Raw genomic sequence first — 112670 nt, 5'->3', positions numbered from 1 at the left:
GCACCGAGTACACCGGCCGGACCCTTGCCGAGATGTGCCGGTGCGCGCGGCGCAGGAACTCCGTCCGCTCCGCGGCTCCGGCCGCCGCGGCCGACTCCCGCGGTACGGCGAGGAGTTCGAGGAGTGCGCGGACCTCCGGGTGGCGCCGGTCGAGGATCCGTGTCGCGGCGGTGCCGCCGGGTGCGTCCTCGTGGCCCGCCGCGCGCGAGCGGGTGCGGCAGCGTGGCATGAGAAGGGAACTGGTCATGACGGCGGCCCCCGGCGTGATCGGCTGAGGTCTCACAGTCTGACAGGAGTTTTGAACATGTTCAATCTCTCCGCTGACCGCTGACCGCTGACCGCTGACCGCTGACCGCTGACCGCTGACCGCTTCCCGCCTCTTGGCGTGCCGGGCCGTCGGCGCGGGCCTCAGCCGCCCTGCGGTGGCGCGGCCGCCGCGATCGCCGCACGCGAGGGCGCCAGCGCCCACCGCACGGCCGACGTCATCACGGTCCCCAGCGGCCTGACGCACCACTCGTCGACCACCGGGATCTTCGGCAGCCGCAGCTCCCGCGCCGCCCAGGACGGCAGCAGCGACACGGCGTTGGCGGCCAGCACGCCGTACGGCAGGCGGGCGGCGAGCGGGACCGGCGGGTCGAGGAGCAGGAACCGTGCGGCCTCCCGGGCCTGCGGCGACGCCCGCAGCTCCGGGCGGTACGAGGCGAGCAGCCGGGCCAGCTCCGCGCGGTCCGTGGGCGGGTCGACGACGCCGAGTTCGGCGGCCGTGCGCGCGGTGTCGGCGACGTAGGCGTCGCATCCGCTCGGGGTGAGCGGCTCGGCGCCGTAGCGCTGGTGCGCGCGCAGGAAGCTGTCGACCTCGGCCGCGTGCACCCAGCCCAGCAGATGCGGGTCGGCCGCGTGATAGGCCTCGCCCTGCGGGGTCACGCCGCGCACGCGCTCGTGCACCGCCCGGACCTGGGCGCACGCCTCGGCCGCGTGCTCGGCCGTGCCGTACGTGGTGACGGCGAGGAACGTGCTCGTGCGCTGGAGCCGCCCCCACGGGTCGCCGCGGTACCCCGAGTGGGCCGCCACCGCCGCCATCGCGAGCGGATGCAGGGACTGGAGCAGCAGCGCGGACAGGCCGCCGATGAACATCGACGCGTCTCCGTGCACCCGGCGAACGGGGCGATCGGGAGCGAACCACCGCGGACCGGGCGTGTGGTGAATGCGGGCGCGATTACGCGGTCCGTCCGGTCCCGCGACTCGGGTGAAAAGCCCGTTTCCCAATTGTTCCCGCAAACCGATTACGCCGGATCCGATCATTCTCATCGACGCGGAGCCTCCTCGTGGTCGGTGGGGCCGCGGCGGGTGGTCGGGCCGCCGCTTCCCAGTGTGGCGCAGCGGACGCACGAGAGGGCGGAACGCGAGCGGGTCCCGCAGGCGCTGTGCCCGCGGGACCCGCTCCCACCTCGTACTCCGCGGACTACCACCGGTACCAGCGACCCCGGCGGCCACCGGTGCCGGCCGGCCGGACCAGGAAGCCGAGCAGCCATACCACCAGCACGACGACGGCGATCCACCACAGTGCCTTCAAGGCGAAACCGGCGCCGAAAAGAATCAGGGCGAGCAGCAGAACCACCAGCAAAGGGGCCACGATTGTCCACCTCCGGATAATTAATGATCTAGCGCTCTTCGAGTGCCCGGGTGAATGTGGATCACGCCTGCGCAATTCGCGTGTTTTGAGTTCGCCGCCACAGGGCATTCGAGTCTCTCCCGAGCGTGCCGACGGCGACGGCCGTCCTCACCGCAGCCTGCGGCGGGGACGGCCGTCGGATCCGAACGAACGGGGCCGGTCAGGCCCCCGCGGCCGCGGCCGCCTGTTCCTCCGTCGCGGCCCGTGCCGTCGTCAGGCTGCCGCCCGAGTTCTCGAGGTGGGCCCGCACGAACCACTGGAACTGCTCGAGATCGCGGAGCTGTTCGATCAGCAGGTCCTCCGTCGCCGGGTCGATCTCTCCCGCGGTCTTGATCGCGGCGCGCACGTCGCCGATCACTCCCGTGTACACGATGTCCAGCGCGCCCAGATGCGCGATCGCGTCGGCGCGACCGATGGAGTAGTCGTCCCACGTCCGCTCCTTGACCAGGGAGCCGGGCGTCCCCTGGGCCACACCGCCGAGGGCGGCGATCCGCTCGGCGACGTCGTCGGCCATGTCGCGCACCCGGTCCACCTGCGGGTCGACCATCTGGTGGACCGCGATGAAGTGCGGCCCCACGACGTTCCAGTGGACGTGCTTCAACGTCAGATGGAGGTCGTTGAGGGCGTGCAGCCGCAGACGGAGGAGGTCGATGAGGCGGCCCGCGGCCGCGCGCTCGAGGCCCGGCACCGTGAAGTCGGGGGTGAGGTTCTTCGCCATGTCGCAAACTCCTTGTCCGTGAGGTCGGGCAGCATTCGGGTGCCCCGCCCTGTCGATCACAGACATCCGGCGCCGCGGCTGTCCGGACGGCGCCCGCGCGGCCGTCAGGGCTCTGCCCGACCGTCCCGGTCCGCCGCCGGGCGGACCTTGACCAGCTGGGTGAGCCCCGAGACGGTCAGCACCGGTCGCAGCAGCGGCGGGGCGACGAGTTCGAGCCGGTCAGCGTGCGCGAACAGCACGTTCAGCCCGGCGCTGTCGAGGTACTCCACCCGTGTCAGATCGACCACCAGCGGACCGGGCACGCCCTCGATCGCGGCGGCCAGCGACGCGCTGTTGCTCATGTCGACCTCCCCCGCGACGATCAGCACCGCGGTGCCTTCGGCGGTCCGGCCATGGTGGAGAGCCAGTTGGGTGGACATCAGGCGATCCTCGTGTGCATCTCGACGGTGGTACCCGACGGGCCGGGGGTGATGGTCACATGGTCCGACAGTGCGCGCATGATGCCGATGCCACGGCCCCGCAGCGCCCTGCTCGCCGGATCGCCGGCGGGCTTCCAGCTGCCGGTGTCGGCGACCGTGACGGTGACGGTTTCGGTGGAGACCCGCGCGCTCAGCCGGATCGTCCCGCCGGGCGCGGCGCGATGGCCGTGCTCGACGGCGTTGGCACAGGCCTCCCCGGCCGCGATCAGGACGTCCTGCGCGGTACGCCGGGGCAGGTCGCACAGGGTGAGCCAGTCCCGCAGCGCGTGCCGCGCCACCGCGAGCTGCCCGGACTCGGCGGGGAAGGCGATGTCCAGGGGCCCCGGGTGCCGGTAGAGCAGCAGCGCGACGTCGTCGTCGTAACCGCTCGACGGCACCAGCTCGGCCATGACGTGGTCGGCGAGTTCACGGGCCGGCAGGTCGCGGCCGGACTGGAGGGCGGCCGCGGCGCGCGCGATGCCGGTGTCCAGCGACTGCCGCCGCCGCTCCACCAGGCCGTCGGTGTACAGCAGCAGCGAGGAGCGGGCGGGCAGCACGCACACGTCCTCCGGCCGTTCGAGACCGGGACGGATGGCCAGGGGCAGGGCGTTGCCGCGGTCCAGGAGGCGGACACCGCCGTCCGGGAGGGCCAGCACGCCCGGCGGGTGACCGGCGCTCGAGTACGTCAGGGTGCCGGCCGCCGGGTCGAGGACCCCGCAGAACACCGTGGTGCACAGGGCGCCGGGGATGCCGCTGGCGAAGTCGTCGAGCGCCGTCAGCGTGCGCGCCGGGCCCGGGTCCTGGAGGAACAGGGCACGGCACGCGCTGCGCAGCTGCCCCATGACGGTGGCCGCCTGGAGGCCGCGCCCGACGCAGTCGCCGACCACGATGCCGATCCGGTCGTCCGGCAGCGCGACCACGTCGTACCAGTCGCCGCCGATCTCCAGCGGCGGGGTGGCGGGCTCGTAGCGCGCCGCGAACCCCTCGGGCAGCAGCGACGGGCCGAGGATGGCCCGCTGGAGCGCCAGCGCCGTCTCCCGCTGCTGGTCGATCTGGTGCGTACGGCCGAGGGCCTGCGCCAGATGCCCGGCGAGCAGCGCCAGCAGCAGTTCGTCCTCGCCACCGAACCGGCGCGCGTCGCCCAGCTCGATCCACAGCGCCATCGGCCCGTCGGGGTGTTCGAGGAGCACCCCGGCGCCGGTGGTGTCCCGGACGGGAGTGAGCGGCGGGTGCCCGAGCAGCCCGGTGATCGCCCGCCGCCGGTCGGCGCTCAGGTCCTGCCAGCCGACCGGGGCGGTGGAGGTGAGCCGCGGCGGCCGGTCGTCCCCGGTGAAGACCGCGAGCAGGACGTGCTCGGCGCGCCACTGCTCGCTCAGCCGGTCGGCCGCCGTCGTCAGGGCCTCGTCCAGGCCGGTGGACTCGGCGAGCCGGGTGCTCAGCGACGCGAGGGCGCGCTCGCGCAGGCTGGCGTAGCGCTCGGCGGTCACGTCACGGAAGGTGCCCACGATCATCCGGCGGCCGGTGTCGGGGTCGTGGGCGTCGTTGAAGGCCGCCCGCACCCACAGTGTCCGGCCGTCGAGGCTGGTGAAGGGCAGCGTGTGGTTGCCGCTGCCGAGCCGCAGCAGGCGGGCGAAGGCGTCGGTGACCTGGCCGTGCGCGTCGGGGTCGGCGGCGGCCTCGGGCCACCACGGGTGCGGTGCGGGGCAGGGCAGGTGCTGGGGGCCGTAGCCGAGCAGGGCGGTGAACGCGGTGTTGACCTCGATGACGACGCCGTCCTCGTCCATGACGAGCAGCGCCTCCTGGAGGGTGTCCACGAGGGCGGTGCGCCAGCGGACATGGTGCGAACGCAGCCGCGACATCTCGACGTTGGCCCGCACCCGGGCGACGAGTTCGGCCGCGGCGAACGGCTTCACGAGATAGTCGTCGGCGCCCGCGGCCAGCCCCTCGATGGACGCCTCCTGCCCGGCGCGCGCGGAGAGCAGCAGCACCGGGACCGCCGCGGTCCGGGTGTCCGAGCGCAACGCGCCGAGCAGGGCGAGCCCGTCCAGACCGGGCATCATCACGTCGCTGACGATCAGGTCGGGCACGCGCGCGCGGGCGGCCCGCAGCGCCGTGTGCCCGTCACTGACCGCCTCGGCCTCGTAGCCGGCCGCGGTGAGGATGCGGACCAGGTACTCGCGCATGTCCGCGTTGTCGTCGGCGACCAGGACCCGCGCCGCGAGCGGCGGCGCCCCCACCACGGCCGCGGCCGGCACGCCCGGCTCGGCCCGGTCCCGCACGCCGGTGCCTTCGTCGTCCGGCAGCCAGCGCATGGCCTCCTGGACGTAGGGCACGGCGGTGGCCGACCCGGTGCGCGCGGTGGCCGACTGCTGGACGGCGTCGGTCGGCAGATGGGCGGAGCCGAAGGGCAGCCGGACGCTGAACCGCGTGCCGGCGGCCGGGGCGCTGTCCGCGGTGATCTCCCCGCCGTGCAGGGTGACCAGCTCCCGCACGAGCGCGAGGCCGATGCCGCTGCCCTCGTGGGAGCGGGCGCGGACGCCGCCGATGCGGTGGAAGCGCTCGAAGAGACGCGGCATCTCCTCCTCGGGGATGCCCACGCCGGTGTCGGAGACGGTGATGAGCGCCCCGTCCTCCTCCTCCCGGACACGGACGCCGATGGACCCCTCGAAGGTGAACTTGAGCGCGTTGCTCAGCAGATTGAGGACCACCTTCTCCCACATCTCCCGGTCCACGTGGACCGGGCGGGTCAGCGGTGGGCAGTCCACCTCGAAGGCGAGCCCGGCCCGGGTGACCGCGGACCGGAACACGCTGGTCAGCTCGGCGGTGACGGCGGCCAGATCCACCGGCTCGTAGCAGGCCTGCATCCGGCCGGCCTCGATGCTGGAGAAGTCCAGCAGGGTGTTCACCAGCTTCCCCAGCCGCAGCGCGTTGCGCTGGATCGACTCCAGCTCCTGGTGCACCGGCTCAGCGGCGTCCGGGAGCTGCCGCCGAAGCTCCTCGACGGGTCCGGAGATCAGGGTGAGCGGGGTGCGGAACTCGTGGCTGATGTTGGAGAAGAAGGCCGTCTTCGCCCGGTCGAGCTCGGCCAGTTCCTCCGCCCGCCGCTGCTGGTCGCGGTAGGCGCGCGCGGAGGCGATACCGGCGGCGAGATGGCCCGCCACCAGCTCCACGAAGCCCCGGTAGCCCGCGTCCAGGGCCCGGTATCTGTTCAGACCGGCGACGAAGAAGCCGTACGGCGACCCGCCCGGCCGGGGCAGCGGCACCACGAGCGCCTGTTCCGGCGGCTGATCCCAGGCCCCGCACGGGAGCCCGGCGAGCGGACCGGAGCCCAGGGGCACGGTCACGGCGGTGCCGTCGGCGAGGGTCGTCACCGGCCACACCCCGTCCGGATCCTTCGCCGGTAGCCGCGGCGGGGCCGCCGGATGGTCCGGAGGCAGGCCGGTGGTGCGGGCCAGGCGGGCGCCCTCGTCGTCGTAGAGGTAGGTCAGGGTGAAGGGCAGGTCCTCGGTGTTGTTCTCCAGCTGCCGGCAGTGAAAATCGAGGGACTCGGTCACGCCGCGCACCACGCCCGCGTCCGAGCCCAGGTCGCGCAGGGTGGCCATGCGGCGCTCCCCGATGACGCGTTCCGTCTCCTCGCTGACCACGCACAGCACACCGGCGACCGTGCCCGCCTCGTCCCACAGCGGGCTGTACGAGAACGTGTGGTAGGTCTCCTCCGGATATCCCGACCGCTCCAGGAACAGCTGGAGCCCCTCCGCCCAGATCGCCTCGCCGGTCGACCGCACCCCCTCGACGAGCGGCTCGACGTCCGCCCAGACCTCCGCCCACACCTCGGGGAACGGCCGGCCCAGCGCCCACGGATACTTGCGGCCCAGCGTGTTGCGCCGGTAGGCCGCGTTGCAGAAGAACGTCAGCTCGGGACCCCACGCCAGCCACATCGAGAAACGCGACGACAGCAGGATGCGTACGGCGGTCAGCAGGCTCTGCGGCCACTGGGCGGGAGGACCCAGCGGAGTGGCCGCCCAGTCCACCGCCGCCAGATCCGCACCCGTCTCGGGATCGGCGGCGAACGCCTCGACACCGGCCGAGTCGCCCGGGCCACCCTCACCATCGTCCGCGTACGCCACCGCTTACCCGCTTCTTGTCTCGGAACGATCCGCACGCCAGACGTGATCCGGTGCGGAGCAGGCCATGGCCGCCGACTGTGCCTGATCCACCTTCCCCGGACGACGTGCTTGTCACGCCCGTGCCCCCAGCAATCTAGGCGATGAGCCTCGGCGGCGAGCGGGGATGTGGACGCAAGGCCGGCCCGGGGGCAGGTAATCTGACGATCATGGTGGATTGGGGGATCCGGCCCGCCACGGGCGCGGACGTCGAAGCGGTGGCCGAGTTGCGGGCGGTGGTGCTGCGCCCGGACCTGGAGCGGCTCGGGCGGTACGACGAACGGCGGGTGCGGCAGCGGCTGCGGGACGCCTTCGACCCCGACCACACCTGGGTCGTCGAGGTGGGTGGCGTGCTCGCCGGCTGCGTGGCCCTGCGGCCCGCGGAGGACGCGCACTATCTGGAGCACTTCTATCTCGCCCCGCACGCCCAGGGCGGCGGCATCGGCACGGCCGTACTGCGCGGGCTGCTGGAGCGGTGCGACCACGACGGTGTCCCCGTCCGGTTGAACGTGCTCCAGGGCAGCGCCGCCCGGCGGCTGTACGAGCGGCACGGATTCGTCCTCGAGTACGAGGATCCGGTGGACGCGTTCATGGTGCGCGAGCCGGTGGCGGTCGGACGGGGCCGAGGACCTCGCTGAGGGGTCGGATGCCGTGGCGCCGGGCTGGCCTCGTGTGGCGCCGAGTGGTGCCATGTGGTGCCACGTGGCGTCGGTGTGCGGGCTTGGCTGCCCATCCGCAGGTGCCGTACGCCCGTCATGCCCGTTGGTCGGTCCACGTTTTCGCAGGTCAAGGGCGCTGCGGTCGCCGTGGTGTCGATGTGGCATCAGATGGGGCTTGCGTATGGCACCACAGTGGTGCCATGATGGCGCTATGGACCTCACACCGTATGTCGACAGCCTTCGCCGGGAACTCGCGGTGGCTGCCGAGGCCGGCGGGGAAGACGCCCGCGAGCTGGCCGAGCGGCTGACCGCTCCGCTGGAGTCGGCGACCCGCCTGACCCTGCTCAACGTGCTCTCCGCCGCGATGGACGAGATCACCCGTGAGCTCGCCCCGGGCTCGGTCGACGTACGGCTGCGCGGGCTGGACCCGGACTTCGTGGTGACGCCCCCGCCCGCCGGCGGCGCCCCCGCGGAGCCGGTCGCGCCCGCCGAACCCCTCAGGGCCGCGGTCGCCGAGACCGACGAGGGCGGCACCGCCCGCGTCAACCTGCGCCTGCCGGCCCACCTCAAGGCCCGCGCCGAAGAGGCCGCGAACCGCGAGGGACTGTCGGTCAACGCGTGGCTGGTGCGCGCCGTGGCCGCCGCGGTCGACGACGGCGCCCGCTCGCACGCGACACGGGTCACGCAGACCACCCGGACGGTCGGACAGAGCTTCACGGGTTGGGTGCGCTGACCGCACCCGGCGCCCCCGACCCACCCGCCGACGGCACCACCCGCACCACCCCACCCCATCACACACACCACTCCCACCAGGGAAGACGTGGTGCACACCCAGGAGGACGGGACAGCCATGCCTACGTACGCCACTTCCGAGCCGATCGCCGTCACCGCCCACGTGGGCGCCGGTTCCCTCCGCTTCACCGCGGCCGACCGCGCCGACACGGTCGTCGACGTGCAGCCCCGCGACCCGAAGCGGGACAAGGACGTGCGGGCCGCCGAACAGACCGCGGTGGAGTTCACCGGCGGCGTGCTGACCGTCAGGACGCACGAGCGCCGGCTGATCGGGCCCGGCGGCGTCGTCGACGTGACCGTGGAGCTGCCCAGCGGCTCGCGCGTCGACGCGACGGGCTCCTGGACCCAGGTGCTGGGTGAGGGCCGGCTCGGCGAGGTCCGGGTGAAGACCTCCTCCGGCGACGTCCGGCTCGGCACGACCGGCCCGCTCCAGCTGACCGCCTCGCACGGCTCGATCACCGTCGACCGCGTCGAGGGTCTGGCCGAGATCACCACCAGCTCCGGCAGCGTGCGCGTCGGCCTCCTCGACGGCCCCGCCGTCCTGAAGAACTCGCACGGCAGCACCACCGTCGGCGCGGCCACCGGCGAGCTGCGGGTGAGCGGCGCCAACGGCGACATCGACATCGCGCGCGCCGAGGACTCGCTCACCGCCACGACCGCCCACGGCACCCTGCGGGTGGGTGAGGTCGCCCGCGGGACCGTCCAGTTGGAGACCTCCTACGGCGCCATCGAGATCGGTGTCCGCGAGGGGACCGCCGCGTGGCTCGACGCCAGCTCGGACATCGGCCAGGTGCGCAACGCCCTCACCGCCTCCGGGACCCCGCAGGCGACCGAGGAGACCGTGAAGGTCCGGGCCCGCACCAAGTTCGGCAACATCGACGTCCGTCGCGCCCGGGTCTGACCGGCGGCCCGGCGTCGGGCACCCCTCCCGCCGCCGACACACCCCTCCGGAGCCCTGACCACGACCTGCTCATCCGGCCGACGCGGCCCCGGTGAGCAGGCCGATCAGGCCGTGGGGGGTGTCGTCGCCGTACAGGAGCCCGTGGATGTGGGCCGCCTCCGCCCCGGCCTGGGCGCCGCGCGGGAACAGGCGCTCCTCGTACGCGGCGAGCGCGGCCTCGACGTCACCGGGGTGCGCGGCGAGGGCCTCGCCCAGCTCGGCCCCGTCGAGCATGGCCAGGTTCGCGCCCTCTCCGGAGGGGGCGGAGAGATGCGCCGCGTCCCCGAGCAGGGTCGCGCCCGGCACCCGCTCCCACCGGTGCCCGAGGGGCAGGGTGTGCAGCGGGCGCAGGACCGGCGCCGTGTCGCCTTCGGTGATCAGCGCGGTGAGTTCCGGTGCCCAGCCCGTGAACTCCCGGGCGATCCGGGCGGCCGCCGCCGCGGGGTCCGCGAAGTCGACGGCGGCGAACCACTCCAGCGGCTCGGTGAGCGCCACGTAGGTGTGCAGGGTGCCACCGCTCTCCCGGTGCGCCTGGATCCCCTTGCCCGGGGCGAGCGCGGCGAGCGAGCCGGCGCCGACCGTCTTCGCGGCGGCGGGGTGCCGGGTGTCGGCGTCGTGGAGCCAGATCTCCACGTACGACCTGCCGACGTACACCGGTGTGGCGTCGGAGAGCAGCGGGCGCACCCGTGACCAGGCGCCGTCGGCGCCGACGAGCACGCCTGTGACGGCGGTGGAGCCGTCGGCGAAGGTCACCTCGTGACGGCCGTCGCCGAGGGTGCGGGCCGCCGCGGCCTTGTGTCCCCAGCGCACGGTGCCGTCCGGGAGCGAGTCGATCAGCAGCCGCCGCAGTGCGCCGCGCTGCACCTCCGGACGCCGGCCGGACCCGTCGTCGGGTTCGTCGAGCAGGACGGTGCCGTCCGGGGCGAGGATCCGGTTCGCCTGGCGGCCCTCCAGGATCAGCCCGCGGAACGCGTCGTACAGGCCCGCAGCCCGCAGGGCCCGCTGCCCGTCGTGCTCGTGGATGTCGAGCATGCCGCCCTGACCGCGCGCGGCGGGCGAGGCCTCCGCCTCGTAGACGGTGGACGGGATGCCGTTGACGTGCAGGACACGGGCGAGGGTGAGGCCGCCGAGTCCGGCTCCGACGATCGTCACGTGGGTCGTGGTCATGATGGGTTCCCCTTCGGTCGCCTCCGGCTGGAACGCCGTTCCAGCGTCCTCTACCGTGGAACACCGTTCCAGACTCTGTCAAGCTGGAACGCGGTTCCAGAACCTCTACACTGGCGGTATGACGACCAGGACGCGCCGCACGGAACGGCGGCAGGAACCGCTCTCCCGGGAGCGCATCGTCGGTGCCGCCGTCGACCTGCTCGACACGGTGGGGGAGAGCGGGCTCACCTTCCGCGCGCTGGCCGAACGCCTGGAGACCGGCCCCGGTGCGATCTACTGGCACGTCACCGGCAAGGCGGAACTCCTCGCCGCGGCCACCGAGGCCGTCGTCGTCCCCGCGGTCGCCGCCGACGACACCGACAGGACCCCGCAGGAGGCGATCCGCACCCTCGCGCTCGGTGTGTTCGACGCGTTCGACGCCCACCCCTGGGTCGGTGCGCAGTTCTCCCGCGCCACGTGGCGGCCGACCCTGCTGCGGGTCTTCGAGCGCATCGGGCGCCAGGTCCAGGCGCTCGGTGTGCCCGAGCCGGCGCAGTTCACCGCCGCGTCGGCGTTGATGAACTACATCGTGGGGGTGGCGGGCCAGAACGCCGCCACCACGCGGGCAGTCGCCCCGGGCACGAACCGCGCCGACTTCCTCGACGCCACGGCCCACGCGTGGTCCGCGCTCGATCCGGGAGAGTTCGCCTTCGCCCGCGGCGTGGCGGGGCGGCTGCGCGAGCACGACGACCGGACGGAGTTCGCGGCGGGGGTCGACCTGATCGTCGCCGGGATCACCGGAGGTACCTGACGGGGGCGTGAGGGGGATCGCGCCGTCGGGGGAGAGGAGCGGGCATGGTGGCCGAATCCGTGAAGGTGCCCTCGAACGGCGTGCTGCTGGACGGTGATCTGGCCGTCCCCCTCGACGCGCGCGGCATGGTGCTGTTCGCACACGGCAGCGGCAGTTCGCGCCTGAGCCCCCGCAACCGCGCGGTCGCCGAGGGCCTGCGCGGGGCCGGTTTCGCAACCCTGCTCCTCGACCTGCTGACCGAGGCCGAGGAGCGCGAGGACGCGGTGACCGCGCGGCTCCGCTTCGACCTCGCGCTGCTGGCCGGACGTCTGGTGGACGCCGTCGACTGGCTGGGGCGCCGGCCCGGTACCGCCGTGCTGCCCGTGGGGCTGTTCGGGGCCAGCACGGGAGCGGGCGCCGCCCTCGTGGCGGCGGCCGCGCGGCCCGGACGGGTCACGGCGGTGGTCTCACGAGGGGGCAGGCCGGATCTGGCCGGTGACGCGCTGCCCCGGGTCGCGGCTCCGGTCCTGCTGGTGGTCGGCGGCGCCGACGCACCCGTCCTCGGACTCAACCGGGAGGCCGCCCGGCTGCTGCCGGCGCTCCACCGCCTCCACGTCGTACCCGGCGCCACGCATCTCTTCCCGGAACCCGGCGCCCTGGAGCAGGTCACCGAGGCCGCCGTCGACTGGTTCCACCGTCATCTGCGCCCCGCCGGGCCGGACACCACGGCGGGGGAGTCCGGACCGGCCGACCGGTGACCTACGCCGCGGCACACCCGTGCCGGACCCGTCCCGCGAAGCCTCCGCGCGCATCGCCGCTTCGAGCGCGGCGAGGCAGGCTGGACGAAGGCGGTCCCCCGCGGGGCCGAGGAGGATGCGATCGCTCCGGGCCGAGGCGGGAAGCGACCGCTCCGGGCCGAGGCGAGGCCCCGGGGGCGGTCAGGGCCGGCACCGCCGGGCCATCCGGCCCGACCACCGCTGGATCCCCCGGCCGACCACCGCCGGATCCCCCGGCCGACCACCGCCGGATCCCCCGGCCCACGGCCGCCGGGTCACGTCGGCCCACGGCCGCCGGGTCACGTCGGCCCACGGCCGCCGGGGCGACCGCGCCCCGGCGTCGAAGAGAACGCGAGGCGTCTGGAGGACATGAGGTCATGCAGGTCATGCGCTTCCCCGATCGCAGGCAGGCCGGCCGGGAACTCGGCCTGCGGCTGATGGAGTGGGCGTCCGACGGCGGGCTGCCGGACCCCGTCGTCCTCGCGCTGCCCCGCGGCGGTGTCCCGGTCGGCGCGGAGGTGGCCGAGGCGCTCGGGGCACCCCTGGACCTGCTCGTGGCACGGAAGATCGGCCTGCCCGGCAGGCCGGAGACGGGCATCGGCGCGATCGTCGCAGAGGACCCGTCGCTGTTCGATCCGCGCGCCCTGGAGATGTACGGCCTGCGCGAGGAGCGACTCGCCCCGGACGTGACGCGCGAGCGCCAGGAGCTGAGGCGCCGCACCCTGCTCTACCGGGGAGACCGCCCCGCGCCCGCCGTGCGGGACCACGCCGTCGTCCTCGTCGACGACGGCCTGGCCACCGGCGTCACCGCACGCGCCGCACTACGCCATCTCGGCCGCCTGCGGCCCGCCCGCGTACTGCTCGCCGTACCCGTCGGCGCACCCGACACCGTCGCGTCGCTGCGCGCGGAGGCCGACGACGTCATCTGCCTCCGGCAGCCGCCGGACTTCTGGGCCGTGGGTCTCTGGTACGACGACTTCGAGCAGGTCGGCGACGACGAGGTCATCCGCACCCTGCGCGAACACGATGGGCCAGCGCCCGACCGGCCGTGAGCGGACCAGCACCCTTCCTCCCGCCGTTCCGTCCCGCATGAGGACCACGTCCTCTCGTGCCGTCTGTCGGGGTGCGGGTTGTCGTCCCGGACCGCTTGTGCCGTCTGTCGGGGTGCGGGTTGTCGACCCGGACCGGTCGTGCCGTCTGTCGGGCTGGGGGCCGTCGCGCCGAACCCCTCGTGCCGTCTGCCGGGGTGGCGGTCATCGTCCGCCCCGGACCCTCGTGCCGACCGCCGGGGCCCGGGCCCTCGCCACGACCTTCTCGCGCCGCCAGGCCCGCGACGCGGACCGCGTCGCCCGGTCCGCGGTCACGTCGGGCGCGGCTCGTGGTGCGCGCCCGACGTGACCGCCGTGCCGTCGCCGACGGCGGTGGCGCTCCGCCGTCGGCGACGACCGGCCACCGCCGGACCGGCTCGCCACCGCCGGCGGACATGTCCGACGGCGGCCCGCTTAGTTCACATCTTGATTTAACTCATGAGGTCAGCGCCCGGGCAAGCCCCCGGACCCCGAAAACCTCGCCGAACAACCCCTGCCGCCTCTCTTGACACCTTGCTGACATGACCCCAACACTCCTCGGCGGGAGAGCGCTCTCCCGAACGGTGCCCGCGCCCCACGACGCGGACCCACCTGTCGTCGCGTCACGCGGACGCCGGGCGCGACCTCCCACACCCCCCTCGTCCAGGAGGAGGTCTCCATGCCACGGAGATCGAAAGTCCTGTCAGCCGCGCTGGTCACCGGCGCGCTCCTGCTCACCTCGTTAGGCATCGGCGGCGTCGCCGCCAGCGCCGGACCGCCCACGCCCCACACCGCCGCCGCCGAGTCGTTCGCGGCCACCCACTCCGGGCACGCCATGGCGGCGTCGACCCTCACCTCCCCCGAGGATCCCGACGGCGACGGTTACATCCTCGCCAACCCCCAGGTGACCGGCGTGAGCCCGTCCACGCAGGATCCGCCGCACCGCTACTTCCACGAGTTCCAGGCCAACTGCTCGGTCACGCACACCCGTCCGGACGATCCCATCGTCTATCCGCAGCAGCCGGGCAAGTCCCACGACCACACGTTCATGGGCAACACCACGACCGACGCGTACAGCACTACGGCCTCACTGTCGGCCGGCGGCACCACCTGCAAGGCGCCCGGCGACCTGTCCGGCTACTGGATGCCGACCCTCTACAACGGCAGCCGGCAGATCCTCCCGACCGGCCCGCAGGTGATCTACTACAAGGCCGGCGTCACCGACTACACCAGCGTGCGCCCCTTCCCCAAGGGCCTGCGGTTCGTCGTGGGCAGCCCGATGCAGAGCGCCGACGAGTTCCGCAACAACCCGGGCTTCGTGGAGGGCTGGGAGTGCGGTGACAGCTACTTCAACGTCGAGTTCCCCGCGACCTGCCCCAACCGCGCCGACGTCCAGCTCAACATCCGTTTCCAGGCGCCCAGTTGCTGGGACGGCAAGTACCTCGACACGCCCGACCACAAGAGCCACATGGCCTACCCCGTGGTCAAGCCCGGCACGAACGACAACATGTGCCCGGCCGACCACCCCGTGGCGCTGCCGATGATCGAGTTCAAGATGGCCTTCCCGGTCAACGGCGACATGTCGCAGGTACGGCTCTCCAGCGGCGCGGGCCACACGTTCCACTACGACTTCTTCAACGCCTGGGACGACGCCACGCAGAAGGCGCTGGTCGACCACTGCGTCGTCGGCGGGCTCCAGTGCGACGCCCGAGGCTACGACCAGACCCATCCCGAGGCGGGCGCCGCGCTCGACGAGCACTACGAACTCCCCTGAGGAGCGCCCGACATGACACCAAGCACCCGCACCCGTCCGCACACCGGCACGCGTGCCCGCCGTGCCGCCGCGCACCTGACCGCCGGCGTCCTGGCCGTCGGCGCCCTCACCGCCCTGCCCGCCGTCCAGGCCCACGCCGCGGGGAGCGTGGTCAAGGTCACCGGCAGCCAGGGCGCCTGGCAGCTGACCGTCGACGGACAGCCGTACCAGATCAAGGGACTGACCTGGGGCCCCAGCGTCAACGACGCCGAGAAGTACCTGCCCGACCTGGCGTCCATGGGCGTCAACACGATCCGCACCTGGGGCACCGACGCCACCAGCAAGCCGCTGTTCGACTCCGCGGCCGCCCATGGCATCAAGGTCATCGCGGGCTTCTGGCTCCAGCCCGGCGGCGGCCCCGGCAGCGGCGGCTGCGTGAACTACCTGACCGACACCGCCTACAAGAACCAGATGCTCGACGAGTTCCCCAAGTGGGTGCAGACCTACAAGGACAACCCCGGCGTCCTCATGTGGGACGTCGGCAACGAGTCCGTGCTCGGCCTCCAGAACTGCTACAGCGGCGACGAGTTGGAGCGGCAGCGCGACGCCTACACCACCCTCGTGGAGGACATCACCAAGAAGATCCACGCCGTCGACCCGAACCACCCGGTCACCTCGACCGACGCCTGGGTCGGCGCCTGGCCCTACTTCAAGAAGAACGCCCCCGACCTCGACCTGTACGCCGTGAACTCCTACAACGCCGTCTGCGACGTCAAGGCGGCCTGGCAGCAAGGCGGTTACACCAAGCCGTACATCGTCACCGAGACCGGACCGGCCGGTGAGTGGGAGGTGCCCGACGACGCCAACGGCGTGCCGCTCGAACCGTCCGACCAGGCCAAGGCCGACGGCTACACCCGCGCCTGGGGCTGCGTCACCGGGCACAAGGGGGTCGCCCTCGGGGCCACCATGTTCCACTACGGCACCGAGTACGACTTCGGCGGCATCTGGTTCAACCTGCTGCCCGCGGGCCAGCGGCGCCTGTCGTACTACGCGGTGAAGCGGGCCTACGGCGGTGACACCACCCACGACAACACCCCGCCCGTGATCTCCGACCTGAGCGTGGAGGGCGGCGCGGGCGCGGTGCAGGCCGGCCGTGACCTGGTGCTCTCGGTCAAGGCCACCGACCCGGACGGCGACCGGATCTCCTACGAGGTCCTCGACAACAGCATGTACGTCGACCAGAGCAAGAACCTGAACTCGCTGCCCTTCACCGATCTCGGCGGCGGCCGCCTGAAGTTCACGGCGCCCGACCGGCCCGGCGTGTGGAAGGTGTACGTCAAGGCGACGGACGGGCACGGCAACGTCGGGGTCGAGACCCGCTCGATCAAGGTGGTGCCGCCCACCCCCGCGGGCACGAACGTGGCCCGCGGGAAGACGGCCACCGCCTCGTCGTACCAGGCGAGTTACGGCGACTGCCCCTGCACGGCGGCCAACGCGGTGGACGGGAGCACCGGCACCCGTTGGGCGAGCGACTGGAGTGACCCCCAGTGGCTCCAGGTCGACCTCGGCACCCGGACCACGTTCAAGCACGTCCAGCTGTACTGGGAGACGTCGTACGCGAAGGCGTACACCATCCAGACCTCCGACGACGGGCAGAACTGGCAGACCGTGCACACGGTGACCGACGGCAACGGCGGCGTCGACGACTTCGACGTCTCCGGAACCGGCCGCTACGTCCGTGTCGACGGCACGGCCCGCGGCACCGGATACGGCTACTCGCTCTACGAGTTCGGCATCTACACCTGACAAACCTGCGTCACGGAGGTTGAGTCGGGGGGGCGGGAGCACGCCGGTCCCGCCCCCGGTCGCGATCGGTACCCGTCCCGGGAGAGCGCTCTACTCCCGGGACGGGCCGGTCCGTTAGGGTGCGGGGCATGAGCAGACGGGCCCCGACGCTGGAGGACGTCGCCCGGGAGGCCGGCGTCTCACGGGCGACCGTGTCCCGTGTGGTCAACGGCGTGCGCAACGTGGATCCGCAGATCCAGGACGTCGTCCGCCGGGCCATCGCACGGACCGGCTACGCGCCCAACCGCGCCGCCCGCGCCCTGGTCACCCGGCGCGCCGAGACCGTCGCCCTGGTGGTGTGCGGCGCGGGCGACGCCTCGGACACCCCGCAGGACACCTTCGCCGCCCGGGTGTTCGCGGACCCCTTCTTCGGCCGCGTGGTCGGCGGTGTGGTGGGTTTCCTGCGTCCGCGCTCGCTGCACCCGGTCCTGATGTTCGCGGAGACCGCCGACGACCGCGAGGAGGTGCTGACCTATCTGCGCCAGGGCCGCGCCGACGGCGCGCTGGTGGTCTCCGCGCACGCCGACGACCCGCTGCCCGCGCTGCTCGCCGACGCGCGGCTGCCCGCGGTGCTCTTCGCCCGGCCCTCCCGGCCGGTGCCGCTCAGCTACGTCGACCTCGCCCACCGCGACGGCGGACGCCTGGCCGCCCAGCACCTGCTGGCCCGCGGCCGGACGCGGCCCGCCACGATCTGCGGCCCGCTGGACGTGCCCGCGAGCCAGGAGCGGCTGGCGGGGTTCCGCGACACCCTCGCGCGGCACGGGCACGCGTTCGTGCCGGTCGCCGAAGGGGGTTTCACCCTCGACAGCGGTGCCGCGGCCATGTCCGACCTGCTGGCCCGCTACCCCGACCTCGACGGCGTGTTCGCCGCCAACGACCTGATGGCGCAAGGTGCTTGCCAGGTGCTGCGCGACCGTGGGCGCCGGGTGCCCGAGGACGTCGCGGTCGTGGGCTTCGACGACTCCAGCGTGGCCGTCACCTGCCGGCCCCAACTCACCACCGTGCGCCAGCCGGTGGAGGAGATGGCGGCGGCGATGGCCGCGGTGCTGGACGAACACGTCCGCGGGGCCCGCACCGAGCCGACGTCGGTGGTCTTCGACCCGGAACTGGTGATCCGCGACTCGGCGTAGCGGGGCCGACCGCGCAGTTCCCCGCGCCCCCTGGGGTGGGCCGCGCCCGGTTCTCGTCCGCGGGTGCGCGGTGGCCGACCGCGCAGTTCCCCGCGCCCCTGGGGTGGGTGGCCCGTGTCCGGTTTTCGTGTGCGGGTGTGTGGGGAGCCGATCGCGCAGTTCCCCGCGCCCCTTCAGGGGGCTTCGCCTCAGCTCGCCAAGGGGCGCGGGGAACTGCGCGGACGAGCCCCACGCACCAGCGGACGTCGACGGACCCCGGTCCTTCTCCCCTCGCAGCCCGTCGTCAAGACATGGAAGAACGCCCAGGGGCACCCCCCTCCCCACCGTCGACCTCCGAAGGCCCCGCACGGAAACCCCCGGACCTCACCCCCGTCGACGCCACGTCACCCCCACGCCAACCCCGAACGGCAGTGATTTCGGCTTCAGTTGTTGACGGCCGGACCCTCCGGGACTACAACCCGGAGAGAGCGCTCTCAGACCCTGCCACAGCTCCACCCCCACGCACGCCATCACGGCTTGAGGAGTACCCGCATGCAGAGTTGCGCCAGCCCGACCCCGCTCAGACCGCCGGCCGGTCGCGCGCGGTCCCGTGCCGCCCTCGGTCTCGTCATCGTCCTGCTCGCCGCCTGCTTCGCCGCCCTGACGCCGACCCCGGCGCGGGCCGCGGACAACCTGCTCTCCCAGGGCAGGCCCGCGACGGCCTCGTCCACGGAGAACGGCTCCTTCCCCGCGAGCGCCGCGGTCGACGGCAACACCGGCACCCGCTGGTCGTCCGCCTTCGCCGACCCGCAGTGGCTCCAGGTCGACCTCGGTTCGGTCCAGCAGATCACCCGCGTCACCCTGAACTGGGAGGCCGCCTACGGCAAGTCCTTCCAGATCCAGACGTCCACCGACGCGTCCACGTGGACCACGGTGTACTCCACCACCACCGGCACCGGCGGCACCCAGAACCTGACCGTCTCCGGCAGCGGCCGCTACGTGCGCCTCTACGGCACCGTCCGCGCCACGCCGTACGGCTACTCCCTGTGGGAGTTCCAGGTCTACGGCCCCGGCAGCACCACGCCGCCGGACAGCTTCTGGGGCAGCACCAGCGACATCCCCGCGGCCAACAACGCCGTCGAGGTGAAGATCCTCAACCGCACCAACGGCAAGTACCCCGACAGCCAGGTCTACTGGAGCTTCAACGGGCAGACCCACTCCATCGCCGAGCAGCCCTACCTCGACATGCCCGCCAACTCCGCCGGCCGGATGTACTTCTACCTGGGCTCGCCCACCAGCGCCTACTACGACTTCATCGAGTTCACCGTCGGCAACAACGTCTTCAACGGCAACACCACCCGTGTCGACGCGTTCGGCCTGAAGATCGCGATGCGGCTGCACACGAAGGACGGCTACGACGCCGAGGTCGGCGAGAACCGGGCGACCTTCGCCGAGGACCGCGCCACCACCTTCCAGCGTTTCGTCAACGCCGTTCCGAACGAGTTCAAGGTGCTGGCGCAGACCCAGGCGCCGTACCGGATCATCGCCCCCGGCAGCGACCCCAGTTTCCGCTCCGGCGGCGCCAACGCCGGCTACTTCACCTCCTACGCCCAGTCCGTCGGCGTGAGCGCGGCGACCTCCGACATCTTCGGCTGCGCGGGCTCCCTCGCCTCCAACCCCACGATGTGCGCGGCCCTCAACCGCCACGTCGCCACGCTGTCGTCCTCGCAGCAGTCCGACCCGAGCCAGTTCTACAAGGCGGCCCCGGCGAACTACTACGCCAAGTTCTGGCACGACAACGCGATCAACAACCTCGCCTACGGCTTCCCTTACGACGACGTGGCGGGCCAGTCCTCGTTCATCTCGCACGCCAACCCGCAGTGGCTCCTGGTGGCGGTCGGCTGGTGACCCGCTGACGCCGCCCGGCGGCGGGCCCGGTCCGGCGACATGGCAGCCGGACGGGGCCCGGTCACGGGGCACTCCGGAGGGACCCCCTCCGGAGTGCCCCGCAAGGCTCCCCGGCGCCTCTCCGGCGGCATGCCTGCGGCATCCGGGCCAGCGCCGTACACCAGGATCGGGTCGAATCGGTGTTCCATTTGTAAGGGAAGGCGGGATAAGGTCACTCAGCGAGATCTTTGATGGAGGTTCCCCCGCATGGAGAACAGCGCGCCCGCCCGGCGGGGCCGTCCCCCCGGCCCGACCACCGCCGAGGGGGAGCTGACCGGCCGCCAGGCGGCCATCGTCCGCTTCATCACGGAGGCGGTCGAGCAGCAGGGTTACCCGCCGTCCATGCGCGAGATCGGCCAGGCGGTCGACCTGGCGAGCACCTCGTCGGTGGCCCACCAGCTGATGCAGCTGGAGCGCAAGGGCATCCTCTACCGCGATCCGCACCGCCCGCGCGCCTACCGGGTGCGCCCCTCCTGGGCGCCCGACCTGGACGCCCGCAGGACCGAACCGGTCGAGGTGCCCCTGGTCGGCCGCATCGCCGCCGGCGCGCCGCTGCTCGCGGCCGAGATGGTCGAGGACGTCTACTCCCTGCCCCGCCAGGTCGTGGGCGACGGCGACCTGTTCGCCCTGACCGTGTCCGGCGACAGCATGATCGACGCGGCGATCTGCGACGGCGACATCGTGACCGTACGGCGCCAGGACAGCGCCGACCACGGTGACATCGTCGCCGCGCTCCTCGACGACGAGGCCACCGTCAAGGTGCTCCGCCGTCAGGACGGCCGCGTGTGGCTCATGCCCCGCAACCCCGCCTACCAGCCGATCCCCGGCGACGACGCGCAGATCCTCGGCAAGGTCGTGGGCGTCCTGCGGCTGCTCTGAGGGCTGCCCGAAGGCTGAGTGCGGGGGTGGGCGGCCGTGTGGTCGGCCGCAGCGGGTGACCGCTCGGCCCGTCGAGGGGACGCCGTCCCGGGCTCCCGGTCAGTGCACCCACCCGCCGGCCCCGCCGCCGCGCCACTCCACCCAGGCCGCCGTGGCCACGTCCTCGGGTTCCACGTCCTCCATGCCCGCGCGCCGCAGGAACTCCGCGACGTCCAGCAGCGTGTAGGCGAGCCCGACGAAGTGCTCGCCGAGACGGACGCGTCTGCCCCCGTCGTCGGCGGGCGGGTAGATCACCACGAGCTGCTGACTTGGCATGGCACCAGCCTCACGCCGCGACCGGGGCGGCGCACGATGTCGTGCGCCACTGGTGTGCGGGTCGTGACCGGCGCGCGGAGCGCCTACTCCGGGACGCGGGACAGCGGGTGGCGGCCGCCGCCGGACACCGTGTCACCGCGCGTCGGCCGGGCCCCCGTCCGGCCGCCACCGCGCCCGAGGACGACGGCGAGCAGCAGGGACAGGCAGCAGACGAGACAGACCCCGTGCCAGCCGACGGCGTCCAGCAGGGGAGCGGCCAGTGCGGTGCCTACGGCGCCGACGCTGAAGTACAGCACCAGATAGACGCTGGTGAGGCCGCCGGAGACGGTCGGCGCGAGGGCGATGACACCACTGAGGTTGGCGGCCTGCGCGGCGAAACACCCGGCGTCGAGGAGGGCCAGCCCGGCCGCCGTGACCGGCGGTGTGCCGAGGCCGGTGGCCAGCAGCGCGGCCCCGGCCGCCGCGGTCAGCACCCCGGCCGCGATCACCTTGGGCGGTGCATACCGGTCGACCAGGCGCCCGGTCACCGGGAGCACCGCGAAGCCCAGCAGCCCGGCGAGGCTGTACAGGCCGATGGCGCCCGGCCCGAGGGAGTACGGCGGCCCGGCCAGCGCGAGGGCGAGCGTGACCCAGGTGAGGTTGAAGGCGAGGTACCAGAGCCCGCCGGTGACCACCGCGCGGCGCAGCTCCGGGAACCGTGACAGCAGCGGTGGCAGCGCGGCGAGGGCGGCGCCGTAGCCGCGGTCGGCGGCGGGCCGCTCCCGGGGGAGCAGCCGCCAGGAGGCGAGGGCGCCGAGCAGGGCGAGCGCGGCGAGGACGAGCAGCATCCGCCGCCAGCCGAACAGGTCGGTCAGCGCCCCGCCCGCCAGCCGGCCGAGCAGGATGCCCGCCGACATTCCGGCGGACACGGCGGCCACGCCGCTGCCCCGGCGTCCGGGCGGGGCGTGGCGGCCCGCGATGTTGCTCGCCTGGGCCGCGACGCCCGCGCCCGCGCCGATGAACAGGTAGGCGGTCAGGAGCACCCCCGCGCCGGGCGCGGCCGCGCCGAGGGCGAGGGCCGCCGCGAGCGCGGTGAGCATCGCGGTGACGAGCCGGTGCGGGGCGACCCGGTCGGTGAGCGGGAGCAGCAGCGCGAAGCCGGTCATGCAGCCGGTGAGCGCGGCCGTCGGCACGAGGGCGACGACGGAGAGGGGCGCGCCCAGATCCGCGGCGACCGTGGTGAGGGCGGGCTGCAGGGCGTAGTTGTTCGCGATCGCCGTGCCGGCGACACCGGCCAGCAGGAGGGTGCCGCCGCCGGTCAGCGGCCGCGTCACGGCTGCGTGCCGCGGGTGAGGACGACCGCGTAACGGCACTCGGCGCCACTGGTGTTGGCGAAGACCCGCGCGGCCGGTGCGCCCAGCTCGATGGTGTCGCCGGCCGTCAACTCGTGCACGGTGTCGCCGTCGTGGAAGGTGAGAGTGCCGTCGAGTACCCAGACGAGCTGCCGAACGAAGGCGAACGCGGCGGCGGGATAGGGCACTCGGGCCCCCGGCGGCAGCCGGATCTCGGCCACCTCCGCGGGGTGGCGGGGGCCGCTGATCTGCCGGCGCCGGTACCCCGTGCCGGGGTCGCGCCATTCGGGGGCGTCGGCCGCCCGGCGCACGGTCGTGGTCCGTGGCCCGGAGTCCTCGCGCGCCGCGCCGTTGCCGGCCGGGCCGCCCGCGCCCTCGTCACCGGCGTGCACCGGGTGGCCGTACGACGGCTCGGTGCCCGTGCCGTCGGCGCCCGTCCCCTCCGCCAGGGCGAGCAGCGAGGCGACGCTGAGCTGGAAGGCGGCGGACAGCTTGCCGAGGACGACGGCGGTGGGGCTGCTCTCCCCCCGTTCGATCCTGCTGATCATGGCCTGCGAGACCCCGGAGGCGTCCGCGAGCTGGGCCAGCGTCCAGCGGCGGCGCTCCCGCTCGGTGCGCACGCGGCCGGCGATCTGCCGCACCAGAGGATCTACTATGTTGGACATGAATCCAATATACGAGAAGACGTCCGCGGCGGTGCGGGTCCGCCCGGCCCACACCGGCGACACCGAGGCCGTCCGCGCGATCCGCAACCAAGCGATCGCGCACTCGACGGCCCTGTGGACGCAGATCCCGCAGACCCCCATCGAGGCGGTCGCGTGGCTGGACGCCCATCTCGAACGCGGTTCGGCGTTCGTGGCCGAGGTGGACGGCGAGGTGGCCGGCTTCGCGGTGTTCGGCCCCTGGCGGGCGGAGCTGGAGGGCTACCGCCACTCGGTCGAGGACTCGATCTACGTCCGTGAGGGCCGGCACGGCCTGGGCATCGGCACGGTCCTGCTCGCCACACTGATCGACGCGGCGCGCGAGGCCGGGCACCGCGTGATGATCGCCGACATCGAGGCGGGCAACACCGCGTCGATCCGGCTGCACGAGCGGTTCGGTTTCCGGCACGTCGGCACGCTGCCCGGGGTCGGGACCAAGTTCGGCCGGTGGCTCGACCTGGCCATCATGCAACTGCCCCTGCAATGAGCCGTGGTGGGGCCGCGGCGCGCGGTAGCCTCGGCGAGGTGAACGCGCACGCGCCCGCCGGTCCACCGCACATCCTGGCCGCCCTCGGCACGCCCTTCCGGCTGCACGAGCATCCGGACCTGGTCGACCCCCTCGACGTCTGCGCCGCGTTGGGCGTTCCCCTCGAACGGACCGTGAAGACACTGGCGTTCGTCACCCCCGAGGACCGGCTGCTGCTCGCCGCCCTGCCGGGGCACGCCCGGCTGCGCTACGGCGCCCTCGCCCGCGCCGCCGGGATCAGACGCGCCGATCTCGCCCCCGCCGGAGCGGAGCGGCTGGCCCGGGCCGGGATGCGGCCGGGCGGGGTGTGCCCGGTGTCCGCCGACGGGGCGGCCGTGGTGGTGTTCGACGAGACCGTCGGCGCCATGGGCCGGGTGCACTGCGGGAGCGGCCGGCCCGACGTCACCGTCGAGATCCAGGCCGCGGCACTCGTCGCCGCCGTACCCGCGGCCGTCACGGCGCCCATCGCCGACCTGCCGCCCGCTCCGTAGGGGGCCCTCACGCCCGGCCTCGGCGCCCGCGTCAGCGCACGACGCGGTGCCTGCTGCCGCCGCGCCGGAAGCGCATGGCGGCGTAGGCGAGGTCCAGGAGCAGCACCACGGCGCCGATGATCAGCAGATAGAACAGGCCGTGTGCGGCGAAGCCGATGATGCCCAGCACGAGCGCCACGAGGATCAGGAACAGAAAGAGACTCATCGTTTCTCCCGGCGGCTCAGCGGCGGCCGAGGCGGCGCTCGCCGCCCGATCCCTGCGCGTAGTCGAGTTCGTAGTGCGCGAAGATCCCCGGCTCCTCCGTGGCCGGCAGCTCGCCGTCGGTGTCGATCGACGGGGCCTTCTTGACCAGGTCCCTGGTGTGGGTGACCTTGAGATAGCCCGGTCCGACGGTGGCGCCGGTGAGCGGCACGAACACGAGCCGGCGGCGCGTGGGCAGGCCCACGGTGACCGTCGCGAAGTAGGGCTGGTCGGTCGCCGTGTCGACGTAGACCGCCTCGAGCACGCCGATCTTGTGGCCGTCGGGATCGACCACGTCGTGGCCCCGCCACTCACGGATGTCGCCTGCCTCGAACATCATGAACCTCCGCAATGGTGGTACCCCCGATCGCGCCCGTGATGCCCGGCGTGTACGCCGCCCGGGTGAGGGCGCAGGCCACCCTGCGATGAAACGGGACGTACGGTTTGTTTGTTCGGGGTCCTGACTCATGGGAGAGGGCCGCGAACTGGGGCTTCGCGGGGCGGGTGCGGGGGCGGTCGAGCGGATGGGCGGGAAATCCGACTCCGAAGGCCTGGAAATTCTCACGGGCGGGTAAATGAATTACCATCCCAGGTAATGCACTGGTCAATCGGAGTCGGTCTCCCATTTCTTTCCGGATCGATGTCCGGGTGGTTCACGCCGTTTTCGTGGTGATTTATCGGGCGCCGTTCCTCGATCTTCGCTCCCGTTTTCGGGGCGAGTGCTCCGTGCTCGTTCTTCATTTCGAACTTCGTGTTCGTCCGGCGCGTCGGGGTTCGTGCGCGTTCTTGTCGCTCTTTGTCGTGTCCGTGTGGTGCGCCGTGGTCGGGCCGTCCCCGGTCGGAACGCCGTGCGGGCAAGGGGTGACGGGCCGTTCCCCGCGGGGGTGCGCGGCCTCGCGGTCGGCGAGGGAGACCGGCGGGTGCGGGGGTGCGGGCGCGTCCGTCAGACCGTGCGGGACGCTGCCGCCGGCGGCCGGAGGGCCGCGGTGACCAGGGCCGTGAACACGATGTGATGGTTCTGGTGGGCGGTGATGTGGATCGTCGGGTGATGCGCGGTGTGGGTCGGCGGGAGCGTGGCCTGGATCCAGCACGGCGTGCCGAGTTCGGCGTAGTGGTGGAAGTCGGCGGTCGCGCCCGTGATGGTGTGCGGGGTGGGATGGATGAGCGCCGTGGCCGCCTGGCGGGCCGCCTCCAGGAGCACCATCCCGGGGTGGTGGTCCCCGTGGTGGTCGTACAGGACCGGGTGGTGCGGGTCCGGGTTGAGCAGCCACCGGTGGGGCTGGTGGGTGGGGGCGAGGACCACGTCGAAGGGGCGGTGACGGCCGACGGTGTGCGGCGGCGTGGTCAGCGGCCAGGGGTGCTGGTGGTGCGTGCCGGCCGCGGGCTCCTTCGCCGGCTCGCCGGCCCCGCGCAGCCGACGGTAGGTGCCGGGCGCCAGGCAGGTGAAGCGCCCGCCGCCGCTGGCGCACGGCCGGCCCTGACGGGTGATGGTGATGTCGAGGGTGAACTCCGTCTGGTGGCGCCCGCGCCGGACGAGGTCCGTGACCGTGGCGGTGAGTTCGAGCTCGCTCGGCGTGGCGCCGATGACCATCTGCTCGGGGTGGGTGCTGATGTGCAGGTCCCAGAGCAGGAAGTGGTTGCCGAGCGGCACGCCGAAGTGCGTGTGGGCGATGAGCAGCCCGGTCTGGCGGATCGTCTCGGCCGCCTGCAGGGGGTCGTGGCGCAGCCCGTCGTGGCTGGTGAAGAAGGTGTGGGCGCGCGGCCACTGTCCGGTCAGGGTGAACTGGTGCTCGCCGGTGCGCTCGCAGGAGGTGAGGAACACCTCCGCGTGCGAGGAGCGGTGCACGTACTCGCGCGGCACGGTCGTCGTCAGCCGAGGCGCCGCCGCGGGGATGGTGCCCCCGCTCGCACCCCTCGCGCCGGCCGCCTTCTTGATCTCGCCCGCCGGGCCGGCCTTGGTGGCCCGGGTACCCGGCGCCGGCCGGGACGCCGTCCGTATTGCGTCCCCAGGGGCGGCTTTTTCCTTTTCGAATGTCAGAAGTGACATCTGGATCTCCACTCGTTCGGTCGATGCCGTGAGGAAGGTCTGTGCCTCTGTAAGATACGAACCTACCGGTTTTCTTTTCAAGGCTTGTCGGCAATGTTCACAGGGGCAGTTTTCGCGCGCCCGACGGTCCGCCCGGAATGGATGCAGCTCGCTTCCGCATTTACGTGATCGCTCAATGACCGCAGATGAAAGTGGTGGGAGGCATTCCGCCCCAACGGTGCGTCTCCCGCTGAGAGCGGCTCGCGCGGGAGTCGCATCCGGACGGAGCCGCGGTCCGCGACCAGGGGGCTGTCGCTCGACCCCAGGTCTGTGATAAAACCGGTCGCGCGGTTTCCTGGTCTGTTTGACCGGCGCGGGACGACGACCGCGCCCAGTCCGCTAGGGGGAGCAACCATGGCTCGTCAAGCACAGCGGTGCCCGTACGCGATCGACCCGTTCGGCCGGGACATCCACGCCGAGGCGGCCCGACTGCGCACGGAGGGTCCGGTCGGCCGGGTGACCCTGCCCGGCGGGGTCGAGGCGTGGTTCGTCAGCGGGCACGAGGAGGTGCGCCGGCTGCTGACCGACGAACGGGTGTCGAAGGACGCCTACCGCCACTGGCCGCAGTGGATCTCCGGCGAGGTCGACGAGTCGTGGCCGCTGTCGATGTGGGTCTCCGTCCGCAACATGATCACCTCCTACGGCGAGGACCACCGGCGGCTGCGGCGACTGGTGACGAAGGCGTTCACCGCCCGGCGCATCGCCCAACTGCGGCCGCGTATCGAGGAGATCACCGCCGGACTGCTGGACGGACTGGAGGCGGAGGCCCGGCGGGCGGGCGGGGCGGTGGAGTTCCGGACCGCGTTCGCGCAGCGGCTGCCCACCGCCGTGCTCGCCGAACTGTTCGGCGTACCCCGGGAGTTCCATGCCCGACTGCAGAAGATCATCACGCTGTTCTTCGACACCACCGCGACCGCCGAGGTGGCCCACGCCAACCAGATCGACGTCTACACGACCATCGCCGAACTCGTCGCGCTCAAACGGGACTCCGGCGGCGACGACCTGACGTGCGCGCTGATCGCGGTCCGCGACGAGGGCGACGGCAGCCGCCTCACCGAGCGCGAACTGATCGACAGTCTCATCCTCATGTATACGGCCGCGTTCGAGACCACCGTCAACCTCCTCGACAACGCGGTCTCCCTGTTGCTGACCCACCCCGACCAACTGGAGCTGATCCGGGGCGGAAAGGCCCAGTGGGCGGACGCGGTGGAGGAGACCCTGCGGGTGGAGGCCCCCGGCGCCAACGGCATCTTCCGCTACGCCGTGGAGGACATCCCCATCGGCGGCACCGTCATCGGCAAGGGCGACCCGATGGTGATCTCCTTCGTCTCCGCCGGCCGTGACCCGCAGACGCACGGCGCCGACGCCGACCGTTTCGACGTCCTGCGTCCGACCCGACGCGACCATCTCTCCTTCGGCCACGGCCCGCACTACTGCCTCGGTGCGCCCCTGGCCCGGATGGAGGCCGAGATCGCCCTCGAAGGACTCTTCGCCCGCTTCCCCGACCTGAGCCTGGCCGTGCCCGCCGGCCTGCTCCGCCCGCTGGAGTCCTTCATCTCCAACGGCCACCGCGAACTGCCCCTGCATCTGGGCGGACAACCCCTGCCCACCACCGCGTAGGGCGACGGCAGGGCGGCCACACCCCGGTCCGCCCGCCGCGCCGACGCCGTCCCCACCCGGGCACGCACATCCCGCGCGTCCCGGGTGGGGCACCTCAAGGACACGTCAGGCGTGGGCGGTTCGCCCCCGGGCCCATGACGGCCGCGCTCCTGCCGCATCGCACGGACACCGGCTTGCACTCACACCGAATCGCACTCACACCGAATCGCGCACCACCACGTGCGCCGGCGGCGGACGCAGGCCCGTGGCGTCGAGACCGAGGGCGAGCCGGGCGCTGAGCCGGCCGTGGGCCTCGGCGTCGACGCTGACGGTGGTGAGCGCGGGGGAGACGTAGGCGCCGTACCCGTTGTCGTCGAACCCGATCACCGCCACGTCCCGCGGCACTTCGCGGCCGAGGTCCTTCAGCGCCGTCAGGACGCGCAGCGCCACGTCGTCGTTGAAGCCCGCGATCGCCGTCACCCCGGGCGCGCCCGCGAGAAACTCCTCGACCGCGCTCGCGCAGGCGGCCCGGTCGAGCGGCGTGCCGAACGAGAGCGGACCGGGCACGCCGAGGGTGTCCGCGGCCTGGGCCGTGAACCGCAGCCGGGTGGCGGCCAACGGGGTGTCGCTGTCCGGCAGCGCGACGGCGACCCGCCTGTGGCCGTGCTCCACGAGATGGCGCAGCTGCAGCGCCGCGTGGGCGGCGAGCCCGTCGCGCCAGCCGCCGCCGGAGTCGTCGAGCTCGTGCCCCGTCAAGTACGTCTCGCCGAACCGGATGACGGCCCGCGGCGAGATCGCGTCGAGGACCTGCTGGGTCGAGCGGGCCGTGTGACGGCCGTGCCGCACCAGCAGCACGAGGCCGTGATCGGCCAGTTCGGCGTCCAGCCCCCGTACGTAACTACGGGCGTAGTGGCCTTCGAGGCCCGGGTCGAGATTGAGGACGACCACGCGGGAACTGCCCTCGCGCAGGGCCCGCGCCACCCCGTGCGGCACATAGCCGAGGTCCCGGGCGGCCTGCTTCACCCGGTCCCGGGTGGCGGCGGAGATGGTCTGACGGGGGTCGTCGTTGAGGACGAAGCTGACGGTCGCGCGCGACACCCCGCTGGCCGCCGCCACGTCGTTCAGCGTGACTCTTCCGGACGTCCCCATCACCCCTGCTCCGCTACGGCGGTCCGGGCGCACCGCGCTCCTGGCGGGCCCGCGCTCACTCATTGTAGGGACACCGTCCGGCGGGGGCGGGTGGGCCGGCGTGCGCCGGACGCGGTCCGGTGCGGGGCGCGTCCCGCGTCGCACGGGTACGGCGGCCCGGCGCGGGGGCGCCTTCCGCGAGGATCGCACGCCGAGGGCGCCGACCTCGGCTTCTGCCGTCGGCCCCCGGCGCCACGCGGGCGGCTCCGGCCCGGGTGCCGTGACGCGCAAGGTGACCTTGCAGCCCCCGTACCCCTCCCCGCCCCTACGATCGGCGCACGGCGACCGCACCGCGACCGCACCGCGACCGCGCCGGGTACCTCGCGTGTCCGGCGCGCTGCCGGGTGGCCCCCGGCCGTCGGGTGCGGCCCGGGTGCCGTACCGGACGGGTCCGTCGGATGCGGCCGTACGACGGCGGCGGACCCGCCCTTCCAGCCCGAAGGGGCGGCAACGGCGCCGACGCCTACGGTCCCAGGGGGCGGCACCGCGGCAACGACGCCGCCCCTGATGGCGCCAAGCCACACCCCAGCCTGCGCCAAGCCACACCCCCAGCCCCGGTCAGGTGCCACGCCGCCGCCCCCGGTCAGGTGCCACGCGGCGCCGCCCCCGACGCCGTACGGCCGCGCACCCCTCCGCCGAGAACCCGCCTCGCCCCCGAGGCCTCCCGGCGAGCCCGACGACGCCCCGCAGACAGGACGCCGCGCATGACGACCTCGACCGTTCCCCCTTCGGACCAGCGCGCGGGCCACTGGATCGTCATCGGTGACACCCGCCTCGCCGCCCGGGTCTGTGCCGCCCTCCGCTCCGGCGCCGACGACGTCCGCCATCTCCCGCGCCCCGGGGACCGGGAGCTGCGCTCCGCGCTCGGCCGGCCCGTCGTGGGTGCGGCCGTACTGCTGCACGACGACGTCTCGGCCCTGCGTTACGCCCTCGCCGTCGCCCATCTCGCCCCCGACCTGCCCCTGGTCGCCACCGTCTTCGACCGCACCGTCGCCGACGAACTCTCCCGCCTGCTGCCGCAGTGCCACGTCACCTCGCCCGCCGAACTCGCGGCGCCCTCGCTGGCCGGACCCTGCCTCGACGCGTCGCTGGTGGCCGCCCGCAGGCAGGGCCGCGTGGTCCAGGCGGTCCGGGAGGCGGGCGAGGTGCTGCGGGTCGAGGAGTTCCCGGCCCCGCGGCGCACGCCTCCGCTGCGCGGCCTGGGCAGGGCGGTGCTCCAACTGCGTTCCCACGACGCCGGGACCCGGCTGCTGGTCCTGGGCGCGCTCGCGCTGGCCGCCGTACTGGCCGCCGACTGGGCCTGGTCGACCGCGCACGGCCGGCACCCGGCGGAGGCGTTCTTCGACGCGGCCCGCGTGGTGGCCGGGGTCGGCCCCGCCGACGCGCCCGCCGACGCGCACGGCTACCAACTCATGGCCGCGCTCGCGATGTTGAGCACCGTCGTCTTCACCGCGCTGCTCACCGCCGGAGTCGTGGAGCGGATGCTCGGCCCGCGCCTGATCGGACTCGTCGGCACCCGCACCCTGCCCCGCTCGGGCCATGTGATCGTGGTCGGCATGGGGCAGGTGGGCATGAGGCTCTGCGTCGAGCTGCGCGCGCTGGGCGTGCCCGTCGTGGGCGTCGAACGCGATCCCCGTGCGGCGGCCGCCCGGCTGGCCCGCACCCTCGGCATCCCCGTCGTGGACGGACACGGCGGCGACCGGCACGTACTGGAGCGGCTCCGCCTGCACCGGGCCCGCGCCCTGGCGGCCGTGGGCTCCGACGACCTGGACAACGTGGCGGTGGCCCTCGCCGCGCACGGCATCGCCCCCGGGGCCCGGGTGGTGATCCGCGCCGGCGAGCACGACGCCATCACGGAGACGCGGTCGCTGCTCCCGATGGGCGTCGTACGGGACATCACCGGCGTCGCCGCCCGTTACGTGGTGGCCCGGCTGCGTGCCCAGCCGGTGGGCGAGGTGGTCACGCACCGGGGCGAGATACACGTCCGGGACGCCCACGGCGCCTGGCTGCGCAGCGACCTGACCGGCCACGACCGCTGCGTGCACGGAGCGGCGATCGGCGGCGGCAGCACCTGACCGCAGTACAGGGCAGACCTGACCGCCGTACAGGCATGCACGACCGCCGCACGGGCAGCACCTGGCCGCCGTGGAGGCAGCGCCGTCGGAAAGAAAGCCGAATCCGCCACTAGATCGATCTAGTGGTCTGCGCTAACCTCCGGGCTATATCGATTTAGCGGGCCGTTCGGGCGGTCGCTGGACGACGGCGTGCCCCTCGTCACTAGATCGATTTAGCAACCGAGTCGCCGGCCGGGACGGCCGGGCCCATCGGGACGATGGCTTCGGAAGGAGTCGCATGACCACCACCCCAACCCTCCAGGACGGCATCGACAGGGCCGGTTCGCCCGTCGACCTGCTCTGGAAGCCGGGCGCCGAGCCCTGGACGCCGGAGGTCGTCGAGCGCGAGTACGCGGGATGGCGCCAGGAGCAGGCGGCCTGGCACGACGGCGTCGCCCTGCTGAACCTCTCGCACCACATGTACGACATGTGGATCGAGGGCCCGGACGCCACCCGCGTGCTGGCGGACCACGGCGCCAACAACTTCGAGAAGTTCGCGGTCGGCCAGGCGAAGCAGTACGTGCCCGTCACCCGCGACGGAAAGATCGTCACCGACGGCATCCTGGCCCGGCGCGCGGAGAACGCGTACCTGCTCAGCGGGGTGCCCGCGGCGCAGCACTGGGTGCGGTTCCACGCCGAGCGGGGCGGCTACGACGTCGCCTTCGAGACGGACCCGTCCTCGGCCTTCCGTCCCGGCGGCGGCGACCCGAGGCTCTTCCGCTACCAGATCCAGGGGCCCCGGGCGCTCGACCTGATCGCGGAGGTCTTCGGCGGCCCGCTGCCGCCGACGAAGTTCTTCCACGCCACGCCCGTCACCCTCGACGGCCGCTCGTTCGAGGCGCTGCGGCACGGCATGGCCGGGCAGGCCGGGTACGAGTTCATCGGCCCGTGGGAGCACGCCGCCCACGTCCACGAGGCGTTCCTGCGGGCCGGCGAGCCGCTCGGCCTGGTCCAGGTCGGCGCGTTGGCGTACACCACGCCGAGCGTGGAGAGCGGCTGGATCCCCTCGCCGGTGCCGGGCATCTACACCGACCCGGCCCTGGAGGAATACCGCAGGTGGCTGCCGCTGTTCGGCATCGAGGGCCAGCGTCCGCTGAACGGCAGCCACTTCTCGGAGGACATCGAGGACTACTACGTGTCGCCGTACGAACTCGGGTACGGCAAGCTGATCCACTTCGGGCACGACTTCCACGGCCGGGACGCGCTGCTGAAGGCGCGGGACGAGCCGCAGCGGGTGAAGGTCACCCTCGTCCTGGACCCCGACGACGTGCGCCGGGTCGTGGGCGGCGGAGCGGACCCCGGGTTCGTGCTGACGTACGCCCGCCACCGGGTGGAGACGTCGGCCGGACTGGCCGGCATGACGATGCAGACCGCGTCGATCGACCCCGTGGGCGCGGTCCTCGCCCAGACCCTCATCGACCCGGCGCACGCCACACCGGGGACGGAGGTGACCGTGGTCTGGGGCGAGCACCCCGGCCGGGGCACCGACCCCGAGGCCGACCTCGGGTTCCCGCGCATCCGCGCCACCGTCCAGCCCAGCCCCTACGACCGGCACGCGCGCACGGAGTACCGGCGCGACGCCTGACCGTCCGCGTCGCGGTGCCCCCTTCCCCGTGAACCAAGGAGCACGATGACTTCCCTCAGTACGGCCTCGGCAGCGGTCGGCACCTCGCTGCTGGAGGACTTCTCACTGGAGATGACCGGCAAGGACGTGCCGAAACTGGAGGAGGCCCGGCACACCATCCCGCCGGGCACCCGCATCAACGTCACCTTTCTCGGCAACGAGAATCTGCGGATGCGCCTGGAGGCCGCCCGCGCGGTGAAGCGGCTCGGCTTCGTCCCCGTGCCCCACATCTCCGCGCGCCGCCTCGGCTCGCGTGCCGAGTTCGAGGAGTTCCTCGACGGGCTGCGGGCCGACGGGACCTGCGACAACGTCTTCACCGTCGGCGGCGACCCGGCCCGCCCCGAGGGCCCCTACGAGGACTCCCTCGCCCTGATCGAGTCCGGGCTGCTCCAGGAGTACGGCGTCCGCGACGTCGGCGTCAGCGGCTACCCCGAGGGCCACCCGGGCATCGCCGAGGACGTCCTGTGGACCGCCCTGCGCGAGAAGGACGCGGCGCTCGCCGTGCAGGACCTGGACGGCGGCGTCATCACCCAGTTCGGCTTCGACGCGGACCCGGTTCTCGCGTGGGTCGAGCGGGTCCGGGACCAGGGCATCGCGCTGCCGGTCCGGGTCGGCGTGCCGGGGCCGGCCGGCGTGCGGCGCCTGCTATCGTACGCGGCCCGCTTCGGCGTCGGCACCAGCGCCTCGATCGCCAGGAAGTACGGCCTGTCGATCACCAACCTCGTGGGCACGGCCGGTCCCGACAGGTTCCTGCACGCCCTGGCCGAGGGGTACGACCCGGCCCGGCACGGAGACATGAAGATCCACTTCTATACGTTCGGCGGCCTGCGCGCCACCGCGGAGTGGGTCGACCGGTTCAGGAAGGACAGCACGGCATGACACGCACGCAGGCCGACACGGCGACCGCGCCGCGGACGCCGGACCTGCCCGGTACGGCGGTCACCGGAGGCCGCCACCCCGCGAAGGACCGGGACGGCGCCCCGCAGGCCACACTGATCGTGCAGGGCGACGACGCGCCGGGCATCGTCGCCGCGGTGGCCTCCGTCCTCGGCGCGCACGGCGCCAACATCGAGTCCCTCGACCAGTACTCCGACAACCCGCAGGGCGGCGCCTTCTTCCAGCGCACCGTCTTCCGCCTGGACGGCCTGCGGGCCGCGCTCCCCGCGCTCCGCGCGGACCTGGACGAACTGGCCCGGACGCGCCGGCTCACCTGTACCCTGCGCGACCTGTCCGTACCCAAGCGGGTCGCGATCTTCGCCTCGAAGTCCGACCACTGCCTGCTCGACCTGCTGTGGCGGCATCGACAGGGCCAACTCCCCGTCCGGGTGGCCATGGTGGTCTCCAACCACCCCGATGTCGCCGAGGAGGTCCGCGGGTTCGGGATCCCGTTCTTCCACGTGCCGTCCATGGGCGCGGACAAGTCCGCGGCCGAGGCGGAACACCTGCGACTGCTCAAGGGCAACGTGGACTTCGTGGTCCTCGCCCGCTACATGCAGATCCTGTCCGCGGACTTCATCGAGCAGGTCGGCGTGCCCATCATCAACATCCACCACTCCTTCCTGCCCGCGTTCATCGGGGCCGGCCCGTACGCCAAGGCGAAGGAGCGCGGGGTGAAACTGGTCGGCGCGACCGCCCACTACGTGACCGAGGACCTCGACGAGGGCCCGATCATCGAACAGGACGTCGTCCGCGTCACTCATGCCGACACGGCCGCCGACCTCACCCGGCGGGGCGCCGACGTGGAGCGCGCCGTCCTGTCCCGCGCCGTGCTGTGGCACGCCGAGGACCGCGTCGTCCGCAACGGCAACCACACGATCGTCTTCGCGTGAACGCCGACACGGAGAGCGGCCCGTGACCACGACCCGGACGACCACCCGCACCATCGACGGCACGCGGATCGCCCGCGGCATCCGGGCCCGGGTCGCCGCCCGGGTGGGCGAGATCGCGCACGGCGGACGCGTGCCCGGCCTGGCCACCGTGCTGGTCGGCGATGACCCGGCCAGCGCGGTGTACGTCGCCGCCAAACGCCGTGCCGTTCGCGAGGCCGGAATGCGCGACATCCACCGCCACCTGCCCCATTCCGTCACGCGGGCCGAAGTGGCCGCGGCGATCGACGCGTTGGCGGCCGACCCGGACGTCTCCGGGATCCTCCTCCAACTCCCGCTGCCGCCGCACCTGGACGCCCCCGCGCTGATCGACCGCATCCCGCCGGAGAAGGACGTGGACGGCCTGACCACGGCCAGCGCGGGGCGGCTGGCCCGTGGGGAGCGCGGACTGCGGCCGTGCACACCCAGCGGCGTCCTGCGGATCCTCGACGCCGAGTCCGTCGAACTCCGGGGCGCCCGCGTGGCGATGGTCGGCTGGGGCGAACTCGTGGGCCGTCCCCTGGCCCAGTTGCTGCTGCGCCGAGGGGCGACGGTGACCGTGGCGCACGAGTTCACCGCCGACCTGGCCGCGGTGACCCGCCCCGCCGACATCGTGGTCGTGGCGACCGGCGTCCGGGGCCTGATCGGCCCCGAGCACGTCACGCCCGGCGCCACCGTGATCGACGTCGGCATCCACCGCACCGCGCAGGGACTCGCCGGCGACGTCCGCGCCGCCGAACTCGACGGCATCGCGGGCCGCATCACCCCGGTTCCCGGTGCCGTCGGCCCGATGACCATCGCGATGCTGCTCGTCAACACCCTCCGCGCGGCCGAGTGGGGAGCGGGACGGGAGGCTGTACCCATGTGAGCATCGTGCGAGCACACACGGCGACAGAGCCACGGCCGGGCCGGGGCGGGGGGAACGGAATGCTGACCGGAATCGTGATCGACGCACTGGACGTCACGCGGCTGGAACGCTTCTGGCGGGCGGCGACGCGCGGCCGAACGGGCGGCCTGGCCCTCCGGTTCGCGCGCACCGCACGTCCGAAGACGGACAAGAACCGCCTCCACCTCGACCTGTCCGGCGGTCCGGACTGGCGGAGCGAGGTGACGCGCCTGCTCGAACTCGGCGCCACCCGCGCCGACATCGGCCAGGGCGAGGTCCCCTGGGACGTGCTGGCCGATCCGGAGGGCAACGAGTTCTGCGTGCTGCGCCCCGGCCACCCCGGCGTGCGCAGCGACTCCGGCCTCGTCGCGATCTGCCTCGACGTCGCCGAGCGGGACCGTGGCGTGCAGTCGGACTTCTGGCAGTCCGAGGCGGGCTGGCACGCGGTCGAGGACCACGACTGGGGCGTCCGGCTGCGCAGCCGTGCCGACAGCCCGGTCGCCCTGGTGATGGGCCCGCCGGCGGCCCCGAAGCGGGAGCGCAACAGACTCCGCCCGGAGGTCACCCGAGCCGGCCGGGAACCGGGCGAGTTCCTCGACCCTGCGGGCAACGAGTACCACGTGAGGAGCTGACCGGCCGGGGGTACGGCGGGGGCGTCGGGCCCGCCGGGGCCGGGCGTCGGGTGGCGGACGGGAAGGTGACGACAGGCCACTCGGGCGTGTTGCGAAAGTCCCGTCTGCCGCGCGACGCCATGCACGCACTCTCGCCCTAGCGGTCCGCGTGCGCCGATCCCTGAGCGGTGCCGGGCAGCCGGACCGTGACGGTGAGGCCGCCGGTCGGGCGCGGGGTGAGACCGAGGGTGCCGTCGTGGGCCCGCACGATGCTCTGCACGATCGCCAGGCCCAGGCCGACGCCCGCGTGTTCGTCGGTGCGGGCACGCTCCGTGCCACGCTGGAAGGGTTCGGTGAGGGTCGGCACGAGGTCGGGTGGGAGCACGGGGCCGGTGTTCTCGACCCGCAGCACGCTCGCGCCGGGCCGCGCCTCGGTGTGCACCGTCACCGTGCCGTCGGCGGGCAGGTTGTGCACGAGGGCGTTCTGGACGAGGTTCGTCACCACACGCAGCAGGAGCGCCGCCGAGCCGGCGGCCCAGGCCGGCTCGCCGGTCACGTCGAGCGTGACCCCGCGCCGTTCGGCGAGCGGGAGCAGCGTCTCGGCGGCCTCCTCGGCGAGGAGGGAGAGGTCGACCGGTTCGCGGGCGACGTTCCTGCGGTCGCCGTGGCTGAGCAGCAGCAGCGCCTCGGTCAGGTCGATCGCCCGGGTGTTGACCGCGCTGAGGCGCTCGACGAGGTCGTCCCGGCCGCGCGCCGGGTCGTCACGGGCGACGTCGAGAAGCGTCTTCGTGATGGCCAGCGGGGTGCGCAGCTCGTGGGAGGCGTTCGCGGCGAACCTCTGCTGCTCTGCGACATGGGACTCGAGCTGTTCCAGCATGGTGTCGAACGCGTCGGCGAGCTCGCGGAACTCGTCCTGCGGGCCCGCCAGTCGGATCCGATGGGACAGGGATCCGCGGGCGGCCGTACGCGCCGCCTCGGTGATCTGCGTGAGGGGTGCGAGCATCCGCCCGGCGAGGACCCATCCCCCCACGAGCCCGAACAGGATCAGGAAGACCAGCGCGGCCACCGCCGGGGGTGCGAAGACCTGCTCCAGGACATAGCGGTTGGGCGCGATCCCGAGCAGCCCCCGGCTGGTGTTCGGCACGTTGCGCAGCAGGAACACCCACGCCACGGCCAGCATGAGGACGCCCGCGAGGAGGACGAACGCGGCGTAGCTGACGGTGAGTTTCAGCCGGGCGCTGAGCCCCGGGCGTCTATCCACGACGGCTGCCGGGGTGCGGGCCGTCCGGGCCCGTGTCGATGCGGTAGCCGACGCCGGGCACCGTGGCGATGACCCAGGGCTCGCCGAGCCGCTTGCGCAGCGCGGAGACGGTGATGCGGACGGCGTTGGTGAAGGGGTCGGCGTTCTCGTCCCAGGCCCGGCGCAGCAGTTCCTCGGCGCTGATGACACCGCCGTCGGCCGCGACGAGGACCTCCAGGACGGCGAACTGCTTCCGGGTGAGCGCGACGGGGCGTCCGTCGCGGGACACCTCACGGCGGAACGGGTCGAGCCGCAGCCCCGCGATCTCACTGACCGGGGGCCGGGCGTGCGCGCGTCTGCGGTCGAGCGCCCTGAGCCGCAGCACGAGCTCGCGCAGGTCGAACGGCTTGGTGAGGTAGTCGTCGGCGCCGAGCTCGAACCCGGAGGCCTTGTCGTCGATCCGGTCGGCTGCGGTGAGCATGAGGATGGGGATGCCGCTGCCCGAGGCCACGATCCGCCGGGCGACCTCGTCGCCGGACGGGCCGGGGATGTCGCGGTCGAGGACGGCGAGGTCGTAGGAGTTGACACTCAGCAGCTCCAGGGCGGAGTGGCCGTCACCGGCGATGTCGGCGGCGATCGCCTCCAGCCGCAGGCCGTCACGGACGGCTTCGGCCAGGTAGGGCTCGTCCTCCACGATTAGCACGCGCATGGCTGAAGCCTAAGAGTTCCCGACGAGGGCGGTGGACGGGGCGACACGCGGCGGCACGGCTCAGCGCCCCGCCGTCGCGGCCGCCGGGCGGGGACGCGAGGAGGCCTTCTCCGCGGTGCGCCACCAGCGACGCGACGCCAGCGCGGCCAGCCCCGCACCGGCCGCGTTGACCAGGACGTCGTCCACGGAGGACACCCGGTCCAGCCAAAAGACGTACTGCGCGACCTCGACCAGGACCGAGCAGGCCGCCCCGAGCGCCAGGGCGCGCGGCACGGACCGCAGCGCCGGGAACCGCAGCGGGGCGAAGAACCCCAGCGCGGCGAAGATCAGCAGGTTGCCGACGATCCCGGGCACCCCCATCGTGACCAGGTCGCGCAGGGGAACCAGGCTCACCCGGCGGGGAGCCACCCCGGCCCCGCCGCCCGGCATCATCGTCAGCCAGACCAGCGGCACCGTCCCGTGGACCATGCCCACCTCGGCGAGGGACCTCCGCCAGGCCGCCGGGGTGCCGGCCCGCCGTCGCCACCAGGCCAGCGCGCACACGACCAGCGCGGCCAGGGGGATGCTCACCAGCATCATGAGCACCACCCCGTTGAACGTGTCGTAGCAGCCGTGCCAGCGCCCCGACGCGCACGTCGGAGCCGACATCATGAGCGGTCGCCGTAGGACGAAGGCGCCGAGCGCCAGGCCGAGAACCGCCGGAGCGCCGTACACGACGGTGCGGGTACGACGGGCCGGCGGTGACAGGGGTGCGGAGTGGTCCATGCCCCCACTGAAGCGGGGGGCCTGTTGCCGGGGCGTATGCAAATCCCGGTACGGCGGCGAACGAGGACCGACCGAGTCCCTAGTCCGCCGCGTCCGTGCGGGCCGGGTCCGCGGGTGGGGCGGTGTGGGCGAGGATCGCGGTGGCGAGCGTCTGCCAGTCCGGGCGCTCGATGCCGTGGCCTGCGTCCCGCAGCGCCAACAGCCGCGCGCCGCGGATCCGTCGGGCGAGTGCCTCGCCGTGCGGGAACGGGAACATCGGGTCGGCGGTGCCGTGGACCACCAGCGTGGGTGCGGTGACGGCGGAGAGGGGAGGGTGAACGGCCTCGGCGTCCGGCAGCAGTTCGTGGTTGCGGGCCGCGGCGACGTCGTGGGCGCGTTCGGCCTCGCGGCGGACGAGGAGGCGTACGGCCGCCTCGTCGAACGGTCGTCGCCCTCCGGCCAGGAGGCGGGCGTAGGCGACTCGGTGCTCGATCACCGGGGCCGGGTCCTCTTCCGACTGGTCCGCGGGGGGCCCTTCGGCGGGTGACTGCGCGAAGAACCGCATGAACTCCTGCGTGGGCGGCGGCAGTTCGGGCTCGCCCTCGGTGGCGGCCACGGCCGGGGTCGTACTGACGAGGACCAGGGAGCGGACCCGTTCGGGGCGATGCAGCGCGAGCAACTGCGCGAACGCCCCTCCGGCCGACACCCCGACGAGGTGGGCGGACCGCAACGCGTAGCCGTCCAGCACGCGGAGGGCGTCGTCGACCAGGTCCGCGGCGGTGTAGCCGGGATGCCCCGGCTCGCAGGTGACCGACCGGCCCGTGTCCCGGTGGTCGTACCGGATCACCGAACGCCCGCCGCGGGCGAGCAGCCGGCAGAAGTCCTCCTCCCACCAGAGCATCGAGGCGCCCACGCCCATCACGAGCAGGACCGGCGGATCGGACGGATCGCCGAAGCGCTCGGTGCACAGCTCGATCCCGTCCACCCGTACGAAGCGCTCCGTCATCGGGCCCCGCCTCCCGTCTCCCCGTCCATGGTGCACGCGTCCTGGGCGACGCGGGTCAGGACGGAGGGGCGGGGGACGTCCCACCCGCGCGGGGGCGGCCTCAGGGCACGGGGTGCGCCGCGGCGGTCACCCGCGTGCCGCCCCGGGCCGTGACGCTCGCGCGCAGGGTGCGGGCGGGGTCGTCGGCCGTCGGCGCCCTGTCCGCCGGGACGGGCCGGAGGGTCACGGTGACGTCCGGGTCGGCGGCGGGCCCCTCGACGTGCACGGTGAGCAGTTCGGCCTCGGCGAGGGCGCGCAGCGCCGATTCCAGGTCCGGTGGCGTGAGGCCCAGCGCGTGGGCCGCGTGGGTGAGGGGGAAGCACACGGCCCTGGCGTGGCGTACCCGGCTCGGGTCGGCGACGAGGTCGACCAGAAATCCGGCGAGCAGCCGGCCCCCTGGTACGGCTCGCGCGCTCACCGCCCAGTGCAGCGGCCAGTCCTCCGGCAGTGAGGTCGTCTGCATGGAAGTCTCCCTTCCCGCGCCGGACTTCCAGGACGGCGAAGTGACCTCGCCGCGCGGCGGCCTCGATGAACACGAGCCTGGTAGCGGGATTTTCCCGCATTGCGGTGTTTTGTGCCATCGGAGCATGCGTGCGACGAGTGGCCGCGAGGGTCGAACGGCCGGGCGGTGCGGGCCGATTCCGTGCCGTGGCCCTCGGGCGGCCCGCCGGTCGCCCCGGACGGCCCTCCGGTGGCCGGTCGTGGATCACAGGTGCACCATGTTGCTCACGGGAGGGTGCGATGGCCCGTGCATCGGCAGAAGAGGAAGCCCTTCGGCGGGTGGCCGAACGGCTCACGGACGTCTACCGCGGTCGGCGGAGCGCGGCGCAGGTGGACGCGGCGGTCGCCGCCGCCGTGGAGCACTTCGCGGGCAGCAGGATCCGCGACTTCGTGCCCGTGCTGGCGGAACGCCGGGCCCGGTCGGCACTCGATGCCGCGGCGGCCCCCGGCCCCGGCCCCGAAGTCGTGGCCAAGGCTTTCGGCCCCGGTGTCATGGCGGCCGCTTCCCCGTCCGAGGCCGCCTCCCCGCCCGAGGTCGTACCGCTGTCCGAGGCCGTGTCCCCGTCCGGGATCGTGTCCCCGTCCGAGGGCGGAGCCCCACCCGTGGAGTGTGATTCGCCCCGCCGCTTTCCGGCGCACGGTGGAGTCGACGCGCCCCTGGAGACGGGCGGCGCCGGCGGCCCTTCGAACGGTCGCGAGCCCACCCGTACACCCCCCGACCCGCACCGCCTCACATCCGACTTCCGTTGATCATCGAACCGCACCTGTGGAGGTAGGGACATGACCACCACCCACACCACGAGCACCCGCAAGCAGCAGTGGGCGGCGGGACTGATGCTCTTCGCCGCCGTGATGCTGATGATCGCCGGAGTGCTCGGCATCTTCCGCGGCATCATGGGCATCGCCAAGGACGACGTGTTCGTGGCCACCAACGGCTACGTCTTCCAGTACGACCTGACCGGCTGGGGCTGGGTCAATCTGATCCTGGGCGCCGTCGCCGTGGTGGTGAGCCTGGGGCTGTTCGCGACGCAGGGCTGGGCGCGGATCGCGGGCGTCGTCATCGCCGGCTTCGTGATCATCGCGAACTTCCTGTCGCTGCCGTACGCGCCGCTGTGGTCCACCCTGATGATGGCCTTCGCCGGCGTGGCCATCTGGGGCATGTGCGTGGCCAAGCCGGACGACTCCGCCTCCCGCATGGACGCGCCGACGAACCGCTGACGGCGACGCTTCCGACCCGAGCACCGGCGCGACCCGAGGATCGGCGCGACCCGGGGACCGGCGCGGCCCGCCGACAAGGCACGGCCGCGCCGGTCCTCGGACGAAGGGCCGCTCACACCCCCGGGTGCGCCCCCGGGGTATGTCCGAACGCGCGGCGGAAGACCGCGATGAACGCGCTCGCCGACGACCAGCCGCACCGATGCGCCACCGCCGTCACCGGCGTCCCCTCGGCCAGCAGGACGAGGGCGTGATGCAGACGCAGTTGCGTGCGCCACTGCGGGAAGGTCATGCCGAGGTCGCGGCGGAACAGGCGCGACAGCGTGCGGTCGCTCGCCCCGACCTCGCGCCCCAGCGCGGCGAGCGTGCGGTCGTCGCCCGGGTCCGCGCGGAGGATGTCGTGCACGGCGCGCAGCAGGGGTGCCGTGGGGGTGGGCAGGTACAGGGGCTGCTGCGGGGAGGCCCGTAGCCGGTCGAGCAGCACCGCGCGCAGCCGGGCCCGCTCACCGCCGTCGCCGCGAGGGCCGGGCGGGGCGCCCACGAGGTCCGCCGGCCGCGTGTAGGCGATGATCAGCTCCCGCAGCAGGGGGCCGACGGCCAGCACGGTCGGCGTGTCGAGACCGAGCGGATTCTCGCCCGCGGGCAGCCCGACCAGGTGCAGTTCGAGGTCCCCGTACGCCCGGTGCGCGTGGGCGGTGCCGGCGGGCACCCAGATGGCGCGGGTGGCCGGGGCGACCCAGGTGCCCTGGTGCGTCGTCACGGCCAGCACGCCGCGTCCGGCGTAGACGATCTGGTGGTCGTCGTGCCGGTGCGCGTCGATCGCGCCGCCCGACGCCAGCCGCTGGGTGCGGGTCGGGGCCACCGGGTCGTGGCGGATTTCCGTCATCACCTGGCACCTTATCGAAAGCGGGACACGCCGCCCGGCTCGCACGATGGCCCCATGCGAAGGAACCGATCGATCGCCCTGCTCTCCGTCGGCCACGCCTGCGTCGACGTCTACCAGGGCGCCGTCGCGGCTCTGGTGCCGTTCTTCGTCGCCGAGCGCGCCTACACCTACGCCCTCGCCTCGGGGATCGTGCTCGCCGTCTCCGTGCTGTCTTCGGTGGCGCAGCCCGTGTTCGGTCTGCTCACCGACCGCCGGCCACTGCCGTGGCTGCTGCCGGTCAGCACCCTGCTCGGCGGCGCGGGCATCGCGCTGAGCGGCCTGAGCGACTCCTACGGCGTCACCCTCGCCTGCGCCGCGACGGCCGGGCTCGGCGTGGCCGCGTACCACCCCGAGTCCGCTCGCGTGGCGCGGCTCGCCAGCCGGGGCAGCCACAGCGCGATGAGTGTGTTCTCCACCGGCGGCAACATCGGCTTCGCGCTGGCCCCGCTCATGGTCGCCGCGGTCGTCGCGCCCGGCGGACTGCGCTGGACACCGCTCCTCGGGCTGCCCGCCCTCGTCGGCGCGGCACTCTGTCTGCCCGCGACGCGCGCCGTGACCCGGCAGCAGGCCACGGGCGCGGGCATGGCGCGGTCGACCGGCCCCGACGACGTGACCTCCTTCGTACGGCTGTCCCTCGCCGTGGTGTGCCGCTCGGTCGCGTTCGTCGGGCTGTCCACCTTCATCTCGCTGTACGCCCGCCAGCGCACGGGCGGCGGCACCGCCTCCGGCACCACCGCCCTGACCGTGCTGTACCTCGGCGGCGCGGTCGGCTCCGTGCTGGGCGGGTCGCTGGCGGGCCGCTGGAACCGGGTGCGGGTCTGCCGCTGGGCGTACGCCGTCGCGGCCGCGGGGGTCGCGGCCGTGGTGTGGGTGCCGGGTCCGGGCCTCTACCCGGCGGTGGCGCTCACCTCGGCCGGGCTGTACGTGCCCTTCTCCCTGCAGGTCACGCTCGGCCAGGACTATCTGCCCTCGCGGATCGGCACGGCGAGCGGGATCACCCTCGGCCTGACCGTCAGCGTGGGCGGCCTGGCGGCCCCCGTCATCGGCACGCTCGCCGACGCCACCTCCTTGCGGACCGCCCTCGCGCCGCTCGCGCTGATGCCGCTGCTGAGCGCGCTGGCCTTCCGCGGTCTGCCGGAACCGGCGGTGCCGGGTTCCCGCGGCGGCGCACCCGGGCCGGCGGCCGGTGACGGGGGTCGTGGTCCGGCGGTGCCGGCCGACGCCGATCGCACCAGGTGATGGTGTGCCACGGAGTGCCCGGGGCATACTCACGAGATCCCGGCCGGGCACCGCCCCGGACGGGACGCGAAAGGATCACCGCCGGCGGGTCCGGCACGGAAAGGGGCGGGGGGAACTCGATGCGCACGGCGTACAACGAGGAACTGAGGTCGATCGCGGACAGCCTGGTCGACATGGCGAACCTGGCCGGCTCGGCGATGGCCCGGGCCAGCTCCGCCCTGCTGGACGCCGACCTCCAGCTCGCGGAGAGCGTGATAGCCGCGGACGAGCGGATAGACGACCTCCAGCGGGACCTGGAGGCCCGGGCCATCGCCCTGCTGGCCCGGCAGCAGCCCGTCGCCACGGATCTGCGGGTGGTCGTCACCTCCCTGCGGATGAGCTCCGACCTCGAACGCTGCGGCGACCTGGCCCGGCACGTGGCGAAGGTGGCCCGGCGGCGGTATCCCGGCCGGGCGATCCCGCAGGACCTGCGCCGCACCATCCTGGAGATGGGACAGCTCGCCGAGCGCCTCATGGCGCAGGCCGCCGAAGTGCTGCTCACCCGCGACACGGACGCCGCGCTCCAACTGGAGCAGGACGACGACCGCATGGACGAACTGCACCGCATGATCTTCCACCACCTCATGGACGAGCGGTGGCACCACGGCGTGGAGACGGCCGTCGACGCCACGCTGGTCGGCCGCTACTACGAGCGGTTCGCCGACCACGCCGTCTCGGTCGCGCGCCGGGTGGTCTTCCTGGTGACGGGCGAGCACGCGGAGGACGCGACGGCGCAGACGCCCGCCTGACGCCCGGGGCGCTCCGGCCGCCCTCTCCACCTCGACCGCCCTCTCCACCTCCAACCCCTCTCTCCACCTCAACCGGTCCCCGCCCTCGCGCGCTCCGGCCGCATCGCCCTGCGGTCGTTACGGCGAGTGGGTGACACGCGGCACGCTCGAGCCTGCCACCAGTCCCTGTTGGTATAGACCCCTTGGTGCGGGGCAGTCGGATGTGGGCCCGGCGCCGCTCGGTGTCGTGCGGCGGCCGCGGAAGGCCACTCGTGTCGACCCGTTCCGGGAACGGTTCGGGCGATGCGCGCGTTGTGTCACCAGGGAGAGGAAACGGACATGCTTCCAGCCGAGAAGGAACTGCGTGCCGCACTGGCGCGGTTCGCCGAGGTGCGCATCGAGCACGACGTGCGCCCCACCGGCCGTACGAGCCTCGCGCTGGAAGACGCCGAGCGCGCGCTGCGGGCGCTGACCGGCGGGGGCAGCACCGAGGATGCCCTGTGCGCGGCGGACGCGCTGCTGGAGCGGTTCCGCGCGGACCGCGAGGCCGCGTTCGCGCGCCGGCCGGAGACGCTGGCCGCGTAACCGCCGCGGTGCCGCGAAGTCGTAGCGCCGTAGCGCTGTACGACTGCGGCGCAGGCGGGGTCGTTCGGCACGGACGGTCGCGGACCTCGCCGTCACCCGGCCGATCGGCCCGTGAGCGCGTGGCGGACGCCGTACGCACAGGCGCCCGCGGCCAGTACGGCCGCGCCGGCGACCGTCGAGGCGAGCGGCAGCGAGAACGCGAGCAGGAGGCAGCCCGCCAGACCGGCGGCCGGAACGATCCGCGGCGGGCGTCCCTCCCGCTCGGTGAGGGTCCATGCGGAGGCGTTGGCGACGGCGTAGTAGGCGAGCACGCCGAAGGACGAGAAACCGATCGCGCCGCGCACGTCCGCCACCCCCGCGAGGACGGCGACGACCGCCCCGACCGCCAGTTGGGCGCGCTGCGGCACCTTCGACCGGGGGTGGACGGCCGCCAGGGCGTGCGGGAGGTGGTGGTCGCGGGCCATGGCCAGCGTGGTGCGCGAGACGCCCAGGACGAGCGTGAGCAGCGAGCCCAGCGCCGCCACGGCCGCCCCCGTGCGGACCACCGGGGACAGCCATCCGGCACCGGCCGCCCGTACGGTGGCGGTCAGCGGGGCGGACGCCTCGGCGAGGCGGCCGGGACCGAGGACCACGAGCGCCGAGACCGCGACCAGCGTGTAGACGGCGAGGGCGATGCCCAGCGCGATCGGGATGGCGCGGGGGATGGTCCGGGCCGGGTCGCGCACCTCCTCGCCGAGTGTGGCGATCCGCGCGTATCCGGCGAAGGCGAAGAACAGCAGACCTCCCGCTTCGAGCACGCCGCCCGCCGTGACGTCCGGGCCGATGCCGAGCCGGTCGGCGTCGGCGGCGCCGGAGGTGAGGGAGGCGACCACGACCGCGGCGAGGACCGCGAGCACGACGGCGACGATCGCCCGGGTCAGCCACGCCGACTTCCGTACGCCCGCGCAGGTGACCGCGGTGAGCGCCACCGTCGCCGCGACCGCGACGGCGTGTTCCCGGCCGGGCCAGACGTACGCGCCCACGGTGAGCGCCATGGCCGCGCACGAGGCGGTCTTGCCGACCACGAAGCCCCAGCCCGCCAGAAATCCCCAGAACGCGCCCAGTCGCTCACGTCCGTAGACGTACGTGCCGCCCGACGCCGGATACCGGGCGGCGAGGCGCGCCGAGGAGGTGGCGTTGCAGTACGCCACGACCGCCGCCGCGGCGAGGGCGGGCAGCAGCCCCGATCCGGCCGCGCGGGCCGCCGGGGCCAGCGCGGCGAAGATCCCGGCGCCGATCATCGACCCGAGGCCGACCAGCACCGCGTCGGAGACCCCGAGCCGGCGCTCCAGCTCGTCCGGCACCCCGGCCCCGGTCGATGCCTCGCCCATGCCCGCTCGCTCCTGGCTGCCCCGCCGCGCCGGAACCGGCCGCCCGCCCACGATAGTGACCCGCCACTTCCGGTCGGCGGGGTTCGACATCCCGGGGGCGGGGCCGGTCAGGGTGGCCCGTCGTGCGGCGGCACCGCCGTCGTGCGGGCGGGCAGCGAACCGACCGCCGCCGTCGCCCAGATCAGGGCCGCGAGCGCGCCGAAGCCGTAGGGGAGCGAGGCGAGGGCGGCCGCCGAGGCGACCACCAACGGGCCGCCCGCGTCGCCGAGTTCGCGCCCCAGCTCGGCACAGCCCATGGTGCGGCCCAGGCGGTCCGCCGAGGTCGACGCGGCCAGCGCGGCGAAGCCCAGGGGGGTGACCAGCCCCGTGCCGACGCCGATCAGCGGGGCCGCGGAGAGGATGCCGGGCAGTCCGGGCAGCATCGCGCAGGACAGCCCCGCGCCCGTGACGAGCAGGCCCGCGACCAGGCCGGTGCGCGCGGAGAGCCGTCCGGCGTCCAGCGCGCGTCCGGCGCGCGGCTGGACCAGGGCGCCGCAGGCGGCGAGCAGGGACACCGCCGCCCCCGTGGCGACCGGGCCCAGCCCGGCGGCCCGGCCCGACACCGGCAGGAAGCCGACCCCGGCCGACAGCGCCGCGGTCGCCGCCGTGAGCGCGCCCACCGGGACGAGGAAGGCGCGGTCGGCCAGTTGCCGGGCCAGGTCGAGCACCGTCTGCCGGGCCCTCGGCAGCGGGGGTACGACGGGCACCGCGAGCGCGGCCCATACGGCGACGGCGGCGCCCAGCACGGCGAGGACGCCGAACAGCAGCCGCAGGCCGCCCGCCCGGACCAGGAGGCCGCCGAGCAGCGGGCCCAGGGTGTACCCCAGCGACTTCCAGAAGCCGTAGCGGCCGTACGAGCGGCCCTGCCGCGCCGTCGGGGAGAGCCGGGCGACGAGCGCGGCGGCGGAAGGCGAGAAGGCCGAGGCCGCGGCGCCCTGGCCGAGCCGCGCGGCCCACAGCAGGGCGGGCGCGTCCACCAGGACGTACAGCGCGGACGCGACGGCGAAGGCGGCGAGCCCGCCGAGCAGCACCGGGCGGGCGCCGACGCGGTCGGACAGCGCACCGAAGACCGGCTTGAGCAGCACCTCCGCACCGTCGTACAGCGCGAGCAGCCCGCCGAGCACGAGCAGGGACGTCACGGCGCCCGCCGCGTCGCCGCCGAGGCTGGCGGCGACGCCGTGCGCGCCGAACGCCGTGGTGAACCCCGCCGCGTACAGGGGCCACAGCCATCGTCTCGGCGGGTGCTGCTCTTCGCTCGCGGGCCTGCTCACTCTCCCCGGCTCCGTGGGTGCGCGCCTACGGGGTGGAGGACGAGGATCGCACGTACGCGGTGAGCCCGGTGCCCGGCAGCGGGTGCGGGGTCCAGTCGCGTGCGTAGCGCGGCGGGCCGGAGTCCTTCGCCGTGAGGGCCGCGGTGGGGTCGTGCGCGGCCCGGCGCAGCAGCGCCTGCGCGGTGATGTTGCGGTTGTTGCCCGAGACGTTGGCCGAGGCGCACCCCGCGTAGTAACCGACCGGCGGCGCGTGCGCGCCGGTCACCAGGCAGGGCGGGGTGAGCCCGAGACGGCGCAGGCCGTGCGCGGCGCTGCGGTAGGCGCCGGTGGTGGCACGGGCGTCGGCCTCGTTGTGTACGAGGACGCGGTACTGCCCCGCCAGATGCAGGGCGAGCAGGACGACCGCCGCCGCGGCGAGGAGGAAGCGGGCCCGGGGCCGGTGCAGGGACTGGTAGGTGTCGGCGGCCTGCGTGGCGAGGGGCAGCGCGAGCAGGGCGTACGCGGGCAGCAGGAAACGCGGCGCGGAGTACCCGATGAGCAGCAGGTACGGCACGCTCAGCGCGGCGCCGCACAGCGCGGGCAGCCAGATGATCGAGCGGCGTCGGGTGCGCAGGGCCAGCAGGCAGGCGGCCAGGACGAGCACCGGCAACGCGAGCCACCACAGGGTGAGTTCGGGATGGGCCAGCCCCACCCGGCAGGGTCGGCAGAGCAGCGGGCCGTCGAGGCTGCGCCAGGCCATGCCGACCGCCCACTGCGCGCCCATGCCGCCCTGGGTGGCGCTGGAGACCGCCAGTCGGTTGCCGACCCCGCCCCAGCGCGCGTAGGCCTCCACGACCCACTCCGCGCCGCCCAGGGCCAGCCCCGCGACGATCGCGAGCAGGGGCGCCGGGCGCCGCCACCTTCGTACGGCCGCGCAGGAGGCCAGCAGCGGCAGGGCGAGCCAGACGCCGTCGGAGAGGCGGAAGGAGGTGGCCGCGGCGACCGTCGCGCCCAGGGCGATCAGGGTCCCCCGCGGCGCTCGCGGGCGCATGGCGCGCAGGAACCAGCCGGCCGCCGCCACCGAGGACAGGGCCACCCACAGGTTCGGCATGGCCTGCGGGCCGTAGAGGAGCGAGGTCCACAGGCCGGCGAAGAGCAGGGACGCGAGGGCGGTGCGTCCGGGGCCGATCAGCGGGCGCCAGACGCGGTAGGCGGCGTACAGCGCCCCGGCGGACAGCAGCGCGAGCGCGACCCGCAGCGCGGTGGTGCTGCCGGTCACCGCGAGCACGGGCGCCACGAGGAAGCTGATGCCGCGCGAGCGCGGGGCGCTGAAGTAGGCGGCGGGGGTGCGCGGGTCGACCTGGGAGACGAACACCGTCTCGTCCCATCCCAGGCCCAGATGCGGTACCACCAGGGCGAGTTGGACCACCGCGTAGGCGATGGCGACCAGCTCCGGCCAGGGCACCCGGCGGGTCGCCGGGTGCGGGGCGAGGAGGCCGGGCGGGATGCGGGTGGGTGCGATGGTCATACCGCACGCACCGTGGTCGGAGTGGTCGGAGTGGTCGGGGTGGGCGCGGAGGGTTGGTCGAGCGCGGTCGCGGCGGTCGTGGAGGGCTGGTCGGGCGCGGTTGCGGCGGTCCGGCGGACGGCGATGGTGCTCATGCGGGTCCGTTTCTGTTCTGGTGCGGTCGGGCCGGCGCGGGGCCCCGGGCGGCCTGTGCCCGGGGCGGGTGCGGGACCCGGTCAGCGGCGCAGCAGGCTCTGGGCCGGCCGGGCGAGGAGGGTGCGCCACCCGGCTTCGAGGCGTCGGCGAGGCCGTGCGGCCCGGGCGGCGGAGAGTTCGGTGAGGAGGCCGTCGTAGGCCCGGGCTATGTGCGCGGGGTCGAAGCGCCGCGCGGCGGTGCGGGCCGCCTCGCCCATGCGGAGTCTGACGGGCTCGTCGGCGATCAGGTCGCACAGCGCGGCGGCCAGGGCGTCCCGGTCGCCCATGGGGACCAGTCGGCCGTCGACGCCGTCGTGGACGATCTCGGCCGGGCCGAGCGGGCAGTCGGTGGCGACGACCGGGGTGCCGCAGCGCATGGCCTCGACCAGCGTCATGCCGAAGGACTCGGCGTCGGAGGCGGAGGCGACGACGGACGCCTGGTGGAACTCGGCCTCGATCGGGGAGACGGCACCCATCAGCCGCGCCCGCTCGCCGAGACCCTGCTCGTCGATGAGGTCCTGGAGCCGCTGCTTGTCGTTGCCCGCGCCGTAGATGCGCAGCGACCAGTCGGGGAACTTCGCGGCGACGTCGGTGAAGGCGTCGATGAGCAGGTCGAACCGCTTGGCCCGCACCAGCCGGCCCGCGGCGGCGATCACCGGCGGCCGCTCCTGCGCGGGCGCCGGTCCGGGGTCGGGGACGCTGTTGGGGATGGCCAGGACGCGGACGCCGGGCAGGCGCATCTTCTTGCGGTAGACGGCGGCGTCGGCCTCGGTGGTGGTGATCACCGCGTCCAGGGTGCGGTAGTGCCGCGCCAGCCGGGTGCGGAGCCGGTCCGTGTGGGTGTCGTGGGTCAGGTGTTCCTGGGCGATGCGCAGCGCGCCGGCCGGGGCGAAGCGGGCCAGATAGACGTTGAGGCCCGGCCGGGTGCCGATGACCACGTCGGCGTCGCAGTCGCGCAGGTACTCCTCGGCGCGCCGGTCCGTGAGCCGGCTGTACTGCTTGTAGCGCTTCTCCGCCGCCGGGAAGACCCTGGCGGGCCGGCGGTGCAGCTCGTCGGACGCGTCGGGGGAGGACGGGCGGTTGTCGACCAGGGGGACGACCGTCACCCGCGGGTCGATGGCGAACCGTGGGCGGGCGCGATGGCGCAGCATCGAGACGATGGTCACCTCGTGCTCATCGGCGAGAGCGGCGGCGAGGTTGACCGTGGTGCGGATGGTTCCGCCGATGCCGTAGACGTTGTGGATCAAAAACGTGATCTTCACGCTGCGGACTCCTGGAGCGGGTGTGTGCGGATGCGAGTACGGGTGCGGGAGTACTCGGTGCCGGTGCTGCCGCCGGTGCAGCTCGTGTCGGTGCTGCCCTCCGTGCCTGCACATGCCCCTGCCCTTTTCCCCCGTACTTGTTCTGATGGCTGATTCGGTGCAGGGGTTCCACGAGTGCCCGCGACCGTGGGCGCGAGGTGCTGGGGAGTCAAGGGGATCGAGGGGTCCTTTCCGGCCGAGCGCCGTGGCCGGCGGGGTGTGTCCCCCGGTGCGGGCGCATGTCAGACTCGGGAGAGCGGTTCTACACCGCTGTAGAAGTTTTACACGACTGTAGAAGATGAGGGAAGGAGGTCCGGCGCATGGGCGCTCAAGCGGGCGGGCGCGGCCCGAGGCGGGCCAACGGCGCACGCGAGGCCGAGATCCTCGACCTGCTGCACCGCGCCGACGGCGCGCTGACCCCCGGCGAGGTCGCCGAAGCCCTCGGCGGCGAGCTGACGTACAGCAGCGTGGTCACGATCCTCACCCGCATGCACACCAAGGGCCTGCTGACCCGCGGCCCGCGCGGCCGGGCCTACGCCTACACGCCCGTGGCCGACGACCCCGGTCTGGCCGCCCGCCGGATGCGGTCCGTCCTGGACGCGCGTTCCGACCGGCACGACGTCCTCGCCCGCTTCGCCGACGGCCTGTCCGAGGCCGACGCGGAACTGCTGCGCCGGCTGCTCGGCCCCGAACAGTAGGAGCGCCCGGATGCGTATCGCCGTCTACCTTCCACTCCTGCTGTCGTTCATCGCGCCCTTCGGGGCACGCCCGCTCTCGGAGCGGTGCGAGCCGCGGCTCGCGACGTGGCTGCTGACCGTCACGGCCCTGGTGCTCGGGGTGGCCGGCACCGTCTCGCTGGGACTGCTCGCCGTCACCGGCCTCATCCGCGTGCCGGAACTGGCCGCACTCGGCCACTGGTCCGCACGCGCCGCCCAGCGGGACGACCCGGACGAGTTCTCGGTGGCCGTGATCGCGGGGCTGCTGGCGGCCACGGCCGTCGTGACGGTCGGCCGGATGCTGTGGCGGCGCGCCCGCACACTGGCCGCGGCCGCCCTCGAAGCGGCCTGCATGCCCGCCGAGAACGGCGGTCTGGTCGTCGTCGAGGACGACACCCCCGACGCGTTCGCGATCCCCGGACGACCCGGCCGGGTCGTCGTCTCCACTGGCATGTTGCACACCCTCGATACGCGCGAGCGCAACATCCTGTTCACCCATGAACGTGCCCATCTGACAGGCCACCACTACGCGTTCGTCGCCGTGGCGCAGTTCGGTGCCGCCGCCAACCCGCTGCTGCGACCGCTGGCCGACGCCGTGCTGTACACGATCGAGCGCTGGGCCGACGAGAGCGCCGCGGCCGCGAGCGGGGACCGCGGGCGGGTCGCGCGCACGGTGGGCAAGGCCGCCCTGGCCGCCCGCCGGCCCCGCGAGCGTGCCGACGGCGCCGTGTTCGGCATCCGCGGCAGCCTCCGCCGCCGCACCGCGCTCACCGGCGCCGGGCCCGTGCCGCGGCGGGTCGCCGCGCTGCTCGCCCCGCCGCTGAAGCGGCACCGGCTGATCGCCGTGGCGACGGCGGCCGTGCTTGCCGTGGCCGCGTTCGCCACGGTCGACGCCGTACAGGATCTGCACGCCCTGCTGGAGAACGTGGGCATGTGACGGCCGCGCCGGGGTCCGGGCCGTCGCCCGGCCGGGCGGTGCGTGGGCCGTCGTCCGGCCGGGCGGTGCGTGGGCCGTCGCCTCACCGGGCGCCGCGTGACGCCCGTCGCGCGGCCGGGCGCCACGCGGCCCGCGCGGCGGCACGGGCTCTGTTACTCACTTTCGGGTGAACGCCCTTTCCGTCCGGCGCCGGCAGGGTCGGCCGGATGGTGCTCTGTGCCCAATGCCCTCAAGGGAAGTGGGTCCGACGCGGCGTCAACTTGGTGCATTCACCGCATGAATGGTCATTGCAGGTGAGTGTCACAGAAACCTGCGCGAAATGTAATCGTCCACGCATGTCTCACACATCGCCCCCATCGGACGGGCAAGGTTGCCCCTGTGCGGCCGACCGGCCACACACCAGCACCACGCATCCGGCCCGGCCGGGGTGTCACCACCCTGGTCAGGGCGGGTGTGCGCACCAACGAAGGGGGACCCCGTGTCCGTTTCTTCCACTGCCCGCCGTCTGTTCGCCGCCGGCGCCGTGGCCGCCGCCGTCGTGGGCGCGGCAGCGCTGCCGGCCTCCGCCGCCGACCACAACCCCGGCCGCCCGCACGCCGACGTGTCCATCTCGGACGTGCAGCACTCCGTACGCGGCCACGACCGCTCGCCGCGCGCCCTGAACCAGGAGTGGGTGGAGATCACGAACGACACCCGGCGCACGGTCGACCTCGACGGCTGGACCCTGTCGGACCGGGACGGTCACACCTACACCTTCCGCCACGTGCGGCTGGCCGGACACGACAGCGTGCGGGTGCACACCGGCGTCGGCCGTGACTCGCGGCACGACCTGTTCCAGGACCGCCGTCGCGAGGTCTGGGACACGGTCGACACCGCGACCCTGCGCAACGACCACGGCCGCCTCGTTGACGTCGTTTCGTGGGGCCGCGACCACCGCGGCGGTCACTTCCGCCGCTGACCCCGGCCGCGGTCGCCGGACGGTGACCGGTGACCGGCCATGACACCGGCCGGACGACGAGGTGAGGAGGCGGGCCGCCGATCCCAGGGCGGCCCGCCTTTTCTGCTGCTATCGTGCGCCGATGCCGTCGATCAAGAAGTTCCAAGTCACCTTCGACTGCGCGGATCCCGAGCGCGTGGCCCGGTTCTGGTGCGAGGTGCTGGGGTACGTCGTACCGCCGCCCCCGGACGGGTTCGCCACCTGGGACGACTACGACCGCTCGCTGCCGCCCGAGCGGCAGGGCGCCGGATTCGTGTGCCAGGACCCCACGGGAGAGGGCCCGCGGCTGTACTTCCAGCGGGTCCCCGAGGGGAAGGTCGTCAAGAACCGGGTGCACCTCGATGTGCGGGTCGGCACCGGGCTCGTGGGGGAGGAGCGCCTGGCCGCGCTCCAGGCCGAGTGCACCCGGCTGCTGGCGCTCGGCGCGGTGCGCGAACGTGTGCTGCTCGCCGACGAGTACAACGAGTCGTGCATCGTGATGCAGGACATCGAGGGCAACGAGTTCTGCCTCGACTGAGTGCGGTTGATTGCGGTTGAGTGCGGTCGAGTGCGGGTGCGCGGTCGGGCGGGGCGAGGGCGCGGGGCGTCAGGCGGTGGGGGAGCGGGCCGGAGTGACCGACGTGGACGACATGGCCGAGGCGACTGCTGCGGCTGCGGCTGCGGCTGCGGTTGAGGCGGCGGCGGATGCGGCCGCGGCGGACGGCTCGGCCCGGCCTCGACGCCCGGACCGGGCCAACGACTACGACCGTTTCGCCGAGGCGTACGCGGCGGAGAACGAGCACAACCTCGTCAACGCCTACTACGAGCGGCCCGCGATGCTCGCCCTCGCCGGAGACGTGGCCGGCCGCCGCGTCCTGGACGCCGGTTGTGGCTCCGGCCCGCTGTCCGCCGCGCTGCGCGACCGTGGCGCGCAGGTCACCGGCATCGACGCCAGCGCCGGGATGCTGGCGCTGGCCAGACGGCGGTTGGGCGACGACGTGGCCCTGCACCTGGCCGATCTGCGGGAGCGACTGCCGTTCGAGGACGGTGCGTTCGACGACGTGCTGGCGTCCCTCGTGCTGCACTACCTGGAGGACTGGGGGCCCGCGCTGGCCGAGGTGCGGCGCGTGCTCGGGCCCGGCGGCCGGCTGATCGCGTCGGTGGACCACCCGTTCGTGGCCTACACGTTCCGCGAACCCCGCCCCGACTACTCCGCGACCACCAGCTATGCCTTCGAGTGGACCTTCGACGGCCGGCCGTACCCGATGACGTTCTGGCGCAAGCCGTTGCACGCGATGACCGACGCGTTCACCGCCGCCGGTTTCCGTCTCTCCGCCATCAGCGAGCCCCAGCCGGACCCGGCCGCCCGCGAGCTGTTCCCCGATCAGTTCCACGAGCTCGCTACCAGGCCCTGCTTCCTGTTCTTCGTCGTCGAGGTGCCGGGCGAACGCCGCCGCACCGCGCGCTAGAAGTGGTGCCACTCGCGGGCGGGCAGCGAGTGCCACAGGTCGAGCCAGTCGTGCAGCAGGAACAGTGGCCGGGTCAGGACCAGGTCCCCGGCCCGCTGGGTCCGTATCGCCAGGCCCAGGTCGGCGAGGACGGGGTCGCCGGCCGGGCTGTACCGCAGGCTGTCCGGCGTCGTCGTACGGTGGACGAGCCACGCCTCGACACGCGAGGGCGCGCACCCGGTCAGCGGGACCGCGCCCAGTCGCACCTGGGGCCCGGTGAGCGCGTCGACGGCCACGCACCCCAAGCGGTCGCCCCGGAAAAGACATCTGATCCCGGTCGTGGGGAAGTCCGCGTGGACCAGGCGTCGTTCACCGTCTTCATGGGTGTACGACGAGACGGTCGGCCCCGCACCGAGCACGCCGGTGATCTCCTCCAGGGCCATCCCGAAGTGCAGCGGGCCGACCCCGATGTACGGGGTGAACGTCCACTCGGCGCGCTCCTCACTTCTGGCGATGCGCCACGCGCCCCGATGCCCCGGGGCGCTCCCCGGGACGGCCACGGGCGGTTCGGGCGGCGGCCTGTGGGGTGACGGGGATGGGGCCGGCGGCCCGTGGGGTGACCGGGGTCGGGCCGCCGCCGTCGGCGCAGGTGTCGTCCGACGAGAGAGCCGGCGTCCGGGCGGTTCCAGGGCGGCGGTGTCCTCGGGCTGTTCGGCCAGGAAGCGCGCCGCCTGCTCGGAGTCCTCGGCCCAGGGGTCGTCCGCCGACGCGTGGGCCCGGTCCAGGGCGGCCCGGCGCTCCTCCTCCGCGGTGACCAGGCCGGTGATGTCCTCACCCCAGGCCGCCAGTCGAGACCGGGCGATCCACCGGTGGTAGGAGTCCGCGCTCGTGGCCAGGACGTCACGGACGGCAGGCGCGTGACGCCGTGCGCACGAGACGAGAGTGGGGTCCTCCGTCAGCAGCGCGGTGGCGGCGAGGGCGGCTTCCCGCACTCGCACGTCGTCGGCCTCGCAGTAGCGGGCGACGAGACCGTGGAGGCTCGGCCGCACCGCACGCGCCGCCGCCAGGTCCCGCGCCGTCCCGGCACCGTCGGCCTCCTCCAGGCGGGCGGTGTCGGCGAACGAGGCCAGCCAGTTGAGCAGTTCCGCGCGGAGCGGCCGGCGCCCCGCTCTGCGGTCCCACCGATCCTCCACGAGCGTGCGCGGGTCGTCGAGCAGGGCCGCGACCACGAGAGCGGCCGGGGCGGTCGCCGGGAAGACCCGCTCTCCGTCGAGGAGCAGTCGGTACAGATCACCGACGGCCCGCACACGGCGGCCGGGGTCGGCGTCGAGCACCCCGATGAGGATGTCGGGCGTGTCGGGCACGTTGTGCCGCCCCGTGCAGCGGTGCGGCAAACCGGCCCAGTCCGTACCGGCGATGCCGTCCCGCGCGGCGGGCGGCAGCGAGTCGAGGGGGCGGCCGGAAGGGACCGCGGCGGTCTCGTTGGTCACACGGGCAGTGTCACAGGCGCCACTGACATCGCGTGCGCCCGTGGCCGGTCAGCGGCGGGCGGCGGTGACCAGCCATGCGGAGGTGCGCAGCCGTACGGGGCCGGAGCCCGCGTGGCCGGCGAGGACGGCGGACATCGCGGCGCGCACCTGGCCGGCCGCGTCCGCGGTGCCGGTCGGGCCGAGCGCGTTCACGAGATGGCGGCCGGGTCCGGACCCCAGCAGATGGTCGGCGGCGTCGTCGGCGTCCCGTCCGAACGCGCCGAGTGCCTCCACGGACTCCAGGCGTACGTCGCCGAACCCGGCCGCGCCGAGGACCTCGCGAACGACCGCCGGGTCGGAGAGGGAGAACATGCCGGGTCCGCCCCCGGGGCCCGGCTCCTGCGGCGGGAGGGGCAGGCGTGCCTGTACGGCGCCGTGGACCAGCGCCCACTCGCAGCGGGCCGGGTCCGCCATGCAGACGAAGGCGAGCCGGCCGCCGGGGCGCAGGGCCCGGCCGATGTTGGCGAACGCCGCGACCGGATCGGCGAAGAACATGATGCCGAAGCGGCTCACCGCCGTGTCGAACGCGGCGGGCGGCAGCGGGTGGACCTGGGCGTCGCCCTGCTCGAACGTGATGTTCTCCAGATCCTCCTTCTCGGCCAGGGTGCGGGCGGTCGCGAGCATCGGTGCGGAGAGGTCCAGTCCCAGGGCCGAGCCCCGTGCCGCCGCTCGGGCGGCCAGCCGGGTGGTCTGCCCGGTGCCGCAGCCGACGTCGAGCACCCGGTCCTCGGCGCCGATCGCGGCGGCCGCGAGGAGGGGGGTGTTGAACCCTTCGTTGACGGCGTTCCACCGGTCGTGGTGGTCGCTCCAGTGCCGGCCCTCGTCGCCGTTCCACGCCTCGGACTGTGCGGTGTTGACGAGCTCACGCATGAGGATCGCTCCTGCCGGAGAGGCTAGTATGGGCGTCTGCCCATACCCACGGTATGGGCGATTGCCCATACTGGCAAGTGTCGAATCCGGAGGACTGGATGTCACCGCGCGGCGTAGCGATCCCCGATGTCCGGGAGCGGCTGTTCGCCGCGGCGGAACGGGTTCTGGCCCGGGAGGGCCCGGCCGGACTGACGAACCGTGCCGTCACCGAGGAGGCGGGCTGCGCGAAGGGGCTGCTGTACAACCACTTCGCCGACCTCGACGACTTCGTCGCCCAGCTGGTCCTGGACCGCTTCGCGCGGATCGCGGCCGAGGTGGGCCCGCTGCCCGACCGGGCCGGTCACGGCGGCGTACGCGAGAATCTGACCGGCGCGGCTCTCGCCATGCTCGGCACGACCGGCCCCGAGATCGCGGCGACGGCCCTCTCCCGGGCCCGGGTCGCCGAACGGGTGGGGCACGCGTGGGCCGAGGGCGCGCCGGGGCCGGGCGCGGTGGAGGCGGCGATGACCCGGTACCTGGAGGCGGAACAGCGCCTCGGCCGCGTCGCCGCGGACGCCGACTGCCCGATGCTGGCGCTCGCGCTGACCGGGACGGTCCATCATCTGCTGATGCACGGCGCCGCGGACCACCCCCGGACGACCGACCGCACGGAGCTGCTTCGCCGCCTGGTCGGCGCGCTGGTGCCTGTGCCGGTCGGGGGCGTCGACGCGGAGTGAACCGACACTCGGTCAACCGGCCGGACCGGAGACCTGTTTGATGACCGACCCGGTGACCTGTCCCGCGATCTGCTCGGCGATGGAGAAACGCCGGGCGTGACGCGGGCAGGTCGCCTCGCCGAAGACGTGGGTGAGCCGGTGGGCGAGGTCCTCTCGCGTCCGCCGGACGAGATCCTCGGTCGGCCGAGAGGACGGACGGGCAGCCCCGGGCTGCGGGCCCCGAACGCCGCGCCCGACGGTGATGGCGCATTCTGTGATGCTGGGCGCGGACCGCGGACCGCGGACCGCGGACCGTGGACCGCGGACCGTGGACTTCGAGGAGGGCGTGATGGGTGCGGGTCGGGAACTGCCGTCGGGGCGGCGGGCGATGGGCGTCGGCGCCGCCGAGGGGGGCGCGGTCCGGTTCCGTCCCGGCGACGTGGTGCGGCTGGAGTGCCCGTTCACCGAGGCCTCGGTCACCGGGGTCTCGCGTTCGCATGTCTCCGTGAGGTGGCCGTGGAACGCGGTCGACCCTGAGGCTCACTCCTACGCCTGGAACGGCGACTACGCCCTGCCCCTCCCGTCCGACCAGGACTGGGACCGCTCGTACTTCCGGACCGAGCCGGCGGAAGCCACGCTGCGGGCGGGTGACGCCTGCCGGGTGGGGATCCCGCCGACCGTCGTGCACATCGCGTCCGTGTATCACTTCGACCCGCCGCTGGTGACAGGCCTGCTGCCCCGCCCCGCTTGCTACCTCGAACTTCTGCCGCAAGGCGAGGCCCACGACCCCGAGTTGGAGGACCAGGGCACCACGCTCGATCCGGCGGGGGAGGAACCGATCAGCATCGAACTGGTCTTCCGTCCCTACGCGTTCCTCGAAGAAGGCGACGAGGTCGTCGACCGCGACGGTCGTGCGTGGCGATTCGACGGCCCCTGGGACTGGCACCCGTACGACGGCGCTGAACCCGCCTCCCCCACCTGGCCGTTGACGCTCCTCACCCGCGACGGTGAGCCCACACCGCAGGCCGTGGCCGCGACCGACCTGGCGACGGAGTCGGGCAGCCACGCGGCGGAACGGGATCGCTGGCACCGCGTCGCGCTCACGCCGCGAACGGGTGGGCGAAGGTGAAGGCGTGCGGCGCGGGGCCGTGGGCGTGGAGGTGTTCCAGCCTGGAGACGCCGTCCCGCCAGGGGGGTGTCACGCCGTCGGAGACCCACCAGCACACATGGGTCGGGTGTTCGGTCCTCTCGAACCAGTCGTGACGCCGGTTCAGTGCCTCCCGGTGCGGACCGGTGCAGACGGCGTCGAAGGCGGGGCGCAGGCCGGTCCAGAGGGACAGGGTCGTGGCCAGGGCGGTGGTGTCCGCCCCACGGCCCTTGCGGTACCAGGCGGGAACGGCGAACTCTCCCCACGCACCCCAGTCCGCCTCGAACAGCACGCCCCGGTCACCGCCTGCCGCTTCTGCATGCGCGAGGTACCCGGGGCGCCGGCTGATCGTCCGGTAGACGGCCTCGCCGGTGTCGTAGAACTCGCGTGTGAGAGGCCCGGGATCGGCGAGCGGCGACTTCAGGACGCCGAAGGTGTACAGGGCGAGCTGGGGCATACGTCTCTCCTTGGTCGGGGCTGCCGTCCGGAGGGGGATCGGTTCGCCGAGGGACAGGTGAAGGTAACCGCCTGCACGAGCCCTGTCGAAGTTGCGTTTTCCCTGCCCAAGTGGCCTGTTGTACGGGGCCTTGTGGAGGCTTGGGCGGCGGGCGAAAACGGGTGGGCGGGAGCGGCGCCGGGTTGGTAGCGTGCGGCTGACCGCGGCACCGTCGAAGGAGGTGAGACCCATGAACGCTGTTTGGCAGGTGGGTGCTCTCCCTCGCGTCACGGTCGGGCGATTGACGTAGGTATCGCCGGGAGCGCCTCGACAACAAGGCTCTCCCGAAAGGCAATGCCATGCACTCTCTGGAATTCACCGCCGAGTCCTCGGCGGACGGCATGACCGAACGCGACTTCACCGTCGGCGAAGTCCCCGGTGTTCTCTGGTCGCCCGCCTCCGGTGCAGACGGGGCGCCGCTCGTCCTCATGGGGCACGGCGGCGGCAATCACAAGAAGCATCCCGCGATGTCCGGCCGTGCCCGACGGCTCGTGACAGGCTGCGGCTTCCACGTCGCCGTCATCGACGCGCCCGGCCACGGCGACCGGCCGCGGACGGCGTACGACGAGCAGGAGATCGCCGTGATGCAGCAGGCCATGGCGGCGGGCGAGCCGGTGGGCCCGGTCGTCGTCCGCTACAACGCGCACCTCGCGGAACGTGCGGTACCCGAGTGGCGGGCGACCCTGGACGCGCTCCAGGAACTCCCCGAGATCGGCACCGGCGGATCCGTCGGCTGGTTCGGCCTCAACATGGGAACCGCGATCGGCGTACCGCTGGTGGCGGTCGAACCCAGGATCAACGCCGCGGTGTTCGGCCTGCACTGGCCCGACGCGCTGGCCGAGCAGGCGAAGCGGATCACCGTCCCGATCGAGTTCGACCTGCAGTGGGACGACGAGCACATCCCGCGCGAGGCGGGGCTCGCGCTGTTCGACGCCTTCGCCTCGTCGGAGAAGACGCTGCACGTCAACGCGGGCAGGCACAAGGAGTTGCCCAGGTTCGAGGTCGACAGCGCGGTCCGCTTCCTCGCGCGCCATCTGAGCCGAACGGCCCTGTGTCAGGCCTGACATGAGCGGGTATGGCGTCCGGTTCACCGGCCGGACGCCGCACCCGTGGCCGAGAGCGCGCGCGATAGGGTTGCCGCCTCGGTCGCCGGGAGTCGGAGGAGGAGACCCTGCTGAACACCCCCGTGCCGGAGACGCTGGTCACGCTGGGGCGTCGCTATGTGCGGGACGCTCCCGGCACCCTCGGCAAGGCGTTCCTGGCGTCCCGCCTCCTCAACGCGCACCTTCGGGACCGTCCGAGGCGGCGGGTGGTCGAGACCCGGTTCGGGGCGCGGTTCGCGGTGGACACCCAGGACCTGATCCAGCGGTACGTGTACCTCTTCGGGGTCTGGGAACCGCACATGACCGGCTGGCTCGAACGCCGGCTGAAGCCGGGCGACACCTTCGTCGACGTCGGGGCCAACGTCGGGATCTTCAGCGTGCTGGCGTCACAACTGGTCGGCGAGCGCGGGCGGGTCGTCGCCATCGAGGCCTCGCCGGTGTTCCACGGCCGGTTGACGCAGCAACTCCGCCTGAACGGCTGCGGCAACGTCCGCGCCCTGAACGCGGCCGTCGCCGACACCCACCGCACGCTGACCTTCGTGCTGGCCAGCTCCCGCAACATGGGAGCCAACAGCATCGTCCCCTACGACGGCCCGGCCGAGTCCGCGTTCGACATCGCGGCGCTGCCGCTGCCCGAGCTGCTCGCCGAGGACGAGGCGGCGACCGCCAGGGTGATCAAGATCGATGTCGAGGGCGCGGAGGGCCAAGTGGTGCGCGGGCTGCGGCCGTTGCTCGGCCGGCTGCGCCCCGACGTCGAGATCACCGTGGAGGTGACCCCCGACCGCATGGCCCAACTCGGCGACTCCGTGGACGAGTTGCTGGAGACCATGTCGGACGCGGGGTTCCACGCCTACCGCCTGCCCAACGCGTACGCCCCCGAGAGCTATCCGGAAGCGCTGCGCAGGGGACCGGCCGTGCCGGTGCGATGGCGGCACCCGGTCACGGAGGAGAGCGACCTGATCTTCTCCCGGGTGGACGCGGACCGTCTTCCCTAGCGTTCGATCGCCGTACCCGTACCCGTACATGTACCCGCACCCGCGTCCGCACCGGCGGCCGCCGCCCGCAGCCGCACCCGTACATGTCGCTCAAGTCCCGGTCGTGAGTGGCTGGAGAATCATTCCTTCCGTTTTGTGTAGGGGTGGCGAAGGGGTTGCGCCGTGACGCCGTGGTGGGGCTTGTGGTGCGAAAGTGGCCAGTGAGGGGCTCGGTGGCGCCGTTTCCGGACCTAGGGGTCCGGCTGGGGTTGTGAATATACGGACTAGCTGGTTTGGTTTGGGTGGGGGAGTGTGCTGGTCCAGGTGGTGGAGGTGGCTCGGTGGCTCGGCAGGAGCGTGCGATTCGGACGCGGCGTTCGATCGTGGAAGCGGCGGCGTCCGTGTTCGACGAGCGCGGCTACGAGGCGGCGACGATCGGGGAGATTCTGACGCGGTCCGGTGTGACCAAGGGCGCGCTGTACTTCCATTTCCCGTCCAAGCAGGCGCTGGCCGAGGGCGTGCTGCACGAGCAGTTGGCGGTGCTGTCGCTGCCGCCGCGGGTGTGCAAGCTCCAGGAGATGGTGGACGTGGGGCTGCTGACGGCGTATCGGATGCGCCGGGACGCCGTGGTGAGCGCGGCGGCGAAGCTGTCCCTGGAGCACGGTCTGCGCGCGCAGTTCGGCACGCACCTGGTGACGGCGTGGGTCGACACCTCGGAGAAGCTGCTGCGCGAGGCACAGGATCAGGGGGAGTTGCTCCCCGGGGTCGACGCGGCGGAGAGCGCGTGGCTCCTCTCGGCCGCCTGGACGGGCGTCCAGATGCACTCCCACATCCTGGTCGAGCGGCGCGACTTGGAAGAGCGGATCGCCGCGCTGTTCCGGCACCTGCTGCCCGCGGTGGCGGTTCCGGCCGTGCTGGGGCGGCTGGTGATCACCGCGGAACGCGCGGCCCAGCTGGGCGCGGAGAACGAGGAGTACGTGGTCCGACAGGCCCGGGACGGCGCGGGGGAGGAGCCGGTGACCGCGGGGTGACATGCCGCCCGCGACGCCTCACCCAGCCAGCCCCCACCACCACCCGCGCGCAGGCGCCGACGCCCCCCGTCAGCGGCCCCGCCACACCGGCCCGCGCTTCTCCGTGAACGCCGTCACCCCCTCGCGGGCGTCGCCGGACGCGAAGACCGCGGCGATGATCTGCTCCTGGCGGTCCCAGCACTCCTCAAGCGTCCGGTCCGCGGCCACCAGGGAGCGGCGCACCTCGGGGACGCCGAACCTGACATGGTCGGCCGCGACGACGAGATCGCAGGCCGCCATCCGCGCCGCAGGCGACCGTACTCCGCCTTCACGCCGATACTGGAGCCCTACGACCGCCCCGCGCGCCCTGACGGCGAGCCAGAACGGGAGCAGACCGGCACCCATGACCCGACACGCTCCGCGCCCCACCGGCCCGGCCGCCGCGGACCTCCCGCCGGCCGCCCTCGTCCCGCGCCGCCGCCCGCGTACCTCGCGCGCCCCGCGCTCGGCCGTGCTGTTCCTGCACGGGGGCACCGCCGACAGCCGGGTCCCGGCGAACCCCTGGCAACTGTCCGCCCTGCGGATACGGCCCCTCGTGCGGGCCGTCGCCGCCGTGACCCCCGACGACGTCCTGGTCGCGCAGGTCCGCTACCGCGTGCGCGGCTGGAACGGCGCCGACGCGGACCCCCTGCACGACGCCCATCGCGCGCTCGACGAACTCGGCCGCCGCTTCGGCGACCTACCCACCGTCCTGGTGGGCCACTCGATGGGCGGCCGCGCCGCACTGCGCGCCGCCGACACGCCCCGGGTCAGCGGCGTCCTGGCGCTCGCGCCCTGGTGCCCCGACGGCGAACCGGTCGACCACCTGGCCGGCAAGGACGTCGTGGTCCTGCACGGCGACCGCGACCGGGTCACCGACCCCGCGGCCTCGCTGGCCCTGGTCGCCCGGGCACGCGCGGCCGGGGCGCGCGCCGAGGCGGTCGTCGTGCCGGGCGGCGACCACGCCCTGCTCCGCCCCCTCCGGTACTGGCACCGCGCGGCCGGCGAGAGCGTGGGCGCCCTGCTGGCACGCCAGGACCCGCGGTCGTACGACACCGGGCCTCCTCGGTGATCAAAAAGTAGGTGCGCGACCTGGGGCAGGCAGCGGCCGACGCCTCTACGCTGGAGGAATGAAGAGCGGGACGACGAGCGCGCCGGTGCGCTTCAGCACCGTCGGCCTTCCCGAGGCACGGCGCGTCGCACTGTGGGAGGAACACAACGCCGAGGCCCTGATCGGGCTGCGCTGCCGGTCCCTCCAGGACACCGCCCTGGACGCGACGGAGATCAACCTCCAGCTCCCCAGGGTGCATGTGGCGCGGGTGCTCGGCAGCCCGCACGTCGTGGAGCGGACGCGGGCCGAGATCCGCCGCGTCCCCTCGGACGCCGTGGCCTGCTATCTGAGCCTCGCGGGCGACGCGTTCTTCTACCACGACGACGGCGTACGGCTGCTGCATCCCGGGCAGTTGCTGATCTGCGACGCCGACCAGCCCTTCATGCGCGGTTTCTCGCACGGACTGGAGGAACTCGCGCTCAAGGTCCCGCACACGGTGTGGCGCGACCTCGGAGGGCCGGCCTCCCTGCCGCAGCCGCTCGTCATCGACGACGGGTCCGTGCAGATCAGAACCCTCGCCGCACTGGCGGCTCGGGCGCTGCGGCGGGAGTCGGGGGAGGACCCGGGCGCGAGGGGGGACGCGGCTGCGGGCCCCGGCGTGGACACGGGTCCGTACGGGGCTGCTGACGGGAGCGCGGACGCGGGTCCGGATGCGGGCGGCCGCGCGGACCTCGGTCCGGCCGCGGACGCGGGCCCCGGCGTGGACGAGGACGTGCTGCTCGATCTGCTCGCCTCGGTGGTCACCGGCCGGACGGGCGCCCTGACCACCGTCCACCTGACGGTCGCCAAGGCGTACGTCCAGGAGCACCTGGCCGACCCGGGCCTCTCGGCTGCCCGGATCGCCCGGGGTATCGGCATCAGCGAGCGCCATCTCTCGCGGGTCTTCGCCGCGGGCGGCACCAGCGTTCCGCAGTACCTGCTGGGCGCCCGCCTCGAACACGCCCACGCGCTCCTGGCCCGGAGCGCGGAGCGGACGGTCGCCGACGTGGCGGCCCGGTGCGGATTCGGCTCGGCCGCCCACTTCTCCCATCGGTTCAAGGAGCACTACGGGCTGCGCGCCACGGACGTGCTGCGCGCGGGGCGGTCACGCGCCGTCCGGCGCCAGCACGATGTCGAACCGCACGCGTGACCACGGACGGTCGCCGAGATCACGCCCGTCCGGCGTCGGGGTGCCCGCGGGCTGCGCCTCGAAGTCCTTGACGAGCGACTCCTTCACCCCGAACACGGCGTCCCGCGCGAGGAGTTCGTCGCCGCGCACGAAGATGTGCGTGACCAGGGTGCGCAGTTCGGGCGCGCCGACCATGAAGTGCAGATGCGAGGCGCGCATGGGCGAGCGGCCGGTCGCCGCCAACAGCCCTCCCACCGGCCCGTCGTGGGGGATGGGATACGGCGTCGGGGTCAGCCCCCAGAAGCGGTAGCGCCCGTCGGCGTCGCTGAACAGGTGCGCCCTGGCCGCGATCCGGTCGTCGCCGTACTGGGTGTCGTAGTAGCCGTCCTCGTCGGCCTCCCACACCTCGATCCGGGCTCCGGGGACCGGCTTCCCGGCGGTGTCGGTGACGGTGCCCTCCACCCAGCACGGCTCGCCCGCGGCACCGAACGCGAGATCTCCGCCGAGTTCGATCGAGGGGCTGTTCTCGACGAAGAACGGGCCGAAGACGGTGGCCTCGGTGGCGTCCCCGTAGGCCGCGTTGTTGACGGCGACCGTCTGCATGGACGCGCCGAGCACGTCCGACAGCAGGATGAACTCCTGGCGGCGCTCGTCGGTGATGTGCCCGGCCCGGGTGAGGAAGGCGATCCCCTCGTTCCACTCCCGTTCGGTGAGGCGGACCTCGCGGACGAACGCGTGCAGATGATGGACCAGGGACTGCATGACCTCACGCAGGCGGGGGTCGGCGCAGCCGTCGAAGGAGGCGAGCACCTGGCGGGTGACCTCGGCCTCCCGTTCCTGCTGCGCGTCCGGAACCGGGGTACCGGCGGGGGCCGGGCGGTCGTGGGTCATCGGGGTGGGTTTCCTTCCCATGCCGTCTGCACGAGTTCGGTGATCGAGGCGAGGGTGACGGGCCGCGGATTGCCGGGCGGGGCCGCCGCGACGACGGCCTCGGCTGCCGCGGCGACCCCCTCCTGCGGCATCCCCAGCGAGCGCAGCGAGCGCGGCGCGTCCAGCGCCGCGCGCAGCCGGGCCAGGCCCTCGCCGGCGGTGGGCGCGCCGAAGGCCGAGGCCAGCAGCCGTTCGGCGTCGGGGGAGTACGGCGCGTTGAAGGCCAGCACGTGCGGCAGCACGACGGCGTGGGTCTGGGCGTGCGGGAGACCGAACATGCCGCCGAGCACATGGCACACCTTGTGGTGCAGTCCGGACCCGGCGGACGCGAACGCGACGGCGGCCAGGTAGGCGCCGTACAGGGTCCGTTCGCGGCCGTCGAGGGCGTGCGGGTCCTTCACGACGAGCGGCAGTCCGCCGCTCAGCGCGCGCACCCCCTCCGCGGCCAGCGCCCGGTCGACGGGATCGCTGTGCGGGGCCCACATCGAATCCACGCAGTGCGCGAGGGCGTTGAGCCCGGACGCGACGCTGAGGCCGACCGGCAGCGAGCGGGTCAGCGTCGCGTCGTAGACGATCGCGCGGGGCAGGACGCGCGGGTCGGTGCCGGTGGTCTTGCGGGCGTCCTCGGTCAGGCCCCAGACGGCGGTGGCCTCCGAACCGGCGTAGGTGGTGGGCACCGCGACGATCGGCAGCCCCGTGGTGAGCGCGACCGCCTTGGCCAGCCCGGTGGCCGAACCGCCGCCGACGCACACCAGGGTGTCGGCGTGCCACTCGGTGGCGGCGTCCCGCGCCCGCCGGGCGACGTCCACGGGCACGTGCATCACGACGTCCGTGTGCCGGTGGACCACGGGCAGCCCGGCGGTGACGCGGTCGGCGATCTCCCGTCCGCTGCCGCCCGCCACGACCATCACCCGCCGTGCGCCCAACTCGGCCACCTCGGCGGCGAGTTCCTCCGTGGCGGCGCCGGACGCGAACCGCACCCGCTGCGGCAGCGTGTCGTGCACGAAACGCATCACGCCCCGTTCCTTCCCAGGACGGACACCAGGGCACGCATGAGCGCCTCCTCGGGGTCGCCGGGCAGGGTCGCCGCCCGCCAGGCGATGTGCTTGTCCGGGCGCACCAGCAGCGCGCCGCTCTCGTCGGTCTCGCGCACCTTGGCCCAGTCGTAGTACAGGTCCGTCACCTCGCGGCCCGGACCGATGACGACGGCCGTGAGCGGGATGCCCAGCTTCTCGGCCACCGCCTCGGCGGCGCGCTCCCACGCCTCGCCCGCGATCCCGGTCAGCAGGGTCCAGCGGTCGTACGGCGCCAGGTCCATGAGGGCGTGGCGGTGCGCGTTGTCGCCGACCCAGGCGTGCGGCAGGTGGGCGCCGGGGACGGTGGACGCCTGGTAGTAGAGGTCGCTGTCGCGCTCCGGCTCGGGCAGCCGACTGCCGTCCGGGACGACGGCGTCGGAGACGTAGTGCTGGCCGAGCTCGACGCCGTGCGCGTTGAACTCGTAGTTCTTCAGCTCCATCGCCCGCACCAGGGCGGCCCGCTTGGCCGCGCCCGCCGGGGTGTTGGCCTTGCGCTCCTCGATGGCGGCGGCCATCTCCGCCTCGCTCTTGGCGTCCAGCACGCCCAACGCCGCGAAGATGTCGACGAACTCCCGGCTGGACTTGTTGGCCCGCTTCACGATGCGCTCGGCGACCGGGGCCCGCTCCGCGCTGTAGGTCTCCAACAGGCCCGGCCCGGCATGCCCCTTGACCACGGCGGCGATCTTCCAGGCGAGGTTGTAGGCGTCCTGGATCGAGGTGTTGGAACCCAGGCCGTTGCTCGGCGGGTGCCGGTGGACGGCGTCGCCCGCGCAGAACACCCGCCCCCGCTGGAGCAGGGTCGCGTACATCTCGTTGTTGCCCCACAGACTGGTGCCGGTGATCTCCACGTCCAGGTCCGGGATGCCCAGCAGGTTGCGGACGATCTGCACCGCGGCGGCCTGGTCGACGACCGGGGGTTCCTCGGCGATGTCGTACCCCCACACGATCAGCCACTCGTTCCACGGCCGCACCATGCGCACGAGCCCCGCCCCGATGCCGCCGACGTTCGAGCCGGGCTGGATGACCCAGTACAGGACGGACGGCCGGTGGGCGACGTAACGGCCGATGTCGGCCTTGAAGGTGATGTTCATCGACCCGGCGATGTCCATCGCGCCCTCGAACGGCAGGTCGATGTCCGCGGCGACCTTGGAGCGGGCACCGTCCGCGCCGATCAGGTACTTCGCGCGGATGCCGTACTCCTGCCCGGTCAGCCGGTCCAGCACCCGCACGGTGACCCCGCCGGCGTCCTGGGTGTGCGAGAGGTACTCGGTGGAGAACCGGGTCTGGGCGCCGCGCTGGGCCGCGTTGCGCACCAGGATGGGCTCCAGGTACGTCTGCGGGATGTCGACGGTCAGACAGGGGGACGCGAGGCGGTAGTCGCCCTCGCGGTCCGGGCGGGTGCCCCAGGTGCGGATCCGGCCGATCTCCTCGCCAGCGATGCTCGTGCAGAAGACGGTGTCACCGACCAGGGAGTGCTCGGTGGCGTCCGCCAGCACCTGCTCCTCGATGCCGAGGTCGCGGAAGATCTCCATGGCGCGCTGGTTGGTGATGTGCGCACGGGGGGTGTTGGCGGTCCACCGGTACTTCGTGATCATGACGGTGTCCACGCCGAGCGTGGCCAGCAGCAGCGCGGCGGCCGCGCCCGCGGGTCCGGAGCCGACGACCACGACGTCGGTGGTCATGATCGTTCCGGCGGGCGGTTCGGTCTCGGAGATACCGTCGCTGAAGGTGGGCATGGCGGGCGCCTTTCATCGATCCGGCGTCATGGTCGGCAGGGCCAGTGTCGAACCGCGGGCGCCCATGGGACCGGAGACAGGCCGAGGTGGGCGGGAATACGAAGGGATGGCGGATCGGTGACCCGCCATCCGTGAGGCGGGTGTGAGGGCGCCGTGAAGCGCCGGTGCCGCCACGAGGGCCGTCGGCGCCGTGCGGCATGATCGTGTCCATGACTCACGCGCATCTGGCGAGCACGGAGGCGGCCGTCCAGGCGGTCCGGGAGATCGCCCACGAGTTCCGTCTCGAGATGACCGTCACCGACGACATCGGGGCGGACCAGACGTCCCGCCGGACGGCGGCGGGCGCCTTCACCGTCCTCGACCCGGACGGCTCCCTGCCGCACGAGGCCTTCGTCGAACTGGGCGGCGCGCCCGAGGTCACCGTCCAGCTCTATCCCGAGGACGACGCGAGGATCACGGTCGACGGGGTGACCTTCGACGACGTACCCCGCGACGCCGTCCCCGCGTTCCTGCGGTCGGTCCTCGGCGGCCTCGCTCATGTGAAGGGCAGGATCTTCCCGCCGGGATGCTGGCTGATCGTCCCCCTGCCCGGTGACGACACCTACAAGGAGCGCATCTGGCGCTCCACGCTGACGCCTTGGCTGGCGGGGCGGATACGCGACTAGGCGTCAGCGGCGAGGCGGGAGACCTCGAACGCTCCGGCCGCTCCGGACGCCCCGGACCCTCGAACGCCCCGGATCCTCGAACGCCCCGGACCTCCCGGACGCGCCGGTGGGCCGGGATCCTCAGCCCCTTCGCGCGCGGCCGGCCTCGCTGATCAGCTCGGGCGGAAGGCCGGGGCCGGCGCAGGCGTGGTCGAGCAGCAGGTCGAGGTAGGCCGGGTTCGGCATGTCCGGTGCCAGTTCGACGAGTTGCCGCAGGTCGGCGGCTGAGCCGGAGAGCCGGGCACGGTAGGCGGCGGCCGCCGCGCGGAGGGTGATCTCGGCCGGTTCGTGCGTCAGCCCCTCACCGGCCCAGCGCGCCGCGGCGGCGAAGTCGCCCTGCTCGGCGTGGAGATCGGCGAGGTCGAGGTGGAGCGACCAGTTGCCCGGGTCCAGTGCGAGGGCGCGCTCGAACGCCGCCGCGGCCTGCCGTGCATCGCCCACCCTGCGCCAGGTGCCCGCCCGCACGACCTCCACCATCATCGTGCGCTGGACGGCGTCCGCCCGGTCGCACAGGGCGAACGACGCGTCCGTGAGCCCGCAGGCCCGCAGCATCATCGCCATCCTGGCCAGCGCCTCCGGCGACGGCTGCCGGGCGGAGACGGCCTCGATGGCCTCGAACCAGGGCCGGAGGCGCTCGCGCATGGCATCGCTGTCCAGGTCGTGGCCGCGGTCCATGGTCCGCAACGCGGCCTCGGCCAGCGCGTCGGCGCTCACCGCACCGAGGAAGCGTTCATCGCCGAACCACGGGGCCCTGGCCCATGCCACGTCCGGCCGCGCACCCGTGACCGATCCGATCGCCAGTGCGGCGCGGTCCATGTCGCCGTCGAGAAAGCTCACGTACGACAGTGCCAGCACGGCCCTCAGGGAGGTGGACCCTTCCACGGCGCCGGTCAGCTCGGGGGTCCGGTCCCGCCACAACTCGGCGAGCAGCGCGTACGGTCCGGGATCCTCCGGCGCGGCCGCGACGGCACCCGCGAGATGGTGCAATGCGGCCGCCGGATCCCCGCCGCAGTGCGCCAGCACCCGTACCAGGCCCAGACTGCCCGCCACCGCTCGATTCGACATCGGCCGATGATATCCCTGGTGAGAGCGTGGGGGGGGGTGGGGCGTGGGTCTGGGGCGATGGGCCCAGGGCGGCCGGCGGCCTCGCCGTCCGGCGTCTTCGGCGGGCGGGGCTACTCCGGTGTGCGCAACCCCACCACGCTGTGCTGGACCACGCCCGCCGGAAGGTCGCTCCTGCCCGACATCCGAGTCGTCAACTCCACCAGACCGGCGCGCAGTTCCTCGGCGGGCTCGCCCAGGACGATCGCGGACACGACGAGTTCGAGCATCAGGCGGTCGTACTCCTCGCTCGTGTTGCGGTACTTCGGGGCGTCGGACTCCACCACGGCCGTCGTGATTCTTCTCCCACCGTCGGCGAGGGGCGTGAAGGTCGCCTCGTAGACACCGCGCCCGGTCCAGCTCCGGTGGAGGAACAGGACGTCGCCGTCGGCGTAGACGTTCCACTTCTCGTCCATGTCGCGGGCGTGGTAACCCCGGCTGATGCGGTCCCACTCCTCGTCGGTCCAGACGCGGCCCGGCGGCTGTTCCATCGTCCTGGGCACACTGATCGGCTTCAGGCGGCGGAACGATTCCCTGGTCAGCGGCGCATCGGCAGTCATGGCGTGATCATACGGGGGCCGGGTCCTCGGCCCGGTGGTCGACGGCTTCAGGACTCCTGGCAGGCCCTCGCCTCGAACTCCTTCATGGACACGGTGACTTCCGCCTCGTCGCCGTTGTCGGAGACGGAGTCGTAGCGGACCCTGCCGGGGGTGAGGCGGGCCCGGTCGGCCAGGGTGAAGGTGACCTCCGTCGCCGACCACGAGTCGTCCTCGGTCCAGCCGTAGAGGCTGTACGTGGTCCCGTCGGTGAGCGGTGCGAGGGGCGGGTCGGCCGTCCAGCCGGCGGAGACCGGGTCGAGCGTCCAGGTGGTGAGTCCGGCCGTGAGCTTGTGCGGCGCCGTCCAGGAGCCGACGGTCACCGACTTGTCGACGTCGTCGCTGTCGACGTACAGGAGCGCGCCGTCGATGTGATGCCCGCACACCATGATGACGCCCAGCAGATGGCCGTCGGAGGTCACGGAGATGCCGGTGACCGCGTCGACGGGCACCGTGCACCCTGTGAGCCCCGTCGTGCACACCACGGCCCCGACGGTGAGGGCGAGCCCCCGCAACACCGGCCGCGACACGCCGAACCCCATGCCGACCCCCCTGCTCAGAGGGCGCCGGGGCCCCCTGTTCGCGGCAGTATAGGAGGGTCGGCGCGACGTCACTCCCGCGCGGTGGCCACCGTCACCGCGCGGACGCGGAGTGCCGCGCGGCCGGGCAGGGCGGTGGCGGCCAGGGCGAGGAGTCCGGCGACGGCCACGACGGCGACGTACGGTGCCGCGGGGACGGCGGGGGCGGCGCGGCCGGTCATGCCGACGCTGAACGCGGTCAGGACCGCGAGGGCGATGCCGCTGCCGAGCACGGTGGCGAGGAGCAGCACCGCGAGCGCCTCGGCGCGCAGCATCCGCAGCACCTGCCGACGGGTGGCTCCCGCGAGTCGCAGCAGCGCGAACTCACGGACCCGCTCGGAGACCGACAGCGCGAGCGTGTTGACGGCGGCGATGGCGGTGAAGGCCAGCACCAGCCCCATGGCGAGGAGGCCGACCCCCGCGTTCTGCTGCTGCCGCACCGCCTGGAGACGGTCGGCCGTCTCCGGGGTGACGACCCGGACGGCGGGGGTGTCGCGCAGTGAGGCCGCGACCTGCGACCGCGTCCGGCCGGTGGCGACGAGGACCGAGACCGCGAGGGGGTTGTCGACGTGGCGGGCCACCAGGTCGTGCGCGAGGGTGAGGTCTCCGAAGCCGAGCCCCCTGCTGTAGACGGCGGTGACGGTCAGCGTGACGGGCGTGCCGTCGCCGAGGGTGAGCCCCAGCGTGCTGCCGGGCCTCAAGTGGCGCTGCCTCGCCACCAGTTCGCTGACCGCGACGGTGTGCTCCGCCAGCCGGTCGAGGGAGCCGGCGACGACGCCGGGGTCCCAGGTGCGGGTGAGTCCCGCCGGGGTCACGCCCTGCGCCGCGTACTTGTCCAGTCCGACGCGGACGGTCGTACGCACCACTTCGGTGGCCACGTCGTGGCGCGCCCGCAACCGCCGTGCGGCCTCGGCCGGTACGCCCGGTCCGGTCGGTACGACGACCCACTGGGCGCGCACGCCCTCGCGCGCCTGGGCGCGGGCGGCGTCGGCGAGGGTGGGCTGCGCGAACAGCACCGTGCAGGTCATGCCGACGAGGAGGGTGAGGGGGGTGACGACGGAGGCCATGCGGGCGGCGTTGCCGCGCAGGTTCGCCGCGGCGAGCCGGCCGCCCGGACCGGTGCGCCGCAGCGGGCCGCCGAGGAGCAGCAGGGCCCCCTTCACCAGCAGCGGGCCCAGCAGCGCGACGGCGGTCGCCAGGACGACGACGGCCAGGAACGTCACGGGGGTCGACGCGCCCTCGGTGTGCAGTGAGGTGAGGACGACGACGAGGACCGTGCCGCCGGCCAGCAGGAGCAGTCCGGCGAGGACCCGCCCCCACGACGGCGAGGCGGGCTCGCCGCGGGACTCGGCGAGCGCCTCGGCGGGCCGGATGCGGGCGACCCGGCGCGAGGCGACCCGGGCGGCGGCCCAGGCTCCGATCAGCGTCGCCGCGAAGCCGGCACAAGCGGGGAGGACACCGCCGGTGTGCCGGAGCGTCGCGGGCACGGCGCCCATCGAGACGAACCTGGCGTGCAGCCAACTGCCCAGCGGCAGCCCGAGCAACGCCCCCACGGCCCCGGCGGCCCCACCGACGATCAGCGCCTCACGGCCCAGCAGCCTGCGGATCTGTCCCGAGTCGGCGGCGACGGCGCGGAGCAGGGCGAGTTCGCGGTGCCGCTGCTGCACGGTGAGCGCGAAGGTGCCGACGACGACGAGCACCGCCACGAGCAGCGAGGTGCCGCCCATGGCGCCGCCGACGCCGACCAGTTCGGTGCGCGCGGCGGCGGCGTCCAGGAACTCCGCCTTGCCTCGGGCGTCCCCGTCGGCGACCTGCGCCGTGGTGCCGTGCAGGGCCCTCGCCACGTCCTGGTGCAGGCGCGAGGTGTGCGTGCCCCTCTCGGGAAGCACGCCGAACGCGGAGACCTGCCCGGGGTGTCGGGCCAGCCTGCGTGCCTCGGCCGTGGAGAAGAACAGTGACGTCTGGTGCCGTACGTCCGTCGCGGGCGCCGCGACTCCGGAGACCCGGTAGGTGCGTGGTGCCCGCGTCGACTGGACGGTGAGGCGGCTGTCGACCTTCAGGTGGGCGTGCCCGGCGAGCCAGGAGTCGACGACGACGTCGGTCGCGGCCTGGGGCGCGGTGCCGGCGGTCAGCCGGTAGGGCGTGAGGACCGCCGAGTCCCAGGCGTGCCCGTAGGTGCTCCGGCCGCCTGTCCCGCCGGGTGTCAACGGCTGCGCGAGGAAGGTCAGTTCGGGCACTACCCGGGCGACTCCCGCGGTGTGCGCGAGGGTGGTCTCCAGTCGCTCCGGCAGCCAGGCGCGCTCGGCGATGGGCTTCGCCTTGCGCTTGGTCTTGGTCTTGCCCTTCTTGTGCGTGACGGTGGTCCGGTGGACGTTCTGGTCGCCCGAGACGACGACGGGGGTGGCGGCGTAGCGCTCGGTACGGACGCTCCCGCGCAGCCCGGTCTCCAGGAGCGTGCCGCAGGCGGTGACGAGGGCGGCAGCGCACATCAGGGCGAGAAAGGCGCCGAGGAACCCGGCCTTGCGGGCCCGGACCGACCTGAGGGCGTAGCGCAGCATCATGAGGGCTCGGTCCCCTTCGGGTTGGATGGGTTGGTGGTCTGCGCGGGGAGGACATCAGGGCCGGCCGGGTCGCCGTGATCCGTCCGATCGGCGTGCTCGTCGCGCGGGCCGTGACCGTCGACGGCCGGTGCCGGGAAGGCGAGGAACCGGGTGAGCACGGTGCGCGCACCGGGCGGGGTGTCGGCCGCGGGCCGCTTGTAGCGGTTGATCAGGGCGATGTACTCCTCGAAGAACGCGCTCAGTTCGGGGAGCGTGAGCCGGATGCTGCCGCGTGAGTGGGGGAAGGCGTCCGACCAGGGGTCGTCGTCGGGGGTGTCTTGCCGCACCTGCTCGTAGAGCCGTACGTCGGCGGCGTGGGCCCGGTGGTCGAGTTCGTCCAGGACGAGCCGCATCTCGGGGCTCTGCCTGCTGCGCGGCGGGAACCGGCGGTCCCCCGGGACCGCCCGCCACCATCGCTCCCGCCCGCCGACCGCGCCCTGCGTCTTCGGCGTCCGCGCGGTCTCCTCCACGAAGCCGTACCGGGCGAGTTCCCGCAAGTGGTAGCTGGTGGAACCGGTGTTGAGGCCGAGCGCCCGTGCGAGCGTCGCGGAGGTCGCGGGGCCGTACAGGCTGAGGTGCTCGAACATGCGCTGCCGCCGCGGATGCGCGAGCGCGGTGAGGGCGGCGAGATCGGAGATCTCGACCCGACCGGGCGCGGGCTCGGCCGGTGCCGGGCCGACCGGCGCGTGCGCGGCCGGTGCCTGACCGGCCGGCTCGTGCGCGGCGGGCGCGGGTGCGGCGGGCGGGCGCCCGGCGGGCGTGCGGGGTCCGGGTCCGGGGGTGCCGGGTTCCTGTGCCATGCGTACACAGTCGTCTGTGCACAGGGGCCTGTGCAGTGCGGCGGACCGGCGTCTTGGGCCGGGGGTTAGCCCTACCCCTGTCCGGACGGAGGAGGCTCAGCCTCCCCTCGTTCGCCTACGCCCAGCCCCGGCGCGCCGCGATCCAGCCGAGCTGGATGCGGCTCTCCGCCCCCGCCTTCAGCATCAGTTCGCCGATGCGGCGCTGAACCGTGCGGCGGGAGACGCCCAGTTGACCGGCGGCGGCCTGGTCGGTGAGGCCGGCCAGGACGAGGGCGAGGACGCGGGCGTCCATCTCGTCCAGCGCGTCGGAGCGGCCCTCGGTGAGGCCGCCGTCGACGGTGTTCGGGGAGAGCGGATAGGCGCGCTCCCAGGCGAGTTCGAAGTAGGCGACCAGCGCCTCCAGCATCCCGGAGTGGTGCACCAGGATGGAGGCGGGGGAGGTGCGGCGGCCGGGGAGCAGCGGGAGCATGGCCAGTTCGCGATCGGCGATCATGAACTTCACCGGCACGTGGTCGGCGACGCTGACCTGCTGGCCGTGGGCCAGGGCGGAGAGCGCCTCGTCGACCAGGCCCGGCAGGCCGAGCATGTCGCGCTGCACGATGGTGCGGTAGAGCACGCCCCGCCGTATCCCGGCGTGCTCGGCGGTGTTGTGTTCCCGCTGGACGACGGTGGACTCGGGCACCATCATGGCCCGGATCTCGTGCCGGGCGGACTCCTGGAGCTGCATGAAGCGGTGCCGTACGGCGGCCGGGTCGGTGATGACCTCGACGACGCTGCCGCCCGAGGCCGCGTTGCGGTACTCCTCGGTGAGCGCGAGCAGGGCCTCCTCGGCGGCGCGGAGGTCGTCGCGGCGCTGTCGTAACGTACCGCCGAGGGCGACCGCCGGGGGTGCGGCGGTGAAGACGGTGGCGGGACTCGGCCCGGCGTCCTGACCGGTCCCGCCCGCATCGTGCACCCCGTGCGTCATGCCCGCGGCCCCGTCCCGGCGTTCCGGCGCGTCCCAGCCGGCCGCAGCGCCCTCCTCCTCGTCGGAGGGGGCCGCGGCCAGGCCGCGCGCCGCCAGGGTGACGAGCAGCTTCAGTGTCTCGCCGGGCATGCGCCCGGTCTCGTCCGCGAGTTGTTCGGCGGTGGCGCCGGACCGGGACACCAGGAGGCGGTAGATCTCCTCTTCGGCCGGGCCGAGCCCGAGCACCGAGAGCACGGGACCTCCTCGTGGTCGATCGAGTGAAGTCCCGAGAGGATACGGAGGCCGCCGATCCGTCCGTCACGCGGGGGTGTGGGGAGCGTGACGGACGGAGGGGGGTCGGTGGCCCCCGTATCCCGTTCAGAGGCGGCTACTTGAGGCCGTAGGCACGGATCACCTCCTGGCTGATGCGGTTGCCCGCGTCGTCCCAGCCCTCGGCCTTCAGTGAGACGTAACCCGTGTGCGGCGCGTCGAAGGAGGCCGTCCAAGTGCCGGACTTACCTGTGACCTTGACGGGCTGCCAGGTGGTTCCGTCGTCGTACGACACCGACAGCGAGGCGCCCTGGACCGTGCCAGTGCCCACCGCGTCCGCGAGGTGACGGGGCGTCAGGGTGAGCGTCTGGCGGCCGCCGCGGGCGTCACCCGCGAGGTCCGTGTCGACGCCGTAGCCCATCTGCAGCACCGCCATCCGGTCGGACTCCGTCGCGCTGGTGACCGGGTCGGACTTCACCTGCCACACCGTGTGGGTGTGCGTGGACAGCCGGTAGGCCGCCGCGTCGCGGTCCGCCGTCAGGTCGAAGGTGTAGACCGACGGGGTGCTCGGGACCCCGGTCAGCGTGACCGCCGACGAACTGCTCGTCTTGCGCAGCACCCCGTCCTCGTACGCCTTGAGGGTGGTCGTGGTGTTGTCGTAGCCGGACTGGATGACACCGCCATGGCCCTCACCGCTGTCCGACCAGGGCTGGACGTTGAACGCCAGGAACGTCTTCTGCCGGTACGACCACCAGTAGGTGCCGCCGTTGGCGGGGCGGGTCACCGGCCCGAACCAGTCGCGGACCTGACGCGAACCCGGCTTGTACGTGGTCCGCGACTCCTGGGAGGAGAGGATCGACTTCGGCCCGGTGGCCAGTGTCTCCACCCACTGAGTTCCCGGCTGCGCCGACAGGTAGTCGGTACGCGTGCCGGGCACGTCCAGCGGCAGCAGGTACCCGGAGCCGTACTTGCGGTACGGGCGGAAGACCGTCCGGTACTCCCCGCTCGGCGTGGTGGTGGTTCCGTGGAACCGCATGTCCACCGTGGCCAGTTCGGACGCGCGGGGTCGGTAGGTCAGCCCGGTGGACGGGATCTGCCCGGTGTGCGGGTCCGAAAGGTCGTAGACGTACGGCGAGTTCGGCACGCCCTCGACGTCCAGCCGCAGTCGGCCGCGCCTGGCTTCGACGATCAGCGACGCCCCGTCACGGGCGGTCACCGAGACCACCGGCACGGCGCTGTTGCCGCCGGAAGCGGTCCCGACGGACTCCATCAGCTTGCCCGGGCCGTCGTTGACGACGACCAGGAGCGAGGCCCCGGCGTCGGCCGCCGCCTGTGCCCGCGCCGGGGCGCTGATCGCGTCCGAGCGGGTCACCAGCGCGATCCTGCCCTTGACCTTCAGCCCGGCGTACTCGTCGGGGGTACCGGTGCCGGCGTGGACGACGTCCAGGCGCCCGGTCCCGTCGTAGGCGGCGGAGCGGGCCTGCCCCAGCACCTGGATCCGACGGCCGTCGTCGGTGAGGCTGATCAGCGGATAGGCCTTGCGCCAGCGGGTCTCGTACTCGAAGGTGCCCGTCGTCGCCTTGCGGGTGGGCAGCACGAACATGCTGTCGACCGTGGACCCCAGCAGGTACTGCACCTCCACGACGCCGACGCCGTAGGCGTTCTCCGCCGAGCCGTCCGCGCGGTACCAGTTCATGGACAGCGTCCGGTCCTCGGTCCGGCGCGGGACGCGCGCGGTGACCTCGCGGGTGCGGCTCGCGTCGAGCGCCACGTCCCGGTCGCGGTCCAGGGTGACCTCCGGGTCGCCCATCAGCGCCATGCCGACCGAGTCGGGTCCGTGACTGCCGGCCACGTCCAGGTAGGTCATGACGCTGTAACTGCCCTCGCGCAGCCGCAGGGTGACCTTTCCGCTGTCGTCGACGGTCGCGTAGGACGGGTCCTCCGTGCTGCCGAGCTTCTGGATCTCGACCCAGCCCGCGGCCGGCGTGCCGGAGCGGTCCTTGAGGGTGATGTTCAGATTGTGCCGGGCGTCCTCGCGGTACAGGCCGACCTGAGTGCGGGCGAGCGTCGCGCCCGAGCCGTCCTTGGCGGTGATCTGGCCGAGGTAGCGGCGGCCGTCGGCGCCCAGCCCCGGGTCGGCGGTGGCCGTCACGGTGGCGGTGCCGTGCGCGGGCACGGTCACCGTGTCGGCGGACAGGGTGAACATCCCGTCGGGCGCCGGGGTGCCCTTGCCGGCGGTCGGATCGGTGTCGTAGGGGCCACCGGCGACGGAGGCGTTCAGCGACAGGCGCAACTCGGCTTCGGAATCACCGGTGTTGGTGTACGTCACCGTGCGGTCGCGCGGCGTGGAGTCGTCGTGCGGCCAGGTGTCGATGCCGAAGTACGCCGAGCCGGTCGCGGTGACCGTGGCGGCGGTCGCGGCGGCGACGTCGACGCGGCCGGAACCCACCTGGTACGTGGTGTACGACGACAGCTCCTTGGACGTGCTCATCAGCGCGTCCTTCAACTGCTGCGCCTTCCAGTCCGGATGCTCCTGGGCGAGCAGCGCGGCGGCACCGGCGACATGAGGGGTCGCCATGGAGGTACCGCTCATCGTCTGGTACCAGCCGGTGGCGGCGCTGCCGCCCGCCTTGGCCGCGAGGACGTTCACGCCGGGGGCGGAGATGTCGGGCTTCAGGGCGTAGTCGGTGAGGCGCGGACCCTGCGAGGAGAAGGACGCGCGCTTGTCGGTGGAGTCCACGGCGGCGACGGTCAACGCGTCGTCGGCCACGCCGGGCGCGCCCATGGACGCCTCGCTGCCGGAGTTGCCCGCCGCGATCACGAAGAGGGCGCCGCTCTTCTCGGTGAGCCCGTTGACGGTCTGGCTCAGCGGGTCGGTGCCGTCGGACGGGTCCGAGGAGCCCAGGCTCATGCTGACGACGCGGGCGCCCTGGTCGACGGCCCACTCCATGCCGGCGATGATCCAGGAGTCCTCGCCGTAGCCGTCGTCGGAGAGCACCTTGCCGATCAGCAGGTCGGCGCCGGGAGCCACGCCCTTCTCGGCCCCGTCGGAGGCGGCACCGCTGCCGCCGACCGTGGAGGCGGTGTGGGTGCCGTGGCCGTGGCCGTCCTGCACGCTCTCGTCGGGCACGAAGCTCTGCGACGCGGAGATCCGGCCGTCCAGGTCGGGGTGGTTGAAGTCCGCTCCGGTGTCCAGCACGGCGACCTTGACGCCCTTGCCGTCGTACCCGTTCGCCCAGGCGGTGTCCGCGCCGATCTGCGCGGTGGTGTCCTTCAGGGTGGCCTTGACCCGGCCGTCCAGCCAGACCTTGGACAGGCCGTCGCCGAGCCGGGCCGAGGCCGTGCCGGTGGTGCCGGGGGTGGCGGCCGTCGCCGCGGGGGCGATCGACTTCCAGACCGTCCGGGCGCGTTTCTTGGTGGCGCGGACGGCCGCGCCGCGGATGGTCGGCAGGGAGCGCACCCGGGTGGCGCCGGTGGGCGTGGCCCGGTCTTCGGCGGCCGTCTTGGCGCCGTAGCTCAGGATCAGGGGGATGCCGGTGCTGTGGGCGTCGTCGTAGCCCTGCTCGATCAGGGAGGTGACGTCGAACAGGCGCTTGTCGAGACGGTCGGCGGCCAGGTAGGGCTGCACTTCGTCGGGGTAGACGTAGAGGTCGCCGTCGACGGTCTCGGTGCGCACGCCGCCGGTGGCGCCGGGCGGACGGGTCACGTCCGCGGTCTGCTTGCCGCCACCGGCGTCCGTGACGCGCACGACGTCACCGGTGAGCAGCGTGACGGTGTGCTCGCCGGTGCCGGTGCCGGTGCCGGTGCCGGTGCCGGTGACCGTGGTGACGTCCGTCGTCGCGGCGGGGTGTGCCGCGACGGCGCTCGACGGCTCGTTCGCCGCCGCGGAGCCGGTCGGCCCGGCGAGCGACGTGAGGACCGCCACCGTGCCGGCGGCCGCCACGAGCGCCCGCCGGTGTCTGCGGCGTGGGGGTATGAGGTAAGTCATGTGACGGTTCCTACCGGTGAGGAACCTGTGGGGGGAACAGCAGCCCGGTGGCGCGAATGCGTCACGTCCCACATGTGCCAGCCGCGGCGACACGCCTGTCGGGACAGGCCGACACGCCTGTCGGGACAGGCCGACACGCCTGACGGGGCCGGGAGGTTGCGCGTCGGCGTGGCACCCGGCCGGGCTCAGCCCGCCATGGGAACGTGCGGGACGGCCGAGCCCGGGTCGAACCCCGCGAAGACCAGCCTGATGACGAAGCCCGCCACCTCCTCCAGCTGCCGGACCCGGTCCAGGGTCCCCAGCGTCGCCGGAACCCCGCCCACATCGCGGACCAGTTGGCCGACCACCTCCAGAGCGCCGGGGTCGGCACCGCACATCGCGACCGTCGGGCGAGGCCGATCGGCGTCGGGCTCGGCCACCCACTGGTCGGCGGCGAAGAGATGGAACGCCTTCACCACACGGGCTCCCGGAGCGAGCGCGGCGATCCGGGTCGACACGGACTCGCCCGGACCGGTGAGCAGCGCGCCGACGCCATGGCTGACGGCATTGACGGGATCGATCAGCGGCACCCCCGCGAGCGCCCCCTCGGCCGCGCCCACCCGCGCCAGCATCTCCTCGACACCGTCCCACGACACGGCGAGGAGCACGGCGTCGCGCCCGGCGACCACCTCGTCCGGGTCGAGTGCACGCACTCCCGGCCCCAGGCGCTCGGCCAGCGCCTCCGCCTTGGCCCGCGACCGCCCGCCGACGGCCACCTCGTGCCCCGCCCGCGCCCAGCCGGCCGCGAGGGCTGCCGCCAGGGTCCCCGTGCCGAGAATTCCGATACGCATCTGTCCGTCAGGCATGTGTCCGTGTCCTCCGAGGAGTCGATGTCGGTGGTCACACGGTAGGAAAGGCGATACGCACCGATCGGTGCGTGACCTCGCGCGACCATGGACGGCGACATGACTCACGAAGACGCGCACTGCTACGAGTTGGTCGCCGACTGCCGACTGCGCGCGGCCACCGACCTCTTCGCCCACACCTGGGATCCGGTCGTGCTGGCGGCCCTGAGCCCGGGACCGCGCCGCCGCCGCGAGCTGCGCGCCACGATCGGCGGCGTCAGCGACAAGGTCCTCACCGACGCACTGCGCCGCCTGCTGGGGGACGGCCTGGTCGAGCGCCGGGCCCACGCGGAGGCGCCGCCCCGTGTGGACTACGCGCTGACCGCCCTGGGCCGGAGCCTGGTGGAGGGACCGCTGACGGCGCTGGGCCGCTGGGTGCTGGAGCACGGCGACGAACTGCTGGAGGCACAGGAACGCAGCGACGAACTGCGGGAGGCACAGGAGCGCGGCGGCAGGCAGGCGGCCGAGACGTAGGCCTCAGTCGCAGGCCGCCCGGCTCCAGAAGCTGTAGTCGACCACGACGTCACAGCTGGCTTGCATCAACTCGACCAGTTCGGCGCGCTGTTCGCGCCATAGGTGGTCTTGCCCGACCCCGGCAGACCGCACATCAGCACCACGGTGCCCACTCGTCGCGTCACCGGGCCAGATTAGCCCTCGCGCACACAGGCCCCGGGTGGGAGACGCGCGCAGCCGTGGAGGCGGTGCACCGGCAGCTGTGCTGCGGCCGGGCACCGCCCCCGCGCGTCACTTCTCGTCGCGCAGCCGGGCCGCCAGCGAGACCAGCGGCCCGGTCTCCTCCTTGTGGCCGAGGCCGGTGAGGCGGTGGATCGCCGCGTCGAGGCGGGCGAGCGCCGGGGCCGGGCGTTCCAGGTAGACGCCCTCGACCACACCGGACAGGCGGACGCACTCGGCCCACTCGCCGACGTGGTCGTCCTCCGGTCCCGGCTCGCCGAGCAGGTCGAGGGCCTGGTGGAGGGCGGTCAGCGCGTCCTCGTACGCACCGGCGTGCGCGTTGACCCTGCCGTACTCGTACGCCAGCGCCGGGTCCAGGGCGCGGCCGCGTGCCTCGTAGGCGGCGGCGCGCGCCTCCTCCGCGACGCGGCCGGCGTCGGTGAGGAAGGTGAGCGCCTCGGTCAGGCCCTCGGCGCCCTGCTGCTGGGCCTGGAGGCGGGCCAGTTCGCGCAGGCAGCTGCTGAGCTGCTCGTAGCGCGGTTCCCGGGCGTGTGCGGCGAGCGCCTGGTCCACGGCCTCCCGGGCCCGCCCGAACTCGCCGGATTCGCCGAGGAGCACGGCGGTCTCCGAGGCGATCATGGCGTGGCTGCCCGGGTCGTCGTCCCAGCCGGCCGATTCGGCCGCGAGCGCGACGAACTCGGTGGTGGCCGCCTTGAGATCCTCCCCGGCGTGCAGCGCGCGCGCACGGATCAGCCGCAGCTGGGCGGTGAGCCGGTCGTCCAGGTCGCCCGAGGCGATGTCCGGTTCGGCGAGCACGGAGTCGAGCAGCGCGATGCAGTCTTCGACCCGCTCGAGGTCGAGGGTGAGCTGGGCGGCGTTGCTGTACGTGCAGAACGCGTCCGTACGGCTGCCGTGCCGCAGGTCCAGTTCCGCGGAGCGGGTGAGGTGCCGCAGGGCCTCGTCGGGACGGCGAAGATGCATGGACGCCTCGGCCAGATCGGCGTACATGCGGGCGGTGTTGAGGGTTCCCGCGGGCCACTCGCCGGCCAGCCTGATGCCCTCCGTCAGGTCGGCGTGGGCCGCCTGCGCGTCACCCAGGCCCAGCTGGATCCGGCCGCGGAGCGCCAGCGCGCGCGGCACGTGCCAGGCAGGCCCCTCAGCGCGCAGGCGCTCCAGCAGGGTGTCGATCTCCTCGACCGCGGCGGGGAGTTCACCGGAGAGGGCGTGATTGCCCGCGCGCAGCAGACGGGCGCCGGAGATCTGCCCGGGCAGGTCGTGCAGGGTGGCGTGCGCCAGCAGGAGGTCCGCCTCGGCCAGGGCGGGCGCGGCGTACTCCTTGTCCCGCGACCCCTGCAGGCGCAGCCCGAGCGCTGTGGCGCGCAGCCGCAGCAGACGCGCCTCCAGCTTCGGGGTGAGGCCGGGCGTCTCCTCCTGGAAGCGGACCATGGCCGCGTGGGCGTCGGTCAGCGCGGCGGTCTTCACCTCGACCGCGTCGGGGTCGAGCGGGTTCTGCGGAGGTGTCTCGGCGCTCGCGAGCAGCGCCCCTGCGCGGGCCAGCGCCGCGCGCGCCGGGTCCCCCGCCTCGTCGTACAGGCCCGCGGCCTCCTCCTGGAGGGCGACCGCGACCGCGAACTGGTCCTTCTCGCCCGCGTCGTTCGACCTGTCCATGAGCAGGTCCGCGCGCAGCCGGGCGAGCGGCCCCGCCTCGGGGTCCTCGGGGTGGGTGTAGTCCGGGTCGGCGGCCAGCGTACGCAGCCGCGCCCACAGCGCGTCCGCCTCGGGATGCCCGAGCTCATGCAACTCCCGTGCCCGAAGGATCAGTTCGAGAGTCGACTCGGGTACGGCGGGTACGGCGGCCGGTGCGGGGGAGTGCGGCACGGCGGCGGGCGCGGCCGGGGCCACGTCGTCCAGGCTGCGGGTGCGCAGGGTCAGTTCGAGCGTGTCCAGCAGGGGGGCGCGGTCGAGGCGGGCCGTGCGGCGGTCGGTGTGGGCGGCGGTGCCGTTGCGGGCGTCGAAGCGGGCGGCGAGGTCGTCTGCGCGGCGCCGTATCTCCGTGCGCAGTCCGGCGACCGTCCAGGTGCGTCCCGCGTATCCGGTGGCGGGCAGGGCGCCGTGGCCGAGGAGTTCGACGCGCTGGAGGAGCACCTCCACCCCGGTGAGGAAGGCGAGCTGCTCCAGTGGTGAGTCGACCTCCTCGAAGAGGTTGCGGTTCTCGGCGAGGAGTTCCAGGCCGCGCGCCTCGTTGCCGGTCAGCGCGCAGAACTCCAGATGCCGGCCGACCTCACCGGCCATCGACGGATTGCGGCGGCAGCCGCGGTAACCGGCGAGGTGCAGCCGCCGCGCGTCGTCGGTGCGGCCGGCGCGCAGCAGCGGCAGCAGCGCGTAGGAGATCGAGCGGGCGGGCTCCTCCTGGCAGGACTCCTTCCCGGCCAGGACGGGCTCCCAGGCGCGCAGCGCCCGCTCGTCGTCGCCCTTCCCCAGGTGGTACAGGGCGCGCTCGCAGATCTCGCACGCCTCGCAGTCGCTGAGCTGGGTCCGGGACCGCCCCGCCCACAGGTCGAAGGCGAGGGCGGCGTCCTCGCCGGTGTGTGCGGCGAGCTGGTACGCCTGCCCGTAGTACGGCTGGAGGCCGAGGCCGGCCTTCTCGTAGCGGTCACGCATCTCGGTCAGCCACTGGCGCAGACTGGCCAGCGGCATCTCGGGCAGCGCGCGCAGGGCGTTGGCCACCCACTTGAACCGCCAGAACACGGTGTGCCGCAGGCGGTCGTCGAAGTCGTCGGGCCGCTCGTCGAACAGGGTGAGCACACGGGCGAAGACGACCGGCGACTTACGGGGCTCGGAGCCGTAGGTGTACGCCTCCTGCAGCTCCAGCAGCGCATGGACGAGCGGGACCGTCTCGGCGAACTGCTCCGCCGCGTCGACGAGTTCCTCGGCGGTGACGGTGCGGGTACGGCCGTACGGGCGCTGGTCGTTCTCCTGGAGCGCCTGGTACAGCTCGTCGGTGGTCTGCGGTGTGGTCGGCATCGTCAGCTGTCCTTGCGGAGGGCGTGGGCGAGAAGGTCGAGGAAGGAGCGGTTGATCAGGCTCGACTCGGCGGGCCGCAGCGGGCGCCGCGACAGCATCGCGGCCTGTCCGTAGAGGGCTTCGGCGCTGGTGCGGGCCAGCTCCGGCTCGTTGATGGTCACCGCGGTGCGCACCAGCGGGTTGAGCTGGTTCAGGATCAGCTGGGCGCGCGGCGCCTCCTGCCGCAGATGGCCGAGGATGTCGCCCCACAGGCCGCCCTGCTGCTCGCGGGCGAGCTGGGAGCGGGTGCGCTCGTGCCGGGCCTCGCGACTGTCGAGCAGGAGCGCGGGGGCGGTCGCGGGCTGGAAGGTGCGCAGCGCGACATCGCAGTCGAAGACGGCGAGGGCGTCGCGCGCGAGCGCGAGATAGGCCGCGGCGGCCAGCTCCGTCTCCCGGTCGACCGGGTCGAGATGGGCGGTGAGGGTCGCCGGGTCGAGGTCGGCGACGCTGACCTCGGGCCTGATCTCGGGCAGCCGGTGCACCAGTTGGCGGTCGTAGGTGTAACCGCCGTTGACGACACCGAGCCCGGCCGCCGAGGCGATCGCGGCGACCTGCCGGAACTCCTCCACGCTCGACGTGACGAGCACCGTGCGGTGAGCGCGCGCGAACTCGTCGAGGGTGGCGTGCCCGTCGGTCGTCTCGAACGGCAGCCAGGGCAGCAGCATCCGCAGGATCTCGTCGTCGTGCACGGCGAGCGACTTCACGGCCAGGTGGTGGACCTGGAGGAAACGGCCCAGCAGTTCGGGGTCGCTGGCGGCGATGCGGGCGATCCACGCGCGCAGGCTCTCGGCGAGGGCGTCCCGGACGGCGGCGAGGGTGTCGTCCTCGTACAGCGACTCGCGCGAGGCGGTCGGGCGCAGGCTCTCGGCGTCGATCACGCACCGGACGAAGAACGCCCACTCGGGCAGGATCTCCTCGGCCTGCTCGGACAGCAACATGCCCTTCACGTGCACCCGGTGCCCGTGGCGGCGCCCGGCCGGCACGGCCTCGGACAGCACGCACGCGATGCCCTTGAGGCCCACGGCCGGCAGGTCCAGCTCGATGGTGTCCAGCGGCGTGAACCCGAAGACCTCCTCGCCGTAGGCGGCCAGCGCGCGCGAGCGGGCGCCCGGCGTGGGATAGGTGCGGGTCCAGGGCGCGGGTTCGGGGTTCACCGGCGCCCCGGTGCCGTTCGCGCTGTCCTGGAAGGTCACCGGGTGGCGCAGCAGGGATCCGAAGTGCCGTGCCAGCGCGTGCACCTGGCCCGGACGCGTCCACTCGGCCGCGTCGGCGCGGGGGGTCAGCGTCACCGTGGTGCCGGGCCGGGGCCGGGCGGAGGACGGCAGGGTCCGCACCGAATAGCTGCCGTCGCCGCGGCCGCGCCACTCCACGGCGGGTGCGTCGGGGGTGCGCGCGGAACGGCTCAGCACGTGGATCTCGTCCGCGACGAGGAAGCAGGAGAGCAGACCGATGCCGAACTGCCCGATGAAGTCGGCGCGCTGCTCGGCGATCTGGTCCGAACGCTTGCTGCTGCGGCCGATCGTGGCGAGGAAGGTGTGCACGTCGGCCTCGGTCAGACCCACACCGTCGTCCTCGACGCGGACCACCGAACCGTCGGCGTACAGACGGATGCCGAAGGCGTCGGCGGCGGCGCCCGGTTCGAGGCCGTGCCGCGCGGTGAGCGCGTCCACCGCGTTCTGGAGGAGTTCGCGCAGGTAGACGCGGGGGCTGGAGTAGAGGTGGTGGGAGAGGAGATCGACGAGGCCGCGCAGGTCCACCTGGAAGGTGCGGTCGGCTGCGTCCGGGCTGACGGGCGTGTGGGGCAGAGTCATCGGGGAGTCCGGGGTGGGGTGGTCGACGAGGGACGGGAACGGCGCCCGGCGAGGCGGGCAACAGCGCCGACGGGTGGTCAGGTCTGGGCCGCGGGGGCGTGTGGCACCGGCCGGGGCCGGTTCAGGCGTGGCGTCGGTACCGGGCGTACGCCTTCTCCGGCTGTGCCAGGTAGGTCCAGGGCCACTCGGTGTAGGCGCCGTCCAACTCGTGGAAGACGCGCGGGGCGACGACGCCCTCGTGGGCCAGCGACAGGGCCATGGCGAAGATGTTGAAGTCCTGGTGCCATCCCGGGTGCCGCACGTAGTCGGGGTGCAGGATGCTTCGCCTGGCCGCGTCCCTGAGCTCGCGCTGGATCTCCGGGGTGTCGAGGCACGTGCGGTCGTCCGCCTCCACCCAGTCCTCGATGTGCGCCATGGGGATCACGCAGCCGAGGGGATGCCCGTCGGGCGCTCCGGCGAATGCCTCGCGGGCGAACGCGAGGCCCTGTCCCGGCCCTCCCTGCCAGCGCGGCTGAAGGCGCGACAACCACTGGAGGTGGGTGGGGAGATCCAGCGGATCGCGCCGCAGAGCGGCGTCGAGGCGGGCCTCGTTGACCGGGGCGGGCAGCGACATGCCGCTGCCGGAGGTGAGCAGATACGTCCACGGGGTGATCCACTGGGGTCGCAGCTCGGCGGCTTCGAGCAGGTGCTCCTCGCCGATGGTCAGGCGCTCGCGGAAGAGGCGCCACTGCTCGCGCGAGACGTTGGCGGCGCGTGCCCCCGTACGCGCCTCCCAGCCCCATCTGATGTGGCGCGCGCCGGATATGAGCAGGGCCGTGGCCCGGTGCTCCTTGTCCTCCGCGATGGCGCGGCCGATCCAGTCCTGCACGCCGGCGACCTCGGCCACTTCGGTCAGCACCTCGTTGTCGCGGCCGAGGTCGAACGGGGCGGACGCCGCCTTGACCGCGTCCCAGTCGCCCGACTCGGCGGCCACCACCAGGGCCATCACCCGGGTGTCCCCGAGGGCTTGGAGCTTGTACACCCCGCCACGTCTGCGCGGTGCGGGAAGGGCGTACGGATCCGCCGCCGGTCTCTCCCCGCCCCTGCCGAACAGCCTGCCCAACATGCCGTGACCTCCCCTGGGTCCTGCTTGATCGTCTGACGCAGCATAGGTGCTACCTCTGACATCGGGGCCACGGGATTTCCCCGGGACGGCTGACGAACGGGAGTGGGCCGCCTGGTGACAAGTGATCATGGTTGAGGGAGGATGAGGCCTGGTCCCGGCGCCAAGGCGGGGCAGCGGGAGCAAGGGGACGCGGGGGCGAGTGGATGATCCTCCGCGCGTGCGGGACGCGGGACTTGGTCGCCGGTCCCGAGGGGGGAAGTGATGACGGTGGCGAACCCGTTCCGTGTCGGAGGTCTCCTCGACAGGGCGGTTCCGTGGATATCGGCGGCGACGGCGACGGCACTGGCCGCGACCGTCGCCGTCTCCGGCACCGAACGCACCTTCAAGGTGGCCGCGGGCCTGGCCGCCGTGGTGATCGTGGCCCGGTGTGCGTACCTGGTCGTGTGGAGGCGCCGCTTGTGGCGCTCGGCCGAGGGCGGCGGGCTGAGGGCCGAGCGCTGACGCCGGTCGGTTGCGGGCGGATGCGGAACGCCGGTCGCTCGGGGGCCGGCGCCTGACGTCTGTCCACTCGCTCGACAGCGGACAGCGGATGCCTGACGCCTGACGCCTGACGCCTGATCACGGGGCCCGGCGCGCGATCGTGCCCGCGGGACCGCGTGAGACTCTGGCGCCCATGACCCGCATCCTGACCCGCACGGACCTGCTGGAATTGCTGGATCCCGAGGACTGCCTCAGGGCGCTGCGTGCGGGGTTCGCCGCCTCGGTGCAGACCACGCTGCCAGGCCGGCGGGTCCGGACCGACCTCCCTTTCCCGGGCACCGCGACCGCTCTGCTGCCGGGGCTGCTTCCCGGGGCGGACGCCTACACCGTCAAGGTCAACGCCAAGTTCCCCGGCGCGACTCCGGCCTTGCGGGGCGTGATCTGCCTTCACAGCGGCGCGGACGGCGAGCTGCTGGCGCTGCTCGACTCCGCCACGGTCACGGCCTGGCGCACGGGTCTCGCCGCGGCCCTGGCCACCGACCTGATCGCCCGCCCGTACGGCGAAGGCGCCCGTACCGTCGGTGTGATCGGGGCCGGGGCCCAGGCGGAACTCACCCTGCGCGGGCTTCGGGCGCTGCGCACCTGGGACCGGCTCGTGGTGCACGACACCGACGCGGAGCGGGCGGCCGACTTCGCGCGGCGGCACGGCGGCACGGTCGTGTCCGCACCGGCACGGGTGGCCGCCGAGGCGGACGTCGTCGTTCTGGCCACATGGTCGCGCGCACCGTTGCTGGGCCCGCAGGACGTGCGTCCGGGGCAGCACCTGACCAGTCTGGGCGCCGACGAACCCGGCAAGCGGGAACTTGCCGCGGAGGTGCTCACCGGCGTGCGGCTGATCGTCGACGACGGCGAGCTGGTCGCCGCGCACGGCGCCCTCGCCGACGCCGGCCTTCCCGCCTCGACGGCCGCCGCCTCGCTCGGGGAGATCGTCCGCGGTGACGCACCGGCCAGGAGCCATCCGATGGAGACGACGGTCTACGCGCCCGTCGGCCTGCCCTGGCAGGACCTGGCCCTGAGCCGGCTCGCTCTCCGGGCTGCCGAGGCGGCGGGCAGGGGAGTGGTCGTCGACCTTCTGTCCTGAGCCGGACTCATTTGAGCCGGAATCTCCTGAGCCGGACGCTCACTCGTAGGACCCTCGCGAGCGGAACCCTGACGAGCGGAACCCTCACGAGTCGAAGCCTCACGAGTCGAAGCTAAGGCAGATTTATAAGGTAGCTTTAGCATATGAACGACGACCTGGACCCGCACGGAGTCGCCTCGGCCCTGCTGGCGAGTCTCAGCGTGCTGGTGCGACGGGTACGCCAAGTGCCGGTCGACGGCGGGCTGACCATGCCCGAGCGGACCGCGCTGTCGCGGCTGGACCGCGTGGGCCCCACCACGTCCTCGGCGCTGGCCCGGGAGGTGCAGATCACCGCGCAGGCCATGGGCGCGACGCTGAACGCGCTACGGGCCCGCGGCCTGGTCGAGCGCCGGCCGGACCCGGACGACGGGCGGCGCGTGGTGCTGACGGTGACCGACGCAGGCCGGCAGGCGCTTCAGGACAAGCGCAACGCACGGACCGAACTCCTCGCCGGGGCCCTGACCGGTGGCGCGTTCACCCCGGCGGAGCTGGAGCAACTGGCGGCGGCGGCGCCGCTGTTGGAGCGTCTGGCCCGCAACATCTGACGCCGACGGACACCACCAGGAAGCAGACTCGATGACGGACCTCCCCCCGACACGCGCTCCGGGCGGTGCGGACCGCTCCGGCGCGGACCGCTCCGCGGCGGACGACCGCTACAAGTGGACCGCGCTGACGAACACGACCGCCGCCGTCTTCATGTCCGCGCTGGACGGCTCGATCGTGCTGATCGCCCTGCCCGCGATCTTCCGCGGCGTGCACCTGGACCCCCTGGCCCCCGGCAACATCGCCTACCTCCTGTGGATGATCATGGGATACCGGCTGGTCCAGGCCGTTCTGGTGGTCACGGTGGGCCGGTTGGGAGACATGTACGGCCGGGTCCGGATGTACAACTCCGGGTTCGCGGTCTTCACCTTCGCCTCGATCCTGCTGTCCTTCGACCCCTTCGACGGCGGCCACGGAGCGATGTGGCTGATCGCGTGGCGCGTGCTCCAGGCCGTCGGCGGGTCGATGCTGACCGCGAACTCGGCGGCGATCCTGACCGACGCGTTCCCGGAGGAGCAGCGCGGCTTCGCCCTCGGCATCAACCAAGTCGCCGCCCTGGCGGGCATGTTCATCGGCCTGGTCGCCGGAGGCCTGCTGTCGGCCTGGGACTGGCGGGCGGTGTTCTGGGTCAACGTGCCCGTCGGCGTGTTCTTCACGGTCTGGGCCTATCGCACCCTGCGGGAGACGGGGAAGCGCGGCGGCGGCCGTATCGACTGGTGGGGCAACATCACGTTCGCGGTCGGTCTCAGCGCCGTGCTGATCGCGGTCACCTTCGGGCTCCAGCCCTACGGCGGTCACACGATGGGCTGGACCAACCCGCTGGTCGACGCGCTGCTCGCCGCCGGACTGCTGCTGCTCGTGGCATTCGTCGTCGTGGAGCGGCGAGTCGACGCGCCGATGATCCAACTGAGCCTGTTCCGCCGACGCGCCTTCACCTTCGGCAACCTCGCGGGCCTCGCCATCTCGATCGGCCGCGGCGGGATGCAGTTCGTGCTGATCATCTGGCTCCAGGGGATCTGGCTCCCCCTGCACGGCTACGACTACGGCGACACCCCGCTGTGGGCGGGCATCTTCATGCTGCCGCTCACCGCGGGCTTCCTCGCCGCGGGTCCCGTGTCGGGCTATCTGTCCGACCGGATCGGCTCCCGTGGTCTGGCCACGGGCGGCGCCGCGCTGTTCGGCGCCACCTTCCTCGGACTGATGGTCCTGCCGATCGACTTCGACTACTGGATCTTCGCCGTGCTGATCGCGCTCAACGGCATAGCCAGCGGCATGTTCGCCTCTCCCAACTCGTCCTCGATCATGGGGAGTGTGCCCGCGCACCTGCGGGGTGTCGCCTCCGGGATGCGCGCCACCTTCCAGAACTCCGGCACCGCCGTCTCCATCGGGGTGTTCTTCTCCCTCATCGTCGCCGGACTGGCCGGCAGCCTCCCGCACACCCTCACCGCCGGGCTGCGCCACCAGGGAGTGTCGGCCGAGGTCGCCCATCAGATCGGCAGTCTGCCCCCGGTCGCGTCCCTGTTCGCCGCCCAGTTGGGCGTCAACCCGATCCAGCACCTGCTCCAGCCCACCGGCGCGCTCGCGCATCTGACCGCGGCACAGCAACACACCCTCACCGGACGCGAGTTCTTCCCGAGCCTGATCGCCGGGCCGTTCCACTCCGGCCTCGTCGTCGTCTTCGCGTTCGGCGCCGCCCTCGCGTTCCTCGCCGCGATCGCGTCCCTGCTCCGCGGCACCGACCCCGCCGCCAGGCCTCCGGGCCCGCGTACGGCCACTCCCGGTGAGGCCCTGGCCCCCGCGTCGGACGGCCGACACCCTCGCCCCGACACCACCACCCACACCACCACCGACATCACCGACACGAACGAGGCAAGCCGATGACCCTGCTGGGCCGACTCCTGATCAACCGCAGGGCGGGGGACACCCATACGGCGTGGAAGCTGCCCAACCTGCAGGCCCCCGAGGCGCTGACCGTCACCAGCGAGGGTTTCGGCGACGGCGGGACGATGTCGCTTGCGCACTGCGCGAAGAACATCGGCGGCACCAACGTCTCCCCGCACCTGGCCTGGACCGCGCCGCCGTCGGGCACCGCGCAACTCCTGCTGGTGGTGGAGGACATCGACGTTCCCATCAGCAAGCCCGCCGTGCACTGCGTCGCCTTGATCGACCCGGCGACCGACCACCTGGAACCCGGCGCCCTGGCCGCCCGCCGCCCCGGAACCGGCGTGCGGGTGCTCCGCGCCACCATCGGACGCGGCTACCACGGCCCGGGCCCCATCAAGGGCCACGGCCCGCACCGCTACGTCTTCCAACTCTTCGCCCTCTCGGCGCCCTTGGACGGCACACCGGGCACGCCCCCGGCCGACCGAGCCCGCCCCCGCACCCTCCTGCCCGCGATCACCACCCCGGTCCTGGCCCGCGGCCGCCTGACGGGCGTGTACGAACGCTGAGGTCCGGCTCAGGCCCACGGTCGTGGTGTACGTCGCACCGCCCGGCCGGCCCCGGCGCAGGAACAGCAACTCGCCGCCGTCGAACATGGCGGAGTGGAGACCGGTGACGCCGACTACTTCGAGCCGGTCCGCGGCGCGTGGAAATTCGATGGAACCGCCGTCGCGGCCGGGGCACAATCCCCCGGGAATCGGGGTGCGGGGGAGCCGGCTTGGACGTGTTCGTGTGTGCCGGGTGCGGCGCGGAGCTGACGGCGGCGGTCTCCCGGGTCGCCCTTCCCGTCCACACGCACCACGGGGCGTGGGAGCAGCTCCACCCCGCGCTGATGGAGCCCGCGACGTACGCCGTCGACCCCCGGCCCACGGGGCCGCCCTATCGGCGCTGGACCGAGGTCGGAGCCGACGCGGCCGCCCGGCAGGGCGTGTTCGCGCCCAGGTACTCCGTCTCCTTCGGCGCGCGGAACCGGATCGTCATCGCCCCCGGCGACTCCCGGTCGATGACCCTGATCCTGGAGAAGTGCGAAGGATACTGCCGGGGTGTCGACGGCCGGGCCGGGCCCAATCTGGCGTGTGACGGGTGCGGGCGGCCCGTGGCGACCCGTATGGACGACTGCGGGATGTGGCAGACGGTGTGGCTCGAACCCGACGCGGTCGTACGCCGACCCTCCGGACCATCGGCCGGCCCCCGTCCAGGCTGGGGCGATCTGGAACGGGCGGAGCACCGCGTCCCGCCCGTGGAACTCGACGGCTCCTGGAACCCTCGCTGGGAGGCGGCGGTCGGGGTCGCGCTGGCCCACCTGGTGGCCGTCACCGAGGACCGTCCGGTGCTCCTTCCCGCCGGTCCCGTCGGCGAGTTGCTCGGCGACGCCGTCGCCCGGTGGCTCCCCGCCGGGCCCGACGAGCCCCTCTCCGTGGAGCCGGCGGGGCCCGGGATCGACCCGCCGCGTCCGCGCCCCGATGTCCTTCTCGTCCCGCGCCATCCGCTCACGGGTGCCTCCTGGCGTCCGCCGGGCGACCAGGGGGCCGTGGTCCCGCTGGACAGCGGGGTCTGGGCGTACCTCGCCCACCCGGGCGGCGATACCGCCCCCGTCCCCGCGACCGGGGCCCTGCCGGAGGGCGTCCTGCGCGACGACTACCCCGAGCCGCCGCGCCGACCCTGGTACCCGCTGCCCGCCAACCGCAGTGCGTTCGTGGACACCCTGGTCGGGCTGCCCGCCGTACGCTCCCCCCGGCTGCGCAGATTCCACGAGGACTTCGAACGGGCGGCTTCGCCCGCGTGGGCCACCTGAACCGGACGACGGCCCCCCGGGGCCTGCCGCGCTCGACGGCCGGCCCGCCGCGTCCGACGGCCGGCCCGCCGTTCTCGACGGGCGGGCCGGTGCGCTCGGTTCAGCCCCCGAGGTGCGGGCTGTACAGGGCGGAGAGGAAGCGGGTGACGATGACCTCCCGGGTCGCCGGGGGCAGCGCGTCCAGCAGGCGGTTGACCGCCGCCATCTTTCCGGCGTCGGCGCCCGAGGGATCGAAGCCGACCGCCGGGAGCAGGGCCGCGAAGGAGGCGTCGTCCAGGTCGGTGAAGTCGATCTCGGCGACCAGGCCCACCAGGTCCGGCGACGGCACCGGCGGGCCCAGCGGACGTACCGCCTCCGCCGCCTCCGCGATGACGGCGAGCAGCGCGTCGACGCCCTGCTCGCTGACGCCGGTGAGGGTCAGGTGCAGGTTGGCGGGCAGGTCGGCGCCGAGGCTGAGCTGGGGCTGGAGGTAGAAACCACGCTCCCGGGCCGCGTCGGCGAGGGCGAACAGGTCGAGCGTGTCGGAGCCGATCGCGACGAGGCTGGCGTCCGGGCTGCCGAGCACGGTCAGTCCGTCGATCGCGTCGACGCCGTCGATCAGGCGGCGGGTCGCGGCCAGCGTGGCGCGGCCCAGCTCGCGGTAGCCGTCCGCGCCGAGCGCCTGAAGGGTCGCCCATGCCCCGGCCAGCGGTCCGGCCCCCTTGCTGCTCTGGATGGTGGAGTTGACGACGGTGTAGCCGGGCCAGCCCGCGCAGGCGTAGTACGCGGCCCGGCGCATCGCCTCGTCGCGGAACAGCAGCACGGACGCGCCCTTGGGGGCGTACCCGAACTTGTGCAGATCACAGGAGAGCGAGGTGACGCCGGGCACCGACAGGTCGAACGGCGCGATGTCCGCGCCCGCTTCGGCCAGCCACGGCAGCAGCCAGCCGCCGACGCAGGCGTCCACGTGGCACGGCAGTCCGCGCTCGGCGGCCAGGGCGGCGATCTCCGCGACCGGGTCGACGACGCCGTGCGCGTAGGACGGCGCGGACACGACGACGAGCACCGTGGAGTCGTCGCAGGCGGCGGCCGTCGCCGCGGGGTCGGCGCGGAACGTCGTGGGGTCGACCGGTACGGCGTCCACGCGCACGCCGAGGTAGCGGCCGGCCTTGTGGAACGCGGCGTGCGCGGTGACCGGCACCACGATCTTCGGGTCGCGCACCTCGGGCCGGGCGTCACGGGCGGCCTTCACGGCGAGGATGATCGACTCGGTGCCGCCGCTGGTGAATATCCCCGGGGTGGCGGCGTCGCCGCCGAGGCGGGCGGCGACCGCCCCGACCACGCTGCGCTCCAGCGCCACGATGCTCGGAAACGCCGTGGGATCGAGGCCGTTGACCTCCATCATCGCGACGTACGCCTGCTCGGCGGCCGCTCGGACCTCCGGGCGTCCGCTGTCGTAGACGTAGGCGGCGGTCCGGCCGCCCCGGGTGGGCAGGTCGGCGGCGGTCAACTTGCCGAGCTCGGCCAGGAGTTCATCGGCGGGGCGGCCTACGGCGGGCAGCATCAGAGGAGGTCCTTCGCGAGGGCGGGGGCAGGGGAGGAGACGGCGGCCCGGCGCTTGCCGTAGCGGCGCAGCGCGGGCAGGGAGAGCAGCATCAGCACGGCCGGTACGACGCTGAAGCCGAGCAGGACGCCGGTGCGGGCGGCCGAGGTCTGGGCGACGGGATGGTCGAGGGTGGAGGAGACGAAGCCGGTCGCGGCCAGCGCGAGCGAGTACGCGCCGGGTCCCACGGCCAGGCCGATGGTCTCGCCCGCGGTCCACAGTCCGGTGAACGCACCGGACTGGGCGTGCCCCGTGCGGGCGGCGTCGGCGAGGACGGTGTCCGGCAGCAGGGCCAGCGGCAGCACCTGCAGGGCCGCGTAACAGATGCCGAGCAGGACGCACAGGGCGAGTACGGCGGGTACGGCACCCGCGGCGACGGCCGGCAGCAGGGCCGCGGCGCCGGCCGCGTAGCCGCAGGTGGCGACGGTGAAGCAGCGCAGCCTGCCGTAGCGGTGGGCGGCGCGCCCCCACAGCGGCACGGCGAGCGCGCTGGGGGCGACCAGGCACACGAACAGCGCGGAGGTGAGGCCGTAGGAGCCGAGGCGGTAGGTGGCGACGTAGGGCGCGGCGGCGAGCATCACGGCGACGCCCGCGGCCTGCGCCACGAACGCGGTGAGCAGGGCGAAGAACGCCCGGTTGCCGCGTGCCGTACGGAAGGCCGCGGCGAGTCCGAGCGGCTCCGGTCCGGGCCGGGACCGTACCCACCGGGTGCCGCGCGTGGCGACGGCCAGCACGGCCGCGACGATCACGGCCACGGTCGCGCCCATCGCCGCGTACCCGGGGCGTCCGCCGCCCGCCGCGTCGACGACCGCGGGCGCGAGGCCGCCGGCGACCAGGATGCCGAGGGTGAGGAAGACGATCCGCCAGACCATGACCCGGGTGCGGGCCGCGCTGTCGTCGGACATCTCGGCGGGCAGCGCCACGTAGGGCACTTGGAAGAGCGAGAAAGCGCTCGCGGCGAGGACGAACGTGGTCGCCACCCATGCCTCGGCGGCCGCTCCGGTGAACGGGCACAGGAACATCGCGGCGAACGCCACGGGCAGCGCGAGCGTCCCCGCGAGCAGCAGGCGGGTGCGGCGACCGGTGCGCACGGCCTCGCGGTCGCTGGCGGCGCCGACCATCGGGTTGAGGAACGCGTCCCACGCCTTGGGCAGGGTGACGACGAGTCCGGCGAGCCCGGCGGCGACCCCCAGGACGTCGGTCATGTAGTAGAGCAGCAGCAGGCCGGGGACGGTGGAGAAGACACCGGTGCCGATGGAGCCGAGCCCGTAGGCGGCGAGCCGGCGGCGCGGCGGTCCGGCAACGCTGCCGTCACCGGTCACGGGTGTCCTGTCGGGTGTGCTGTCGGGTGTGGTCATCTCTCGACCTGCCGTCTCTGCGGCGGCAGTCCCAGGTCGCGCAGGACGAGCGTGCGCAGGTGACGGCGGAAGCGTTCCACGGCGTCCTTGTCGCCGGGGCCGCGGCGCACGGCGTCCCCGTCGAGGATGCCGGAACGGCAGAAGCCGTGGGTCGACCACAGGACCGTCCAGATGGTCATCTCCAGGTCAGCGCCCGGCGCTTCGTCCGTGGGGAAGGCGGACACGACGGCCTCGCGGACCGACTCGATGAGGGGCCGGGCGAAGTCGGCCTCCAGCTCCGAGACCTCGTCGGCGTCGGAGAGCCAGCGACGCATCCACAGCGCCGGGACCTGCGGGTGCTCCAGACAGAAGTCGAGATAGCGGTCGACGAGCCCGGCCACGGCGGCGCCGGGGGAGGCCGGAACCGTGGCCCGGAACTCGGCCAGCGCCATCTCCAGCGCCGACCGCTCGGCCTGATGCGCCCGGCGCATGACCTCGACGTAGAGCTCCTTCTTGGCTCCGGTGTGGTAGTTGACAGTGGCCATGTTGAGCCCGGCCTCCGCGGCGATCTGCCGGGTGCTGGTGCCGTCATAGCCATGTTCGGCGAAAAGCCTGGTGGCGGCATCGACGATGCGCTCGCGACTGGTGTCGGACATGCGCGGACGCTAACACCGGCATCGGGTCTCAATCAATCGATTGATGGAGACGGAATCGTCGGCCTCGGACGGTGTCTGCCTGCATCACCCCGCCAGGGCTGGATCACCGCCCTCGGTCTCCATCGCCCCGCTCGGTCTCCATCGCCCCGCTCGGTCTCCATCGCCCCGCTCGGTCTCCATCGCCCCGCGATGCGACCCGGTGAAAGTCGCTCGCCCCCGTCCTCCCCCCGAAGGGACCCTAGGGTCATGGAATTTCTTGCCTATCACCGTGACCGGGTCGGCTCTCTCCCTTTGCGGGACGCGTTGTTGGAGCAGCATTGGGCGTATATGGACCAGTATGCGAAGGAGATGATCGCCCGCGGGCCGACCCTGGCCGACGACGGTGACACGCCCACCGGCAGCGTGCACATGCTCGATCTGCCCGATCCCGCCGCCGCCCGCGCGTTCGCCTTCGACGAGCCGAACTACCAGGCCGGCGTCTACCGCGACGTGCTGCTGCGGCGGTGGCACAACCTGCTGGGGCGCACCATGTGGGACTTCCCCGGCGGCCGGAGCGGCGGCCATCGGTACCTGGTGTTCGGGCTCGGTCTCCGTGGCTGCGGCCGCTCCGGCGGCGAGCCGGGCGGTGGTCTCGCGCTGCCGGAGGACCGGGAGGAACTGATCGCCTACGGGCCGCTGTTGTCCGACGACGGCGCGACCTGGCTGGGCACGGCCGCGTTGCTCCGCGCGCCCGGCCCGGACGCGGCACGCGCCGTGCTGGCCCAGGACCTGTACGCCGACATCGAGGTGCACAACTGGCAGTTCGGCGGCAGGCCGTAGCGAGCGGGGAGCGCGCAGGAGCCGACACGCGTCACGTGTCGGCTCCCGGCGTGTGGTGGTCGGGTCAGCTGCCGGTGTGGATCAGCGGCTCGCCCTCGGGGGTTTCGTGCCCTGCCGTCTCGGGAGAGGCCTCGGACCGACCGGCCTTCGCCATGAGTACGGCTACGGCGACGGCGGCCAGCGCGGCGGCCGCGGCACCGCCGAGCAGGGCGATGTGCATGCCGTCGACGAAGGCGCCGCGGGCCTGCTCGGCGACCGGACCGCCGATGGCGTGCGCCGCCGCCAGCGACGAACGGGCCGCCTCCGCCACGGAGTCCGGGGTGTGGGGCAGGTCGAGGTGGCTGCGGTAGGAGGCGCTGAGCATGCTGCCCAGGACGGCGATGCCGAGCGCGCCGCCGAGTTCGCGGGAGAGGTCGTTCATCGCCGATCCCACGCTCTGCAGCGACCGCGGCAGCGCGTCGGTGATCGCGGTGGTCGCCGGCGTCATGGCCAGCCCCATCCCCGCGCCGAGCAGGACCAGTCCGGCGGCGATCAGCCCGTACGGGCTGTCCGCTGTCACCTGGCGCAGCACGACCATGGCCAGCGAGACGGCCACCAGACCCAGCGCCCAGGGAGCCCGCAGGCCGAACCTCGCCACCAGCCGCGGCGAGAGCCGGGACACCGGCACCATCGCGAGAGCCATCGGCACCATGGAGGCGGCCGCCACCAACGCGCTGTCGCCGCGCACCAGTTGCAGATACTGCATCGTCACGAAGATGAATCCGAAGAACACGAAGAACTGGAGCATGATCGACAACGATCCGGCGGCGAAGGGGCGGTTGCGGAAGAGCCGCGGGTCGAGCAGGGGGTTCGACCGGCGCAGCTCGTAGCGCACGAACCCGAGCAGCACCAGCAGACCGAGGGCGATTCCGCCCAGCGTCGCCGGGTCGCCCCAGCCACGCGTCGGCGCCTCGATGACGGAGTAGACGAGCGCGACCAGTCCGGCGACGGCCAGCACCGCGCCGCCGACGTCCAGCCGCGGGTGGTCCGCCTCCGCCGACTCCGGGACGAAGATCCACGTACCGGCGAACGCCACGGCGGCCAGGACGACATTCAGCCAGAACGCCGACCGCCACGACCACTGCTCCAGCAGCAGACCGGTCGCGAAGACACCGACCAGTGCCGAGGCACCGGCGACCGCCGCCCACACACTCACCGCCCGCGCCCGCTGAGCCCGCGGGAAGGTGGTGGTGATCGTGGACAGCGTGGCGGGCATGACCAGCGCGGCGCCCATCCCGAGCACGCCGCGCAGGCCGATCAGCGCGGCCGGACTGGTGGTCAGCACCGCGGCGGCGGACCCGCCGCCGAAGACCGCGAGCCCGATCAGCAGCGCCTTGCGCCGGCCGAAGCGGTCCCCGAGCGCGCCCGCCGGCAGCAGCAGCGAGGCGAAGACGAGGCTGTAGGCATCGACGATCCACGACAGATCGGTCTGTGAGGCCCGCGTCTCCCGCGCGATGCCGGGAAGCGCCACGTTCAGGGAAGCCATCGCGGCGACCACGGCACCGAGGGCCAGGCAGGTGACCGCCAGAACGAGGCCGTGCCGTTCGGCCGGTGCGGCGGCGGTGGGCGAGTCCATGTTGTCCTTCTCTCCTCGGCCCGGACCTGTCGACCCCGGGCAGCCGTGAGAAGAGTCGCTCCCCAGGGCCCATGGTGACCACGACGATGAAATAGCGGCGGGGGGAGGGCGGGCCCTTGCCGCCCCCTGACAGAGGCCCGGGGAAGCCACTCTGAGCTGCATGAATGTAGGGGCGGGGGATTGTGTACGGTCGCGGTCCGCGGGCGCCGGCAGGGAGGGTCGAGGCCCGGGGCGGGACCCTGATGAAATACCTGCCCCGGGCGCGCGAGCGCCGGGGCGCTCGGTGCGCCCCGGCGACTAGCATCGTGTGCGTGACGAACGAAGGTGCCAAGCGCGGCCGTAGACCGGGAAGGCCCGACACCCGTCGCGCGATCCTGGACGTGGCCCGTCGGCGGTTCCTGCGGGACGGCTACCGCTCCGTGACGCTGCGGTCGATCGCGGCCGAGGCCGACGTCGACCTGGCCCTGCTCAGCTACTACTTCGGATCGAAGAAGGGCCTGTTCGGAGCCGCCCTCGCGCTGTCGGCGAACCCCGCCGAACTGCTCGCCCGGCAGATCGAGGAGAACGACCTCGACTCCTTCCCGGAGCGTGCGCTCGGTCAGCTGATGGCGGCCTGGGAGGCCCCGCAGGCGGGCGCCGCCCTGCTGGGGATGTTCCAGAGCGCCGTGTCGGACCAGGCGGTCGCCGCGCTGGTCAAGGAGGCGCTGGAGGGAGAGATCGTCGACCGGCTGGCCGACCTCTCCGGCGGACTCCACGCCCATCGGCGCGCCGCGGCCTTCTCGTGTGTGCTGGCGGGCCTGATCACCACCCGCTACGTGCTGCGCCTCGAACCCATCTGCTCCATGAGCCGGGAAGAGGTGGTGCGCCTGTTCGTCCCCCAACTGCGCCTGGCCCTGGGCCTTCCGCCACGGCGCCAGCCGTCACGGTCACGCGCCTCCTGACCGGCGCCGACGCGGGTGCCCTGCCGGGAGGCGCGGACAACGAGGAGCCGTTCCCCGGTCCCGCGAAGGGCAGGCCTCAGGCCTGGGTGAGGGGCAGGCCCTAGTTCTCCAGGCGCACCGGCATCAGGACCGAGAAGCTGCTGTCGTCGTCCACGCGGCGGATCGCGAGCGGTGCGGTGGGCGCGCCCAGTTCCAGGACCAGCTCGTCGCGGCCCCCGGCGTCGAGCGCGTCCAGCAGATACGACCGGTTGACGGCGACATTGGCCGGGTCGTCGTCGCCGTCGTCGCACACCAGCACCGTGTTCGCGTCCGTCACCCGCAGCACGCTGAGTTCGCACGCCCGGCCGTCCGGGCCGTGCGTCTCGCCCGTGCGGACCGGACCCGTGCGCAGCGTCCGACGGAAGGCGGCCACCTCGACGCCGGCCCGGCGGCCGGCCGGCAGCTCGACCAGCCGCCGGTAGTCGGGGAACTCGCTCGCGAGGCTCGGCCCGGCCGCCTGCCGGTCCGCGCTCAGCAGCGTCACGCAGTCGCCGTCCAGCTCGAAGCGGGCGTCGTCGTCTCCGGTCAGCAGCGCCCGCATCGCATCGGCGAGCGGAGAGTCCACGACGACCTGGGTCCGCGGACCGTCGTACCCGCTCGTGCGGGCCCGCGCCACGGCCATGCGGTAACGGTCGGTGGCCACGAGACGCAGTGCGTCGCCCTCGACGTCGAACAGGATCCCGCCCAGCATCGGCAGGTCGGGATCGGTGGCGACCGCGAAGCGCACCGAGTCCAGCGCGGCGGCCAGTTCGGGCGCGGGGACGGACAGCCGGAAGGGGGTGGTGGTGGCGATCGAGGTCATCGGGTGCTCCCTGTGGTCGAGTTGAGCGCGGAGTGCGGAGAACTCGCCGCGGGCATCGGACAGGTCCTGCTCCAGTCGGTGCAGGTGGGCCCGGAACAGCCCCCGCACCAGGTCCGCGTCGGCACCGGACCAGGCGGCGAGGGCGAGCCGGATGTCGGCCAGCGGCATCCCGGCGCGACGCAGCCGGGCCAGCAGCCGGGCCTCCGTCACCTGCTCCGCCCCGTACCAGCGATAGCCGCTGACCGGGTCCACCCAGGCCGGGACCAGCACACCGGCACGGTCGTAGAACCGCAGCGCACTCACACTCAGTCCGCTGTCCCGGGCCATCTCTCCGATGCTGCGCATGTCGTTCTCCACATCAGGAACCCTGAGGCCTCGACATGGTCGAGGGTCAACTCCGATCAGGGGCCGACCCCGTGCACGGGTCAACTCCGATCACGGGCCGACGCCGTGCACGGGTCGACTCCGTCGGCGAGGCTGCGCCGTTCACGGTCCCGCCGCACGGCCGTGGCCCCGTGTGGCAGAGTCGGGCGTCATTGCCCACGTCGGCCACCCGTGGTGAGACCCGGTGGCCGAGAGGATAGGGAGCCGATCCATGTCCGATGAGATCACCTTGCGCCCGGTGACCGCCGACGATCTCGACCTGTTCGAGCGCGAACGGGGCGGGCCCGAGGGGACCGGCCCCTACCAGTGGTTCGGCTACGGTTCCTCGGCCGCCCTGCGCCGGCAGTTCGCGGACAACGGTCTGCTCGGCCAGGACGGCGGTGTGCTGTCCGTCGCGGAGGCGGGCCTGACGGTGGGCCGGGTCGAGTGGTTCGCCGGCTCCTGGGGGCGGCCCGCCACCTCCACCTGCTGGAGCCTGGCGATCGGCCTGGTGCCGGCCGTACGCGGCCGCGGGATCGGCACGCGGGCCCAGCGGCTGCTGGCCGAGTACCTCTTCGACCACACCAGGGCCGAACGGCTCCAGGCCTGGACGGACTGCGCCAACCTCGCCGAGCAGCGCGCGCTGGAGAAGGCGGGTTTCGTCAAGGAGGGCGTGCTGCGCTCCGCGCAGTGGCGCGGCGGACGCTGGCACGACCAGGTGCTGTTCTCCATGCTCCGGGCGGATCACGAGAGCCGGCGGGCGGCGGCCTCGTAGGTGGTGGCCGGTGTGGAGTTGAACGCGATGGCCGCCTGGGGCGCGTGCCGCCGCACCAGGTCGACCAGTTGCTCGAGGAGTTCGACCTGATCGTCCGAGTGCCGCAGGCCGCCGCCGATGGTCACGCACTCCCATGACCGGGCCCGCAGGGCATCGGCGACGACCGTTTCCACGTCGTCGCCGCCGTCCAGGCCGATGAGGCAGGTCTCGACGCCCACGCCGTGCTCGGCGAACTTGGCGAGCCCCTCCTCGATCGCGCGGGCGACCGGCGCGGGGTCCCATGGCCCGGGAACCCGGTACGGATCGAGTCCGATGACCAGGACGCGGGGCGCGGGCGTGGTGTCCATGTCCGGACCATACGCGGTGAGTGGTCGAGGCGGCGCGGGAAGAGACGGCCGAGACGGGCGTCGGGGCCGCACTGTCGACGACAAAACAGTCTTGAAGGTCTGTTCTGTGTGAGGTGGATCATGTCGTGCATGGGTCGCGGCGGGAGGGCGGGGCAAGGGTTCGGGTGCAGAAGACGGCGCATGTCTGTACATGTTTGTGCCGTTTCTCTGGGGTTCGACTAGCGGGTCGGTGGGGTGACGGTCGCGGGGAGGTGGGGCGCCGGATTTGGTGTTGACATACCGCACGTGCTGTTTTTTACTCGGAGGTGGTGCCGTCGGCAGGCGGTACGAAGACGGGGAGTCGGTGGGTGTCGTGGCCGTACTGGACATCGGTGTGTTGGGGTCGCTCGCGGTGCGGGTGAACGGTGTGTCGGTGGCGCCCTCGGCGCCGAAGCCACGACAGGTCCTGGCGTTGCTCGCGGTGAACGCCGACCGGATCGTCGGCGTGGACGTGCTGGTCGAGGAGTTGTGGGGGCGGACGCCGCCCCGCAGCGCCCGGCCGACGTTGCAGACGTACATCCTCCAGATCCGTGAGCTCATCACGGCCGCGCTGGGCGCGGACACCCCGGCGGACACGGACGCTCCGGCGGACGCGGAGTCCTCGAAGGACGTGCTGGCGACCGTGCCCGGGGGCTATGTGCTGCGCGTGGGCGGCGGCGGAGTCGACGTGTGGGAGTTCGAGCGGCTCGCCGGCCGCGGCTACCGGGCGGTCGACGGCGAGGACTTCGCTGCGGCGGCCGGGCTGCTGGGCGAGGCCCTGGGGCTGTTCTCCGGCGTGCCGCTGGGCGACGTGACGACGGGGACGCATCTGCGTACGCAGGTACGGCGGTTGGAGGAAGCGCGGTTGTGTGCGCTGGACCAGCGCATCGACGCGGAACTGAGGCTCGGGCGGCATCGCGAACTGCTCGCCGAACTCACCGTGCTGGTGTCCCGCTATCCGGCACACGAGAGCCTGTGCGGCCAGTTGATGGTCGCGCTGTACCGGTCGGGGCGGCGGGGCGAGGCATTGGAGGCCTACCAGCGGCTGCGGACGGTGCTGGTGCGCAGTCTCGGACTGGAACCGTCCGCGGCCCTGGCCAAGTTGCAGCGGTCGATCCTGCGGGCGGGGCCGGAGTCGGGCGTGCTGGGTGCGGGCCGCGCGGTACGGCCGGCCGCGCCCACTGGACCCACCGGACCTGCCGTGGCGGCCACGGCGGCCGTTCCCCCGGCTCCGCCCGTGCCCGGTGTCCGTCTGACCGGGCCCGTCGCGCCCGCGGCGCGTCCGGTGACCCCGATCGGCCGTGCGGGCCGCGCCGGAGCGTGACGGCGGGCGCGGCGGCGGACGGCGTACCCGCCGCCACCGGCCGGAGAGTCGTGTGCCGCCGAAAAGCCCGGCGGCGCGCCGGGGTGTGGCGGGGTTCGAGCCGGGTTTTAGTGCGGGTGGCCACTCTGGGTCCGGGCCGGAGAGGGGGTCAGCCATGTCGTCTGCACGGACACTTCACACGCGTGCGGGTTCCGCCGTACGTCTGGCAGCTCCCGCGGGTGTCGTCTACGGCCTCCTCGCGGACGTGGGCTGCTGGCCCGTGCTGCTGGAGCCGTGCCTGGCCGCCGAGCGGCTGGACGTGTTCCCCGGCGGTGATCTGCTCCAGGTCTGGGAACTGGCCCGGGGGCGGGTTCGGGCCTGGCGGGTGACGCGCCGCCTGGATCCGGTGCGGCGTGTGGTGGAGTGCGAGCGGCGTCCCGATCCCGCCGACCCCGATGTCGCGCTCCCCGCGGCGCCCGGCGTGTGCGCCACGCCGGGCCCGGCCCTCACCCCTCCCGCGCCTTCCGACGCGCTCGCTTCCCCGCTCCGCGGCGCGCCGCCCGCCCGCGTGTCCGATGCCGTACCCGATCGCGCTGTCCGCGCGGAGGAGTACGCCGCCGGGGTGGTGCGGAGCGTGTGGCGGGTGACGGAGGCCGGGCCCGATGCCTGCGTGGTGCGGCTGGAGCGGTCCGGGGCGGAGTGCGTCGGCCGCGGGCGGTGCGCGACAGCACTGCGGAGGGAAGTACGGGCCGCCGTACGGACGGTGGCCCGGGCCGCGGTGTCGTGGGAGCGGTGGGACGAACTGCTGGTGGGCTGGGAGGAAGGCGTCGTGCTGGGTGGGCCGCCGGAGGTCGCCTACCAGGTCGTGGCAGAGGCCGGTGCCTGGCCGGACGCGGTGTCCGGTGCGGTGCGGGCCGAGGTGGCGGAGCCCGCGACGGGGGTGCAGGTGGCGGTGACGGAGTGGGCCGGGCGGCCCGGGGACGGCGGTGTGGGGGTGTTCGGCTCGGTCCGGCTGGCTTTCGCGGGCGCGGGCCGAGTGGTGGAGAAGGACGTGGTGCGGCCGGCGGGTCTTGCCGCGTCGGCGGGGTCGTGGTCGCTGGTGCCGGACGCGGCGGGTACGCGTCTCGTGCGGTGGCGGGGTGTGCTGCTGGATCCGGATGCGGTCCTACGACAGCCGCGCGCGGCCGCGGATGCGGCCGGGGCCGGTCCGTCCCAGGAGCCTTCCGTGGACGCCCGTGCGGCCGAACTCGGGCCGCCGGAGGCGCCGTTGGCGGTGGTGCGTGACGAGGTGCGGTCGTGGCTGTCGAGAGCGGACAGGGAGGTGCTGGCCCTGGCCGAGTGGCGGGCGGGCAGCGTGCTGCGGCACGTGGGATGAGCGAGGTCGGCCGCCTCCGGGGACGGTGGCGGCGGACCGTGACGGAGCCGTAGTGAGGATGCCGAGGAGGGACGACGGCGATGGGCGTACCCGGGCACGGCATGGATGCTTCTTCCGCCCCGCCGCAACCGCGCGGGGATGCCCCGAACTGCCGCTGTGCGGCGGCCGGGCCGCAGGGCGGCGGGTGGGTTTCCACGGCGGTGCTCGGGCGTGCCGCCCGGCTGGAGGCGCTGCTCGGGGAACCGTACGATCCGGGCAACCCCTACGGGCTGGACGCCCTCACGGCCGGGCGCACCCCGGGTCGTTCGCCCCGCGGGGCTGCCGCGATCCTGAGCGGGCTGGTCGAGGCGGAGGCCGTGCCGGTCGCGCGGGGCGGCCGGTTCGCGGGCGGCGCCGATCTGGTGCGGGCGGTCGATCCGCTGTTCGGGCGGGACGCGGCATGGGGACATGGCTGGGTGGCGGGCGGGGTACGGGCGGCCGAGGCGGGCGGGGCGGTGCTGCCGCGGGCGGCGGAGCTGGCGCGGCTGCTCGTGCCCGCGGCCCTGGTGGCGGCCGTACGAGCCGTGCTGGAGGACGTGGTCGCTGCGGTGGCCGGAGTGGCGCCCGAGGCGGCGGGGCGCTGGCTCGGGGCGCTGACCGGCGTATGGGCCGATGTGTGGGCGTGCGAAGGGCTGGTGACCGCGGCGCTGCGATCGCTGGAGCTGCCCGCCGACACCGGCGCGGCGGTCCGTGCGGCGGCGTCGTACGCGGTGCCGCTGGTCCTGTCCGAGGTGCTGGCGGAGGCGGACCTGGCGTTGGCGGAGTGCGCCCCGGACGGCGCGGAGCGGGTGGCGCGCCGGTGCGCGAAGGCGGCGGCGGACGTGGTGCGGCTGAGCGGACGCACGCAGGCGACGGCCGGGCGCGAGGGCCTGGTGCGGGCGCTGCCGTGGCTGGCGGGGCTGCGCGCGGAACGCGACCCGGACACGGCGGACTTGCTGTTCGGGCCCCGGCCGGCGTCGGCCGGTCGCCGTGCGGATCCTGCCGGCCGCTCTGCGGATTCTGCCCGTTGCCATGCTGATCCGGCTGGTCGCCGTGCTGATCCGGCCCGTGGCCGTGCGGATGCCGGGGCGGGCACACCTGACCGTCCGCGCCGCCCCGGGCCGGTCCCCGTCACCCTGGACGGCTCACGCGGGCTCTACGTCGGTGGGTTCGTCGGCGAGGTGGGCGGTCCGGGTGACTGCGAGGCCGCGGTCTTCGGCGCGCTTGTCTCGGCCGCCGGGGCGCGAGATGGCCGCGCCGGGGCCGACGGCACAGGGGTGCGAGATGCCCGTTCCCGGGCCGACGGCACCGGGAACGCCGGTGGAGACGGGTGTGCTTGTGGCGTGGGCGTTCCGGCACTGGTGCGGCGGCTGGTGAGTGAGTGGCGGCTGCTGGAGCGGGACCGGTGCGCCGCGGGCGGGGTGGCGGACGCGGGGGCGCGGGCGTTGGCGGACCGGTACGCGCAGTTGCTGCTCGCGGGCGTCGTGGTGGGGCTGCGGGAGGCCGCCGCGGACAGCGGCGCGGGGCTCGCGGCGGGGTGGGGCTGGGTGTGGCTGGCGCTCGCGCGGGTCGCGCAGCGGCTGGGGGTCGCGGAGGACGGTGTGCCGCCGGAGGTACGGGCGGCGATGGCCGGACACATGCGTGAGCGGGTCGCGCGCGGTACGGGGCTGGGGTTGTGCCCGAGCGGAGGCGCGCGATGAACGCCCGGCGGCCGGACGGGGCCCTGGGCTCGGGTTCGTCCGCCCACGGGAGCCCCTTGTACGTGGGGGGCGTGGAGGGGCCGTGGGAGGAGGTGCAGAACCGTTTCGCCGAAGTGGGGCGGGTGGTGGTGTACACGTCGTGGGGGGTGTGGGCGGCGTCGGCGTTGCTGGATCCGCGGCTGGGGCAGGTGCTCGGGCGGGAGTGGGCCCGCTACCGCACGGGGGCCTCGGCGGCGGGTCGGCTCGGGTTCGTGGCCTCCCGCTATCTGATGAAGTACACGGCGGCGGCGGTGCTCGAGGTGCCGCCGGGGACGGTGGACGTGGTGCACACGCCGGCCGGGCGGCCGGGGGTGCGCGGGTGGGACGGGCGGCTGGCGCTGAGTCTGTCGCACACCGACGATCTGCTGGTGGTGGCCGTCAGCGGCACGGGTCCGGTGGGCGTGGACGCGGAGCGCGCGGACCGGCGGCTGGCGGTCGACCTGCTGCTGGCACAGGTGGCCACGCCCGCGGAGGCGGCCCGGCTCGCGGGGCTGGGGGACGAGGAACGGCGGGCGCGGCTGCTGAGGTTGTGGACGCTGAAGGAGGCGTACACCAAGGCGCTCGGTCACGGACTGCGGCGACGGTTCTCCCGCTTCGGGCTGGAGGAGACGGGCGGCGGAGTGCGCGGCGGCGCGGACCATGGGACGGGCGGCGGGGCGGACGATGGGCCGGGCGGCCCGGCTCGAGTGACGCCTGAAGCCGCCGAGGACTCGGGGAGTGCGGAAGACGGCGTGGGCGGTTGGGAGTTCGCCACGCATCTCGTGCAGGGCCGGTACGTGGTCAGCGAGGCGCACCGCCGGGGTTGGGCAGGGCTTGCCGCCTGCTCCACCGTTGTTGCACATTCGCTGGAGGAGCCGCCGTCCGGCTCCGCCGCGCCCCTACCATCGCTTGCGGACCCGTACCCCGCTGAGCACCGGCACCGCTCCGCCGGCGGTCACCCTGACTGTGCATCAAATACGCGCACCATCAGGCCACCTGGCGCATCGCACCCGGACCCGGACCCGGACCCGGAGCCGGGCCCGGACCCGGAGCTCGACCCGAACCCGGACCTGGAGCCGGACCCGGGCGGAGGCGGTGGCCCGTGAGGGGCGAACGGAGTGCGAACGGACCGGCCGTCGCGGGGCTGCGCGTGCGTGCGTACGCCCCGACGAGCAGGCCGGTGTGCCGTGCGGATCAGGTACGACGTGTCGGGCGCGATCGGGTGAGAAGGGGGGAAGGGGGCCGGGTCCTCGTCGTGACGGCGGGGCATGGCGCCCGGGGATTCGGATGAGCGGTCAGCGATCTGTGCCGGGCGTGGTGTCCTGCGTGGTGCACCGGCCCGGCGGCCTGCCGGGCGCCCCCCTGGTGTTCGAGTTGTGCGGTCCGCTGACGGCGGGCGAGGCGGAGAGTGTCGCGGCGCGGATCGTGGAGCGCCATCGGGCGTTCGCGGTACGGCTGGACAGCCGTGCGGAGGGCCGTCACCTGCTCACGCTCGAACCCGCCTCCCGGCCGGCCGCGCCCGCCTCCGTCCCCGGCACGGGGTCCGCCTCCGGTCCGGTGCCCGATGCGGGGCTCGGCCTCGATCCCGCCGTCGACCGGGCCGCCGCGACCGCCCCGGGCCAGGTGCCGGGCCCCGTGGCCGGACCGTCCGGTTCGCCGGGTGTCTCCGGGGAACTGCTCGCGGACCTGCTGGTGGTGCCGCCCGGGGCGGAGACGGTGGCGTTGCGGGCGGGCCAGCGGGCGTTGGTGCGGGAAGCCGTCGAGGGGCGGGAGCGCGGCCGGCACGTGGAGCAGCTGTGCTGGGTGTGGAACGGACCGCTGGACACGGCGCGCTTCTCGGCGGCGTGGCAGTCGGTGGTGGAGCGGGAGAGCGTGCTGCGGGCGTCGTTCGACTGGGTCGCCTCGCCGCGCCTGGTGCTGCACCGGGCCGCCGTGGTGGACGTGGTGCGCGGCGCGGCCCCGGGCGGTTGGGCGGACGTCGTCGAGCGGGACCGGGTGGCCGGGTTCGATCTGCACCGGGCGGGGCTGCTGCGGGTGACGCTGCTGGAGGAGCCCACCTCGCCCGCACCGCCGACGCGGGCCGCACGGCCCACGGGTCCGCGGGTGCCGCGCGGTCTGGGCGCCCCGCCTCCGCCTCCGCCACCGCCCCCGGCGTCGCCTGAGCCTTCGTCCCCGTCCGTGCCGCCGCCTCCGCCGTCACCCCCGCCGGTCGTGCCGCCCGCACCAGCCGGCCCGCGCGGCCCGCGTGGGCCGCGCGGAGCGGCCGGTTCTGTCGGCTCGGGCGCTCCCTGGGGTTCGAGCGGCGTGACGCGGGTGCTGCTGACGTATCACCGGGCCCTGCTGGACGAGCGGGCGGTGCACGTTCTGCTGCGGCAGTTCTATCGGGCGTATCTGGCGGGTGGCCTGTCGCCCGGCGGAGAACGGCGACCGGACGTCCGGGACCACGCGCGGTGGCTGGAGGGCCGCAGCGCCGCCGCGGCGCGGGCGTACTGGACGGCAGCGGCGCCCCCGCGCGACGCGGTCGTGGGGGTGGGCGTGCCGGGCGGCCCGACCGGACAGAGCGGGACCGCCCAGGTACGCCGACGGCTGCGCGCCGGGCAGAGCCGCCGGCTGCGGGCGTGGGCGGCGGAGTGGGGCGCGGGCGAGAGCAGCGCGCTGCATCTGGTGTGGGCGTTGCTGCTGTACCGGGCGGCGGCCCAGGGCGCGGTGCGCGGCGCCGTGCGGGTGAGTTTCGGGGTGTACCTGCCGGGGCGGGACATCGCGCTCGCGGGGGCGGCCGAGGCACCGGGGTTGCTGGGCAGCGCGCTGCCGGTGACGGTGACGGTCGACCCCGACGCGCCGGTGGGCACGCTGGTACGGCAGGTCCGGGACGCGGTGCTGGAGATGAGCGCCTATCCCTGGGTCTCCGGCGAACTGATCGGCCGCTGGAGCAGCCCCTCGGACGACGACCCCGGCGCGCCCGGCGCCGCCGACGCACCCGGCCACGGCCACGGCGGACCGGGTCAGGGTCCGGGTCCGGAGTCGGCGCGCAGGCACCACGAGCAGGACGAGGGCGCCCCGGGCATCCCGGCCGTGGAGAGCACGGTGGTGTTCGACAGCCGTCCCGAGCTGCCCGCGGCATTGCGCGGTGAACTGACCGCGCAGGGGATCCGGGTGGAAGTGCCGCATCTCGCGGGCGGGGACACGAGCGCGGCGGTGACGCTGACCGCCCGGCACGACGCGGACGGCGGGCTGAGCCTGACCGCGCACTACGACCGGGCCGTGCTGCGCGACGCGGACGCTGCACGTACGATCTCGCAGTGCGCGCGGGTGCTGTCCCAACTGCCCGACGTGACCGACCGGGGCGCGTCCACCGGCCAGGTGCTGCGCCTGCTGGAGGGGGCGGGGGTCGCGCACGCGGCGCCCCGTCGGCCGGCCGCGCGCCGGCTCTCGCTGGCCACGCTGCGGCTGGGCCGGCCGGGCGCCGACGTGATCTGTCTCGTCGCCGACGGCGGGGTGGTGCCGGGCACCTACGACCGGTTCACCGACGCGCACCAGGGGCCGGAGCGGATCGTGCTGCTGAGCTGTCATACGGCCCCGCGCCGGCTGCCACCGGCGCTGGTCCAGGCGCTGGGCGGCGGCGGGCGGCTGTTGCTGTGCGGGGCGGGATCGGGCGCGTCCATGGCCTACGGCATCGCCCGCACCGTCGCGGCCGGGTGCCGTCCGGTGGTGGTCATGGCGGGGGTGGGCGGCGCCGAACAGAGCGCACAGGCCCTGGCGGAGGGGCTGCGCACCGTCCTCACCGACCCCGCATGACCGGCTCCCGCCCCGCGTCACCCGCCTCCCGCGCCGCGTCACCCGCCGCCTGCTCCGTACACGCCGTCGTCAGGGGGACAATGCGCGCATGACCCGTCCCAGGATCCGTGTCGCGGCGTACGTGATCCGGCGTCGGACCGGCGCCGAACTGCTCGCGTTCGACCACGTCGGCGCACCGGAGGCCGGTACCCAGATCCCGGCGGGCGGAGTCGATCCGGGCGAAGCGGCGGCCGAGGCGGTGCTCCGGGAGGTCGCCGAGGAGACCGGGCTGCGGACGGCGACGCTGCTTGGTGAGATCGCCGTGGACGACAGCCCGCACCCGCTGACGGGCCTGCCGCGGCGCACGCACTTCTTCCATCTGCGGGTGCCGGAGGAGACTCCCGACGCGTGGCGCCACGTCGTCCGCGGCGACGGCGACGACGCGGGTCTCGTCTTCGCCTGCCGCTTCCTGCCCCTGCCGCTCGAACAGCCCTTGGCCGACGACCAGGACGCCTGGCTGGGCCGTATCGATCCGCGATGGGCCACCCCCGGCCGTATCCGATGACCACGACGACCGAGGTCGGCCGCGTCCGATGACCACGACGACGGGTCGGCCGTATCCGATGGCCACGGTCCGCCCCGCCTGACGGCCGCCGTCATCCGCACCTGGCGGCCGGTGCCGGCTGGGCCCTTCGAGCTGCCTGACGGCCCGTCGGCACGCCATCCGTGCACGGCCGTACGAGCCACCAGAGACCGGCGCGGCACACCCCGCCGGACCGCGCCGCGGCAGGGGCGTTTCGAGCGGAACGTGAGCGTTCGTCGAGCGGTCCGGGTGAGGGTTTTGAGCGAAGCCTTGGAAAGGAGGCCGCCATGGGCGCGACGGGAGAGACCGGGCACACCGAGGACGCTGTGCGCATCGTGCGGGGGCAGGCCACCGAGGAGGAGCTGGCCGCGGTGATGGTCGTGCTGCTCGCGCTGCGCGCGGGCGGTGCACCGGAGCGGCCGGGCGGGCCGGCGCGACGGCGCGCCGGTTCCCGGTTGCGGGGTCCGGAGCGTTACCGGGCCCCCAGGAGCTGGCAGTGACGGGGACGGATCCATCCGTCCCGGGAAGGGACTGACATGACGATGGCGTTGGCCCACCATCGGAGCGGACAGGACCGCGCGATCGGGCAGGACTCCCGGACCGGGGACGAGCCCCGCGCGGATCAGGGGACGACGGACATCCACGGGCGGGTGGCACACCTGCGCGAGATCCGTGCGCAGGCCCTGGCGGGTCCCGGTGCGAAGGCGACCGAGGCGCAGCACG

The 112670-nt window shown here is 73.7% G+C and carries 106 protein-coding genes (1 of these 106 running past the window's edge); 56 read left to right on the top strand and 50 right to left on the bottom strand.

What is annotated here, in order from left to right; genetic code table 11:
- From WN71_RS09880 to WN71_RS09855, 6 genes are all read right to left on the bottom strand, one after another.
- A protein-coding gene (locus tag WN71_RS09880; protein WP_046591398.1) for a transglutaminase domain-containing protein crosses the window boundary here: on the bottom strand, positions 1–247 show its 5' end (the start). It extends 545 nt beyond the left edge of the window; the window shows 247 of its 792 coding nt (coding positions 1–247); it begins with the start codon at positions 245–247; its stop codon lies beyond the left edge, outside the window.
- A gap of 161 nt (positions 248–408) precedes the next feature.
- On the bottom strand, positions 409–1308 hold the full coding sequence (locus tag WN71_RS09875; protein ID WP_046591397.1) for an oxygenase MpaB family protein: 900 nt from the start codon (positions 1306–1308) through the stop codon (positions 409–411).
- A gap of 154 nt (positions 1309–1462) precedes the next feature.
- Entirely contained in the window at positions 1463–1633 is a 171-nt protein-coding gene (locus WN71_RS09870) for a hypothetical protein (RefSeq protein ID WP_046591396.1), read from the bottom strand.
- 199 nt (positions 1634–1832) lie between these two features.
- On the bottom strand, positions 1833–2390 hold the full coding sequence (locus WN71_RS09865) for a Dps family protein (protein ID WP_046591395.1): 558 nt from the start codon (positions 2388–2390) through the stop codon (positions 1833–1835).
- Positions 2391–2494: 104 nt separating this feature from the next.
- On the bottom strand, positions 2495–2809 hold the full coding sequence (locus tag WN71_RS09860; RefSeq protein WP_046591394.1) for an STAS domain-containing protein: 315 nt from the start codon (positions 2807–2809) through the stop codon (positions 2495–2497).
- Positions 2809–6786 carry a SpoIIE family protein phosphatase gene (locus WN71_RS09855; RefSeq protein WP_240529619.1) on the bottom strand — a complete coding sequence of 1326 codons (3978 nt, stop codon included), beginning with the start codon at positions 6784–6786 and terminating at the stop codon, positions 2809–2811. Before WN71_RS09855 ends, WN71_RS09860 begins: the two co-directional genes overlap by 1 nt.
- 395 nt (positions 6787–7181) lie before the next feature.
- Here WN71_RS09855 and WN71_RS09850 point away from each other — a divergent pair, with 395 nt between their 5' ends.
- From WN71_RS09850 to WN71_RS09840, 3 genes are all read left to right on the top strand, one after another.
- Entirely contained in the window at positions 7182–7649 is a 468-nt protein-coding gene (locus WN71_RS09850; RefSeq protein WP_046591392.1) for a GNAT family N-acetyltransferase, read from the top strand.
- A 232-nt stretch (positions 7650–7881) separates the two neighbouring features.
- Positions 7882–8403 carry a toxin-antitoxin system HicB family antitoxin gene (locus tag WN71_RS09845; RefSeq protein WP_046591391.1) on the top strand — a complete coding sequence of 174 codons (522 nt, stop codon included), beginning with the start codon at positions 7882–7884 and terminating at the stop codon, positions 8401–8403.
- Between the two features lie 117 nt (positions 8404–8520).
- Entirely contained in the window at positions 8521–9363 is an 843-nt protein-coding gene (locus WN71_RS09840; protein ID WP_046591390.1) for a DUF4097 family beta strand repeat-containing protein, read from the top strand.
- A 69-nt stretch (positions 9364–9432) separates the two neighbouring features.
- Here the strand turns inward: WN71_RS09840 and WN71_RS09835 are convergent, their stop codons facing one another.
- Positions 9433–10569, bottom strand: a complete 1137-nt coding sequence (locus WN71_RS09835; RefSeq protein WP_046591389.1) for an FAD-dependent oxidoreductase — start codon at positions 10567–10569, stop codon at positions 9433–9435.
- A 118-nt stretch (positions 10570–10687) separates the two neighbouring features.
- Between WN71_RS09835 and WN71_RS09830 the strand changes: the two genes are divergently transcribed.
- The 8 genes from WN71_RS09830 to lexA all read left to right on the top strand — a co-directional run bounded on the left by WN71_RS09830 (position 10688) and on the right by lexA (position 20714).
- Entirely contained in the window at positions 10688–11359 is a 672-nt protein-coding gene (locus WN71_RS09830) for a TetR/AcrR family transcriptional regulator (RefSeq protein WP_046591388.1), read from the top strand.
- A 44-nt stretch (positions 11360–11403) separates the two neighbouring features.
- Complete coding sequence (locus WN71_RS09825) at positions 11404–12096, top strand: dienelactone hydrolase family protein (protein WP_046591387.1); 693 nt, start codon at positions 11404–11406, stop codon at positions 12094–12096.
- Between the two features lie 404 nt (positions 12097–12500).
- Complete coding sequence (locus WN71_RS09820; protein ID WP_046591421.1) at positions 12501–13166, top strand: phosphoribosyltransferase; 666 nt, start codon at positions 12501–12503, stop codon at positions 13164–13166.
- Positions 13167–13860: 694 nt separating this feature from the next.
- A complete protein-coding gene (locus WN71_RS09815; RefSeq protein WP_046591386.1) occupies positions 13861–14955 on the top strand; it encodes a DUF1996 domain-containing protein in 1095 nt (364 codons plus the stop codon).
- 12 nt (positions 14956–14967) lie between these two features.
- Positions 14968–16740, top strand: a complete 1773-nt coding sequence (locus WN71_RS09810) for a discoidin domain-containing protein (RefSeq protein ID WP_046591385.1) — start codon at positions 14968–14970, stop codon at positions 16738–16740.
- 128 nt (positions 16741–16868) lie between these two features.
- Positions 16869–17909 carry a LacI family DNA-binding transcriptional regulator gene (locus WN71_RS09805; RefSeq protein WP_046591384.1) on the top strand — a complete coding sequence of 347 codons (1041 nt, stop codon included), beginning with the start codon at positions 16869–16871 and terminating at the stop codon, positions 17907–17909.
- A gap of 531 nt (positions 17910–18440) precedes the next feature.
- Entirely contained in the window at positions 18441–19796 is a 1356-nt protein-coding gene (locus tag WN71_RS09800) for a beta-1,3-glucanase family protein (RefSeq protein ID WP_046591383.1), read from the top strand.
- A 246-nt stretch (positions 19797–20042) separates the two neighbouring features.
- Positions 20043–20714: a transcriptional repressor LexA gene (lexA, locus tag WN71_RS09795; RefSeq protein ID WP_046591382.1), complete on the top strand. Its 672-nt coding sequence runs from the start codon at positions 20043–20045 to the stop codon at positions 20712–20714.
- Positions 20715–20813: 99 nt separating this feature from the next.
- On the opposite strand, the gene WN71_RS09790 is transcribed toward lexA, so the two are convergent.
- The 3 genes from WN71_RS09790 to WN71_RS09780 form a co-directional block, all read right to left on the bottom strand.
- Complete coding sequence (locus tag WN71_RS09790; protein ID WP_046591381.1) at positions 20814–21029, bottom strand: hypothetical protein; 216 nt, start codon at positions 21027–21029, stop codon at positions 20814–20816.
- An 83-nt stretch (positions 21030–21112) separates the two neighbouring features.
- The gene (locus WN71_RS09785) at positions 21113–22342 is read right to left on the bottom strand and encodes an MFS transporter (protein ID WP_079177766.1); all 1230 of its coding nucleotides are present in this window, start codon (positions 22340–22342) and stop codon (positions 21113–21115) included.
- Positions 22339–23025, bottom strand: coding sequence for a helix-turn-helix domain-containing protein (locus tag WN71_RS09780; protein WP_046591380.1), 687 nt, complete (start codon positions 23023–23025; stop codon positions 22339–22341). The genes WN71_RS09785 and WN71_RS09780 overlap by 4 nt, the downstream gene beginning before the upstream one ends.
- Here WN71_RS09780 and WN71_RS09775 point away from each other — a divergent pair.
- A complete protein-coding gene (locus WN71_RS09775; protein WP_046591379.1) occupies positions 23024–23548 on the top strand; it encodes a GNAT family N-acetyltransferase in 525 nt (174 codons plus the stop codon). The two genes, WN71_RS09780 and WN71_RS09775, sit on opposite strands and share 2 nt — an antisense overlap.
- Positions 23549–23586: 38 nt before the next feature.
- Positions 23587–24078 (top strand): aminoacyl-tRNA deacylase, encoded by a 492-nt coding sequence (locus tag WN71_RS09770; protein WP_046591378.1) that lies wholly within the window; start codon positions 23587–23589, stop codon positions 24076–24078.
- A gap of 31 nt (positions 24079–24109) precedes the next feature.
- Here the strand turns inward: WN71_RS09770 and WN71_RS41845 are convergent, their stop codons facing one another.
- The 3 genes from WN71_RS41845 to WN71_RS09760 form a co-directional block, all read right to left on the bottom strand.
- The gene (locus tag WN71_RS41845) at positions 24110–24283 is read right to left on the bottom strand and encodes a hypothetical protein (RefSeq protein WP_167382913.1); all 174 of its coding nucleotides are present in this window, start codon (positions 24281–24283) and stop codon (positions 24110–24112) included.
- A 16-nt stretch (positions 24284–24299) separates the two neighbouring features.
- On the bottom strand, positions 24300–24656 hold the full coding sequence (locus tag WN71_RS09765; RefSeq protein WP_046591419.1) for a PRC-barrel domain-containing protein: 357 nt from the start codon (positions 24654–24656) through the stop codon (positions 24300–24302).
- Positions 24657–25262: 606 nt separating this feature from the next.
- Positions 25263–26366, bottom strand: coding sequence for a ScbA/BarX family gamma-butyrolactone biosynthesis protein (locus WN71_RS09760; RefSeq protein WP_143074824.1), 1104 nt, complete (start codon positions 26364–26366; stop codon positions 25263–25265).
- 393 nt (positions 26367–26759) lie between these two features.
- Between WN71_RS09760 and WN71_RS09755 the strand changes: the two genes are divergently transcribed.
- Positions 26760–28025, top strand: coding sequence for a cytochrome P450 family protein (locus tag WN71_RS09755; protein WP_046591377.1), 1266 nt, complete (start codon positions 26760–26762; stop codon positions 28023–28025).
- Positions 28026–28220: 195 nt separating this feature from the next.
- On the opposite strand, the gene WN71_RS09750 is transcribed toward WN71_RS09755, so the two are convergent.
- On the bottom strand, positions 28221–29120 hold the full coding sequence (locus WN71_RS09750) for a LacI family DNA-binding transcriptional regulator (protein ID WP_240529616.1): 900 nt from the start codon (positions 29118–29120) through the stop codon (positions 28221–28223).
- 776 nt (positions 29121–29896) lie between these two features.
- On the opposite strand from WN71_RS09750, the gene WN71_RS09745 reads away from it, so the two are divergent.
- The 6 genes from WN71_RS09745 to WN71_RS09720 all read left to right on the top strand — a co-directional run bounded on the left by WN71_RS09745 (position 29897) and on the right by WN71_RS09720 (position 36313).
- Complete coding sequence (locus WN71_RS09745) at positions 29897–31267, top strand: NAD(P)-binding protein (RefSeq protein WP_046591375.1); 1371 nt, start codon at positions 29897–29899, stop codon at positions 31265–31267.
- A 277-nt stretch (positions 31268–31544) separates the two neighbouring features.
- Positions 31545–32891: an aminomethyltransferase family protein gene (locus WN71_RS09740; protein ID WP_046591374.1), complete on the top strand. Its 1347-nt coding sequence runs from the start codon at positions 31545–31547 to the stop codon at positions 32889–32891.
- Positions 32892–32936: 45 nt separating this feature from the next.
- Positions 32937–33809 carry a methylenetetrahydrofolate reductase gene (locus WN71_RS09735; protein WP_046591373.1) on the top strand — a complete coding sequence of 291 codons (873 nt, stop codon included), beginning with the start codon at positions 32937–32939 and terminating at the stop codon, positions 33807–33809.
- Positions 33806–34759, top strand: coding sequence for a formyltetrahydrofolate deformylase (gene purU, locus WN71_RS09730; protein ID WP_079177763.1), 954 nt, complete (start codon positions 33806–33808; stop codon positions 34757–34759). The genes WN71_RS09735 and purU overlap by 4 nt, the downstream gene beginning before the upstream one ends.
- A gap of 22 nt (positions 34760–34781) precedes the next feature.
- Positions 34782–35663, top strand: a complete 882-nt coding sequence (locus WN71_RS09725; protein ID WP_046591372.1) for a bifunctional 5,10-methylenetetrahydrofolate dehydrogenase/5,10-methenyltetrahydrofolate cyclohydrolase — start codon at positions 34782–34784, stop codon at positions 35661–35663.
- 59 nt (positions 35664–35722) lie between these two features.
- Complete coding sequence (locus WN71_RS09720) at positions 35723–36313, top strand: VOC family protein (protein WP_071369815.1); 591 nt, start codon at positions 35723–35725, stop codon at positions 36311–36313.
- A 136-nt stretch (positions 36314–36449) separates the two neighbouring features.
- On the opposite strand, the gene WN71_RS09715 is transcribed toward WN71_RS09720, so the two are convergent.
- The 5 genes from WN71_RS09715 to WN71_RS09695 form a co-directional block, all read right to left on the bottom strand.
- Entirely contained in the window at positions 36450–37553 is a 1104-nt protein-coding gene (locus WN71_RS09715) for a sensor histidine kinase (protein ID WP_046591370.1), read from the bottom strand.
- Positions 37546–38241, bottom strand: coding sequence for a response regulator transcription factor (locus tag WN71_RS09710; RefSeq protein ID WP_046591369.1), 696 nt, complete (start codon positions 38239–38241; stop codon positions 37546–37548). Before WN71_RS09710 ends, WN71_RS09715 begins: the two co-directional genes overlap by 8 nt.
- 60 nt (positions 38242–38301) lie before the next feature.
- The gene (locus WN71_RS09705; RefSeq protein ID WP_046591368.1) at positions 38302–39006 is read right to left on the bottom strand and encodes a VanZ family protein; all 705 of its coding nucleotides are present in this window, start codon (positions 39004–39006) and stop codon (positions 38302–38304) included.
- Positions 39007–39085: 79 nt separating this feature from the next.
- Entirely contained in the window at positions 39086–39991 is a 906-nt protein-coding gene (locus WN71_RS09700; RefSeq protein WP_046591367.1) for an alpha/beta fold hydrolase, read from the bottom strand.
- 100 nt (positions 39992–40091) lie between these two features.
- Complete coding sequence (locus WN71_RS09695) at positions 40092–40493, bottom strand: hypothetical protein (RefSeq protein ID WP_046591366.1); 402 nt, start codon at positions 40491–40493, stop codon at positions 40092–40094.
- Positions 40494–40558: 65 nt separating this feature from the next.
- On the opposite strand from WN71_RS09695, the gene WN71_RS40830 reads away from it, so the two are divergent.
- The gene (locus tag WN71_RS40830) at positions 40559–41281 is read left to right on the top strand and encodes a three-helix bundle dimerization domain-containing protein (RefSeq protein ID WP_420856481.1); all 723 of its coding nucleotides are present in this window, start codon (positions 40559–40561) and stop codon (positions 41279–41281) included.
- Between the two features lie 30 nt (positions 41282–41311).
- On the top strand, positions 41312–41749 hold the full coding sequence (locus WN71_RS09685; protein WP_046591364.1) for a DUF7144 family membrane protein: 438 nt from the start codon (positions 41312–41314) through the stop codon (positions 41747–41749).
- Between the two features lie 112 nt (positions 41750–41861).
- Here WN71_RS09685 and WN71_RS09680 read toward each other — a convergent pair whose 3' ends face one another.
- Positions 41862–42632: an AraC family transcriptional regulator gene (locus tag WN71_RS09680; protein WP_046591363.1), complete on the bottom strand. Its 771-nt coding sequence runs from the start codon at positions 42630–42632 to the stop codon at positions 41862–41864.
- A 54-nt stretch (positions 42633–42686) separates the two neighbouring features.
- Between WN71_RS09680 and WN71_RS09675 the strand changes: the two genes are divergently transcribed.
- From WN71_RS09675 to WN71_RS09665, 3 genes are all read left to right on the top strand, one after another.
- The gene (locus tag WN71_RS09675) at positions 42687–43910 is read left to right on the top strand and encodes an MFS transporter (protein ID WP_046591362.1); all 1224 of its coding nucleotides are present in this window, start codon (positions 42687–42689) and stop codon (positions 43908–43910) included.
- A 119-nt stretch (positions 43911–44029) separates the two neighbouring features.
- Positions 44030–44698 (top strand): phosphate signaling complex protein PhoU, encoded by a 669-nt coding sequence (gene phoU, locus WN71_RS09670; RefSeq protein WP_046591361.1) that lies wholly within the window; start codon positions 44030–44032, stop codon positions 44696–44698.
- A gap of 318 nt (positions 44699–45016) precedes the next feature.
- On the top strand, positions 45017–45262 hold the full coding sequence (locus WN71_RS09665; protein ID WP_046591360.1) for a DUF5133 domain-containing protein: 246 nt from the start codon (positions 45017–45019) through the stop codon (positions 45260–45262).
- Between the two features lie 92 nt (positions 45263–45354).
- Here the strand turns inward: WN71_RS09665 and WN71_RS09660 are convergent, their stop codons facing one another.
- From WN71_RS09660 to WN71_RS09645, 5 genes are all read right to left on the bottom strand, one after another.
- Positions 45355–46632 carry an APC family permease gene (locus WN71_RS09660; RefSeq protein ID WP_046591359.1) on the bottom strand — a complete coding sequence of 426 codons (1278 nt, stop codon included), beginning with the start codon at positions 46630–46632 and terminating at the stop codon, positions 45355–45357.
- 107 nt (positions 46633–46739) lie between these two features.
- A complete protein-coding gene (locus WN71_RS09655) occupies positions 46740–47942 on the bottom strand; it encodes an MFS transporter (protein ID WP_420856480.1) in 1203 nt (400 codons plus the stop codon).
- A gap of 25 nt (positions 47943–47967) precedes the next feature.
- Positions 47968–49449 carry a hypothetical protein gene (locus WN71_RS09650; RefSeq protein ID WP_046591358.1) on the bottom strand — a complete coding sequence of 494 codons (1482 nt, stop codon included), beginning with the start codon at positions 49447–49449 and terminating at the stop codon, positions 47968–47970.
- On the bottom strand, positions 49446–49583 hold the full coding sequence (locus WN71_RS41840) for a hypothetical protein (RefSeq protein WP_167382912.1): 138 nt from the start codon (positions 49581–49583) through the stop codon (positions 49446–49448). Before WN71_RS41840 ends, WN71_RS09650 begins: the two co-directional genes overlap by 4 nt.
- Positions 49584–49664: 81 nt before the next feature.
- Positions 49665–50885, bottom strand: coding sequence for a glycosyltransferase family 4 protein (locus WN71_RS09645; RefSeq protein WP_046591357.1), 1221 nt, complete (start codon positions 50883–50885; stop codon positions 49665–49667).
- Between the two features lie 359 nt (positions 50886–51244).
- On the opposite strand from WN71_RS09645, the gene WN71_RS09640 reads away from it, so the two are divergent.
- The 5 genes from WN71_RS09640 to WN71_RS09620 all read left to right on the top strand — a co-directional run bounded on the left by WN71_RS09640 (position 51245) and on the right by WN71_RS09620 (position 55022).
- Positions 51245–51622 (top strand): BlaI/MecI/CopY family transcriptional regulator, encoded by a 378-nt coding sequence (locus WN71_RS09640; protein WP_046591356.1) that lies wholly within the window; start codon positions 51245–51247, stop codon positions 51620–51622.
- Positions 51623–51632: 10 nt separating this feature from the next.
- Complete coding sequence (locus tag WN71_RS09635; RefSeq protein WP_046591355.1) at positions 51633–52577, top strand: M56 family metallopeptidase; 945 nt, start codon at positions 51633–51635, stop codon at positions 52575–52577.
- 478 nt (positions 52578–53055) lie between these two features.
- Positions 53056–53535: a lamin tail domain-containing protein gene (locus tag WN71_RS09630; RefSeq protein ID WP_046591354.1), complete on the top strand. Its 480-nt coding sequence runs from the start codon at positions 53056–53058 to the stop codon at positions 53533–53535.
- Positions 53536–53656: 121 nt separating this feature from the next.
- The gene (locus tag WN71_RS09625; RefSeq protein ID WP_046591353.1) at positions 53657–54091 is read left to right on the top strand and encodes a VOC family protein; all 435 of its coding nucleotides are present in this window, start codon (positions 53657–53659) and stop codon (positions 54089–54091) included.
- Positions 54092–54185: 94 nt separating this feature from the next.
- A complete protein-coding gene (locus tag WN71_RS09620) occupies positions 54186–55022 on the top strand; it encodes a class I SAM-dependent methyltransferase (RefSeq protein WP_240529615.1) in 837 nt (278 codons plus the stop codon).
- Here WN71_RS09620 and WN71_RS09615 read toward each other — a convergent pair.
- Complete coding sequence (locus WN71_RS09615; RefSeq protein ID WP_240529614.1) at positions 55019–56491, bottom strand: hypothetical protein; 1473 nt, start codon at positions 56489–56491, stop codon at positions 55019–55021. The genes WN71_RS09620 and WN71_RS09615 overlap by 4 nt on opposite strands.
- A gap of 48 nt (positions 56492–56539) precedes the next feature.
- The gene (locus WN71_RS09610) at positions 56540–57400 is read right to left on the bottom strand and encodes a class I SAM-dependent methyltransferase (protein WP_046591352.1); all 861 of its coding nucleotides are present in this window, start codon (positions 57398–57400) and stop codon (positions 56540–56542) included.
- 98 nt (positions 57401–57498) lie between these two features.
- On the opposite strand from WN71_RS09610, the gene WN71_RS09605 reads away from it, so the two are divergent.
- Both WN71_RS09605 and WN71_RS09600 read left to right on the top strand, forming a co-directional pair.
- Positions 57499–58116 (top strand): TetR/AcrR family transcriptional regulator, encoded by a 618-nt coding sequence (locus WN71_RS09605; protein ID WP_046591351.1) that lies wholly within the window; start codon positions 57499–57501, stop codon positions 58114–58116.
- A gap of 328 nt (positions 58117–58444) precedes the next feature.
- On the top strand, positions 58445–59224 hold the full coding sequence (locus tag WN71_RS09600; RefSeq protein WP_143074823.1) for a hypothetical protein: 780 nt from the start codon (positions 58445–58447) through the stop codon (positions 59222–59224).
- On the opposite strand, the gene WN71_RS09595 is transcribed toward WN71_RS09600, so the two are convergent.
- Positions 59196–59699 carry a DUF3291 domain-containing protein gene (locus tag WN71_RS09595; RefSeq protein WP_046591350.1) on the bottom strand — a complete coding sequence of 168 codons (504 nt, stop codon included), beginning with the start codon at positions 59697–59699 and terminating at the stop codon, positions 59196–59198. The genes WN71_RS09600 and WN71_RS09595 overlap by 29 nt on opposite strands.
- 338 nt (positions 59700–60037) lie before the next feature.
- Here WN71_RS09595 and WN71_RS09590 point away from each other — a divergent pair, with 338 nt between their 5' ends.
- From WN71_RS09590 to WN71_RS09580, 3 genes are all read left to right on the top strand, one after another.
- The gene (locus WN71_RS09590; protein ID WP_046591349.1) at positions 60038–60802 is read left to right on the top strand and encodes an alpha/beta fold hydrolase; all 765 of its coding nucleotides are present in this window, start codon (positions 60038–60040) and stop codon (positions 60800–60802) included.
- A 122-nt stretch (positions 60803–60924) separates the two neighbouring features.
- The gene (locus WN71_RS09585) at positions 60925–61836 is read left to right on the top strand and encodes an FkbM family methyltransferase (RefSeq protein ID WP_240529612.1); all 912 of its coding nucleotides are present in this window, start codon (positions 60925–60927) and stop codon (positions 61834–61836) included.
- Between the two features lie 281 nt (positions 61837–62117).
- Positions 62118–62846, top strand: a complete 729-nt coding sequence (locus WN71_RS09580) for a ScbR family autoregulator-binding transcription factor (protein ID WP_276208094.1) — start codon at positions 62118–62120, stop codon at positions 62844–62846.
- Positions 62847–62915: 69 nt separating this feature from the next.
- On the opposite strand, the gene WN71_RS42255 is transcribed toward WN71_RS09580, so the two are convergent.
- Positions 62916–63125, bottom strand: coding sequence for a Clp protease/crotonase-like domain-containing protein (locus tag WN71_RS42255; protein WP_052743168.1), 210 nt, complete (start codon positions 63123–63125; stop codon positions 62916–62918).
- A gap of 103 nt (positions 63126–63228) precedes the next feature.
- On the opposite strand from WN71_RS42255, the gene WN71_RS09570 reads away from it, so the two are divergent.
- On the top strand, positions 63229–63936 hold the full coding sequence (locus tag WN71_RS09570) for an alpha/beta family hydrolase (RefSeq protein WP_046591347.1): 708 nt from the start codon (positions 63229–63231) through the stop codon (positions 63934–63936).
- A gap of 58 nt (positions 63937–63994) precedes the next feature.
- Complete coding sequence (locus tag WN71_RS09565) at positions 63995–65104, top strand: AraC family transcriptional regulator (protein ID WP_046591346.1); 1110 nt, start codon at positions 63995–63997, stop codon at positions 65102–65104.
- Here WN71_RS09565 and WN71_RS09560 read toward each other — a convergent pair.
- Genes WN71_RS09560 through WN71_RS09550 form a run of 3 tightly spaced genes read right to left on the bottom strand, consistent with a single transcriptional unit; the run spans position 65060 to position 68825 of the window.
- Positions 65060–65974, bottom strand: a complete 915-nt coding sequence (locus WN71_RS09560) for a dioxygenase family protein (protein WP_046591345.1) — start codon at positions 65972–65974, stop codon at positions 65060–65062. The genes WN71_RS09565 and WN71_RS09560 overlap by 45 nt on opposite strands.
- Positions 65971–67026: a maleylacetate reductase gene (locus tag WN71_RS09555; protein ID WP_046591344.1), complete on the bottom strand. Its 1056-nt coding sequence runs from the start codon at positions 67024–67026 to the stop codon at positions 65971–65973. The genes WN71_RS09560 and WN71_RS09555 overlap by 4 nt, the downstream gene beginning before the upstream one ends.
- Positions 67026–68825: an FAD-dependent oxidoreductase gene (locus tag WN71_RS09550; RefSeq protein WP_046591343.1), complete on the bottom strand. Its 1800-nt coding sequence runs from the start codon at positions 68823–68825 to the stop codon at positions 67026–67028. Before WN71_RS09550 ends, WN71_RS09555 begins: the two co-directional genes overlap by 1 nt.
- 209 nt (positions 68826–69034) lie before the next feature.
- Here WN71_RS09550 and WN71_RS09545 point away from each other — a divergent pair, with 209 nt between their 5' ends.
- A complete protein-coding gene (locus WN71_RS09545; protein ID WP_046591410.1) occupies positions 69035–69490 on the top strand; it encodes a hypothetical protein in 456 nt (151 codons plus the stop codon).
- A gap of 120 nt (positions 69491–69610) precedes the next feature.
- On the opposite strand, the gene WN71_RS09540 is transcribed toward WN71_RS09545, so the two are convergent.
- The 8 genes from WN71_RS09540 to WN71_RS09505 form a co-directional block, all read right to left on the bottom strand.
- A complete protein-coding gene (locus WN71_RS09540) occupies positions 69611–70594 on the bottom strand; it encodes a tetratricopeptide repeat protein (RefSeq protein WP_046591342.1) in 984 nt (327 codons plus the stop codon).
- Positions 70595–70704: 110 nt separating this feature from the next.
- Positions 70705–71190, bottom strand: a complete 486-nt coding sequence (locus WN71_RS09535) for a hypothetical protein (protein ID WP_240529610.1) — start codon at positions 71188–71190, stop codon at positions 70705–70707.
- Between the two features lie 47 nt (positions 71191–71237).
- Positions 71238–71768 carry a hypothetical protein gene (locus WN71_RS09530; protein ID WP_240529609.1) on the bottom strand — a complete coding sequence of 177 codons (531 nt, stop codon included), beginning with the start codon at positions 71766–71768 and terminating at the stop codon, positions 71238–71240.
- A 68-nt stretch (positions 71769–71836) separates the two neighbouring features.
- Complete coding sequence (locus WN71_RS09525) at positions 71837–74365, bottom strand: ABC transporter permease (protein WP_046591341.1); 2529 nt, start codon at positions 74363–74365, stop codon at positions 71837–71839.
- Positions 74362–75204: a winged helix-turn-helix domain-containing protein gene (locus tag WN71_RS09520; protein WP_079177762.1), complete on the bottom strand. Its 843-nt coding sequence runs from the start codon at positions 75202–75204 to the stop codon at positions 74362–74364. The genes WN71_RS09525 and WN71_RS09520 overlap by 4 nt, the downstream gene beginning before the upstream one ends.
- A 115-nt stretch (positions 75205–75319) precedes the next feature.
- Positions 75320–76405, bottom strand: coding sequence for a helix-turn-helix transcriptional regulator (locus WN71_RS09515; RefSeq protein ID WP_046591340.1), 1086 nt, complete (start codon positions 76403–76405; stop codon positions 75320–75322).
- Positions 76406–76538: 133 nt separating this feature from the next.
- Positions 76539–80408, bottom strand: a complete 3870-nt coding sequence (locus WN71_RS09510) for a S8 family peptidase (protein WP_052743167.1) — start codon at positions 80406–80408, stop codon at positions 76539–76541.
- 185 nt (positions 80409–80593) lie between these two features.
- The gene (locus WN71_RS09505; protein ID WP_338058682.1) at positions 80594–81253 is read right to left on the bottom strand and encodes an NADPH-dependent F420 reductase; all 660 of its coding nucleotides are present in this window, start codon (positions 81251–81253) and stop codon (positions 80594–80596) included.
- Positions 81254–81352: 99 nt separating this feature from the next.
- Between WN71_RS09505 and WN71_RS09500 the strand changes: the two genes are divergently transcribed.
- Positions 81353–81766 carry a winged helix-turn-helix transcriptional regulator gene (locus tag WN71_RS09500; protein ID WP_046591405.1) on the top strand — a complete coding sequence of 138 codons (414 nt, stop codon included), beginning with the start codon at positions 81353–81355 and terminating at the stop codon, positions 81764–81766.
- A gap of 65 nt (positions 81767–81831) precedes the next feature.
- Here WN71_RS09500 and WN71_RS42645 read toward each other — a convergent pair whose 3' ends face one another.
- The 4 genes from WN71_RS42645 to WN71_RS09485 form a co-directional block, all read right to left on the bottom strand.
- The gene (locus WN71_RS42645) at positions 81832–81930 is read right to left on the bottom strand and encodes an ATP-binding protein (protein ID WP_143074822.1); all 99 of its coding nucleotides are present in this window, start codon (positions 81928–81930) and stop codon (positions 81832–81834) included.
- 106 nt (positions 81931–82036) lie between these two features.
- Positions 82037–84988 carry a hypothetical protein gene (locus tag WN71_RS09495; protein WP_046591338.1) on the bottom strand — a complete coding sequence of 984 codons (2952 nt, stop codon included), beginning with the start codon at positions 84986–84988 and terminating at the stop codon, positions 82037–82039.
- 2 nt (positions 84989–84990) lie between these two features.
- Positions 84991–86838, bottom strand: a complete 1848-nt coding sequence (locus WN71_RS09490; RefSeq protein ID WP_046591337.1) for an HSP90 family protein — start codon at positions 86836–86838, stop codon at positions 84991–84993.
- Between the two features lie 121 nt (positions 86839–86959).
- Positions 86960–87943 (bottom strand): hypothetical protein, encoded by a 984-nt coding sequence (locus WN71_RS09485; protein WP_046591336.1) that lies wholly within the window; start codon positions 87941–87943, stop codon positions 86960–86962.
- A gap of 261 nt (positions 87944–88204) precedes the next feature.
- On the opposite strand from WN71_RS09485, the gene WN71_RS09480 reads away from it, so the two are divergent.
- The 6 genes from WN71_RS09480 (at position 88205) to WN71_RS09455 (ending at position 93882) form a co-directional block, all read left to right on the top strand.
- Positions 88205–88444 carry a hypothetical protein gene (locus WN71_RS09480; RefSeq protein ID WP_046591335.1) on the top strand — a complete coding sequence of 80 codons (240 nt, stop codon included), beginning with the start codon at positions 88205–88207 and terminating at the stop codon, positions 88442–88444.
- Between the two features lie 172 nt (positions 88445–88616).
- On the top strand, positions 88617–89564 hold the full coding sequence (locus WN71_RS09475) for an ornithine cyclodeaminase family protein (protein WP_046591334.1): 948 nt from the start codon (positions 88617–88619) through the stop codon (positions 89562–89564).
- Positions 89565–89707: 143 nt separating this feature from the next.
- Entirely contained in the window at positions 89708–90148 is a 441-nt protein-coding gene (locus tag WN71_RS09470; protein WP_046591333.1) for a MarR family winged helix-turn-helix transcriptional regulator, read from the top strand.
- A 31-nt stretch (positions 90149–90179) separates the two neighbouring features.
- Positions 90180–92027, top strand: coding sequence for an MFS transporter (locus tag WN71_RS09465; protein WP_420856479.1), 1848 nt, complete (start codon positions 90180–90182; stop codon positions 92025–92027).
- Positions 92024–92596, top strand: coding sequence for a YbhB/YbcL family Raf kinase inhibitor-like protein (locus tag WN71_RS09460; protein WP_046591332.1), 573 nt, complete (start codon positions 92024–92026; stop codon positions 92594–92596). Before WN71_RS09465 ends, WN71_RS09460 begins: the two co-directional genes overlap by 4 nt.
- A gap of 209 nt (positions 92597–92805) precedes the next feature.
- A complete protein-coding gene (locus tag WN71_RS09455) occupies positions 92806–93882 on the top strand; it encodes a hypothetical protein (protein WP_046591331.1) in 1077 nt (358 codons plus the stop codon).
- Between the two features lie 100 nt (positions 93883–93982).
- On the opposite strand, the gene WN71_RS09450 is transcribed toward WN71_RS09455, so the two are convergent.
- From WN71_RS09450 to WN71_RS09440, 3 genes are read right to left on the bottom strand one after another with little or no spacing between them, the layout of a single operon-like run.
- A complete protein-coding gene (locus WN71_RS09450) occupies positions 93983–95425 on the bottom strand; it encodes a pyridoxal phosphate-dependent decarboxylase family protein (RefSeq protein WP_046591330.1) in 1443 nt (480 codons plus the stop codon).
- Positions 95425–96822, bottom strand: a complete 1398-nt coding sequence (locus tag WN71_RS09445) for an MFS transporter (protein WP_046591329.1) — start codon at positions 96820–96822, stop codon at positions 95425–95427. Before WN71_RS09445 ends, WN71_RS09450 begins: the two co-directional genes overlap by 1 nt.
- On the bottom strand, positions 96819–97457 hold the full coding sequence (locus WN71_RS09440) for a TetR/AcrR family transcriptional regulator (protein ID WP_046591328.1): 639 nt from the start codon (positions 97455–97457) through the stop codon (positions 96819–96821). Before WN71_RS09440 ends, WN71_RS09445 begins: the two co-directional genes overlap by 4 nt.
- A 246-nt stretch (positions 97458–97703) precedes the next feature.
- On the opposite strand from WN71_RS09440, the gene WN71_RS09435 reads away from it, so the two are divergent.
- Positions 97704–98276, top strand: a complete 573-nt coding sequence (locus tag WN71_RS09435; RefSeq protein ID WP_046591327.1) for a YciI family protein — start codon at positions 97704–97706, stop codon at positions 98274–98276.
- 64 nt (positions 98277–98340) lie between these two features.
- Here the strand turns inward: WN71_RS09435 and WN71_RS09430 are convergent, their stop codons facing one another.
- On the bottom strand, positions 98341–99891 hold the full coding sequence (locus WN71_RS09430; RefSeq protein WP_046591326.1) for an MFS transporter: 1551 nt from the start codon (positions 99889–99891) through the stop codon (positions 98341–98343).
- A gap of 311 nt (positions 99892–100202) precedes the next feature.
- Between WN71_RS09430 and WN71_RS09425 the strand changes: the two genes are divergently transcribed.
- Positions 100203–100832, top strand: a complete 630-nt coding sequence (locus tag WN71_RS09425; protein ID WP_046591403.1) for a TetR/AcrR family transcriptional regulator — start codon at positions 100203–100205, stop codon at positions 100830–100832.
- 100 nt (positions 100833–100932) lie between these two features.
- On the opposite strand, the gene WN71_RS09420 is transcribed toward WN71_RS09425, so the two are convergent.
- Positions 100933–102018, bottom strand: a complete 1086-nt coding sequence (locus WN71_RS09420) for a DNA polymerase III subunit beta family protein (RefSeq protein WP_079177776.1) — start codon at positions 102016–102018, stop codon at positions 100933–100935.
- A 250-nt stretch (positions 102019–102268) separates the two neighbouring features.
- Between WN71_RS09420 and WN71_RS09415 the strand changes: the two genes are divergently transcribed.
- Positions 102269–102811 carry a GNAT family N-acetyltransferase gene (locus WN71_RS09415; RefSeq protein ID WP_046591324.1) on the top strand — a complete coding sequence of 181 codons (543 nt, stop codon included), beginning with the start codon at positions 102269–102271 and terminating at the stop codon, positions 102809–102811.
- Here WN71_RS09415 and WN71_RS09410 read toward each other — a convergent pair.
- Positions 102781–103158, bottom strand: coding sequence for a hypothetical protein (locus WN71_RS09410; protein WP_046591323.1), 378 nt, complete (start codon positions 103156–103158; stop codon positions 102781–102783). The genes WN71_RS09415 and WN71_RS09410 overlap by 31 nt on opposite strands.
- A 352-nt stretch (positions 103159–103510) precedes the next feature.
- Between WN71_RS09410 and WN71_RS09405 the strand changes: the two genes are divergently transcribed.
- From WN71_RS09405 to WN71_RS09370, 8 genes are all read left to right on the top strand, one after another.
- Positions 103511–104500 (top strand): AfsR/SARP family transcriptional regulator, encoded by a 990-nt coding sequence (locus WN71_RS09405; RefSeq protein WP_338058681.1) that lies wholly within the window; start codon positions 103511–103513, stop codon positions 104498–104500.
- 154 nt (positions 104501–104654) lie between these two features.
- Positions 104655–105854 (top strand): SRPBCC family protein, encoded by a 1200-nt coding sequence (locus tag WN71_RS09400; protein ID WP_107469611.1) that lies wholly within the window; start codon positions 104655–104657, stop codon positions 105852–105854.
- A gap of 200 nt (positions 105855–106054) precedes the next feature.
- Positions 106055–107572 (top strand): hypothetical protein, encoded by a 1518-nt coding sequence (locus tag WN71_RS09395; RefSeq protein ID WP_052743166.1) that lies wholly within the window; start codon positions 106055–106057, stop codon positions 107570–107572.
- 71 nt (positions 107573–107643) lie between these two features.
- A complete protein-coding gene (locus WN71_RS42250) occupies positions 107644–108696 on the top strand; it encodes a 4'-phosphopantetheinyl transferase family protein (RefSeq protein ID WP_143074821.1) in 1053 nt (350 codons plus the stop codon).
- Between the two features lie 181 nt (positions 108697–108877).
- Positions 108878–111385 carry a condensation domain-containing protein gene (locus WN71_RS43220; RefSeq protein ID WP_046591321.1) on the top strand — a complete coding sequence of 836 codons (2508 nt, stop codon included), beginning with the start codon at positions 108878–108880 and terminating at the stop codon, positions 111383–111385.
- Between the two features lie 88 nt (positions 111386–111473).
- A complete protein-coding gene (locus WN71_RS09380; protein ID WP_046591320.1) occupies positions 111474–111929 on the top strand; it encodes an NUDIX hydrolase in 456 nt (151 codons plus the stop codon).
- 305 nt (positions 111930–112234) lie between these two features.
- On the top strand, positions 112235–112447 hold the full coding sequence (locus tag WN71_RS09375) for an acyl-CoA carboxylase subunit epsilon (protein WP_046591319.1): 213 nt from the start codon (positions 112235–112237) through the stop codon (positions 112445–112447).
- A gap of 36 nt (positions 112448–112483) precedes the next feature.
- Positions 112484–112670: hypothetical protein (locus tag WN71_RS09370; protein WP_143074820.1), on the top strand; the 187-nt coding region annotated here is incomplete at its 3' end.

It is taken from the genome of Streptomyces mangrovisoli, from assembly GCF_000974985.2.
Taxonomy (GTDB): Bacteria; Actinomycetota; Actinomycetes; order Streptomycetales; family Streptomycetaceae; genus Streptomyces; species Streptomyces mangrovisoli.
This window is presented reverse-complemented; position numbering and strand designations above follow the sequence as displayed.

Excerpts from the sequence above, each read along its gene's own strand:
- WN71_RS09505 (WP_338058682.1), bottom strand. The coding sequence starts at position 81,253 with ATGCCTGACGGACAGATGCGTATCGGAATTCTCGGCACGGGGACCCTG.
- WN71_RS09550 (WP_046591343.1), bottom strand. The coding sequence starts at position 68,825 with ATGCCCACCTTCAGCGACGGTATCTCCGAGACCGAACCGCCCGCCGGA.
- WN71_RS09825 (WP_046591387.1), top strand. The coding sequence starts at position 11,404 with ATGGTGGCCGAATCCGTGAAGGTGCCCTCGAACGGCGTGCTGCTGGAC.
- WN71_RS09860 (WP_046591394.1), bottom strand. The coding sequence starts at position 2,809 with ATGTCCACCCAACTGGCTCTCCACCATGGCCGGACCGCCGAAGGCACC.
- WN71_RS09815 (WP_046591386.1), top strand. The coding sequence starts at position 13,861 with ATGCCACGGAGATCGAAAGTCCTGTCAGCCGCGCTGGTCACCGGCGCG.
- WN71_RS09460 (WP_046591332.1), top strand. The coding sequence starts at position 92,024 with ATGACCCTGCTGGGCCGACTCCTGATCAACCGCAGGGCGGGGGACACC.
- WN71_RS09695 (WP_046591366.1), bottom strand. The coding sequence starts at position 40,493 with ATGCAGACGACCTCACTGCCGGAGGACTGGCCGCTGCACTGGGCGGTG.
- WN71_RS09415 (WP_046591324.1), top strand. The coding sequence starts at position 102,269 with ATGTCCGATGAGATCACCTTGCGCCCGGTGACCGCCGACGATCTCGAC.
- WN71_RS09400 (WP_107469611.1), top strand. The coding sequence starts at position 104,655 with ATGTCGTCTGCACGGACACTTCACACGCGTGCGGGTTCCGCCGTACGT.
- WN71_RS09810 (WP_046591385.1), top strand. The coding sequence starts at position 14,968 with ATGACACCAAGCACCCGCACCCGTCCGCACACCGGCACGCGTGCCCGC.
- WN71_RS42255 (WP_052743168.1), bottom strand. The coding sequence starts at position 63,125 with ATGGCGGCCTGCGATCTCGTCGTCGCGGCCGACCATGTCAGGTTCGGC.
- WN71_RS09850 (WP_046591392.1), top strand. The coding sequence starts at position 7,182 with ATGGTGGATTGGGGGATCCGGCCCGCCACGGGCGCGGACGTCGAAGCG.
- WN71_RS09675 (WP_046591362.1), top strand. The coding sequence starts at position 42,687 with ATGCGAAGGAACCGATCGATCGCCCTGCTCTCCGTCGGCCACGCCTGC.
- WN71_RS09790 (WP_046591381.1), bottom strand. The coding sequence starts at position 21,029 with ATGCCAAGTCAGCAGCTCGTGGTGATCTACCCGCCCGCCGACGACGGG.
- WN71_RS09435 (WP_046591327.1), top strand. The coding sequence starts at position 97,704 with ATGGAATTTCTTGCCTATCACCGTGACCGGGTCGGCTCTCTCCCTTTG.
- WN71_RS09445 (WP_046591329.1), bottom strand. The coding sequence starts at position 96,822 with ATGACCACACCCGACAGCACACCCGACAGGACACCCGTGACCGGTGAC.
- purU (WP_079177763.1), top strand. The coding sequence starts at position 33,806 with ATGACACGCACGCAGGCCGACACGGCGACCGCGCCGCGGACGCCGGAC.
- WN71_RS09565 (WP_046591346.1), top strand. The coding sequence starts at position 63,995 with ATGAAGAGCGGGACGACGAGCGCGCCGGTGCGCTTCAGCACCGTCGGC.
- WN71_RS09635 (WP_046591355.1), top strand. The coding sequence starts at position 51,633 with ATGCGTATCGCCGTCTACCTTCCACTCCTGCTGTCGTTCATCGCGCCC.
- WN71_RS09855 (WP_240529619.1), bottom strand. The coding sequence starts at position 6,786 with ATGTGGCTGGCGTGGGGTCCCGAGCTGACGTTCTTCTGCAACGCGGCC.
- WN71_RS09605 (WP_046591351.1), top strand. The coding sequence starts at position 57,499 with ATGTCACCGCGCGGCGTAGCGATCCCCGATGTCCGGGAGCGGCTGTTC.
- WN71_RS09820 (WP_046591421.1), top strand. The coding sequence starts at position 12,501 with ATGCGCTTCCCCGATCGCAGGCAGGCCGGCCGGGAACTCGGCCTGCGG.
- WN71_RS09495 (WP_046591338.1), bottom strand. The coding sequence starts at position 84,988 with ATGCCGACCACACCGCAGACCACCGACGAGCTGTACCAGGCGCTCCAG.
- WN71_RS09745 (WP_046591375.1), top strand. The coding sequence starts at position 29,897 with ATGACGACCTCGACCGTTCCCCCTTCGGACCAGCGCGCGGGCCACTGG.
- WN71_RS09760 (WP_143074824.1), bottom strand. The coding sequence starts at position 26,366 with ATGTCACTTCTGACATTCGAAAAGGAAAAAGCCGCCCCTGGGGACGCA.
- WN71_RS09640 (WP_046591356.1), top strand. The coding sequence starts at position 51,245 with ATGGGCGCTCAAGCGGGCGGGCGCGGCCCGAGGCGGGCCAACGGCGCA.
- WN71_RS09470 (WP_046591333.1), top strand. The coding sequence starts at position 89,708 with ATGAACGACGACCTGGACCCGCACGGAGTCGCCTCGGCCCTGCTGGCG.
- WN71_RS09780 (WP_046591380.1), bottom strand. The coding sequence starts at position 23,025 with ATGTCCAACATAGTAGATCCTCTGGTGCGGCAGATCGCCGGCCGCGTG.
- WN71_RS09765 (WP_046591419.1), bottom strand. The coding sequence starts at position 24,656 with ATGTTCGAGGCAGGCGACATCCGTGAGTGGCGGGGCCACGACGTGGTC.
- WN71_RS09710 (WP_046591369.1), bottom strand. The coding sequence starts at position 38,241 with ATGCGCGTGCTAATCGTGGAGGACGAGCCCTACCTGGCCGAAGCCGTC.
- phoU (WP_046591361.1), top strand. The coding sequence starts at position 44,030 with ATGCGCACGGCGTACAACGAGGAACTGAGGTCGATCGCGGACAGCCTG.
- WN71_RS09775 (WP_046591379.1), top strand. The coding sequence starts at position 23,024 with ATGAATCCAATATACGAGAAGACGTCCGCGGCGGTGCGGGTCCGCCCG.
- WN71_RS09865 (WP_046591395.1), bottom strand. The coding sequence starts at position 2,390 with ATGGCGAAGAACCTCACCCCCGACTTCACGGTGCCGGGCCTCGAGCGC.
- WN71_RS09375 (WP_046591319.1), top strand. The coding sequence starts at position 112,235 with ATGGGCGCGACGGGAGAGACCGGGCACACCGAGGACGCTGTGCGCATC.
- WN71_RS09540 (WP_046591342.1), bottom strand. The coding sequence starts at position 70,594 with ATGTCGAATCGAGCGGTGGCGGGCAGTCTGGGCCTGGTACGGGTGCTG.
- WN71_RS09560 (WP_046591345.1), bottom strand. The coding sequence starts at position 65,974 with ATGACCCACGACCGCCCGGCCCCCGCCGGTACCCCGGTTCCGGACGCG.
- WN71_RS09875 (WP_046591397.1), bottom strand. The coding sequence starts at position 1,308 with ATGAGAATGATCGGATCCGGCGTAATCGGTTTGCGGGAACAATTGGGA.
- WN71_RS09685 (WP_046591364.1), top strand. The coding sequence starts at position 41,312 with ATGACCACCACCCACACCACGAGCACCCGCAAGCAGCAGTGGGCGGCG.
- WN71_RS09530 (WP_240529609.1), bottom strand. The coding sequence starts at position 71,768 with ATGGGGTTCGGCGTGTCGCGGCCGGTGTTGCGGGGGCTCGCCCTCACC.
- WN71_RS40830 (WP_420856481.1), top strand. The coding sequence starts at position 40,559 with ATGAACACGAGCCTGGTAGCGGGATTTTCCCGCATTGCGGTGTTTTGT.
- WN71_RS09660 (WP_046591359.1), bottom strand. The coding sequence starts at position 46,632 with ATGGGCGAGGCATCGACCGGGGCCGGGGTGCCGGACGAGCTGGAGCGC.
- WN71_RS09840 (WP_046591390.1), top strand. The coding sequence starts at position 8,521 with ATGCCTACGTACGCCACTTCCGAGCCGATCGCCGTCACCGCCCACGTG.
- WN71_RS09610 (WP_046591352.1), bottom strand. The coding sequence starts at position 57,400 with ATGCGTGAGCTCGTCAACACCGCACAGTCCGAGGCGTGGAACGGCGAC.
- WN71_RS09545 (WP_046591410.1), top strand. The coding sequence starts at position 69,035 with ATGACTCACGCGCATCTGGCGAGCACGGAGGCGGCCGTCCAGGCGGTC.
- WN71_RS09595 (WP_046591350.1), bottom strand. The coding sequence starts at position 59,699 with ATGCCCCAGCTCGCCCTGTACACCTTCGGCGTCCTGAAGTCGCCGCTC.
- WN71_RS09805 (WP_046591384.1), top strand. The coding sequence starts at position 16,869 with ATGAGCAGACGGGCCCCGACGCTGGAGGACGTCGCCCGGGAGGCCGGC.
- WN71_RS09510 (WP_052743167.1), bottom strand. The coding sequence starts at position 80,408 with ATGACTTACCTCATACCCCCACGCCGCAGACACCGGCGGGCGCTCGTG.
- WN71_RS09485 (WP_046591336.1), bottom strand. The coding sequence starts at position 87,943 with ATGTTGGGCAGGCTGTTCGGCAGGGGCGGGGAGAGACCGGCGGCGGAT.
- lexA (WP_046591382.1), top strand. The coding sequence starts at position 20,043 with ATGGAGAACAGCGCGCCCGCCCGGCGGGGCCGTCCCCCCGGCCCGACC.
- WN71_RS09625 (WP_046591353.1), top strand. The coding sequence starts at position 53,657 with ATGCCGTCGATCAAGAAGTTCCAAGTCACCTTCGACTGCGCGGATCCC.
- WN71_RS09705 (WP_046591368.1), bottom strand. The coding sequence starts at position 39,006 with ATGGACCACTCCGCACCCCTGTCACCGCCGGCCCGTCGTACCCGCACC.
- WN71_RS09830 (WP_046591388.1), top strand. The coding sequence starts at position 10,688 with ATGACGACCAGGACGCGCCGCACGGAACGGCGGCAGGAACCGCTCTCC.
- WN71_RS09450 (WP_046591330.1), bottom strand. The coding sequence starts at position 95,425 with ATGCTGCCCGCCGTAGGCCGCCCCGCCGATGAACTCCTGGCCGAGCTC.
- WN71_RS09420 (WP_079177776.1), bottom strand. The coding sequence starts at position 102,018 with ATGCGCAGCATCGGAGAGATGGCCCGGGACAGCGGACTGAGTGTGAGT.
- WN71_RS09845 (WP_046591391.1), top strand. The coding sequence starts at position 7,882 with ATGGACCTCACACCGTATGTCGACAGCCTTCGCCGGGAACTCGCGGTG.
- WN71_RS09440 (WP_046591328.1), bottom strand. The coding sequence starts at position 97,457 with ATGTCCGACACCAGTCGCGAGCGCATCGTCGATGCCGCCACCAGGCTT.
- WN71_RS09480 (WP_046591335.1), top strand. The coding sequence starts at position 88,205 with ATGACGGTGGCGAACCCGTTCCGTGTCGGAGGTCTCCTCGACAGGGCG.
- WN71_RS09465 (WP_420856479.1), top strand. The coding sequence starts at position 90,180 with ATGACGGACCTCCCCCCGACACGCGCTCCGGGCGGTGCGGACCGCTCC.
- WN71_RS09700 (WP_046591367.1), bottom strand. The coding sequence starts at position 39,991 with ATGACGGAGCGCTTCGTACGGGTGGACGGGATCGAGCTGTGCACCGAG.
- WN71_RS09520 (WP_079177762.1), bottom strand. The coding sequence starts at position 75,204 with ATGGCACAGGAACCCGGCACCCCCGGACCCGGACCCCGCACGCCCGCC.
- WN71_RS43220 (WP_046591321.1), top strand. The coding sequence starts at position 108,878 with ATGAGCGGTCAGCGATCTGTGCCGGGCGTGGTGTCCTGCGTGGTGCAC.
- WN71_RS09735 (WP_046591373.1), top strand. The coding sequence starts at position 32,937 with ATGACTTCCCTCAGTACGGCCTCGGCAGCGGTCGGCACCTCGCTGCTG.
- WN71_RS09555 (WP_046591344.1), bottom strand. The coding sequence starts at position 67,026 with ATGCGTTTCGTGCACGACACGCTGCCGCAGCGGGTGCGGTTCGCGTCC.
- WN71_RS09490 (WP_046591337.1), bottom strand. The coding sequence starts at position 86,838 with ATGACTCTGCCCCACACGCCCGTCAGCCCGGACGCAGCCGACCGCACC.
- WN71_RS09430 (WP_046591326.1), bottom strand. The coding sequence starts at position 99,891 with ATGGACTCGCCCACCGCCGCCGCACCGGCCGAACGGCACGGCCTCGTT.
- WN71_RS41840 (WP_167382912.1), bottom strand. The coding sequence starts at position 49,583 with ATGAGCACCATCGCCGTCCGCCGGACCGCCGCAACCGCGCCCGACCAG.
- WN71_RS41845 (WP_167382913.1), bottom strand. The coding sequence starts at position 24,283 with ATGAGTCTCTTTCTGTTCCTGATCCTCGTGGCGCTCGTGCTGGGCATC.
- WN71_RS09410 (WP_046591323.1), bottom strand. The coding sequence starts at position 103,158 with ATGGACACCACGCCCGCGCCCCGCGTCCTGGTCATCGGACTCGATCCG.
- WN71_RS09535 (WP_240529610.1), bottom strand. The coding sequence starts at position 71,190 with ATGACTGCCGATGCGCCGCTGACCAGGGAATCGTTCCGCCGCCTGAAG.
- WN71_RS09720 (WP_071369815.1), top strand. The coding sequence starts at position 35,723 with ATGCTGACCGGAATCGTGATCGACGCACTGGACGTCACGCGGCTGGAA.
- WN71_RS09740 (WP_046591374.1), top strand. The coding sequence starts at position 31,545 with ATGACCACCACCCCAACCCTCCAGGACGGCATCGACAGGGCCGGTTCG.
- WN71_RS09600 (WP_143074823.1), top strand. The coding sequence starts at position 58,445 with ATGGGTGCGGGTCGGGAACTGCCGTCGGGGCGGCGGGCGATGGGCGTC.
- WN71_RS09800 (WP_046591383.1), top strand. The coding sequence starts at position 18,441 with ATGCAGAGTTGCGCCAGCCCGACCCCGCTCAGACCGCCGGCCGGTCGC.
- WN71_RS09650 (WP_046591358.1), bottom strand. The coding sequence starts at position 49,449 with ATGACCATCGCACCCACCCGCATCCCGCCCGGCCTCCTCGCCCCGCAC.
- WN71_RS09475 (WP_046591334.1), top strand. The coding sequence starts at position 88,617 with ATGACCCGCATCCTGACCCGCACGGACCTGCTGGAATTGCTGGATCCC.
- WN71_RS09380 (WP_046591320.1), top strand. The coding sequence starts at position 111,474 with ATGACCCGTCCCAGGATCCGTGTCGCGGCGTACGTGATCCGGCGTCGG.
- WN71_RS09590 (WP_046591349.1), top strand. The coding sequence starts at position 60,038 with ATGCACTCTCTGGAATTCACCGCCGAGTCCTCGGCGGACGGCATGACC.
- WN71_RS09570 (WP_046591347.1), top strand. The coding sequence starts at position 63,229 with ATGACCCGACACGCTCCGCGCCCCACCGGCCCGGCCGCCGCGGACCTC.
- WN71_RS09680 (WP_046591363.1), bottom strand. The coding sequence starts at position 42,632 with ATGACGGAAATCCGCCACGACCCGGTGGCCCCGACCCGCACCCAGCGG.
- WN71_RS09500 (WP_046591405.1), top strand. The coding sequence starts at position 81,353 with ATGACTCACGAAGACGCGCACTGCTACGAGTTGGTCGCCGACTGCCGA.
- WN71_RS09755 (WP_046591377.1), top strand. The coding sequence starts at position 26,760 with ATGGCTCGTCAAGCACAGCGGTGCCCGTACGCGATCGACCCGTTCGGC.
- WN71_RS09665 (WP_046591360.1), top strand. The coding sequence starts at position 45,017 with ATGCTTCCAGCCGAGAAGGAACTGCGTGCCGCACTGGCGCGGTTCGCC.
- WN71_RS09835 (WP_046591389.1), bottom strand. The coding sequence starts at position 10,569 with ATGACCACGACCCACGTGACGATCGTCGGAGCCGGACTCGGCGGCCTC.
- WN71_RS09525 (WP_046591341.1), bottom strand. The coding sequence starts at position 74,365 with ATGATGCTGCGCTACGCCCTCAGGTCGGTCCGGGCCCGCAAGGCCGGG.